Here is a 114173-nt window from a genome sequence, read left to right as displayed (position 1 = left end):
GAGCAGCACCGGGGTGTCTTGGGCGAGGGCACGCGCGATGTGGACAAGCTGACGCTCGCCACCCGAGAGCTCGCTGACCGGCTGCTCTGCCAGATGTGCGGCGCCGACGGCCTCCAGTGCTCCCGCGGTCACCTCCCGGTCATGCTGTGTTTCAAGGGACCAGCGACCGCGGTGCGGGTAGCGGCCCAGCGCCACCACCTCCGCAGCACTAAACCCGATGGTCAGAGCTGTGTCTTGCGGGACGAAGGCGATCTGCTGGGCGCGCCGCCTGGCGCTGAGGCCTTGGATGCTGTGGGCGTCGATAAGCAACTCGCCGGAGCAGGGGAGCACGCCCGCAATCGCCGCGAGCAAGGTGGACTTGCCGGCGCCGTTCGGGCCGACCAGCGCCGTGACCTGGCCCGCCGGCGCCACGAAAGAGACGTCGCGGACCACGGGGGACCCAAAACCTGCGCTGAGGCCGCCGACCGCGAGCCCTTTCATAGTCCCAGCCCCCGCCGCGAGTTACGGGTGCGCAGCAGCAGGTAGAGGAAGATCGGGGAGCCAACGAACGCCACCACAGTACCGGTCTGCAGCACAATCGGCTGGAACAGCAGCCGCGCCACGATGTCCGCGCCAATGACAAAAGTGCCGCCCAGCACGCCCGCGAGCGGCAGCAGCAGGCGGTGATCCGGGCCGAGCACAATGCGAATCAGGTGCGGCACTACCAGGCCGACAAAGGAAATGGTGCCGCTGACCGCCACCGCCGTCGCCGTCATCAGGGCCGCCAGGGCCAGCACCATCACCCGCAGCTCCTTAACCGACAGCCCGCTCGACTGCGCCGTGTCCTCGCCCAGCAGCAGCACGTTCAGGTCCCGAGCCAGCAGCCACGACAGGCCGATCGCCACCAGGATCGGCAGGGTGGCCACCTGCACGTGCCCCCAGGTGCGCGCCACCAAGTCGCCGTTGAGCCAAAACATCACGCTGCGCAGGTCTGAATCATGCGGCGCATTGGCCACCGCAGCCGAGATGATCGCACCCATCAGGGAAGTGACGGCCATGCCGACCAGTACCAGGGTCGCCGGGTCCGCCGCGCGACGCGTGCTGGCGATCAAGTACACCACCGCGACGGTCAGCAGCGCACCGGCAAAAGCGCCTGCCGGGACAGACCAGGCCCCGAGCAGGCTCGCCCCGCTCACTATGGTCAGCACCGCCCCGAGGGAGGCACCGGCGGACACCCCGATGATGCCCGGGTCCGCCAGCGGGTTGTGGAACACGGTCTGCATCAGGGCACCCGCCGTGGCCAGCGCGGCCCCCACCAGCCCGGCCAGGATCACCCGTGGCAGTCGGATCGTACGGACCACCAGGTTCCCGGGCAGCTCGGCCAGCGGGATGTCCACCGGACCCAGCCGCAGCGCAAGCAGCGTGACGACGACCAAAACGAGCACCGCCAGCGGCAACGTGGCAACCCGCACTTTCATTAGCGGTACGCTTTCTTAGCCCTCAACGGGCTATTGCACATGGTTTCCTGTAATTGATAGTCGAATCATAGCGCACGGGGTTTTCAGGTTGGCGCTTGTGCAGGCGCGACGAGCCGGTAGGAATCCTGGACCAGCTCTTTGACCAGAGCATCCGGCACTCCTTCGCCCTCAGTGATCGTGATCCAATGCCGCTTATTCATGTGATATCCAGGCGTAATGCCGGGATACTGCTGCCGCAGCATTTCACCTTCGAAAGGGTCGACCTTCACGTTCAGGATGCGCTTGCCGTTGTAGTAGCCCATAAGCGCGAACCACTTGCCCCGGATCTTGAAGGCCTCCCACGTGCCCGCGAAGGGCATCTCCTGGGTGCTCGCCAGCTGCAGCGCGACGTCGCGGGTGAGGTCGTGGAGGTTCGGCTCTTGATCCATAGGACCCACTCTAGAGGGCAGCGACAGGCAAGAAAAGCACTGTCTCCCCCTTGTATTTATCTGCGCTGACCTGCGTAATGATTGACTAGCGGAGCCGGTACTTGATGGAGCGGTCGCCACCGATCTTGTTCACAACCGCAGCTTTGTTGGCACAATGTCGAGCTATTTCACTCGTCCCCTACCGGAGAATCATTACTAAATTTCGCTTCATCACTACGTACCTTCACTTCTAATTTTGCCCTTTCATTACTAAAATCACTACTCAATTACTGCCATCACTACTAAAATCAGTGCAGGTGAATCACAAATGACACCAGATCATTTCGATGAACTGATCGCCCAACAGATCTCTTAGATGCGCGCAGCCAGGTCTGATAATGCGCGGGTCGAGGCAAAACGTATGCGTGACCATGTCGGCAAAGCACTATGGGAAACGGTTAGCGCTTTTGCCAACACTGATGGTGGTTTGATCATTCTCGGGTTAGACGAGGGTTCAGGATTCTCACCTGATCCGAAATTTCAATCGGCGAAGATCAAAGCTGAATTGATTGATGGTTTCGATACTGCGGCTACTGCTGCTCCGAAAGTGACCCCGGTGCCTCGACACACACTGCACGAAATCCGATTTGAAGACCACGAACTCATCGTCATCGACGTAGAACCAATGCGTGATGATCCGCAGCTTTCCTCACAGATGCCTTGTTACGTCACTAGTAGGAACTTGGCTAAAGGCAGCTACAAGCGGATATTAGATGCCGACAAGCTCATGAACGGCTACGAAATTCATTCCTTACAGACCTGGCTCAGGCAAGACCCTACGGACCGCAGGGTTGTACCCGAAGCGGATTCGAATGACATTGATGAAGTCGCGCTGCAAACGGTGATCACCGCATATCGAGCAGAAGGATCCCGACTTTTTTTCAGTAGCACGCGACCAAGATGAGTTGAAGAGATTTGTGAACGCCTTCGATTACGACGACGTACAAACACTTCATCCGACAGTCGCTGGCTTGCTTGCACTGGGCCGATATCCGCAAAGGTTCTTCCCCCAATTGTTCATCGACGTCACCACCCACCCTTCAACCGTGAAATCTTCTGGGGAGCGCGGACTTCGATTCGTATCAAGAAGACGATGCGACGGTGCAATCCCAGAAGCAATCGAGTCAGCCGCCACCGAAGTCATGGGCAATCTAAAAACCCGTTATCTCGAATCCAACGGAACCATAATTGACCAAAAAGAAATTCCTGAAATGGCTATCCGCGAAGCCATTGCCAACGCAGTGATGCATCGCGACTACGGCCCATTCGCACGTGGAGAGCAGGTCGCAGTCGATATCTACTCCGACCGGGTTGAAATAGTTAATCCAGGTGGATTGTGGGGCGGTCGAACAGAGGAAAATATCACCGATGGACGTTCCGTCACCCGCAATGAGGTCCTCGCCACCATTTTGAGCCACCTGCACAATGGCCGTAGTGAGCGCATCGCTGAAAACCAAGGTAGCGGTATCCCAGCAATGATCCGTTCCATGACCCAGCACGGGTTGGGTGCACCGGTATTCCGTAACGAAATCAGTGACTTCCGGGTCATCCTGCCACGATTCGGTTTGCTCAACGATGAAGCGCAAGCATGGCTCAGTCGCCGCGGGCACACCAGAAACCCACACAGTGACATCGCACTTCTTCTCGCCCGAGAGCACGGTTCAGTATCTACCCTGTCTCTACGCGATCACCTGGGAATCGATAGTGACGAAGCCCGAGAGACCCTCGCCAGCCTGCTTGTCGACGACCAGTTATTCGCCATCGGCCCAGAAGAATTTGCACTCGGATCTGCAAAACCACCTGTTACGCTCAGCAAACCAGCTGCCGAATTGTACGAGTACGTTGACCTGCAAGTCGCCCGAAAAACCTCAGAGCTTGCCGAATTATGGGGCCGCACAGAATCCACGGTGCGAATGCGAATCAAGGAGCTCATCGAAGCAGGACTCGTGGAGGCGACGGCTCCACCAACTAGCAAACTTCGCGCCTACCGGCGAGCAGCGGAATAGGGATCCTTTATCCCACCATCCGGTAACGACTAGAACGACCATTGCCGATAGTCGTCCCCTTCTACCGCCAATATGCTTCCATGCCTTCCCGAAGGGTTCAATTTCACCCTCGAGCCTCCCATTTGTAAAACTCCCACCTTTTTACATTTAAGCCCTCTCTCGCAGACCACTATTTTTTAAAACTACGCTGTTTTCATAAACAAGCTAGGGGGTCAACTGAGGTCGAAAAGCCCCGCTACACTGAAACTCATGACTGATCGCATGAACGTAGAGTCCTTTAACCTTGACCACCGCGCCGTGAAGGCCCCGTATGTGCGGGTGGCGGATCGCAAGGAATTGCCTGGTGGCGACGTCCTGATTAAGTACGATGTTCGCTTCGCGCAGCCCAACCAGCAGCACCTGGACATGCCGGCGATCCACTCCTTGGAGCACCTGAGCGCCGAGCTGATGCGCAACCACACTGACAAGCTGATCGATTTCTCCCCAATGGGCTGCCAGACCGGTTTTTATGCCCTGACCCTCGCGGTGGAGATGGACGATTTCCTGGGGATTCTGGAAAAGACCATGAATGACATCCTCGTAGCAACCGAGGTTCCGGCCGCCAATGAGATCCAGTGCGGCTGGGGCGCGAACCACTCTTTGGAGGGTGCGCAGGAGGAAGCGAAGAAGTTCCTGGCCAAGAAGGCCGAGTGGACCGAGGTCATGGCGTGATCATCATCCAGTGCGCGATGGAGATGGAGGCAGCGCCGTTCCTCGCCGAACTACCGAGCGACCACAAAGTCGAAACCATCGGCAACCAGCAGTTTCACTTTGGCGTCGATAAGCTCGTCGCCATCACCGGTATCGGCTTGGCCAACGCGGCGGCTGGCACGGCCCGCGCACTGATGCTTGCCGACGACCCCGAGCTCGTCATCGCGGCCGGCACCTGCGGCGGGTTGCACGTGGACATTCAGGTCGGCGAGATCGCGGTGGCGACCAACGCGATCTATTCCATGGCTGATGCCACCGCCTTTGGCTACGAGCCGGGTCAGGTACCGGGCATGCCGGTGTCATATAACGCGCTGACCGTCCCAACGCTAGACCGGCCGCATAAGACCGGCCGGATAGTCTCCGCGGATGCGTTTATTACGGCAGCCAACGTGGAGCAGGCGCGCGGACGCTTCCCGGAAGCCATCGCCACGGACATGGAGACGGCCGCTATGGCGCAAACTTGCTACGCCGCGGGAGTGCCATGGGTGTCTCTGCGCGCGGTTTCTGACCTGTGTGGCCCGCAGGCAGGCCAGGATTTCCATATCGATGGCGAGCTCGCCGCCGAACACAGCTTCACAGCGGCGCAAGCATTCCTGCAGGCCAGGGGCTAAAGCCCTGAACTATGCGCGTATCCAGCAGAGAAATAGCTAACAAGTAAACATAAAACTATTCTTCGGTGTCTCTAACGACGCTAGGATTAAGGCAACTGTTCCTCTCACAAAATAAGGAGACGCTGTATGTCTAAGGACTGGATCGCAGACGTCAAGAAGTACGCACCTAAAGCCGACGACGCTGTTCTCGAAAGCATGCTCAAGACCTACCGCCTGACCCTCTCCAACGCTGACGCCGCTTACGTCTCTTTCAGCGACGAAGAGGAACTCAAGACGGTGCGCGAGAACTTCCTGAAGAAGAAGCTGGGCCTCACCGAGTCCGATGAGAAGTTGGACGAGGCCATCAAGGCCGTCGGCGCCAAGATGAAGGACGGCACTAAGAACGGCCGCCTCGCCGTGTACTACCTCCTCGCGGAGAAGTTCGGCAAGCTGGGCATGTTCAAGTAACCAGCTCTAACAAGAAACCCGCTGACCTGTCCAGATGCGGTAGGTCAGCGGGTTTTGTTATGCGTTCACAGCTTCTTTAGTTTTCGCTCGGCGCCGGGAGAGTTGTAGCAGGACGTCGATAAGCACGAATGCGAGCAGCGAGATGCCGAACAGCGGCGCGAACACCGCGTAGATCACCAGCAACACCGCTAGCACTGGCTGGAAACGCACCGGCTTCGGCAGGCCCTTGCGCGCGGAGCGGAACCACGCCACGTAGCCCAGTACCGTAATGACGATGATGCCCGCGGCCAGCAACCCAAGCGCGATCTCCGACCAAATGCCGAACAAAATACCCATGTGCAGTTCGATCAGCCAGTTGGTGAGCTTGGCGGCCAGTGGCCACTGCTCGAAGTCGATGCGGCCCACCAGTTGCCCATCTGGCCCGACGATGACCTGGTCAATCGCGAAGCGGAATGGGCCGCGCGACTCCCTGGCTACGCCCGTCGAGCTCAGCTCCAGCATGCCCGTCAGCCCCTGTTCGCGAGCCACGGCCAGTGTTTGATCAAAGGGCACCATCTCGCTTTGCGACGGCGGTGTCGGCGACATCCAGTTCAGCATCTTGCGCACCTTGCCGATGTTCTCGCCCGCAACGAGCGACCACGTCAACCCAGTGACAGTGAGGAACAGCAGCCCCGGAAACAGCCACGCGCCGAGCTGGCTGTGTCGTCGCACGCTCATTCGCTTCTGCTTCACCCGCTGCGTGAGCATCAGGTACAGGCCGGCGATCGCGAGTGCTCCGAGCCAGGAGGCGGCCAATTCGGAGTAGATCCGTCCTGGTTCGCCTAGCCACAGGTCCTTGTGACCGCGGCTGAGCCAGGTACGCAGTGGGGAAGCATTAGAGCTGCCGTACTGGATGAATTGATCTTTGACCTCCAGGGATACTGGGTCCACGAACACTGCCTGCCGGTAGCTTTTGCTCGGCAGCGACTCGTCCTTGAACAACACCCTGGTGTTGGCACCGTCTTTGACCTGCACAGCGGAGACCTTGAGGTCAGGATGCTCGCGCTGCGCTACCGCAGTCTGTTCACTCAGCGGCCGCGAAGTGCCGGGGGTTTGCGCGACGTAGGCATCGTGGTAGACCACCTGCTCCGCGGTAGGGGCGAAGGCATAGAAGAAGCCGGTGAGCGCGGCTACCAGAATGAACGGGCCGACCAGGAGGCCGGCGATGAGATGAAGTCTGCGCACGCTGGCGCGCAGATATGAGTTGGCTTGTGTAATCACGGGGTAGTAGTCGGGTTCCAACACCGATAGGTTCCCCGATGGACGTTTCGGTTAACCCCAGATTGCCCCGCCCGAAAGTTCCCGGGGAAACAGAATTTCATTGTTGATATAGCCGCCAAATGTCCCGTATCCTCGGTGCCACCGCACTGAAAAAGCACAAATCGAGGAGGCTGAACTATGGCAAACGTACTGATGGTCGTGAGTGCCGCAGATCACTGGACTCTGGCAGACGGCTCGACCTATCCGACCGGATTCTGGGCGGAAGAATTGCTCACTCCCTATGAATGTTTCCAAAACGCGGGAATGGAGATTACCTTTGCCACCCCAGGCGGCAAAACGCCCACGGTAGATGAAACCAGCCTGAGCATCAAGGGTGGTGTGCTGCCGTCGGCGGCTGCCAAGTTCAAGGAAAAGCTCGCCGAGTTGGAGCCGCAGCTGAGTAACCCACGCGACCTCGCAGACATCAACCCAGATGAATTCGACCTGATCTTTTACCCCGGTGGACACGGCCCCATGGAGGACCTCGCTTATGACAAGACTTCCGGAGAGCTCCTCTCCCAGCGACTCGCCTCCGGCCGACCGCTGGCACTGCTGTGTCACGCTCCGGCAGCGCTCCTAGCCACCATCGACGAAGCCACTGGCCAAACGCCCTTCGCCAATAAGAATGTCACGGCCTTTTCCAACGCGGAGGAGATCATCAACCCGGCGGCGAAGAAGGCGAAATGGCTGCTAGAGGACCGACTCAAAGCAGCCGGCATGAACTATCAGAAGGCGTTGCTGCCGATGCGCCCCAAGGTTGTCCAGGATGGCAACCTCTTCACCGGCCAAAATCCGCAGTCCTCTCAGGAGCTCGCCGAGCTGCTGATCGCCGAACTGACTTAACTACTCAGTGCCGCGCAGCGCGTGGGCGGCCTCCGGGATCGACGCCGCCTCGGTCAGCGCGCGTACCACCACCACGCCACGGGCCCCGCTCGCGCGCACCTGTCCAACGGTGTCGGGGGAGATGCCGCCGATGGCGAACCACGGCCTCTCGCCCGCGATCTCCGAGCATTCTGCGACCACGTCGAGTCCCACTGCTGGTCGGCCTGGCTTAGTCGGCGTGGGCCACACCGGCCCGATGACGGCATAGTCCAGGCCAGGATCAGCGTTAGACGCCGCGAACTGTGCCACCGAGTTATTCGAACGCCCGATGAGCACCTCGGACCCAAGCACCCGGCGCGCTTGCTGCGTACTGAGGTCGCCTTGGCCAACGTGAAACACGTCAGCGCCCACCAGCAGCGCCACATCCGCGCGATCATTAACCGCAAACATTCTGCCGTGTTCCTGCGCTACCTCCGCCAGAATTTCCAGCGCCGCGATCTCAGCGCGGGCTTCCAGCTTCTTGTCCCGCAGTTGGATGATATCCACGCCGGATGCGTAACACTCGTGCAAAAATTCACGCAGGTCCCCCCGTTTGGTACGGGCATCGGTGCATAGGTACAGGCGGGCTTCGGAAAGCTGCTTTAGGCGTTCTGGGCGATCCATGAGCTCTATAGTAGGTGTCAGAAAGTCCGTGGGAGCCCCTAGGAGAAATACCCGAGGGGGCTGAGAGGGCGCGCGATACGCGCCGACCACCACACCTGATGCGGGTCATGCCGCCGTAGGAAGGATGAAAACCATGCATGTCGCAATCGTGGGCGCCGGCATCGTCGGCTTATCGACGGCCTGGGAGCTGCAGCAACGCGGCCACACCGTACAAGTTTTTGACCCAGCACCGGTCTCCGAGGCCAGCTTTGCTGCCGCTGGGATGCTCGCCCCCGTTTCTGAGGTCGTGTGGGATCAACCGACGCTGTATCCCCTCATGGCACAGTCGAAGCAGCTTTACCCAGCGCTCGTCGCCTCAGTGACCGAGGCTTCCGGCATGGACGTTGGCTACCTCACCTCCGAAACCCTCGTCTGTGCGGGTGACGCGGCCGATCGTGTCACCCTCTCCGAACTCGTCGAACTGCAATCCGAGATCGGCGCAGTAGAACGCCTCACTGCCACGCAGGCCCGTCGCATGGAACCAGCCCTCGGGCCCGGCGTGTTGGGGGCGGTCCACATCCCGGGAGACCACCAGATTGACCCCCGGAAGTTCTGCGCGGCCTTGCTGCACCTACTCGGGGATCGCGTGGTGCGGGAAGAGGTGGTGCGGGTGGATACGCAGGTACGGACGTCGACAAGCAGTTACGCCGCCGACCACATCGTTGTCGCTGCGGGGCTGCACACCGCCGACATCGCGGGGCTGCCGGCGCTGCCGCTGCGCCCGGTCTACGGCGATGTGCTGCGACTCAACGTACCCGCGCACCTCCAACCGCTGATCAGCCGCACCGTCCGGGCAGTGGTGCGTGGTCGCCCTGTCTATCTTGTCCCGCGCAGCGACGGCACCGTGGTCCTCGGCGCGACCTCCCGCGAGGATGGCCCCGGAGTGTCCGCGGAGGGCGTCCACCAGCTGCTTCGCGACGCCCACCACATCCTTCCCTCCCTGTGGGAATGCACCATTGCCGAGATGACGGCCCGCGCCCGCCCTGGTTCACCCGATGATGTCCCCATGATCGGTCGCATCGCTACGAACACCACCGTCTCTACCGGCTATTTTCGCCACGGCATCCTGCTTGCCGCGATCGGCGCCAAACTCACAGCGGACATCGTCCTCGGTGTGCAGATTCCTGCTGAAACGGCCGCCGCCATCAACCCATTTCGATTCGAGGAGAAGAGATGACAACAGTAAACGGCTCTCCCTACCGACCCACCCCAGGGGAAACAGTGCAGCAGCTCATCCAGGCGCAAATCGGACGCACCGCCGGAATCGCGGTGGCAATCGACGGCGCCGTGGTACCCAAGAGTCGCTGGGAGGACACCCCGGTAGCAGGCGATGTCGAAATCGTCACAGCAGCGCAGGGCGGGTAGCACCATGGAATTTCTGGCACAATCCCGCCTGATCATGGGCACCGGCGGCGCAACCTCCTTGACCACCCTGGAACGGGCACTCATCGAATCGGGCACCGCTTTAACTACCGTGGCGATGCGCCGCTACAACCCCGCAACGGGAGCGAGCATCTTTGAGCTGCTCAAACGCAACCACATCCAGGCGCTGCCCAACACTGCTGGCTGCTTTAGCGCCCGCGATGCCGTCCTCACCGCGGAACTTGCCCGCGAAGCGCTGGAAACGAACCTGATCAAACTCGAAGTCATCGCTGACGAAGACACCCTGCTACCCGACGGCATAGAGCTCCTCGACGCCGCAGATCAGCTGGTCACCAAAGGCTTTCAAGTTTTCGCCTACACCAACGATGACCCGGCGCTAGCCCGCCGACTTGAGGACGTCGGCGTCGCCGCGGTCATGCCTGCTGGCGCCCCGATCGGCACCGGGCTCGGGATCCTTAATCCGCACAACATCGAGCTCATCGTGGAACGGGCCGGGATTCCCGTCATCCTCGACGCAGGCCTCGGCACCGCCTCTGATGCGGCACTGGCCATGGAACTCGGCTGCGACGCAGTACTGCTCGCCACCGCAGTCACCCGCGCTCACAATCCGGTCCAGATGGCCACCGCGATGAAGCACGCCGTGATCGCGGGCCGCCACGCCTACGAGGCCGGACGGATCCCGAAACGCCGCTTAGCCCAGGCCAGCTCTGCTTTTGATGGTCGCATCTCCGGTTCGCAGGAAGCACAATGAGCAACTCCCTGTCCGGAGCCGAACGCAGCCGCTACGCCCGCCACCTCACGCTGCCCGGTGTGGGGGAGGAGGGTCAGCTTAAGCTGAAGCAGGCGCGCGTCCTGGTGATCGGGGCGGGCGGACTCGGTTCACCCATCCTGAACTACCTGGGCGCTGCGGGCGTTGGCCACATCACGGTCATCGACGATGACCTGGTCGAAGAATCGAACCTCCAACGACAGACAATTCACCGCATGGCGGACATAGGGCGCCCAAAGGTGGATTCCGCTCGCGACGCCCTGGCACGACTCAACCCTTTCATCAAGGTCACCCCGCTCCGGGAGCGCCTGACTCCAGACAATGCCTTGGCTCTGTTCCGCGACCACGACTTGGCAATTGATGGCACCGACAATTTTGCTACCCGCTACCTGTCCAATGATGCCGCCGAGATCACCGGGACCCCGCTCGTGTGGGGCACCATCTCCCAGTTCCAGGGCCAACTCTCCATCTTCGACCCAAACGCGGGCCCGATGCTGCGCGATCTCTTCCCAGATATCCCACCGGCCGACGCCATTCCGAGCTGCGCAGTCGGCGGCATATTCGGGGCACTAGCGGGCATGATCGGTGCGATGCTGGCCATCGAGGCGCTCAAGCTGATCACAGGGGTGGGACGACCGGCCGTCGGCAAGCTGCTCCTGGTTGATGCGCTGCAGGCGTCGACACGCGAGCTCAGCTTTGAGCGCGACCCCGCGCGCGTCCCGCCCCGCACGCTTACACACCTGCGCGAGGTCTGCGCCACCGCCACGCCGGCGCCCACAACGCCCGAGCCGCGGGGCACGCTTATCGACGTCCGGACCCCGGAAGAAACCGCGGCCGGCACCATCCCCGGCGCGCTGCTGGTGCCACTTGTGGACATCGAGGAACGCGGTTGGGCGGCACTGAGTGACATCCCGGGGGACACTCTCACGCTGTACTGCCAATCGGGTATCCGCTCGGAGCGTGCCATCAAGCTGGTCGAGCGGGAAACCAAAAAGCATTTGTTGAGCTTGCAAGGTGGTTTTGTGGCTTGGCGAGCGCAACACGGCGCTACATCTTAAGATCTGACCATGCGTACTGTGCGGTGGTTGGTGGCCCTCGGGATGGTGCTTTTCGCCCAGCCTGCCGCCGCTGACCCGCTCATCGAGTCGGCGGAAACCGCCATCGCGGAGCTGAGCTATGCCGGTGCCCGTGCGGGGTTGTCTTCGGAGCTGCGCATCCCAGCAACCGCGGAGGATGCGCTCAACAACGAGGTCTCGGTGATCGTTGGCTCCGACCCGCACATCGGCCCGACGGTGTTCAACCCTGACGGGGAGCCGACAAACCACGTCCTCGAGTTGTACCAGGATGGCACCCTGCGCCTCGTGCCCCGCGACCAAGAGACTACGGCTGTGCGCCTTGCACCGGACTTCACCGCGGACACTGGGCGCCCCTCATCACCTGGGACTGTCCCCATCCCAGACTTCTACGAGTACGATCCTTCCGCCCTGCACCCCGGCCTGCACGACTACTGCACTTCCTCGCCGAACTACTATGTCACCCCGGAACTAAACGCCGACTTCCGTGGCGCCTGCGCCAACCACGACCTATGCATGGAAGAGTCCTTGTTCTACGGCCTGGGCTACGGCTGGTGCAACATCGCACTGCGGAAAGACATGCAAGCGGTGTGCACCTCGGTGTACCAAAACGAGTTGGAATACCACCGGCAAGGCTGCCTGGACACGGCGGACTTGTACTACTCCGCAGTGACACTGCGCCACATCAACCGGCTATAGAATTTTCTTGCCCAGCCGCAGCGCAGTACTCATGACCTGGGCGTAGCGTTGGCGGTCCAGCCACGCCGGTCCGGATAGCGGCACGAGCCGTTGCTCCGCCACCGTACGGCTCTCCGTGAACTTGAGTAGTCCGGCGGCGCCATGGCGACGTCCCAGCCCGGAGGCCTTCCAGCCACCCATCGGGGCATCCACTGAGCCCCATGCTGCCGCGAAGCCCTCGTTGAGGTTCACGGTGCCTGCCTCCAGTTGGGTCGCGATCTCCCGCGCCACGCTTGGCTTTGCGACGACCGAAGCGTTCAATCCATAGTCCGTGTCATTCGCCTTAGCGATCCCCTCCGCCCGAGTGGCAAAGGACTCCAGGTAGACCACTGGTCCGAAGACTTCCTCTCGTTTGAGTCGCGCATCTTCGGGAACATCCACCAGCACGGTCGGGCGGTAGAACTTTCCAACCGGTGCTGAGCCACCCGCGAGAACCCGGGCCCCCTTGTCCACGGCATCGCTGACGAACTCGTGGACTTTGTGTGCATGATCCTCGCTGATCAAGGACCCCATCTCATACTCCCAGCCGCCGTTGCCCACGGTGACCGCGTTCGCGCGCTCCGCGAATGCGGCAGCAAACTCCTCAAAGAGCTCGCTATGGACGTAGATCCGCTCCACCGAGATACATAGTTGCCCCGAATTGGCGAAGCACGCCTGGGCCGCCACCTGCACCGCCTTGGCGATGTCCGCAGTTTCATCCACGATGAGCGGGTTCTTGCCACCCAGCTCCGCCGAGTAACCGATCAAGCGCTCACCGGCGATGGCCCCGAGGATCCGTCCCGTGGCAGTGGAGCCGGTGAACATCAAGTAGTCACACTCATGCGCGATAGCCTGGCCCACCTCGCTACCGCGGCCCGTGACCACCTGCAACAGCTCTCGCGGCAAACCTGCCTCATACAGCAGCTCCGCTGCTTTCAGAGCGGTCAGTGGTGTGTTTACATCGGGCTTGAGCACCACGGCGTTTCCGGCGAGCAACGCCGGAATGGCATCCGAAATCGCCAGCGAAAGGGGATAGTTCCACGGCGCGATAATCCCCACCACGCCCGTAGGACAATGATCCACCGTGGTGCGCGTGAGCACAGGAAGCGCGCCCTTCTTCCGCTCAGTCCTAAGCACCTTGTTCGCGATCTTGGCGAAGTGACGGGAGGTGATCGCCACGTCCATCACCTCATCAAAGGCATGCCCGCGGGCCTTCCCGGTTTCCTGCTGGATGACGTCGAGAAGCTCACCTTGCCGCTCCAGCACGAGGTCATGATAACGCAGGAAAATGCGACTCAATTCGCTCGTGCTCGGACGGCACGCCTGGGCGGCGCGGGCCCTGTCGAAAGCTGCCAAAGTTTCTTCGCGAGTGTGCATCGTGATCATGAACACGAATATAGTCGCTGATATGAAATCAATCTTCATCTCAGGAGCCGCCCAAGGTATTGGCCGCGCCGTTGCCGAAAAATTCCTCGCCGAAGGCTGGACCGTGGGCGCCTACGACATCGCCCCTGTTGAATACCAGCACGAACGGCTAATCTCCGGACACCTCGACGTCACCTCCGCCGCATCGTGGGATGAAGCGCTTGCAGACTTCGCCGGCCAAGTCGGCGGCACCATCGACATCGTGGACAACAACGCTGGCATCATCGCCGCAGGCCTCCTTGCCGACATCAGCCCAGAAGCAGTCAAACGCCAAATCGACATCAACTGCACCGGCGTCACCTACGGTGCCCAAGCAGCAAAACGCTACCTGAAGCGCGGTTCGCAGCTAGTCAACATGTCTTCCGCCGCCGCCACCTATGGCCAGCCGGAAATCTCGGTGTACTCGGCATCAAAGTTCTACGTCGCCGGGTTGACCGAAGCACTGTCCCTGGAGTGGGCCCACGCCGGCATCCGCGTGGTGGCCATCTGGCCACTGTGGGCACGGACCGCCCTTGCAGAGAACTCCGCAACCTCAGTGCGCCGCCTCGGCGTGCGCATCACCCCGGAACAAGTCGCTGACGCAATCTGGGCAGCAACGCACCCGAATCGCTGGACCCGCGGACGCATCCACTGGGGTGTTTCTCCGCAGGACAAGGCCATTTACCTCGCGCGTCAGCTTGCCCCGAACCGCGTCGCCAGGTTGGTGACGCGGGCATTTTCCGGCGCGCCGCGTTAGTGCTTACGCAAGGCCCGGCAAGCCCGGCGCTCCCGGGCGCTCTCCGTCGCTCCCCGGCAAGACCATGATTTCACGATCATGATTACGAGAGTGTCCCGCAAGCAAAGCGCTGGGTAGCAATGCTTCTACTCTGTTAATCATGATCGTGAAATCATGGTGGCGGCCTTGCTGAGGCGTTCACCAAGCTCGTGCGTCGCTGCTATGACTGCTTCATCGCCGATCACAGTGAAATCGAACGGAATCGCACTTAACCAATGGGCAGCCGCGTGTGGATCATCGGCTCCGGTAGCGAACAGGGTAGTAGCAGCATCTAACGGGCGAACATACTGGTTAAGGCGCGGGGCAGCTGCCACGACTTCGTCGCAAGTCGCGTGAATGTGCACGATGACCTGGTGTTCCCAAGCCGTGACCGGCACCGGCTCAGCGAGGCGCTGCAACGCTTCGCTGACATCGGCACGCTCGTGGAAGTGCCACGTCCCGATTTTGGGCGCGGTGATGCGATCCGCTCGGAAGGTACGCCAGTCCTTACGGTGTAGATCGAAGGCGAGCAATAGCCAATTCCGACCCCGCGAGACCAAGCGATGTGGTTCTACTCGGCGCTCGGTGAGCATGCCTTTTCGATCCCGGTAGGAGAACTCCAGGCGCACCTGTCGCCTAATTGCCTCCGCGCATGGCAACAAAACACCGATATCCAGCGCGTCACTGGAGGAGGAAAATGAGGCCGCAGTGTGCACCGCAGTTAGTCGCTGACGCACCGTAGTTGGCAACAATCCGTCGAGAGTGGACAGCGCACTCATTGCTGCCTCGGCTTCTTCACCGTTTCCTGAATTGGCCACCCTCAGTAGCGCCGCGGTGACCACAAATGCCTGTTCGTCGTCGAGTAGCAGCGGCGGCAGCACTTCACCCCGGCCCAAAATGTAGCCGCCACCGGGTCCGGCCTCCGCCTGCACCACGTATCCGAGGTTGCGCAGCTTGTCGACGTCCCGTCGCAAAGTCCGCGGTGTCACTCCGAGTCGCTCAGCCAGTTGCGCTCCGGTGCGGCAGTCACGGCTCTCGAGCAGCCCCAGCAGCGACAGGATTCGAGATGTCGGATCAGTCATATCTCAACTATGCCGGAAATAGCGGACAGGATCTGTCCGCTATGGGTGCGATCCTGAAATCAGTGCTACGAGAGCACATTTTCAAGCCCACAAAGGAGACACCCATGGGATTCCTCACCCCGAATGCGGCAGGCGAAATCGCTGTCCACAAGACCTACATCTTCCAGCAGCTGGCCCAGATTCGCACCACCGTCCACGGCCTGACAGACGAGCAAGCACACAGCACTCCAAGCGCTTCCAGCCTGAACCTGACTGGCCTATTGCTCCACGCAGCTGAAGTTGCGTTGTTCTGGAGCGCATCAGTAATCGCAGCGCCGAATCCCCCGAGCCTGCCGGCAGGTTTCGAGGAAAACCACATGCTGGACCAGCTCATCGCCGATGAGCGTCCGCTAGCACAGGTCCTAGAAACCTTTGACCACTACGTCGAGCTCGCCCGCCACAACCTGGAGCAACTGAGCGATCTTGACACGCTAGTACCCGTACCGGAGTCCTGGTCACCATGGATCCCCGCGGAATTGACCCACTGGGAGACGCGCTGGTGTTTGCACCACATCACTGCCGAGATCGCGCGGCACGCCGGACATGCGGACATCATCCGCGAGAGCATCGACGGCAAGGGGGCTTTCGAGCTCAATGATCTAGCGGGGTGATGACTCTCAACGAGTATGATTTCACGATCATGATTAAGAGAGTGCCCTGCACGCTAAACGCAAGGTAGCAATACCTCTACTCTGTTAATCATGATCGTGAAATCATGATCTTCGAGCCGCTTTACTTCACCACCAAGTTCACCATGCGACCCGGAACCACGATCTGCTTGATTACGGTCTTGCCGTCGACATGCGCTGCCGCAGCATCCAATGCTGCCGCGGTCACGGTTTCCTGGGAAGCATCGGTCGCAACCATGATGCGTGCACGGACCTTCCCGTTGACTTGAACTGGCAGTTCGACTTCGTCGTCTACCAGGTATTTCTCATCAAAGCTCGGGAAGTCGACGTAGGCGACGGTTCCCTCATGTCCGAGTCGGGTCCACAGTTCTTCCGCGAGGTGTGGCGCGATCGGCGCCAGCATGACCACGAGTGGTTCGAAGGCTGCCCGTGGTGCGCCACCGTTGTAGGCCTTGGTCAGGTAGTTGACGTATTCGATGAGCTTGGCCACTACGGTGTTCAGCCGCAGTTCCTGGTAGTCCTCGCTCACACCAGCGATCGTGCGGTTCAAGGCCTTGAGGTCGTCCTTGGTCAGCTCAGCCTCGGTGACCGCCAGCTCGCCCGTCTCCTCAGAAATGGCAAGACGCCAGAGTCTCTGTAGGAAGCGGTGCGCGCCGATAACGTCCTTGGTCGCCCATGGTCGCGAGGTGTCTAGCGGCCCCATGGCCATCTCGTAAACGCGCAGCGTGTCTGCACCGTAGTCATCGCAAATTTCGTCGGGAGCGACAGCATTCTTCAGGGACTTGCCCATCTTGCCGTATTCCTGGGCGACTTCTTCGCCCTGGTAGAAGAACTTACCGTCCTTTTCTTCCACTTCCGCTGCCGGAACATAGACACCACGGGAATCGGTGTAGGCGAAGGCCTGAATGTAGCCCTGGTTGTAGAGCCGGCGGTACGGCTCTACTGATGTGACGTGGCCGAGGTCGAAGAGGACCTTGTGCCAGAAGCGGGAGTACAGCAGGTGCAGCACGGCGTGCTCGACGCCGCCGACGTACAAGTCCACGCCGCCACAATCGCCTTCGAACTGCGGGCCAGTCCAGTAGCGTTCGTTCTCCAGATCGCAGAACTTTTCAGAGTTGTTTGGGTCGATGTAGCGCAGCTGGTACCAAGAAGATCCCGCCCACTGTGGCATGACGTTGGTGTCGCGGGTGTACTTGCGTGGCCCGTCGCCAAGATCAAGTTCCACCTCGACCCATTCGCTCGCCTTGGCAAGCGGTGGCTGCGGGGAGGAGGAAGCATCCTCGGGGTCGAAGGAAACCGGCTTGTAGTCTTCCACCTCCGGCAACTCGATCGGGAGCATGGATTCCGGCAGAGCGTGGGCGATGCCGTCTTCGTCGTAGACCACTGGGAATGGTTCGCCCCAGTAGCGCTGGCGGGCGAACAGCCAGTCCCGCAGTTTGTATTGAATTTTCTCTTCGCCCTTGCCGGTTTCCTTGAGCCAGGCGATGGTTTTCTCAATGGCATCGGCTTTGTTCAAACCGTTGATGTCTAGGGAGTCGTTGGCAGAGTTGATCGCCTCACCGGATTCAGTAAAGGCTTCTACCTCTACGTTTCCACCCTTGACAACCTCAACGATTGGCAATCCAAATGCTTTGGCGAACTCATAATCGCGAGCATCATGGGCTGGAACGGACATGATCGCGCCCGTGCCGTAACCGGTGAGAACGTAGTCCGCGATGAAGATTGGAACCTCTGCACCGGTCACTGGATTCACCGCATAGGTGCCCAGGAACACGCCGGTCTTTTCCTTGTTCTCCTGACGCTCCAAATCAGACTTCGCAGCAATAGCGGCGCGGTAGGCGGCAACAGCCTCGGCAGGGGAGGCAGCGCCAAAGGTCCAGCGGGTGTCAACGTCGGCGGTATAGGAAGCAGCGGTCAGGGCGTCGACAAGCTCATGCTCTGGGGCGAGCACCATGTAGGTGGCGCCGAACAGCGTGTCCGGGCGGGTGGTGAAGACGCGCAGGTCGCCGGCCGGGGAGGAGAAGTCCACCTCAGCGCCACGCGAGCGGCCGATCCAGTTGCGCTGCATGGACTTGACCTTGTCCGGCCAGTCGAGGAGCTCAAGGTCATCGATGAGCCGGTCGGAGTAGGCGGTGATGCGCATCATCCACTGCGAGAGCTGCTTGCGGAAGACGGGGAAGTTGCCGCGCTCGGACTTGCCGTCGGCGGTAACTTCCTCATTGGCCAGCACGGTGCCCAAGCCCGGGCACCAATTCACCATGGAATGCGAGCGGTAGACCAGGCGGAATTCGTCAATGGCTGCTGCCTTCTCCAGCTTAGTGAGCTCGTTGTACTTACGGCCGTCCTTCGTCTCGCGGGTACCGTCCTCAAGCTCAGAAATCAGCTCCGCGATCGGACGCGCCTTCTGCTGCTCCTCATCGAACCAGGAGTTAAAGATCTGCAAGAAGATCCATTGGGTCCACTTGTAGTACTCGGTATCGGTCGTCGCTACGCTGCGTCGCTTATCGTGGCCGAGGCCCAAGCGTCCCAGCTGACGCTCCATATTGTCGATGGACTCCTGGGTCTTAATCCGCGGATGAGTGCCCGTCTGAATCGCATACTGTTCGGCCGGCAGGCCAAAGGCATCATAACCCAGCGTGTGCAGCACGTTCTTACCCTGCAGGCGGTTAAAACGGGCATAAACATCCGTCGCGATATAACCCAGCGGGTGGCCAACGTGCAGGCCAGCGCCGGAAGGGAACGGGAACATGTCCTGAACGAAAAGCTTGTTCTCCGGGAGCGTGCCCTTAGTTGCTAGATCGCCGACCGGGTTAGGCGCATGGAAGGTACCGTTATCCAGCCAGTACTGCTGCCACTTCTTCTCAATATCGGCGGCTAGGGGCGCGCCATAGCGGAAATTCGGAGTGCTTTCGCTCGGGTTTGTCATGCCAAACAGTCTACTGCCTTGGCTTTTCGACGGCGCGTTTGGTCGGGCCGTCCCAGCAGGCGGGATGGTCGCGAGCTTATCGACGGCGGTTCAGTAGCGACCCGACGCTGACACCCCAGCTCAACTCTCGCTAGAAGAACTTCTTTGCCAGCAGAACAATCAGCGTTATGAAACCAACCAACACGCCAAGCAAAGCCAGTAGTATCAGTATCTCTTGGTAACCAGGGTTCATCTTTTTCGCCTCCCGATGCGGATAGACAAGCAGCCATCCTACTGCCATTCATAGGTCACTAATATCTATAGTTGCAAATATTTTTCAACCAGCATGGCAATCTGAACCGTTTTGCAGGGATGCCAAGGCCTACCATGTTCGTTCCACATGCCTAATAGCGCGGCGAGACACCAAGAGCCCGATCCCGATCAGCAGCACACACGTCACGACGGCGATGGGGAACCTAGTTCCAACGACCGCAGTCATTCCCCAGCTAGGCAGCGCCGGGAACCATAACAGGGTGTCTGCGAGGACATCGCCGCCCAGCGTAAGCGAGAAAATAGTCCACACCACAACAGCCCCGAGCGATACAGTGACACCCCAATAAAGCTGGAGCGTTTGCGCGCTGAGCATCATCAGGATGCCAGTTAGGGTCCACAAGATGAATCGCTGCCAGGAATGATCAACCAGACTTGCCGTCACTAAGCTCAGTATCGCCACCACCGCGCTCTGCCATAGCAACACCGCACTTCGGAGTACGGGTGTCTCCACAACCGACAAGCTCCACGTTGGGCGCAGCACCGACCACACCAAGACCGCTAAGACTCCTGCACCTACCGGTAGTAGGCCCAGCGAGTAGAAGGCAACCAGGTAGTTCGGCGGGTAGATCAACGCAATTAGAGCGATCATTCCGAGCGACAACGCGACGCACCATCCGGTCGCAGTGGTGAAAAGCAGTCTTGTGAGGACCCACAGCAGAACCAAGACAGATTGCGGTTGCCGATCGGAGAGCGCACGGGTCAGCTCAGGGCTTTGCAGGTGCTGTTGTTCTACTCGCGGTGCTTTTCGCCGGAGACGAAGTGGGAACTGGATGGCCAGCCACGCCCCGAAAATTCCCAAGACTAGGTTGAGGAGGATCGCCAACCAGGGGGATTCTGTGAGCAGGGGTTCTCCCGCCACCAAAGGAACTGCATTGGAATGGATGCCGATGGTGGGGAGCAGAATCCGCACTTGCCACGCTGGGGGATACAGGAACCAGTTGCTGTTCTCCGCTAAAGTTACGCCGCCTATCTGCCACACAAAACCGAACAGAACCGCGAACACTGTCCCTGTACCGCGTGCGACCCATTGCAGGATCCCCACTAGTCCCGGTGTGGCAATCGCGGCTAAGAGTGCCGCTAATGCCGCATCACTAGCTCCGGTCATGGCATAGGTGATGCCAAAATTGACCAGGATCAGGCACACGACCACCACAGTGCACACGATGAAGCGGCACAGTCGCAGCATCTTCAGGGAGGTACTGCGTGTTTCCATTCCACCCGATCTCGCCTTTATTTCTCTGGTTTCTGCGATTCCCGCAGCTAGGCCGACAATGGGAACCATCATTCCGGTCACGAACAACGCCTGCCAGTACAGCAGGTTTTCGCTGGCAACTGCACTTCCAAAAAGCCCACTGAGCAATGCAATCGGCACAGCAAGCAGGGGATAGTAGGCCAGTGCCGAACCTTTCACGCGGAGCACCTCCGCTCGCAACAGATGCACTACCGCGTCCCTTTCATCGTTGTTTCCAGGAACTTCTGCTCCAATTGCCCGGAAGGCGCGAAATCCGAAAGCGCCCCGGTGTACGCAGTCTTTCCCAAGTGCAGCACCGTGAGATCTTGGGCAAGATGCGTGATTTCACCCAGCTGATGTGAGCTAACGAGGACAGTGCCACCATGTTCTGCCCAGCTCTGCAACATGTGGCGAAGATCCACGATCCCTTGCGGGTCCAGGCCGTTCTGTGGCTCGTCGAGCATCAGAATCTTCGGGTCCCCCAGCAGCGCGATTGCCAAAGCAAGGCGTGCCTTCATACCAGTGGAGAAGTTCTTTGCCTTCTTCTTACCTGCTCCGCTGAGACCCACGGCATCGAGAACACGATCAACCTCTGCCTTCGGCAACCCCAAGGAAAGTGCATGAATACGCACATTGTCAGTGGCGCTGAGGTGACCATACAAGGCAGGCCCGTTAACGGAAGCACCGATGTGACGCAGTGAGTGTCTTTTGAACCTCTCACCCAGAACTCTTACCTCTCCGGCTTGCAGTTCAATCAGTCCCAGTATCGCGCGAAAGGCGGTGGACTTACCCGCACCGTTTCGGCCTAAAAGCGCATGGATGCGTCCCGGCTGCAGGCACATTGAAAAGTCTTCCAAGATGGGTTGACCACCCAGCTTCACGTTGATCCGATCAACTTCTAGTGAATATTCCATGCTGCAAGTCTGACAGGGCACTGCTAACAGAAACATCCAGCTAGAGACCATTTCTTCCGAGCTCAGCCGGCCCACAGTTCAACCCCTTATGGGGTAGCAGAACTTAGTCGACTAGCTTCATTCGAAATGCTGCCACTACAAGTGCCACGCGATCTCGTGCCTGCAATTTGTCCAAGAGACTGGAGACATGGGACTTTGTCGTCGACAAGCTGATGCGCAGTTCTTCGGATATCTCTTGATTGTTCTTGCCTTGCGCAACCAGTTTCAGTACTTCCTTTTCCCGTACCGAGATGGGGAGTTCACTGAAGTCACCTGCCGGAGTGGGGGACTTTCTCAGGGCCGCGAGGACACGGGGCGTTACGCTCGGATCCAAGTACGCTTTCCCGCTACTTACGCAACGGACGGCCTCGAAAAGTACCTCCGGTTCGGAATCCTTCAACAAGAAGCCCTGTACACCACTGTTGATAGCGCTCAGAATGTTGTCTTCTACGTTGAAAGTGGTCAGCATTAACACCTTCGGCGGGTGCGGCATAGCCAAGATTTCTTGCGCTGCGGAGATGCCATCGAGCACTGGCATTGCGACGTCCATAACCACGACGTCGACAACCCTGTGCGCAGCTTGGCGCACGGCATCTGCCCCGTCTTTTGCCTTAGCGACGACCTCAATGTCAGGCTCAGAATTCAAGATTGTGCTCAACGCAGAGAGCAGTAGTGGCTGGTCATCCGCAAGCAGCACTCGGATTGGCCTAGTTGCTAACAAGGGGAATCACCGCCTGGAGCTTAAAGGAATTGCTTCCGCTAGGGGTAGCGCTGAGCTGTCCTCCCAGGGACTTCAGTCTTTCTTGCAGTCCAACCAAACCAGTCCCGCTTCCTTCCTGGGTAGCGGTATACGCACCGGTACTCAGGACGTTCAGGCTGATTGCCGTCCGGTTCCGCAGGATCTTCACCATTACTGTGCTCTCCGAACCCTGATGCCGGAGCACATTAGTCAGTCCTTCCACCAGCACCCGGTGTAGGGCTAAGAGGATCCGTGGAGGCAATCCCTGAACCTCCGGAAGCACATCCTTCGGCGCGAGTACTACGTTGATCCCGGTTGAACGAAAATCTTCGATGACACCCCGGCTTTCGCTGACAAACCCTTCCGGGCTTGCCCAAACCTTATTGCCAATTTCTACGTCGCGTAGCGATCCGATCATGGCTCTGACCTCAGCTAAGGACTCTGCGCTCGTCTCCTTAATCGATGTCAGCGCTGCCAATGCTGCCTGGTTATCCTGCTTTCCCGCGATGAGACCAGCATTGGCCTGCACATTCATGAGGGTCAGACTATGCGCTAGCACATCATGAATCTCACGGGCGATGTCATTGTGCTCCCGTTGCCGTGCAGCGAGCAGGTCTTGCTCTCGTTCTCGCTGTACCCGAATCCCTTGCGCGCGCGCTCGCGCCGCCCACATGTACACCCCAAAGATGGCGAACCAATGAAATGCCAGGCTTTGCAGCAATTCCCACCGATCTGGGTACACCCAATTGCCGTCGACCATCGTGAAGCTAAAGGGCGAGATCAGTGACCCGAGAGCACACCACACGCCAGCGATTCTTCCCCACCGCAAACCGGAATAGCGAGTGATGTTGTAGATGGCCAAGGGCGCGACCGCCAGGTAGGGCGCGTATCCAGAATTTTCTGGCAGTTGCGAGACCCAGTTCAGCTGCCATGCGGTGAGTAAAGCGAGGGAACCAAAGCCAGCCAGGCGTGCATATGCGCGATTGAACAGCAGCGTAATCACAAAGCCGATGCTGAGAGCGAAGTAGCGCCAATCGCTGGGCTCGCCGCTGGACAAGGCACTCAGCAGCATCAGAATGCTGAGCAACACGGCAATGCCTGCCAGGAAGTCGTCACCGATTCGGACATTTCGCAGGACACGCAATGCTTCGGTCACCTCCACGCTTTCATTCTCATGTTGTCCAGAATGTCATACTCGAAAACTTCCTCAGCGCGCCTAGTACTAGAGGACTATTGCCCACGCACCCGAAAAATCTTTGTTCTACAAGTTAAGCCAGCAAAGCGCCATCGCGCAGCAGCGGTGGGACAAAACCGTGGTCGTCGATAAGCACTGCTCGGAAGCAGAAAAGTTAGCAAATCGGCTGGAATGGAACCTCCAAAAATATCCCCAAAATTCTATGGTCTGGGTCACAGTTCTGCGCTACAGTGCAAGCACATTAGTGACCACCGTCACTGTCTTGACCCGAGCTCCACCCATGAGCAACGACACGCAAGGATTGGTGCACCATGACCTCCGTTATTGACCACAGCCGCTCAGCCCGCGGCTTTTCACTGGAAGACCGCTACACCCGCGAAGAGGGAACTGTCTTTCTTTCCGGCATCTCCGCGCTGGCTCGCATGGTCCGCGACCGCGCTGTGCTCGACCGTAGGCTCGGCCTCAAGACCGGATCCTTCATCTCCGGCTACGAAGGCTCACCCCTGGCTGGCTACGACCTCGAACTCGCGGGCAAGGCTCGCCGCTTCTTGGAGCCGTATGACGTGGTCCACCAGCCAGCGCTCAACGAGGAAATCGGTGCCACCTCGGTCATGGGCTCCCAAATCGCGCAGGTGATTAAGCCTCTCGACGGTGTCACCGGCTACTGGTACGGCAAGGCCCCGGGCCTCGACCGCGCCTCCGACGCCCTGCGCCACGCCAACATGATCGGCACCAGCAAAACCGGTGGGGCCGTGGCCATCGTTGGCGACGACCCCGGCGCGAAGTCCTCCACCGTTCCCTGCGCTTCCGAAATGGAACTCGCAGACCTCTACATGCCGATCCTCTACCCGGCGGACTCCCAAGACATCCTTGACCTTGGCGTCCACGCGGCAATCATGTCTCGTACCTCCGGCCTGTGGACCTCTTTGAAGATTTCCGCGCACGTCGCCGATGGTTCCGCCACAGCCGAGGTGTCCCCAGAACGCATCACGCCGGTGTTTGGTGACCTGGGCGAAAGCCCGCACATCCCGAGTGGCCGTCTGCTCGGAAAAAACCTCATGGACCTGGAGAAGAGCCAGCTCAACGTACGTTTGCCGCGCGCCCTCGAGTACGCACGCCTGAACGGCTTGAACAAGATCGAGGTGAGAACCGGAGATGACCGCATCGGCATCATCGCCGCAGGTAAAACCTACAACGACGTTCGCTCCGCGCTCTCGCGCATGGGTATCGATGAAGATGAGCTGAACCGCCGCGGCATCCGCCTGCTCAAGCTCGGCATGGTGTACCCGATGGAGCGCACGGTTCTCTACGAGTTCATTGAGGGTCTGGATGAGGTCATCGTGGTGGAGGAGAAGCGTGACTTCATCGAAACGATGATCCGCGAGATCCTCTACGATCACCCTCACACCCCGGCGATCCGTGGCAAGTCCAACGAGGATGGCTCCACCTTGTTCTCCCGCTTCGGCGAGCTAGATATTGACTCCGTAACCCAGGGGCTCGCGCATCGCCTCGGCAAGGTGCACCGCATCGAAGCGGCCGAGCGCTGGCTGGAATCCCGAGAAACCACGCGCACCCGCATCTCCCTGCCGCTCGCGCAGCGCACCCCGTACTTCTGCTCCGGCTGCCCCCACAACTCCTCCACCAAGGTCGCGGAGAACTCACTGGTGGGTGCCGGAATCGGCTGCCACGCAATGGTGCTGTTGCAGCCAGAAGCGCAGGTTGGCAACGTCATCGGCGTCACCCAGATGGGCGGCGAGGGCACCCAATGGATTGGAATGGCGCCGTTTGTGAAGGAAAAGCACTTTGTGCAGAATTTGGGCGACGGCACCTTCGACCACTCCGGTTCCTTGGCTGTCCGCGCGGCAGTAGCGGCGGGGGTGAACATCACCTACAAGCTGCTCTTCAACGGCACGGTGGCCATGACCGGTGGCCAGGACCCCGTTGGTGGTAAGTCCCTCACCGAGACGCTCACACTGCTGCAGGCGGAGAAGGTGGCCCGCATCGTGGTCACCACCGATGATGTCCGTGGCACAAAGAAGCGCGTTCCAGCCGGCATCCAGGTGCGCTCCCGCGATGAGCTTATCGACGTCCAGCGGGAACTCGCCGCGGTCCCTGGCGTCACGGTGTTGGTGCATGACCAGCATTGCGCCGCAGAGAAGCGCCGCAAGCGTAAGCGCGGCGAGTTCCCTACTCCAAACAAGCGCGTGGTGATCAACGAGCGCATCTGCGAAGGCTGTGGCGACTGTGGCGATAAGTCCAACTGCCTTTCCGTGCACCCGGTGGAGACCGAGTTTGGCCGCAAGACCCGCATCGACCAATCCACCTGTAACCTCGACTTCTCCTGCATCGAGGGCGATTGCCCCTCCTTCATGACTGTGGATATCCCGAACGCGGGGGAGCGCAAGCAGGGCCTCAACACCGTCAAGCGCATCAGCGCCCCTGAAATCTCCAGCTCCGAGCTTCCGGAACCGGAGATGGAAGTGTCCTTGGATCGCATCGACAGCTACGGCCTGCGCATCACCGGCATCGGTGGCACGGGCGTCGTCACGGTGTCTGCCGTGCTGGCCACCGCCGCGGTTATCGACGGCCTCTCTGCCCGCACCGTGGACATGACAGGCCTCGCGCAAAAGGGTGGCGCCGTTGTCTCCGACGTGAAGCTCTCCCAACACCCGACGGCGCAGGCCTCCAAGGTCGGTGCAGGCGAAGCTGACCTCTACCTGTGCGCCGACGGTCTCGTGGGCGCGGACAGCATCAACCTCAAGGTGACCTCCCCGGAGCGCAGTGTGGCCGTGCTCTCCACGGCGAAGGTGCCTACCGGCGAAATGGTCAAGGACACCAAGAAGGCGTACCCACACCTTGATGACATCGCCTCCCGCATCGGAGAAACAACCAAGCGCCTGGTCCAGCTCAACCCGGTCGCCCTCACGGAGGAGCTCTTCGGCGATTCCAACACGGCAAACATGCTGCTCGTAGGCGCGGCCTACCAGACCGGATCGCTGCCCATCTCCGCGGCTGCGATCGAGCAGGCCATCGAGCTCAATGGCGTCGCAGTTGAGCGCAATTTGCAGTCCTTCCGCCGTGGCCGCCAGGCGGTAGCAGATCCTGCGGAGCTCAGCAGCACCCTCGCAGCGATGCGCCCCGAGGAGAAGCCGCAACCGACGCACACCCTCTCCGACATCATGAATCTGCGCACCTTGGAGCTCACGGAGTACCAGGACACCGCCTATGCCCGTCGATACACGACCCGCGTCGAGGCCATGCACCGTGCCGAAGAAGCCACCGGTCTGGGCACCACGATGCTGGCAGAGTCCGTGGCCCGCTACCTGTACAAACTCTTGGCTTACAAGGACGAGTACGAGGTCGCACGCTTGGCCACCGACCCGACGGTCACCAATGACATCGAGGCCGACTTCGGGCCGGAAGCCCGCGTAAACATCAAACTGCATCCGCCGATCTTGCGCGCAATGGGCATGAACAAGAAGATCACCCTTGGCCCGTGGGCACGCCCGGCGTTGAAGGGCCTGGCCCAGGCTAAGCGCCTGCGCGGCACCCCACTCGATATCTTCGGTATGACGGAGGAGCGTCGCATCGAGCGAGAATTGATCACGGACTACGAGGCCTTCGTGGACGAGCTCATCGCCCACATGGAACGAGGCGTGGATCTGGACTGGCTCACCCGCGCCACCGCTGCCGCGTCGCTACCAGATATGGTGCGCGGCTTCGGCGAGATTAAGTTGCGGAACGTTGCGGAGTACCGTACCGCGCTGGAACAGGCTCGGGCGGACTTGTTCGCTTAGGCTTCGCCGCTTATCGACGTCGATAGGCGCCCGCACTGCAAGAACCCTCCGGCCGACCCATAATAAGGCCATGGCCTGCTCACGTCGCTTGTTTCTGCTGGGGACCGCTTCGACCTTCGCCGGGGCGGTGCTCGCGGCCTGCAGTGCGCAAGAGGAACCGCTGCCCGCGAACGCCATCAAGATCAAAGACGTACCGGTGGGAAGCGCGGTTGAGGTGGGTAACTTCATCATCGCGCAGCCGGAGAAGGGCACCTTCATCGCCTATAGCTCGGAGTGCCCGCATCAGGGCGGCACGGTGAACATTTTTGAAAACGGCAAAGCCCGCTGCCCCGAGCACAATTCTCAGTTTGACCTGAGCACGGGGGAGCGGGTGTGGGGTCCGGCGCGCGAAGACCTCACGCAAGCGAAACTCACCCAGAAGGACAAGGCGCTGTTCGCGGAGTAGTGTCTAGTCGTTCCGGCGGCCGCCGTCCGCGAGCACGCGGCTGCGCAGTGGTTCAACGGCAAGCATTGCGAGGAGGGTGAGCGACCATCCGGCGAGCAAGAACACCGAGGCGTTGAGAAGGCGAGCGGGAACGTTCATGTCCCCGGCGGCGCCGAAGAGCGCGACCATAATGGCCGCACCGACCATAAATCCCACCAGACTTACCAGCATGATCGGCGCCATGACCTGGCCCAACGCGATGCGGAAGTGGAATCCCCGGGGTACGCCGAGATCAGCGAGCGCACGGGAAAGGTCGGCACGTTCGAATACTTCCGCGGCTTGACCTAGGACTATGGATACTGAGGCGATAATGAAGCCAATGACCACGGTGATCATCACGCCGGTGTTCAAGTCACCGAAGATCATCCCGACGTCCGCTTCTTCTTTGAAGAGAGTCGATATGTCGTCCTGCCCCTTAGGGGAGAGAATCAGGACGCCCACCAGGACGCCATAGAAGGCGGTGGTTGCGCTGCGTCGCCAAGCGGATCGCGCGTCGGTAGCTACGCGGCGGGTGGCAACAAAGTTGCTGGTGCCGGGAAACAGCCCGAAAACGCGGAATAGCAGTTGGAGGAGGAAGGGCACACCAACGTTCAGCACGCTAACCATGATGAACAGGACGAAGAACAAGGACACCAAGAATTCGGCATCTGTACTGACGTCCTGCACCTTCATCCATGCGATTCCAGCGATCAGCACAACAACGGCAAGGATCAGGCGCCACCAGCGCAAAGCCCGCGGCATATCCCTCCGAGCGACACCGAGTGGGGATACTCGGACCCGCTGCATCCCCACGTAGGAAGAAAGCAAAGCAAGCAGCAATAAGATCACGGCTACCGTAAGGTACCCCCACCACGGCAAGATGAGTTCCGCAGTGCCCACCTGTTTGAGGTGGAAGGTGAAGTTGCTGCCGAGGGGTGCGGTGAGCAGCGCTAACAATCCGCCCAACACAATGCCTACCACTGCCTGCAAACCTGTTTCTGCGGCTGTCATCGCGGTGATCTGGCGGGAAGACATACCGAGCAGCCTGAGGGCAGCCAAGCGTTGTTCACGCCCCGAGGCCCCCATCACTGCGGCCTGGGAGGTGAGCGAGAAGATCGCGGGGAAGAGAAACGCGCAGGCAATGAAAGCCAGCGCCAAATAGAAAAACATCAAGTCCTCGGTGGAGCGGGACTTATGGACTTCTAATGGAAACTCCGGCACGTGCAAGGTGCGCTGGTAGAACATCCAGGTACCACCAGCGACGATGAACGCGATCCAAGAACAGACGGTCAAGGAAAACACGGCCAGGAAGGCTACGAGGCCGGTGCCGGATCGGGCCTGCAGCGATGCCTTTTGCAGCTTCCAGGACAACGCCAGCGGGTTCATCGCGTCAATCCTCCGATCAGGCGGTCGTCGTGGATGATGCCATCGCGGATCTCGATGCGTCGCTCTAGCCAACCAGCGACCTTCACGTCGTGTGTGACCAGGATCAGAGTAGTGCCACGCTGCCGCACCATCGTGGTGAGCAGCTGCATCATCTCGTGCCCGGTGGTCTGATCCAGTGCCCCGGTCGGTTCATCGGCGAAAATCACATCCGGAGCAGTCACCAACGCGCGGGCCACGGCGACGCGCTGCGCCTGGCCACCGGACATTTTTGCTGGGCGTCGATCTGCAAGGACACCCAAACCTAGCTGATCCAGCAGCTCAACCGCCTGCGAGAAGGCTTGACGTCGTGGCGTGCCATTCAATAGGGCTGGCAGCGCAACGTTCTCGGCGGCGGTGAGTTCGGGGAGCAGCTGGCCGTCTTGAAAGACAAAGCCGAACTTCTTCAACCGGAGGGCGGAGCGGTCGGCGTCGCTAAGCTGCGCGATGTTGCGGCCGCCGAATAGCACGGCACCGGTTGACGGGCGCAGCACCCCCGACATGCAGTGCAGCAGGGTGGATTTGCCAGAGCCGGAGGGCCCCATGATGGCAACGGTTTCACCGGCATCAATGCCCAGGTTGATGCCGGTGAGGACATGGGCACCGCCGAAGGTCTTGGTGAGGTCTTGAAGTGCAAGTAAATGTTCCATGTTTCCTATTTCACCGTCGTGCACCGAAGCATAACACCGCCCTTACCCTGCACTTTTTGGTAGTGCCAGCCCTACCCCCCGGGCGGTTGGGTTCGTCTAGAGTGGGCGGCGTGAAGTGGTTTTCTGCATTCCAGCCTACCGAGGAGGTCTCTGCTCGGCGGATTGCTGAACTGACTGCCTCCCGACGCGCGGTGGCAGATGCTTATGAGATTGAAAGACAGCGCATCGAACGAGACTTGCACGATGGCGCACAACAGTTCCTCGTGTCAGCGATGATCAAGCTGGGGGAGGCGCAACTGGATGCTTCCGGCCCGCAGGTTGAGCTCATTGCAGCGGCGAAGGCGGATGTTGCGGAGGGGCTGAGTGCACTGCGCAAAACGGTGCGTGGCATTCAGCCCCAGGTACTCACTGACCGCGGCCTCGTCGCGGCGCTCAGCAATGTCGCGACCAGCTATGGCCCGCACGTAACGGTGTACGCTCCCCATGAGCTGCCGGAGCTGTCAGCAAGCGTGCTGGCCGCAGGCTATTTCTTCACCACCGAGGCCCTCACCAATGCCGCCAAATATGCGTCGAGGGCCCCAGTCAGCGTCCTGATCACCTCAGACGAGTCGCTGCGCATCTCCGTGGTCGACCAGGGCCCCGGCGGTGCCACGCTTATCGACGGCCATGGCCTCGCCGGCATGCGCGAGCGCCTCGCGGCCTTCGATGCGACTCTGACCATCAGCTCACCCGTGGGCGGTCCTACGAAGGTAGCTGCCGCCATCCCCTTGCTCTTGGACCGCGGACAGCCTGGCTATCGATTGGAACACCCATGAAAATTGTTATCGCCGACGATTCGGCGCTCCTACGTGAGGGGCTAGCCGGCCTGCTCTCTCGACGTGAGCACGAGATTGTCGGGAGCGTAGCCACTGCAACCGAACTGAAGGAACTTGTCAGGTCTTCCGCAGAATTGCCCGACATCGTCATCACCGATGTCCGGATGCCACCCACGATGGGCGATGACGGCCTCCGCGCGGCCGTCGAGTTGCGCTCGGAGTTCCCCCACTTGCCCTTCATGGTGCTCTCCCAGTACGTGGCACCGGCTTACGCCGTGGATCTCTTTTCTTTCGGCAGCCAGCCGGTCGGCGGAACGGGCTATCTGCTGAAGGACCGCGTGGCGGATGTCGCCGAGTTCCTCCGCTCGATAGACATCGTCGCCCGTGGCGGCACAGTCATCGACCCTGAAGTGGCCGCAGCGCTCATGACCGCTGGCCGATCCGGGCTGGGGGAGCTCACTCCCCGCGAGAAAGAGGTCCTCGAGCTCATGTCCCAAGGCCTCTCAAATTCCGACATCGCTAGCGCGCTGTTCGTCTCCGGCGCCACGGTAGGCAAACACGTTGCCAATATCTTTCTGAAACTCCGGCTCGATCCGACCGAAGAAAATCGCAGGGTAAAGGCAATTTTGGAGTACCTTGCCGCCGGGCTGCGCTAGCAAATGTTTCACGTGAAACATGCCCCGCCCGATATGATGGATTTATGCAAGACCTACTGAACCTCGCTGATGATTGGTCGCCGCTGTTCAAGGTTCTGGGGGATCCCTCGCGCCTCAAACTGCTGCTCTGGATGCACTACCGGGGTCCCGGCGCGGCCACCGTCTCCGAATTGGCCGAGGCCACCGGTCTGCGCACCGCCACCGCCTCCGCCGCGCTCAAAAACATGGAAGCCGCCGGGATCATCCGTCCGTCCAAGGAGGGTAGGCAAGTGCGCTACCTGCTTATCGACGACCGCGCCCACGAACTCCTGCACCACCTAGGTGGCACGCACGTGCATAGCCACTAGCTACTGCACGCAAAAACCGCCCCAGCACCGTTCGTTCACGGCCAGCTGCAGCGGTTTCTTAGGGGGTCAACGATCATGATTTCAGGATCATGATGTTGCGAGTGGCAAGAGTGCTACCAGGCGGGTAGAAGACCTCCTACTCTCATAATCATGATCGTGAAATCATGCTCGCCGAGAGGCTACTTTCCAAACACCTCGTCGACAAGCTCTTCCTCGCCCTCCAACGCGGTGGCGCGGGACAGCTTGCCGCCGGCGAACTTGTTCACCATCATCGCGATGGCACCGTCGCCGGTGACGTTACATGCAGTACCGAAGGAATCGATGGCGATGTAGGCAGCAATCATGAGCGCCACTTGACTTTCGTCGAAGCCGAGATCGGACTGCAGCAGACCGACGGCCGCCATGATCGCGCCACCCGGAACACCAGGGGCAGCGATCATCATGATGCCCAGCAGGAAGACGAAGCCCAGCATGTGAGCTGGTGGCATGTCCATGCCGTTCATCCACATGATTGAGAAGGCGAAGAGGGCGATCTTCATCATCGAACCAGAAAGGTGAATGGTGGCACACAGTGGAACCACAAAGCCAGCCACTGCCTCGGAGACACCGTTCTTCAAAGCGGAAGCATAGGTGACTGGAATAGTCGCAGCAGAGGAGGAGGTACCCAGCGCGGTGCCATAAGCGGGAAGCATGTTCTTCAGCGAAGTGAAGGGATTGCGACCGGACACGATGCCCGCCACGATGAATTGCAGCACCAGCACAATCCAGGTCATGATGGTGGCCAGGAGGAGGACCTTGCCGAAGGCGGTCAGGGTAAGCATCAAGTTGCCGTTCATTCCCATGGACAGGAACATGCCGAAGATGAACACCGGCAACAGCGGAATCACAAAGCGCGCGATCACCTTCATGATCACTTCCTGCAGCTCATCCGCCGCAGCGAAGAGGGTGTCGGATTTAACCGCCGTCATCCCCAGGCCAACGGTAAAGGCGAGTAGCAGCGCCGCCATGACTTCCATTGGCGCCGGCATTTCGACCTCAAAGTAAGGCGATAGGGCAGTGGCGTCGATGTCCGCAGCCTCCACCATGGACTGCCCTTTAAGCAACCATGGGTAGACGCTGATCGCGACGACATAGGCCAAGGAGCCCGAAAGAATTGTCGAGGCGTACGCAATGCCGGTAGTAATGCCGAGCCACTTGCCGGCCCCCTTACCCAGGCTGGCGATCGCCGGAGTAATCAAAGCGAAGATCAGGACTGGGACAAAGAAGCCCAAGAAATTGCCAAATAGACCGTTAAACGTGACAAAAACGCGCGCGAGCCAATCTGGGAAAATGAAACTGCAAACGACGCCCAAGACGATAGCGATGAGCACCCGAAACAGCAGAGATCCGGTTAGTTTCTGCACGGAGTAACCTTTCTTAGTAAAATGTAACTCTCTTGAATATAGCTGCTGGCAGCCGAGAGTTAGAATGTTTAGCATGACAATTTTCGCGGTATTACTCCTCGTCCTCGCAGCCGTCGCCATCGTGAGTGGCGTACTGGGGTGGATGAAGAAGCTGCCGGGTAACGGCGTCATCGGACTCAAGGTCCCAGAAGTGCGCCAATCCAAGGAAATCTGGGACGCCGCACACCTGACTGCAGGACCAATGTGGTTCCTTGCTGGCGTGTCGCTCTGCTTCGGTGGCCTCGCCGGTCTGCGTGGCACTGGGATCGGCACCCTTATAGTGATGGCCGTGGCTGTTTTCCTGGCTGCCGTGCTCGCAGGAATTGGTGCGAACAACGGCGCGAAGGTGGCGCATCTTCTTGGCGCCGCTAACAAGGAAACCGAGGGCTGCGATGGGGACTGCAACTGTGGTACGGATGCTGCCGTCGAGAAGCCAGCGGTTGATGTGGCAGCACTGCGCAAGGCGATGGAGCAGCAGTGACCCCCGAATTCATCCTCGACCTGCGTGCCAAGGTCGGCCACACCGAACTGTGGCTCCCTGGGGTCACCGCGATCATTTTGCACGAAGGCCACGTGCTCTTGGTGCAGCGCTCAGATAACGGGCAGTGGACTCCAGTCACCGGAATTTGCGATCCGCGCGAGGAACCACACGAGACAGCCCAGCGCGAGGCCGAAGAAGAAACCGGCGTGCACATCCGCGTCGATCGGCTGCTCTGGGTGCAAGCCGTCGGCCCCGTGCATTACCCCAATGGGGATGTCACCTCCTACACCGATATCGCCTTCGTCTGTACACTGCAGCCAGACTCTCCAACTGCGCAGGTCAACGACGACGAATCCATCGCTGTCCGATGGTTCCCCGTAGCAGAATTGCCCGAGATGAAGCCCCGATTCCTCCACCTCATTGAGGCGGCTTTGACAGGAAAAACGGGATTTGGCTCCCAAAACTAATCCCGCTGTGTTACCGTAGCCCCATGACTTTTTCGATTGCACAGTGGTGGTGGCCCTACTAGCGGGCCCCCTTTGTTGTGATCGAAACGGCCCGCACCGCATCAGGTAGCGGGCCACTTTTGTCTCTCTACCTGTGTAAACCCCACCTAGTAGAGAGCGAACAACAATGCGAAACACCCTTCTTCCAGCGTACTTCGGACAGTTCGGCGGCCAGTACGTTCCCGAGAGCCTCCTCCCAGTACTCGATGAGCTGGAACAAGCTTATGTCGATGCCATGGCGGATCCGAGCTTCCATGAAGAACTAGCGGATCTTTATCAGAACTATCTTGGGCGGCCAACCCCGGTGACGCTGTGCCGCAACCTGGGTACTGAGAATGCCAAGATTTATCTCAAGCGGGAAGACTTGGTGCACGGTGGCGCACACAAGGGTAACCAGGTAGTCGCGCAGGCCTTGTTGGCACAGCGCCTAGGCAAAACCCGACTGATTGCGGAAACCGGGGCAGGGCAACACGGCACCGCGACGGCGATGGTGGCGGCCCTGTTTGGAATGGACTGCACCATCTACATGGGCGCCAAAGACATCGCCAGGCAGCAGCCGAACGTGTACCGCATGAAGCTCATGGGCGCGGAAGTAGTTCCCGTGGCCGAAGAGGAGGGCAATGGCCTGGGCAACGCCATTGACGTCGCGTTGCAGGACTGGGTCGATTCCTACGAGACCACGCACTACTTGCTTGGCACCGCCGCCGGCCCACACCCATTCCCAACCATCGTGAAAGAATTCCAGGCTGTCATCTCACGTGAGTCGAAGCCGCAGATGCTGGAACATACCGGAGCTTTGCCAGACGTGGTGGTTGCAGCCGTGGGCGGCGGCTCCAACGCCATCGGCGCTTTTGCCGAGTACCTAGAAGACGCTGATGTACAGCTCGTCGGTGTGGAACCCGCAGGTGAAGGGCTAGACACTCCGCGTCACGGCGCTCCACTGTGCCGCGGCACCATCGGCATCTTGCATGGTTCTCGGTCCTACGCCATGCTCCACGAAGATGGCAGCGTCGGTGTTTCCCACTCGATCTCCGCCGGACTGGACTACCCGGGGGTGGGACCAGAGCATGCCCATCTGCTGGAGACCGGACGCGCACAGTATGTGGGCGTTACCGACACCCAAGCGCTTGAGGCACTGCAACTGCTCGCACGCAAGGAGGGCATCATCCCGGCTCTCGAGTCCTCCCACGCCTTGGCCTACGCCCTGCAACTGGCGGAACAGGCTACCGAACCAGTGAATATTCTGGTGAACCTTTCCGGTCGTGGCGATAAGGATGTGGACTACGTCCGGACGATTCTGGAAGGCAGTGGGGTCGACGAAGCAATTGCGAAGCTCTCATGACTGTGTCAACCATCCCCTACGAGGATGCGGCCGCAATCTACGCGCGCTACCGCGGGCCGCATACCGCGCTCCTCGAATCTGCTGACCTGCACAAGCGCCCGCTCAAGTCGCTTGCGATCCTCCGAGCTAAAGCCAAGTTGACCTGTATCGGGGACACCGTCACCGTGGTGGCGCTCAGCGCAGGCGGAGCGGAAATCCTGCAGCTGTTGGATCAGCAACTGCGTGCCTACGGCCGCGACGGGAAGTACACTTTCCCGCGTTCGACAGCGCTCGATGAGCGTGACCGCCTCCGCGAACCCAGTTCGCTGCTGCCACTGAAGCTCTTAGAGGATAGCGAGCTGCTGATCGGCGGTTTCGCATTCGATTATCTGGAAACCTTCGAGGATCTCCCGCGGGTACAGGAGGGCCACAACACTTTCCCCGACTTCGAGTTCCTGGTGGCGGAGACGTCGCTGCACATTAACCACGCCACGCAGCGAGCAGAGATTCGGGGCCACATCCCGCCGGAAAGCAACCCGGAGAACAATCCGCCGGCCGAAACGGTACCCGACGCGGTGAGCGATGAGCTTTTCGAGGAGTGGACGCGGCAGCTCCAAGAGCATATCCATGCCGGTGACATCTACCAGGCCGTACCCTCCCGCGCTTTCTACCGTCCCTGCGGCGATGCCTTCGCGGCTTATCTCAGGCTCAAGGACTCCAACCCGAGTCCCTATCTGTTCTATCTGGAAGGGGAGGATTACCAGCTTTTCGGCGCCAGTCCGGAGTCTTCACTGAAGTATGATCCGGTGTCCCGTGAGATCGAGCTGTATCCGATCGCTGGTACCCAACCGCGCGCTGATTCGCCGGAAAAAGACACCCGGCTGGAGTTACTCTTGCGCACCGATGCCAAGGAGATCGCGGAGCACACGATGCTTGTGGACCTGGCTCGCAATGATCTCGCCCGTGTCTGCACTAATCGTCAAGTGACGAAACTAATGGACGTAGATAAGTACTCCCGAGTCATGCACTTGGTGTCCCAAGTGACCGGAACTTTGGCTCCAGACTTGGATGCACTCGATGCCTACCGGGCCTGCATGAACATGGGCACTCTGACGGGGGCACCGAAGATTCGTGCCACTGAGCTGATCCGTGGCCTGGAGGGGGAGCGGCGCGGCAGCTACGGCGGCGCGGTCGGTTACCTGCATCGGGGCGCGATGGATACCTGCATCGTCATTCGCTCTGCCTTCGTCCGCGATGGCCTCGCCGTTGTGCAGGCAGGCGCGGGCGTAGTACGTGACAGTGTGCCCGCCAGCGAGGCAGCTGAGACTAGGCACAAGGCGCGCGCAGTAGTGGAGGCGTTGCAGTGATTGTTCTCATCGACAACTTCGATTCCTTCACGTACAACCTTGTCGACGCCATCGGCGATGCCACCGTCGTCCGAAATACTGTCACCCTGGAACAGCTCCGCGCATTGCGGCCCAGCGTCATCGTGCTCTCGCCGGGACCCGGGCGACCCAACATGGAGCCGATCATCCAGGAATTTAAAGGCAAGGTCCCCATCGTGGGTATCTGCCTCGGCTTCCAAGCGATCCTGGAGCATTTCGGCGGCCACGTCCACGAGGTCGGTCCGGTGCACGGCTTCCGGGACACCCTCACCTCAACGCACCCGCTTTTCGACGGCCAATCCGTGGCCCGCTATCACTCGCTGGGTTGCACCACTTTGCCCGCGGGTCTTGAGCTGCTCGCGGAATGTCAGGGCATCGTCATGGCCGCCCGCTCTACTGAACATTCAATGATCGGCCTGCAATTCCACCCCGAATCCATCCTGACGCCCAACGGGCAGCAGCTCCTCGAATTCTGTTTGGAGTGTTTCACGTGAAACTATACGAATTCCTTGACAACCCCCATCCCACCGTCGAAGAGGCACGCGCCGTCTTCGAACCGCTGACCATCGGCGAATACGAGGACGTGCATATCGCCGCCTTGCTTGCCACCATCCGTACCCGCGGCGAGACGCTGGCAGATGTCACCGGTGCAGCCCTCGCATTCCTGCACGCCGGTCGGCCATTCCCGATCACGGGGGAGGGGATCTTGGACACCGCGGGCACCGGCGGAGACGGTGCCAACACCATCAACATCACCACCGGCGCCTCCCTCCTGGCAGCGGCCGGCGGCTGCACGCTGATTAAGCACGGCAACCGTTCCGTCTCCTCGAAGTCTGGGTCCGCGGACGTGTTGGAAGCGCTCAACATTCCGCTCGACCTCGACGTGGAACGCGCAGTCAACCAGTTCCGTCATGCGAATTTCACCTTCCTTTTCGCCCCTGCTTATAACCCGGCTGTCGCACACGTCCAGCATGTCCGACGCGCGCTGAAGGTTTCCACGCTCTTCAACACGATGGGGCCCTTGCTCAGTCCCGCGCGTCCGGAGCTGCAGCTCATGGGTGTCGCCCGGCCAGAGCAGGGTGAACTCATCGTCCAAACGATGCGTGAACTGGGACGTCGTCGCGCGCTGGTCGTGCACGGTGCCGGCACCGACGAGATCGCCGTCCACGGGCCGACCCGCGTGTGGGAGCTAGCCGACGGCGAGATCCGCGACTACACGGTGACGCCGGAAGAGTTGGGCGTCGGCACGCATGCGCTCTCTGATCTGGCCGGCGGCAATGGGAAGGAAAACGCCCGTCACCTGCGCAAGGTCTTTGCCAATGCAGCGCCCCAGGCACACCGGGATGCGATCGCCGCAAATGCCGGCGCCATGTTCTATCTTGCCGGTAAGGCGGACAGCCTGAAAGCAGGCACAGAGCAGGCGCTGGAGCTGCTGCGAGACGGTACGGTTCAGAATTGGCTCGCTCGCCACGAGGAGGCGGATTATGGTTCTCGATGACATCGTTGCCCAGCGGCGGACACATCTGGCTGCAATAGCGCAGCTAGTGGCAGGTAAAGTGCTCACCCCATCCACCCGCTCGCTAGAGGAGGCGCTGGCGCAGCCGGGCCCGCAGTTCATCATGGAGTGCAAGTCCGCATCCCCCTCGCTCGGGCAGATCCGCGGAGACTACCGGCCGCGCGAACTCGCTGAGGTGTACTCGCGCTATGCCGCAGGCATTTCCGTGTTGTGCGAACCGGAGTGGTTTCATGGCGACTACGCCCACTTGGCTGCTGTAGCTGCGTCGACCCACTTACCGGTGCTGTGCAAAGACTTCATCGTCGATGAGGTCCAGATCCGCGCCGCTCGCTACTTCGGCGCGGACGCGGTGCTGCTGATGCTCTCTGTGCTTAACGACGCCGAGTACCGTGCACTCGCAACCGCAGCTGCCGACTTGGGACTCGATGTCCTCACCGAGGTGGTCTCCGAATCAGAAGCGCAGCGCGCTAATGAACTGGGCGCCCGCATCGTGGGGATCAACCACCGCGATCTCTCTGATCTCAGTATTGATCTCGGCCGCTCGGCACGTCTTGCCCCCTTGCTCGATGCCTCCGTAGTGATAGGGGAGTCCGGCATCCGCTCGAACGCGACGATCCGTGCCATGGGTTTCCTGGACGGCTTCTTGGTGGGATCTCATCTCTCCGGTAGCTCTGACGTCGAGGACGCGGTCCGAGCGCTTGTCTATGGCGAGCACAAGGTCTGTGGCCTCACCCGGCCGGAGGACGCTCAGGCGGCCTTCGCTGCAGGCGCCCGCTATGGCGGTGTGATTCAGGTAGCGGATTCCCCGCGCAATGTTTCACGTGAAACAGTGGAGAGCATCATGGCTGCGGAGCCCGGACTGCACTATGTTGCCGTTAGCCGCACGCTCGACTTCGATCCCACCGGATTTAGCGCTGTTCAGCTGCACAGCACCAATGGCACGCTAGCCGAAGAACGAGAGATGATCGCCCAGGCCCGGGCCACCGGACTCCAGGTGTGGCGCGCCATCGATATGACCCAAGAAGCCGGCCCAATGCTTGCGCTGGCCTTGGCTGGGGACGTCGATAAGCTCGTACTCGATACCGGGAGCGGAGGCACGGGGCGGACCTTCGACTGGTCCGCAATCCCGGCAGAGGTCAAGTCCAAGTCTCTCCTCGCCGGCGGATTAACTCCCGGCAACCTCGTCGCAGCGCTGCAGGTCGAAGCAGCGGGCCTCGATCTCAATTCCGGTTTCGAATTCGAACCGGGCCATAAGGACGCGGCAGCCTTAGTCGCGGCCTTCCACACCATCAAGGAGCACCAGTGATTTTGCCAGCATATTTCGGTGAGTTCGGCGGGCAATACGTGCCCGAGGTGCTCATCCCAGCCCTCGACCAACTCGAAGCGGCCTTCGTGACAGCCCAGAGTGACCCTGAATTCCACACGGAGCTCAATGGACTATTGCGGGACTACTTGGGCCGCCCCACCCCGCTCTATGAATGCCGTAACCTCGGCACCGAAAACGCGCGGATCTTCTTGAAACGCGAGGACCTGGTGCATGGCGGCGCCCACAAGACCAACCAGGTGTTGGGGCAAGCGTTGCTTGCCAAGCGCATGGGCAAAACCCGGATCATCGCAGAAACGGGTGCCGGGCAGCACGGCACCGCCACGGCACTGGCCTGTGCGTTGCTGGGACTCGAATGCGATGTCTACATGGGTGCGCACGATGTGGCCCGCCAGCAGCCTAATGTGTACCGCATGGAGCTCATGGGAGCTCGCGTCATCCCGGTAGACACCGGCTCCGGCACTCTCAAGGATGCAGTCAACGAGGCACTGCGAGATTGGACCGCCACCTTCAACGAATCGCACTACCTGCTCGGTACCGCAGCCGGCCCCCACCCGTTCCCCACCATCGTGCGTGAATTCCACCGAGTTATTTCCACCGAGGCGAAAGCGCAACTGCAAGAGAAGATCGGTGGGCTGCCGGATATGGTGGTAGCGGCCGTGGGTGGCGGTTCTAATGCCATCGGCATCTTTGCGGATTTCATCGATTGCCCAGAGGTGGAGCTGATCGGCGTTGAACCGGCAGGCGAAGGCCTGGACTCCGGCAAGCACGGCGCCACGATCAACGCCGGCAACATTGGCATCTTGCATGGCGCTCGCTCCTACCTGATGCGCACCGCTTCGGGCCAAGTGGAGGAGTCCTATTCGATTTCCGCCGGGCTCGACTACCCGGGTGTGGGACCGCAGCATGCCCACCTGCATGCCACCGGGCGGGCCACCTACGTTGGCATCACCGATGCCGAAGCTCTGGCCGCCTTCCAGCTGCTTGCACAGCAGGAGGGCATCATCCCGGCCCTGGAGTCCGCCCACGCCCTCGCGTACGCCCTGAAGCGTGCAGAGAGCGCTACTGAGCCCACCACAATCCTCGTCTCGCTCTCCGGTCGCGGCGACAAGGACATCGATCACGTCAAGCGCACCTTGGAGGCCAACTAATGGACCGCTACGCACAACTCTTCGCCCAGCCCGGCGGCAAGTTTGTTCCCTTTGTCATGCTGGGCGACCCCGGGCCTGCTGAGTGTCTCAAGATCATCGATACCCTCATCGCGGCCGGTGCGGATGCGCTCGAGCTTGGCATCCCGTTTTCGGATCCGGTTGCGGACGGGCCGACCATTCAACGTTCCCACCTGCGTGCCAGCGCAACTGATGTGCACGTGGCGCTTGACCTGATCGCACAGATCCGGGCCAAGTACCCAGCACTGCCGATCGGCCTCTTGGTCTATGGCAACGTGGCCTTTTCCTTGGGATTCGACGAGTTTTACGGCGCGGTAGCAGCAGCCGGCGCGGATTCCGTCCTGATTCCCGACGTACCAATTCGTGAATCACGACTCTTCCGGGAAGCGGCGCGGCGCCACGGCGTGCAGCAAGTATTCATCGCCCCGCCACACTCCAGCCTAGCGACGCTCACAATGGTGGCGGAGCACTCCGAGGGGTACATTTACGCGGTGTCCCGCAACGGGGTGACGGGCACCGAACGCGAAGCTTCCATGGCATCGCTGTCTGATGTGGTGGCCAACGCAACCACACCTGTGCTGCTCGGATTCGGCATCTCCACACCGGAGCACGTGCGCGCTGCGATCGAATCCGGCGCCAACGGGGCTATCGTCGGCTCTGCGTTGGTCAAGCTCATCGAGCACTATGAGGGCGAAGAACTGCTACTTGAGATGGCTGCCTTCGCGCGCGAGCTGAAGGCTGCCACGGAAAGCCGCTAGCGCCTGGGGCGTCGATAAGCGGGCTGCACTTTGCTTGCTTTTCGACGCCCCTTACCGTGGTTTCACGTGAAACCATCCGCATCTAACCCTTGACAGTGACGTAACGTCACAGCATGTAATAGGGGTGTGCGAATCAAAGAATTGGCTACCACCGTTGGCACCACAGTCCGTACTGTTCGGCACTATCACCAGGTCGGACTGCTGCCGATCCCACGCGGCACTCCGCGAGAATACACCTTTGAGCATTTAGTGCGGCTAACGAGGATCCGGCATCTGGTCGATTCCGGCCTCTCCCTGGCACAAGTCCGCAAACTGATCGAACCTACTTCGGTCAACATCCACGAAGAGCTAGCGGCCACTAAGACCGCAATCGACGAGCAAATCGCCGTGCTGCAGCAACAGCGACAACGAATCGACGAACTCCTTGAGCGCTCGAACGCTGTGGCTCCGAGCGCAATCCCACTTCCACAACGGGTAACCAACTTCTACGTGAAATTGCTAGCGCGCGAAGAATCCCCGGAGCTGCGCAAAGTAATCCACCGCGAACAGCGGATGGTGGAAGTGCTCTCACACCTCGGGTTCCTGGACAGCTTGGAATACCTCTGGCTAGAGCAGCCCTCAGACGAGTACATCGAAGTCGCGCTGCGAATGTTCCGCTCCTTTCACTCGATAAGCAGCATGTCCCCGGAGGAAGCAGAGCAGGAGATCGACGCGATGATGGCCGAGCACATCCGTGAGTCCGGATTCAAACCACAGGATATGCCAGAGATCTTCGAGCGTTTCTTCGCCGTACCCGGCGCCTTCCAACTACTCACTTTGGCATACCCGCACCCCAATCAAAAGCTTTACATCAGCAAGTTCATAGACACCTATCTAGGAGGACATAGTGGACACCATTAACATCACAGACCTGACTGTGGAATTCGGAAATTTCCGTGCCTTGGATGGCCTTTCAATGGCCGTCGATAAGGGCAGCATTCACGGCTTCCTCGGACCTAACGGCTCCGGAAAGTCGACCACGATCCGCACCCTCCTCGGCCTGCTCCACCCGAAGTCAGGATCCGTGAGTGTGCTAGGGGAGGACCCGCGCGCTCACCCCGAGGTACTCAAGCGGGTGGGCTATGTGCCCGGCGACGTCACGCTCTGGCCCGGCCTCACCGGTGCCGAGACTTTCCGCGCGCTGGAGAGTCTCCGCGGGATACCGAGCAACCGCAGCAGGGAGGCCGAGCTTATCGACGCCTTCGACCTCGATCCCACCAAGCGAGCCAAGAGCTACTCCACCGGCAACCGGCGCAAGGTCTTGTTGGTGGCGGCGCTCAGTATCGACGCCGAGTTGCTCATTCTCGATGAACCAACCGCTGGCTTGGATCCGCTCATGGAACGGGAATTTCAAAATCAGCTCCGTTTGGAACACGATCGAGGGGCTGCAGTATTGCTATCTAGCCACATTCTCAGTGAGGTGGAAGCCCTCTGCGATTACGTCACTGTGATTAAACAGGGTAGGGCAGTGGAATCCGGCAAAATCGAGACTTTACGCGAACTCGCCGGCCACCGAGTCTCCGCAACAGTCAGCGGCAGGCACATCGTAGAAACCCTCCCCGAGAGCCAAGTCGGTAGCCTCCTCGAGCAGCTGCTGCGCCAGGGGGCGAGCAACATCTCCGTCACCACGGCCAGCTTGGAGGAGACCTTCCTCAAGCACTACGCGGACAATGAGGTAGTGAAGTGAACGCCTTAAAGTATGCCCGAATCCAACTCCGACTCAATCGAACATTCCTACTTGCATGGCTTCTCCCATTATGGTCAATACCTGCAATGTTCCTTCCCGCCTATTACAGCTACTATCCCAGCTTGGAATCTCGAGCTGGACTAATTCAAGGCATGCAACTTAGCCTCGGCATGCGCGCCATGTATGGCAAGCTCTACAGCCCCGGCACGCTCGGACAGCTCATGGCATGGGAAGGCGCCGGTTGGATAGTCATTCTCAGTTGCGTGATGATGGTCCTACTCACTTTCCGCTGTTACCGTCGAGCCGAGGGATCCAGCCTCGGTGAGCTTCCCCGCGCCACCGGCATTCGAAAGCTCGATATCGCAGGGGGCACGCTGCTGCTGCTCGGCGGAGTCGCCTTCACTTTGGGCGCCGGAATCACGGCGGTCTTGCTGGCGTTGGGGTCCTACTATGGAGAAATTTCCACCTCTGGCGCCTTCGCCTACGGTACGGCTGTTGGCCTGGCGGCTCTTGGTACTGGTGTACTCAGCGGCGCCCTCAGCCTGCTATTGGCCTCTGAGCACTCACTGACTCGAGTTGGGATGCTCACAGTCGGGGCGGGCTTCATGTCGCGTGCTTTTGCTGACATCAAAGGCTTGGACTTCTTCAACTGGATCACCCCCTTAGGCTGGTTTGGTCTCGTGCGGCCCTTTACTGAAGACCGCTGGTGGGTGCTCCTCACAGTCGCAATTGTCACTGCCACTATTGCCGTCCTATGGCTCCTGGGGGAGCGGGACCGAGTCTTCGGCATGGGTATTCTCCCGGTGGGAGAAAATCACGCCCCCAAACAACGCCAAATTGAATCCGGCTGGAAACTCAGGCGCATTTTAGATCGAGGCTTCCACTACACCTGGGTTATCACAGGCTTCACCCTAGCCGCCTTTATGACCAGTCTTAGTTCCTCCGCCAATGACATGCTCGGCGAGGACGAAACCACAGGGAAGATCTTCAAAGATATGTTCGGGGACGCTGACCTCGAAGCCGCATTCTTGGTCTACATGGCAGACTTTCTTGGGATCATGTTGGGAGTCGCGGCCGTAGCCAGCGTCCTGAAGATCCGGGCGGAGGAGCGGGATCGCCACGTGGACCTTCTACGCTCCAGAGGCATCAAGCGCGAGCTGCCCATGCAATTGCAGGCGGCCAGCAGTATTGCGTTCATCCTGAAGATCATCCTCGCCACAGTATTCGGTAGCATCCTCGGGGTGCTAGCAGTGTCGAAGCATCCTGAAGAAATGTGGCAGCTTGCAGCGTCTGCCAACGCCTCCCAGGTGGCACCCATGCTGGCGCTAGCAGGTCTCACAGCTCTTTTGATCGGACTGTGGCCACAGCGATCCTGGGTGGCCTGGCTTCCGGTGATGTACTCCGGAACTGTCACTATCATCGCTCCGCTGTTTAAGGCACCACAGTGGCTGCTAGAGAGCTCCGCATTCGGCCACTCCATCCACACCGATGACACCTCGGCCTGGCCTGCCTGGATCGTATTGCTCGTGGTAGGGGCAGTATCCTTCGTTCTAGCGTGGGTCTTTGCCGCTAAGCGCGCCATCACCTAACCCACACTCGCTATTGGCCGCAGAGCCCCGGGAGAGAGCATACTTAGAGGTATGACTGACTCCCAGGGTTCCTTTTCTTGTAATCGTCGGATGTTCCTCGTTGCCACTGCCACGACCTTCGCTGGCGCCGTGCTCGCTGCCTGCGGCCAAGGCAAAGGCAAAGTCGAAGGAATTGCCGCGAGCGATGTCCCGGTCGGAAGTGCGATCGAGATAGACGGTTTCATCATCGCCCAGCCCACCGCAGGTTCTTACCGCGCCTACAGCGCCACATGCCCACACCAGGGCGCCCTGATTGAAAAGTTCCACGAGGGAACTGCCATCTGCACCAAGCACAACTCGGTGTTCAAACTGGAAGATGGCAGCCCGATCTCCGGACCTTCACGGGGTGCCCTCATGCCTGCGAAGCTCTCCGCCGAAGGGACTCAACTCAGCGTCCAGAAGTGATGTTTCACGTGAAACATCACGCGAGGAACTTCGCTTAGCGCCAGGCCCCGCGGGCGTAGCTAGCGGGATATCCAATCTCTTCCGCTGAAGCCCCCAGTTCATGAGCCGCTCGCAGTGGCCAATTCGGGTCTCGCAGTGCGGCGCGCCCAATCAGTACCGCATCCACATCACCGTTCTGCAAGTAGTCCTCAGCCTGCTGCGGCTCAGTAATCAGCCCCGCACCTGCGGTGATGATCCCCGTTGCGGCGCGGATCTTGGCTGCCAACTCCGTCTGATAGCCAGGTGCCACTGGGATCTCCGCTGGCACCAGACCACCACTGCTCACGGAAAGTACATCAACGCCGGCCTGCTGCAAGAGCTTGGTCAGCTCAATCGTTTGGGAGAGGTCCCAAGAGGCCTGGTCAGACATCCAATCCGTAGCAGAGACCCGAACCAAAAGCGGCATGCCTTCTGGGATCGAATCGCGGACGGCAGCGATGACGTCGAGAAGCAAGCGCGTGCGGTTGGCAAAGGTGCCGCCGAAGTCATCGATCCTGGTGTTGGACAGCGGAGAGAGGAACTGATGCAAGAGATAGCCATGGGCGGCATGAATCTCTACGGCATCGAACCCCGCCGCCACTGCATGGCGAGCAGCGGCGGCAAACTGCTGAGGCAGCCCGAGGATCTCCTCATGGGTCATTTCCCGTGGCGTCTCCAGCCCCTCCATTGCAATCGCGCTAGGGGCGAGTGTTTCCCAGCCGCCTTCTGCTGGCGGCATGGTTCCCGCCGGAAATCCAGGAAGAGCAGGGTAAGTGGATGCTTTCCGGCCGGCATGCCCGATCTGGAGCGCCATTTTGCTGCCTTGTTCGTGAGCAAAGGAAACGATCGGGTGCCACTTGAGAATGTGCTCTGGGGACCAGATTCCCGCGTCACGGTTGCTGATCCTGCCTTCCGGCGCGATGGCAGTCGCCTCTGCAATGATGAGGCCGAACCCTCCCGCAGCACGAGCACCATAGTGCATGAGATGCCACAGGTTCGGCGTCCCGTCGAGCGTGTCCACTTGGTATTGGCACATCGGCGCGAGCCAGACGCGATTTTTGATTTCCAAATCGCGAATGGCAATAGGTTCAAGAAGATTCATAAGTCGCTATTTTATGCTGACAAGCCAAGAAAATCTTAATGGTTTCACGTGAAACAACCATGGGTTCTTCCTAGACTGTCGGTATGCCCAAGTTGTGGAGAATCAAAAAGCCCAAGATAGACGTGCTCATCGTGCTGATCATCCTCGCGGTGGTCGTCGCCATCATCGCGCCAGTATCGGGCCGAAATGCCGAGCTGTTTTCCATCGCCACTTCTATCGCGATCGCCCTGCTCTTCTTCCTCTACGGCGCGCGGCTGTCACCCGCCGAGGCATTCGAAGGATTCAAACACTGGAAGTTGCACCTCACTATCCTGGTGTTCACTTTCGTTGTGTACCCGCTCATTGGACTAGCGATGATGCCGCTCCGCGACATCCTGCCCTCCGGCATGTATGACGGCATCTTGTATATGACACTCGTGCCCTCCACCGTCCAATCCTCGGTCGCCTTCACCTCGATCGCCGGCGGAAATGTAGCCGGATCCATAGTCAGCGCTTCGGCTTCGAACCTGATCGGAGTGATCCTAACCCCACTGTTGGTGATGCTGACTATGCAGGCCGGGGGAGGGGTGACGGTAGACAGCGGTGTCTTCATCGACATCGCAGTGCAGCTCCTCCTGCCATTCATACTCGGCCAGCTGGCACGAAAATGGGTGAAGGGGATCGCCGCCCACAAGGCAACTAAGGTGGTCGATCGCGGCTCAATTACGATGGTGGTCTATTCCGCCTTCTCCGCCGGAATGGTTTCGGGCGTATGGCAGTCTGTCACCGCAATGCAGATCATCGGTTTGGCGCTGTTCTCGATTTTCTTGGTGATATCCATGCTGGCCCTCACCCGATGGATCGCCGGCTTCCTCGGCTTCAATCAGGCCGATCGCATTGCAATCGAGTTCTGTGGCTCAAAGAAGTCCCTTGCCACCGGCCTCCCCATGGCTTCAGTGATCTTCGGCACGGGCAGCCTCGGCATGCTGATTCTTCCCCTCATGATCTACCACCAGCTGCAGCTGATGATTTGCTCTGTGCTTGCCTCTCACTACGCACAAAGAAGATTGCTCGACTCCTAACAACTTGCACTCGGCAGCCACTCCGACGCACACTAGGTCACGTGAACATGATCCACGTGAAAACCACATTGCGCGTCCCGGGAGTGGCTGTTGTCATTCATCTCGCGGAGCTGGAGCCTCTCGAGGGCTCGCCACTATGCCGCCCCGTACGTCTGCTGGAGGCTACCGCGGAGGGCAGCATTACGGGCGCTTTTCGACGCGCATCGGCGCAGCACCCCGCAGCCTGCGTCAACATGTCCAGCCCACCCCAGCAGTTGATCCCGCATCCAGACTCCTGGGGTCAACTCGAGGACATCGAAACTGAGATGATTTCGGCCGAAGAATTCGCTGCGCTCTGGCTGGAAGCGGAGGCTAAACTACCCCTACACTAAAGCGTCACGTGACGATACACTTAGAAAGGGCTAGTTATCTTCCAAGTCGCTAGGGAAGGTGGCAAACAGCGGCAGTGGCATCGGCTGCCTCCGCAGAATCTCTGCCCATAGGTCTACCGCGCCCGGAGCGATCACATCGGAGGCCAACGCAGGAGTGGCATACCAGTAGCCCTGGCCGAGCTCTTCCTCCAGCCGATCGCCCTGCCACTCTAGGTAGCCGGCGAACAGCCGCACGGATTCCACATACTGCTGAAGCTGCGCTAGCGGGGCACGCAGATCTACTACCACGATGCGATGCGCGAGATAGCGCAAGAACGGTGCGCTTGCAATGTCCGCAGGGGTGAGACCGGCCTTCAGGACTCCCAGTGCGACCACGGAGTCCAAGTTCTCATCGCCACCCACGTAGAAGGCCTGCGGGGCGGCAACGAGTGGTACTAGCTGCTCCATGACATTTGCCACCGCAACATCACCGCGTTTGTTCAGCGTGATCCCCAGGGTTCGTTCCGGCGTCTGCTCCACGATCAACACTGCGGTACGGGAACGGAAGTCCAGATCGATGCCCGGAGCTGCGAGCAACACGCTACCGGGGGCGATATCCCCAAGCTCGAGAGCTCGAAACAGCCGGTCGGCAAAGAAGTCCTCCATTTATTGTTCCTTCCACCAGGCAAGCAGTTCACGTTCTGCCTCGGCCGGATCAAGCGGGCCGCGTTCTAAGCGGAGCTCCTTGAGGAACGCCCATGCCTTGCCGACCTCGGGACCCGGCTGCAGGCCCAACAGTTCCATGATCGCATTTCCGTCGAGGTCAGGACGGACCTTTGCCAAATCTTCTTTGGCGGACAGCTCGACAATGCGCTCCTCCAAATTGTCGTAGGCGCGACGAAGCCTGGCCGCCTTCTTCTGGTTACGGGTGGTGCAATCGGCGCGCACTAGTTTATGCAGCCGAGGCAGCAACTCACCGGCATCCGTGACATAGCGGCGCACCGCGGAGTCGGTCCAGGCATCCTCGCCATAGCCATAGAAACGCATATGCAGAAATACCAGCTGGGAAACATCGGCCACCATCTGCTTGGAGTACTTCAGCGCGCGCATTCGCTTGCGGACCAGCTTCGCGCCCACGACCTCGTGGTGGTGGAAGGTCACCCGGCCGTCGACAAACGCGCGGGTTGCTGGCTTACCGCAGTCATGCAGCAGCGCTGCCCACCGCAGCACCAGGTCTGGCCCGTCTTCTTCTTGGTCCATGGCCTGACGCAGCACAGTCATCGAGTGCGCATAGACATCCTTGTGTTGCAGGTGCTCGTCGGCTTCCATTTGGATCGCGGTGAGCTCGGGCAGCACATGCGCGGCGATACCGCTGGCAACTAGAAGGTCAAACCCGTCCCACGGGGCAGCACCGGCCATCAGTTTGTCCAGCTCCACCTGAATACGTTCTTTGGTGATTCGGTTGATCTCCGCCGCCATATCGCTCATGGCTTCCTGCACGCGCGGTGCGACCGAGAACCCGAGCTGAGACACAAAGCGCGCGGCACGGAGCATGCGCAGTGGGTCATCGTGGAAGCTTTGCGACGGCAGGGCAGGGGTATCTAGTACGCCCGCTTCCAGCGCCGCCAATCCATTCAGCGGATCATGGAAATTCAGCTCGCCTGCCGGACCAATCTCAACGGCCATGGCGTTAAGGGTGAAGTCTCGGCGAATAAGATCGCCCTCTAAACTATCGCCATATTCCACCACGGGGTTTCGGGAATCTCCGTCGTAGGCGTCAGCACGGAACGTGGTGATCTCAATCTGCTGCCCATGCTTCTCCGCTGACAGCGTGCCAAAATCGATGCCCGTATCCCACACCACATCGGCATATTCGTCCAGAATCGCCCGGGTTTCCTCGGGGAGGGCGGAGGTGGTGAAGTCCAGGTCATGACTCAGTTTTCCCAGCATGGCGTCGCGGACGCTACCACCTACAAGGTAGAGGCGGTGGCCACGGGCGTCGAAAAGCGCAGCCAAGGGTGCCAGCGTGCCCCGGAGCTCCTCAAGTGCGCTGGTAGCGCGCGCGAGCATGCCAAGGCGGGCGGTCGAATCAAGTTCTGCGTTCACCTGGCACATTCTACTTGTGGCCCCGCCGGGAACCAATCCTCGTGTGAGACGCGGTGGCAGGATACGATGTTAAGGATGACTGACCAGCAACGGCCGAGCGCCGAAACCCCGAAGCCTAGGCGACGTGGCCCACAAGGTGCCGCCGCGTCCCGGGGTGGCGAAGCGTCCACCGGCCCGGAAAAGCAGGGTCAGGAAAAGTCAGCAACCGAGGGCTCGAATAAGCGTCGGCGCCGCCGCCGTGGCCGCCGCGGTGGGGCCAATAAACCCGAACAGGCTACGCCACGCACCGAGGACGCACAGGAGGGTGGCCAGCGTCGTCGCGGCCGTCGCGGCCGACGCCCGAACCGGGACCAACGCACGAAACAGCGCACCTCTCAGCGCTACCCCGAGCGCTCCCACATGCAGACCAATGATGAAACCTCAGCGGGTGGCCTGGTGGTCAGTGGTCTCGCTGAGGCTGTTGACGACGCCGGGAACGTTGACCTCGCCAAGATTTATGTCGCCCTCATCGGTCGCCTCGATCGTCGCGGTCGCCTCCTGTGGTCGATGCCAAAGGGTCACGTCGAGCCAGGGGAGAACCGCGCCGCCACGGCAGAACGCGAAGTCTGGGAAGAAACCGGCATCCATGGCAAGGTTTTCGCCGAACTGGGCGTGATCGACTACTGGTTTGTCTCCGAAGGCACCCGCATCCACAAAACAGTGCACCACCACCTGCTTTCCTACGTGGACGGCGACCTCAACGATGAAGACCCCGAGGTAACCGAAGTAGCGTGGGTGCCAGCGAGCGAGCTCATCGAGCGACTTGCTTATGCTGACGAGCGCAAACTCGCGCGCATCGCACACGATCTCATCCCAGATTTCGCCCGAGCAGCGAAAGCCGAGGGAAAGGCAACCCCCCGGTGAGGGCTCCGCACTGGTTGCCCAAGATAGCCGGGATCGCCCTCGCCGGCTCCTTGACCACCCTTCCTATGGCGGGCGCGGTACCGTTTCCGCTCACCCCCGCAAACCCCGAAATCGCATTGCAGTGGGCGAACCCGGAGGTCCGCACCCTAGACACGCAGTCACTAGTGAGCTCGAGTATCGACCATATCGAGGGCAACACCATGACCGTCACACTGGTCAATAAGTCGGGCGTAGCGTTGAGCGATGTCAACGTGCGCACCCAACGCGGCGCGCCTGTCTCCTCAGTCACTGCGGGAAGCTCGGCGCTGGCCGCCGACCAATCCTATTACGGGATTGCGGCGTCCTTCCACAGCCTCAATATTGACCTGGCCCCGGAAGAAAGCTACACCTTCACCACTGAGATCCCGCTCGAAGAACTACAGCTGGAAGAGCCCGGGGTATATCCGCTGCTCATCAACCTCAATGGACAGTTGGGAGCCGGCGGTCAGCAATATCTGACATCACAGCGCACCCTCTTCCAAGTCGGTGACCTGCCCAAAGCGAAGGAACAGTCAACTACTCCGGTGAGTATGCTCATCCCGGTTACCGGACTCACCAACATTCTGCCTGGTGAAACTGGGGAGGCTCCTAATGATCCACCGCTAGTCCTACAAAGCGAACAATTCGCTCAAGACCTCGGCCCCGATGGGCGCCTTACCCAGCTATTGCAGGCCTACGAGACGAACAATTCCAGCAGCTGTCTCGCCGTTGACCCTGAGGTGGCCGCCACCGCCGAGCGCATGTCTCACGGCTACCAAGTTGCGGAGGGGCGCAAGAACCCAGTTGCGCGTAAACCCCGCCTGCGCGACTCCTGGGGTTCTAAAACCGAGGAGGTCCCGGGTGTTCCTGGCACAGGCGCACAAGATGCCGCACTATGGATTGCTCAGCTACGAGGCATTGCCCGCGAAGGTGGCTGTATTGTGCCCTTGCCATGGGCTAACGCTGAGCTTAACGCGGTAGCTAAGACTGGGAACAACACTTTGATGCGCGAAGCGCTCACCCGAGGCGAGAATAAGCTGAATCAAGTGCTGGGCGTGCCGGTCGATTCAACTGTGATCCATCCCGGTTTCGGTTACCTGGAAGACCGCGCCCTGCACAGCATCGACGAAACGCTCACAAAGCCGACGAGTGTGCTTGTCGCGGACAATACGATTTCGGCCCCGGTGACCAAGATGAGCGAGCGGCTCACCGCGGTGGGCTATCACTCCGAGCTTTCGGCGCTGCTGGCAACAATCGGCGATACGCCGGCAACAGCTGGCTATGCCAACCAGTGGGAGCGCTTTGATTATCGACTCGACTCCGCGGTAGCACGTCGAACTAGCGCAGCGGCCGGAGTCTCCTTGGCCGTGGCAGAGAGCGAGCGTCCACTGCTGATCGTGCCACCACCGGATCTGCAGGCCGAAGATCTGCAAGCGCTACAGCAACGTGTCCACCAGCTCTTTGACAGCGGGCGCGCGACAGCAATTTCCCTACCCGAGTACATTGCACAAGCCCCGACGGGCGCCCCGGAGGTCAGTGCTGCCGGCGCGGCCAACAGTGGCTCTCCCTTCGCAGACCCGACGGTAGTCACCGACACCGAGATCTTGCGCGCCGGGCAACAAGCGAAGAACATTGATGATCTGACGAACCTCACCGTTCCGGAACCGACGATCGCGCTTACTCCGACAGGGTTCACCAACCCATTGCGCTATGACATCTTGCGCGCGCTGTCTACCAACGCACGCCGCAGCATCGGTAGCTACGATTCTCGGGCTCAACTCACTGACGAAATCCTCAACCGCAACCGCGACATCCTGCAACAGCTGCGTGCTTCCGTAGTACTGCTGCCTCCAGGCAACGTATACACCCGCACCTCTGAGTCCTCTCCCTTGCTCATCGTGGCCGAGAACGGCTTACCCCTGCCAGTTGATGCTCGCCTAGGCTATTCGGGTCCGGAAGGAGCCTCCATTACGGTCGCGGAATCCCTGAAAATCCCGGCGCGAGGCTCTATCACCACGCAGATGATGGCCGATCTCCCCGAAACGAAGGGCCGCACGGATCTCACCGTCTGGTTGGCCACCCCAGATGACACCCGAATCAGCGTTCCAGTAGAAATCGGCGTGCAGACTCGCTCCGGAGTACTTGGCAAGGGTGGCATCATCACGCTACTTCTCGGTGCGCTCGGTTTTGCGATGTTTCACGTGAAACGACGTAGATCTCGTCGCATTTAGGCTCGTTGTATCGTGGTTTCGCGTTGGAGAAGGGCTAAACTCTTGCTTTTACCCCCGATCCCTCCAAGAATGGGCAGACGTGGACTCTTTGAATTCCCAGACTCAACCGCAGGGCCAACGCTCACGCATCGTCGCTCCGGCTCCACCCGCACCCACCGCGGAGCCGGTACGGAGAAAGGCGCCAGCTTCTGAGCCTGTCGACGACCGCTCCTTGCTGCTCCATGACCCCGCAACATCACCGGCAGTTCCAGTAGCCGACGGGGCGGAACCGTCGGATGCCGACCTTGTCCGATCCACCGGCTCTATGGCCGTCGCCACGCTGATTTCTCGCATCACGGGCTTCCTGCGCAACGCGATGATCGTGTGGACGCTGGGCGAGGCGATCTCCTCTGCATTTAATACAGCCAACACACTCCCAAACCTCATCACGGAGATCGTTCTCGGGGCCGTGCTCACCTCGCTGGTGGTGCCTGTCCTGGTTCGTGCGGAGAAGGAGGATGCCGATAGGGGAGAGGCGTTCATCCGACGGTTGTTTACTCTCGCAGCGGCATTGCTAATCTTTGTCACCGTCACCTCCGTTGCCACGGCGCCGTTACTGACTGCGCTGCAGCTTCGTTCCGATGGTCAAGTGAACCTCAGCCAGGCCACCGCCTTCGCTGTCTTTCTTCTGCCACAAATCTTCTTCTATGGTGTGTTTTCGCTCTTCATGGCGATTTTGAATACCAAGGGAATCTTTAAACCCGGTGCCTGGGCGCCGGTGGTCAACAACCTCATCGCGCTCGCAACCCTGGCTGCCTATTGGCTGCTGCCCGGACACTTGGATCCACAGCAACCGGTAACGCTGTCTGATCCGCATGTCCTGTTGCTCGGACTGGGTACTACTTTCGGCGTGATTGTCCAGGCAATCATTTTGTTGCCGTACCTCCACAAGGCTGGGGTCAATCTGAAGCCGCTGTGGGGCATTGATGATCGCCTCAAGCAATTCGGTGGAATGGCGTTGGCGATCATCGTGTACGTGGCGATCTCCCAGGCTGGTTACATCGTGACCACCCGCATCGCCTCCGGTGCCGATGCTGCGGCCCCAAACATCTACCAGCAGTCCTGGCTGCTGCTCCAGATGCCCTACGGCATCATCGGTGTCACCCTGCTGACCGCTATCATGCCTCGCTTGTCCCGGCGCGCTGCGGAAGGGGACGACGCTGGCGTGGTCGCCGACCTAACCTTGGGCACCAAGCTCACCTTCCTCGCCCTGATCCCGGTGGTGGTGTTCTTCACCGCCTTCGGCACCTACATTTCCATCGGCCTATTCGCCTACCTTGAGTTCTCGCTAGCGGCTGCCACTACGCTCGGCTGGACGCTGTCCTTCTCCGCGTTCACCTTGATCCCGTACGCGCTCGTCTTGCTGCATCTGCGCGTCTTTTACGCCCGCGAGGAAGCCTGGACCCCAACGTTCATCATCGCCGGGATTACGCTCACCAAGATCATCCTGTCCTACCTGGCCCCCGTCATCGCGACCTCCCCGGAGCGCGTTGTGGTGCTGCTCGGCGCAGCCAATGGATTTGGTTTCGTCGCTGGTGCGGTGATCGGTGGCTTCCTGCTACGACGCCACCTCGGCTCGCTCAATGGTCGCGATGTTTTGCGATCAACGCTCTGGGTCACCGGAGCCTCCCTGGTCGGCGCCCTGGCTGCGTGGATCTTGGATCTCGCCCTCAAGACCCTTTTGGCTCAGCTCTGGATCCAGTTCGGCTCCGCTGGATTCCTCGTACGCACCGCCCTCATCGGATGCTTCTTCTTGGCGGTCACCATTGCGATCCTGGCCAAGTCCCCGCTGGAGGAGGTGCAGCGTTTCCGCGATGTAGTTAAGCGCAAGCTCGGCCGGGCGACGCCAAGCCAGGCGGCAGAAGTGTCGCTAGCAGTCGCCGCCACCGAGTCCACCCCGATCCCTGCCCCGATGTCCGCCGGCCTGGTGCAACCGCCACGGCTGCTGCCGGGCGCTCCGGTTCTCGACGGCCGTTTCCGCCTCCTGAAGTCCTTCGGTGTAGCAGGGGATGAAGCTGTAACAGCTAAGTTCTGGCAGGCCAAGGATCTCACCTCCGGCCGCGATGTGGCCTTGACTTTCGTGGATACCGCCGGCGCCTCTGCGGCCGCCTCTGCTGGTGCTGCCGCTGAGGTCACTCGTCGCACCCGTAAGCTTGCCGAGCTCGGCCATCCTGCAATTGCTGATGGCATCCAAGTGGTTGCCTATCGCGCCGGGTGCCTCGTCATCGCAGACTGGGTCCCCGGATCCGCGCTCCGCGCCGTAGCCGAGTTGGGGGAGGCCAACCGAGATGCGGCAGCGCTAGCCCTTGCCCCGCTCGCTGATGCCGCCGCTAGCGCCCATGCGAAAAGCCTGCCATTGGGTATCGACGCCATCGACCGGGTGCGCATCAATTCTGAGGGCAGCGCAGTGCTGGCCTTCCCAGCGGTGCTCGCCTGCAACAGCCCCGAACAGGATCGTAAGCAACTCGTGCTGGCTTTCACCCAGTTGGTGCGCGACGAGAAACTTGAGCCTGCTGAAGCAGCCACGGTGGCGGCGCGGCTGCGGGGCGAGTCAGAAGTCCCGGAGACGGAATTGCTTCCTACGGTCGTCGAGAAGCACCCGGAGCCGGATGCCCTCGCGGGCTTTGGTGCTAAACGTTTCTCCCGCACGATGACGAGCATGCTGATCGGCATTTCCATCACCTTGGTCGCGATCATCGCGGTCCTCACCGCCTACCTGATGGGCGTAGTGGGCGGCTTCCGCAGCGATTCACCTGTGCGGGTGGACTCCGATATTGTGCATACTTCTGTGATACCTACTCCAACCAGCTGATTTAACGCCACAACCGAAGCGCTTGGTCAGAGTTATCCCCAGCCGGGATAGCCCTCGCCAAGCGCTTTCTTGTGGCCCGGGGCACAATAGTGATTGCAAGGGGGAAACTTTAATAACACGGGGGAATAAGCACCATGACTGTGTGCACCGATCAAACATTGGTGTCCAATTACATTGGTGGCGATGAACAGGCCTTTGCCGAAATCGTCCACCGCTATCACCACTCGCTGTGGTGGGCAGCCCGGCGGCAGGTCAACACTGACCACGATGCCCAGGACATCTTGCAAGAGGCGCTGTTTCGCGCCAGCCGGACCATGCACATGTTCCGTGCCGACTGCAGCCTAAAAACCTGGCTCCACCGCCTGGTCAGCAACGCGAGCTATGACTTCCGCAGGTGCCGCTACCGCAGCGCCGAACTGCTGCTTATCGACGACGAAGCTGCCGACATCCCGCAACGGACTTATGACCCATTGAGCGCACTCGACCTCACCTTGACACTGTCCAACGTGTTGCTGCGCCTGAATGAGAATCAGCGCAGGGTATTGCTCATGGTGGACCTGCTCGGCTTCACTGTCCGCCGCGCCGCAACTGACCTCGGAGTTTCTATAGGAACCCTGAAATCTCGCCGCTCCCGCGCGATGCAACACCTGCGGGCACACCAAGCAGAGCTGGTGGGAATGTAAGTCGCAGCACCGATGTTGAATGGGACAATGAGAGCGCTAAGCTGGTTGGCCTAGGCGAATACCCAATTCGAATGAAAGTTGTTGCACCATGAGCGAAACCCCTGTCCACGACGTTGCCATCATCGGTTCCGGTCCTGCGGGATATACCGCAGCGATTTATGCGGCGCGTGCCGAGCTGAAGCCAATCATGTTTGAAGGCATCGAATTCGGCGGTTCCCTGATGACCACCACTGAGGTGGAAAACTTCCCTGGCTTTGCCGAGGGCGTCATGGGCCCAGAACTCATGGAGCAGATGCGCAACCAGGCAGAGCGCTTCGGCACCGAAATGCTCATGGAGATTGTGGACCGTGTCGAGCTGGAGGGTGACGTCAAGAAGATCTGGGTGGGGGATGACCTCTACCAGGCTCGTACCGTGATTCTCGCGATGGGCGCGGCGCCGCGCTACCTTGGTGTTCCTGGTGAGCAGGAGCTGCTCGGCCGGGGCGTTTCCTCCTGCGCCACCTGCGATGGTTTCTTCTTCCGCGACCACGACATCGCCGTCGTCGGTGGTGGCGATTCCGCAATGGAAGAGGCGACCTTCCTGACCAAATTCGCCAAGTCCGTGACCATCGTGCATCGCCGCGAGGATTTCCGTGCTTCCGCGATCATGCTCGAGCGCGCAAAAGCTAACGAAAAGATTAAGTTTGCCACCAACAAGGTGGTGTCCCGGGTACTTGGCGAGTCTTCCGTGGAAAGCTTGGAACTCAAGGACACGGTCACCGGCGAGGTTTCCGTGCTTCCCGTTACCGCGATGTTCGTGGCCATTGGGCACGACCCTCGCTCTGCCCTGGTGCAGCCTGCCGTCAAGACTGACGAGTCCGGCTACATTGTGGTGGAAGAGCCTTCCACGCGTACTAACGTGCCGGGAGTGTTCGCTGCAGGTGACATTGTGGACAGCCACTATCAGCAGGCTATTACCGCTGCTGGCTCCGGTTGCCGCGCTGCGATCGACGCAGAGCATTACCTCGCTTAACGCTTTAGGAGTATCGCATGAGCAACGTCATTAATGTCACTACCGACACTTTCCGGAGTACGGTCATTGACTCTGAGAAACCTGTCCTCGTGGACTTTTGGGCCCAGTGGTGTGGCCCGTGTAAGAAGCTCGGACCAGTGCTGGAAGAAGTAGCCGAGGAGCTCGGTGACGCAGTCACCGTAGCCAAGGTCAATGTGGATGATGAACGCACCCTCGGCGCGCTGTACCAGATCATGTCGATCCCAGCTGTGATGATTTTCAAGGGCGGCAAAAAGGTCGACGAGTTCTTGGGTGTGCGCTCAAAGCAAGAGATAGTCGCCAAGCTGAACGCTCAGCTGTAACTGGTAATCTAAGACACCTAAAGATCTACATTGATAGGAGAGCAGTGACCGAACTGTTGCAGGTTGGCGATAAAAGCCCTCGGGTAGCCGAAGTACGGGCTACCTTGGCGAGGCTGGGGCTGTTGCCACACCACGAAGGTGAACTGCAGCCGGGCGCCTCACGCCAGTTCTCGCAGGAAGACATGTACTTCGACGAGGAACTGGCCTCAGCGCTGCGTGCTTTCCAGCAGAGCCGCGGTATCCGGGCCGACGGTGTCATCTGTGACAAGTTGCTGCGCCTACTACGGGAAGCCTCCTACCGTTTGGGCACCCGCGTGCTGATCTATCAGCCGGGCAACGTCATGATTGGTGATGATGTCGTCGAGCTACAGACGCAGCTACAGGAATTGGGCTTTTACGCGCACCGCATCGACGGCCATTATGGTGAGGCCACCTACAACGCCGTGATGAACTATCAGCTCAACTACGGGCTAAACGAGGATGGCATCACGGGTCCCGACACCATCCGCGCGCTGGGTCTTTTAGGGCGCCGGATCACCGGTGGTTCCCGCCAAGCCATTAGCGAGCGGGAGCGCGTCCGCCAGGCCGGTCCGAAGCTAGCCGGGAAACGCGTGGTTATTGACCCGCACCTCGGCGGCTCCAACAAGGGCCAAGTGGTGGATGGAAAGTTTGGTCGCATCACGGAGGAAGAGATCCTCTGGGATCTAGCTACCCGCGTTGAGGGCCGGATGATCGCGGCAGGGATGGAAGCGATCCTTTCGCGCCCACGCCTGTCCGAACCAGACACGAAGCAGCGCGCCGAGATCGCTAATGCCTTTGGGGCGGATCTGCTAATTAATCTGCAGTGCGATTCCTATCCGAACGAACGTGCCAACGGTGTGTCCACGTTCTACTTCGGTTCGGAGATCGGCGCTACCTCGCTGACCGGCGAAATGCTGTCCGGTTACATCCAACGCGAGGTAGTGGCTCGCACGGGGCTAGGCAATTGCCGCAACCACGCGCGAACCTGGGATCTGCTCCGGATGACCAAAATGCCGACCATCGAGTTGGTGTGTGGCTATCTGACGAATCCGGGAGACGTTGAGATCCTCACCGACCCGAATAACCGTGATGCCATCGCAGAGGCAATCATTGTGGCCGTGAAGCGGCTCTACCTGCTTGACGACGACGATCAGCCTACCGGCACCTACAAGTTCGCGGAGCTGCTAGAAGCAGAGGCGCAATAGCGGGCTCGCTAGTCGAGCCTGGCGTTGTCTAGCAGAGCGCTAGCGAAAGCAATTCTTCCACTTCGGCGGCCGCGAGCAAACCATCGGCGGGTGGGAGTTCCAGACGATAGCGAGGCACTTCCTCGTGCTCTTTGACCACTGCGAATCCGGAAGCAAGCAACAGTTCCTCGGGGATGAGGCCGATTGGGCCATAGGTACCCGAGCGCCAGCCAAAAGCCTCGACCGCGGGTACATCGCGGGATAGGAGATGGGCCAAGGCGGCGTCGATAAGCACGGTCTGCAGGTTGGTGTTGCCGCTGTCCAGGCAGCCACAAAACAGGGAGCTCAGGAGCGTCGCATCGGCGGCGACCGGACCGCTGGGCAGTTCTTGCGCGCCCGGCAGCAGGGTAGGGGAGGCAAAGAGGATGGTTGCGACAGGGGAGTCGGAAATGGCAGAAAATCCGCAGGTCCCGTAAGTCATTAGGGTGCGGCTGAGCCAGAGCTCTTTCGCCATCTCCGCGTCTGCCACCGTGGAGCCAGCCTCCCAAAAGGCAGAGCGACGGCAAGCCGGGTGGACATTTCCCAAACTCACCGGCTCAATGCGCATTAGTCCTCCAGCAGTCCCATGATGCGCTCGAAATCATCACGGTCGCCGAACTCGACCACAATCTTGCCTTTTCGTTTACCCATTTGGACCTGTACTCGGGTGTCAAAGCGATCCCCAAGCCGAGACGCGGCAGCGCTAGCGAATTCGGGCAGCGGGGCCTTCGTGCGGCTCTGGCGTGCTGGCTCTTCGCCACGATTGGCCAGCGTGACGGCCTCCTCGGTTGCCCGGACTGATAGTCCCTCAGCAACGATTCGGCTCGCGAGAGCTTCTTGTGCCGGTGAGCCTGCTTTCAATCCCAGCAAAGCGCGGGCATGCCCCGCGGACAGCACACCGGCGGCGACCTTACGTTGCACGCTGACAGGCAGAGCTAGGAGGCGAATCATGTTCGTGATGAGCGGGCGTGAACGACCGATACGATCAGCGAGCTCCGCTTGAGTGACGCCGAACTCCTCGAGCAGTTGCTGGTAGGCCGCAGCTTCTTCGAGTGGGTTTAACTGGGCGCGGTGAATGTTCTCAAGAAGCGCGTCGCGGAGCAAGTCACCGTCATCGGTCTCACGAACGATGGCGGGGATGGCTTCCAGACCAGCCTTAGCGGCTGCGCGCCAACGGCGCTCGCCCATGATCAGCTCGTAGCCATCCTCGTGTTCGCGGACCACAATCGGCTGCATGAGGCCGAATTCCTTGATGGAGTGGACGAGCTCAGCGAGGGCTTCGGGATCGAAGACCTGACGGGGCTGCTTCGGATTCGGCCGGATCTCGTTGATCGGGATTTCCCGGTAGGTGGCGCCGAACTCGGTTGTCTTAGCTGGCTGTGCTGCCTGCTTTTGCTTAGCTCCGGAGTCTTGTCGCGCAACCTGCTTCGCAGCGTTCTTCTTGGTGGCGGACTTGGACCCAGCTTTCTTAGCCATCGCCGGCAGCGCACCTGCTTCCCGCGCGTCACGAGCAGCCTGGCCGGCGCCCATGCTGCCACCGATGATGATGTCAGCTGCGGAATTTGTCAGCTGCGGCTTTTGCTCCGGTGCACTGGGAATTAGGGCCGCGAGGCCACGGCCGAGACCGCCCTTGCGAGTTTCGTTAGCCACTAATCGTCCTTTCCATTCTGTGGTGCGCAACCGACGGGGCCGGAGTCTTCACTTGGCAAATAGTCGCCGCGACGAGCGATTTCCTTCGCGGCATCCAGGTAGGCGAGCGCACCGCGCGAACCCGGATCGTATTGCAGCACAGTCTGGCCATAGCCCGGTGCCTCGGAGACCTTCACTGAACGCGGAATCATGTTGCGCAACACCACATCGCCGAAGTGTTCGCGGACTTCCTGCGCGACTTGTTCAGCGAGCTTGGTGCGGGCATCGTACATAGTAAGCAGGATCGCGCTGATGTGGAGCTCGGGGTTGAGATGCTGGCGAATCATCGTGATGTTATTCAGCAACTGTCCCACGCCCTCAAGTGCGTAGTATTCTGCTTGGATCGGGATGATGACTTCGTTCACTGCGGTCATCGCGTTGATGGTAAGCAGGCCGAGCGACGGCGGGCAATCAATAATCACATAGTCAAAGCCTTGGCTGCTGAGGAATGTGTCATCAAGCGCGTCACTTAAGCGGTATTCCCGACGCACCATGGACACTAATTCGATCTCAGAGCCAGCCAAGTCAATGGTGGCGGGGATGCAGAATAGATTGTCATTAAAAGTAGACTTCTGCATCGCCTCCTCGGCTGTGCATTCTCCGATGAGCATTTCGTAAGAGGAGAGCACACCGGAGTGATGCTCGGCGCCTAGCGCGGTAGAGGCATTTCCCTGGGGATCCAGGTCCACTACTAGTACTTTCAGCCCGTGAAGGGATAGTCCTGCAGCCAGATTCACGGAGGAAGTGGTCTTACCAACGCCGCCCTTTTGGTTAGCGATAGTAACTTTCCGGGTGGTTTCCGGGCGGGGGAGTGAGAGGGAGTTTGGTGTCATCACCTGCGCCGCGCGTCTAGCTGCGGCTGCAATCGGTGTGTCGTCCCAGAACTGCTCGTCCATTCACATTCCCTTCGAAAAATATGGCTCTCTTATCCTACTTGATCCGCGGGATGATGATGAGCGTCGTTGGATCGGACAGGTGCTCGGTGCCCACGAGACGAATTTCCGCAAGCCCGCCACCGGCCTTCTTGATCTGCTGGGCATCACGCTGCAGCTCCTCCGCTACAGAGCTGCCCTTAAGCGCAATCATCTTGCCGCCCTTCTTTAGCAGTGGCAAGGACCAGCCCGCGAGCCGTCCCAGCGGGGCAACCGCACGCGATGTCACGATATCTACACTGCCGACGTCGGCACGCACAGTCTTTTCCTCGGCGCGGCCACGGATGACTCGAACATTGTCGAGCCCAAGCTTGTCGACGACTTCACCAAGAAACACCGAGCGCTTGAGCAACGGCTCGATGAGCGTGATGCTCAGATCTGGGCGCGCAATTGCCAATGGGATACCCGGCAACCCGGCGCCGGAACCAATGTCCGCCACCCGTTTATCGGCGGCCATCGCTTCCGCGATCACCGCACAGTTGAGGATATGCCGCTCCCAGAGTCGAGGAACCTCGCGGGGCCCGATGAAGCCACGTACAGAGCCATCAGTTGCCAACAGCTCGTGGTACGCCTCCGCGAGGGGGAGACGATCTCCGAAAATGTCTGCAGCGGCGGTCTGTATAGGTTTCACGTGAAACATCGCTCTCAAGTTGGGGGCCGTGTCCGTACACACTTTACGCTGACACGAAAAAAGCCACCCTGGTGGGTGGCTTTCCTTGTGGATAACTAGCTACTTTTTCTTCTTCTTTGGATTATCAGGGCGTTGACCTGGCTTAGGAGCAGTAGCTCGCTTCGCAGCTTTCTTCGCCTCGATCTCAGCTTCTTCTTCTTTATCCATCTTGTCATAAACAAGCTTGGTCTGGAAGAAGGTCCAGATGTTGTTAGCCACCATGTAGAACAGCAGTCCGATGTGCCACAACACGCCGGTGAACAGCAGGGTTGCTGGCATGAACCAGAGCATCATTTTGTTCATCATGGCCATCTGGGAGGCCATCATCTCATTAGAAGGAGCCTGCTGCTTGCCGGAGGCGAGGCGTGCCTTCTGGCGATCCAAGGACAACCGCGCGTTAAAGTGCGTCGCCAGCACGGTGATAAGAATCAGGGGCGCGGCGACTACGGCGATCTTTAGCTTGCTCAGGTCAGCGCCCGGGAAAGCTGCATACTGCTCCGACGGCATCCAAATGTAGGAAGACAGTGGAACACCAAAAAGCTTGGCATCAAGGAAGGACTGCACGTCCTCCGGCTTGAAGTAGTAGTTCGCAGTATTGCGGTTCGCCTCAATGCTCATTCCCAGCTGCCCGGCACCAGTGCCGGTGCGGTTGAAGGAGCGCAGCACGTGGAACAGGCCGATGAACACTGGCATCTGCACAAGGATCGGCAGGCAGCCTGCGATCGGATTGACGCCCATCTCCTTTTGGAGCTTGCGCGTCTCTTCCATCATCTTTTGCTGATCGTTCTTGTACTTCTCGCGAATTTCCTGCATCAATGGCTGGAATTCCTGCATCTTGCGGCCGGAACGCATCTGATTGATCATCGGCTTGAGCAGCAGGATACGAATGGAGAACGTCAAAAAGACAATGGCCAAAATCCAGGAGATTCCGGAGCCCGCACCGAAGGGGATGGAAAAGAGTTTGTGCCAGAACCACAGCACAAAAGAAATCAGCCAATATACAAAGTTGAGCACTGTGAGTCTTAACTCCTTAGGTTTTACGTGGGCGGACGGGATCGAATCCACCCGGATGCCATGGCCCACACTTGGCGAGCCGCACCGCAGTCAACAAGGTCGCCTTCACAGCGCCATGTTCCCGCAACGCATCCAACGCATATGCGCTACATGTTGGCTCGAAACGACAGGTTGACCCCATCTTAAGGGGTGATATGTATTTTTGATACAGCAACACCAGCTGAAATAAGGCTCGGTTTGCTGGGGAACGTCGGCTAGGCTCGGGTGAGTTTGGCGAGTGCGTAGGACACATCATCCATCAGCTCCTTGCTGGTTGCCTGTCCGGCGCGCGGAAGCGCCCTGATGACAACGTCGCACCCCTGTGGAATTGTTCCCACAACCTGCTGACACACATGCCGAAGCCGCCGGTAGGTTCGATGCCTAATGATCGAATTACCGACGGCTTTGGAAACGATGAGACCGAAGTGAGGTCCGCCGAAACGAACAATCTCACTCTGATCCGCGACTGTCAGGTGTACGACCACCGTTTTGGTACCCGTACGTCGGCCTGCTCGAACTACGCGTCGGAACTCCGAGGAGTCCAACTTGAGTTGCTGAGGGAGCATGCCGATTCCTGCGCAGAAACTACGCGGTCAGCTTTGCACGGCCCTTAGAACGACGAGCCGCAACGATTGCGCGCCCGGAACGGGTACGCATACGAGTACGGAAGCCGTGAACACGTGCACGACGACGGTTGTTCGGCTGGAACGTCCGCTTGCCCTTTGCCACGGTTACACTCCTAAAGTTTTAATCGGGCGATCCTTTAGCTGCGAAAATCAAGCACCGCCGGAGATAGCTGATGGCTACTTCTGGTTGGCGCTGGCAAAATCCGCGGCCAAAGTCACCCTTTATGGATGATTGTTAGAACTCGGGTGCCCGAATTGCATAACACGTTAAGCGTTAAGCAGGTCAGCACACTTCCGAGCCGCCTGGCTCACTACCCCGAGGCGAGGAGCGAACCCTGCGTAAAGCACACCAAAATATAGTGATGTGACAGACAGGAGCCAGCCTACGGCATGATCACAGGGCAAAACAAATCGACACGCCGGGGTAGTCACCCTACCCCTTGAATGACATTTTTGTAATTTACTGGCTGGTAGAGCACGTTTTTGCACGGTTATCCACATGCCGCACTACCGGAGGAGGGCTAGCCATTTTCTCCCTGTGGACAGGGGACGGGCTAGCCGAGTAAAGATGGAGATATCCGATTTACACACAGTCTGTGAGTAAACAAAATTGTGTATAACTCTCAACCGAAACTTCAGACTTTCGATATTTTTCGATGTATATGCAGGTCAGAGAGTTGTACACCCCGGTGAAAGTTATCCACAGGAATTGGCGTATCCTGTGAATAACAACGTCGGGAAAAGTTATCCACAGGTGTGGAGAAAACTGTGGAACCACAGGCCAACGCCAATTTCTCGGTGTGGAAATTTCATCCACTTCCATTGCAAGCCTAAATTCGATTGTTCAAACTCAAGGCCACCGCTTGTGGTGGCCTGACGGCCGGCGAGTAGCTACTAGCTGAGCCCGGCCGTTTATTAGAGACCAAAGGAAAATACGTGACTGAGACCCCAGACGACCTGCTCACCACATGGCAGGAAGTAGTGGCGGACCTAGCCCGGTTGGCGGCGGAGCCCAACTCCGGAATCCCTCCATTAACGGCTAAACAACGCGGATTCCTCACTTTGGTCAAGCCGATCACTTTTGTCCCTGGCTATGCCGTGATTTCCACGCCACACAACATGGCACGCGACGTCATCGAAAACGACCTCGGAGACGCAATCCGGCTGGTATTGCAGCGCAGGATGGGTCGCCCATTTTCGCTCGCCGTCTCCGTAGAACCCCAAGAAGCGGTACAAACCGAGCTTCCCGTCACTGCAGCGCACGCACCCCAACCGGTAGTAGCCGCAAGTACCCGAGTTCCTTCCCGTACTGAGCTGGACAAACTCCAGTCGTCGCCACACCAGCGCGAACAGTGGGAAGAAGTGGTGGTGACGGAACCAGAACCGCAACCACAACCGCAGCGTCTACATCGCGAAGTGCCGTCCCTAGACAAACGCGAGATGTCATTAAACCCGAAGTACACCTTCGAGAACTTTGTTATCGGTAGTTCGAATAGATTCCCAGTGGCGGCGGCGCTCGCCGTCTCCGAATCCCTCGCACAGGCATATAACCCACTGTTCATTTGGGGTGGCTCGGGGCTTGGAAAAACCCACCTGCTCCACGCGATAGGCAATTACGCCCGGGTTCTTCAGCCCGGATTGCGCGTGAAGTATGTTTCCTCCGAAGAATTCACCAATGACTACATCAATTCTGTTCGCGATGACCGCCAAGAGAAATTCAAGCGGAACTATCGCAACCTCGATGTGCTCATGGTCGATGACATCCAATTCCTGGAGGGTAAGGAAGGTACGCAGGAGGAGTTCTTCCACACCTTCAATGCGCTCCATCAGGCAGACAAGCAAATTGTGCTCAGCTCTGACCGACCACCAAAAGAGCTAACGACCCTCACTGACCGGCTGCGCACTCGTTTCAAAGCTGGCCTGATTACCGATATTCAGCCCCCTGACCTGGAAACTCGCATGGCGATCCTGTCCAAGAAGGCGCAGTCGGAGGGGACTGTGGTTGACCATGATGTCCTTGAACTCATCGCCTCTCGATTCGAGACGTCGATCCGTGAGCTGGAAGGTGCTCTGATCCGAGTAACCGCCTACTCTTCCCTGATCAAGGAACCCATCGACCTCAAAACTGCTGAGATTGCCCTGCGTGACATCATGCCGGACGCCAACGATGTTGAGATCAGTGCCGACATCATCATCGAGCAGGCTGCGGAGTATTTCTCCATCCCGATTGCCGCTCTGACGGGCATTGGAAAGACCCGTGCGGTGGCGCACGCCCGACAGATTGCCATGTATTTGTGTCGCGAACTCACCGATCTCTCCTTGCCTCGCATCGGAGAGCACTTTGGTGGCAAGGACCACACCACGGTGATGTACGCAGTGCGCAAAATCAACAAGGAAATCACCGAAAAGCGTGATACTTACGATCAGATTCAGGCGCTAACCTCAAATATTAAGAGTCGCAATAGAGCCTGAGCTGCAGGTTTTCCGCGATAGGAATGATGAACACGTAGTTACACAACTAGGGGCCGGTTTCGGCCCCTTTTTTATCCACAGAGTTATTCACAGCTGTGTAATTACACTTTTGTAATTTGGTGAGTCTGAACACACAAGCGGCACCGCAAGCTGTGTGCACAACTAATGGAAATTCTGTGAGACAAAAGTGGACTACATGTGCACAACTTTGAGCAGGCAGAAAGCATCCACACCAGGGCCGAGATATCCACATCCCATCCACCGGATGTCCACACGCTAAGATTGACCCCAGATGCTGTGGAAAGAGCTAGTTATCCACAGTTTGCACAGGACTTACTGTAGTTACCTTCTTTTTACTAGTAATAAATAAAGAAGAAAGAAGGCGTGGGGATAACATGTTTGAGGCTTGTCGTCTTCAGCGCAAGCGAGGAATGACAAAAACCAAACCGAGTTCCTAACTTCCCTTCCGACAGGTACGTTTGTGTGTAATTCCATTAATTGGATCAAGACCTGCAAGGAGTAAAGCGAGCATGGAGATGGCGTCCGTTTCTTTTCGCGTAGCCAAGGATGATTTGGCTAACGCGGTGGCATGGGTGGCGCGTAGTTTGCCATCGAAGCCAACGCAACCGGTGCTCCGTGGCATGTTGATCACCGCCGATGATGAGGGCCTAGAGCTTGCGGGCTTTGACTACGAAGTTTCCACCAAGCAGCGTATTTCTGCCGAAGTATCCCAGCCGGGTCGGATCGCAGTTGCTGGCAAGCTCATCGCAGACATCACCGCCACGCTGCCAAATAAGCCGGTAGATGTCACCGTTGACGGCTCGAAGGTCCTGGTTTCTTGTGGTGCTTCCCGTTTCGAACTACCAAGCATTCCACTCGATGATTATCCGCAACTCCCGGCTTTGCCTGAGGTGACCGGCGCGATCGATCCCAAACTCTTTACTGAAGCAGTAACTCAGGTAGCAACCGCTGCTGGTCGCGACGAAACGCTGCCAATGCTCACCGGTGTGCATCTTGAGATTCACGGCGAGGATGTGCTGCTTGCAGCAACTGACCGTTTCCGTCTTGCTGTTCGCAGCTTCAATTGGATTCCCCGCAATCCGCAGGTGGAAGCCAAACTTCTCATTCCAGCCAAGACGCTCCTGGAAAACGCCCGCAGCCTGGATAACAGTCTCAACGATCCGGTAGAAATCGCTGTTGGTAACGACGAGCAGATCGGTGGAGATGGCCTGTTCGGTGTCCATGCCGATACTCGCCAGACCACTACTCGCATGCTGGATGCGGACTTCCCGAATTTCCGTCCGCTGTTGCCAAAGACCCACACCTCGATCGCTTCGGTAGAGATCAGCCCGCTTCTCGACGCCATCCGCCGCGTCGCCCTCGTGGCCGATCGAAACGCCCAGATCCGGATGAGCTTCTCCGAAGGTCAGGTTGTTCTTGATGCCGGCGGCAATGATTCTGGCCATGCCGAGGAAGTACTTCCTTGTGCTTTCGCAGGCGAGCCACTGCACATTGCTTTCAACCCTGGCTATCTCAAGGACGGGCTGGGAGTAATTCGCACTAACCGTGTAGTTTTCGGCTTCACCCAGCCTTCCCGCCCAGCGATCATGATTCCGGAACCAGCGGAACTGCCCGAGGCAGACGCTAATGGTGAATTCCCAACCCCGGAAACGGATTTCACTTACCTGCTCATGCCGGTTCGCCTGCCAGGTTAAATGTATTTAGCAAAACTGTCGCTGCGTGACTTTCGCTCCTGGCCGACGCTGGAGTTAGAGCTAGAGCCGGGAGTGACTGTTTTTGTGGGTCGAAATGGTCATGGAAAGACCAATATCGTCGAGGCCATCGGCTATGTTGCGCATCTTTCCAGCCATCGTGTCGCTGCCGATTCCCCGTTGGTGCGTTCGGGGGCTGAGAATGCACTGGTTTCTGCAACTGCGATCAATGAAGGACGGGAACTCACCGCGCATCTGCTGATTAATGCGCACCGGGCGAACCAGGCGCAGATCAACCGCACAAAGCTCAAAAGCCCCCGCGAGGTTCTCGGGGTGGTAAAGACGGTGTTGTTTGCTCCGGAAGACTTGGCGTTGGTGAAGGGTGAGCCGGCTGAGCGTCGCAAGTATTTGGACGCAATCATGGCTACGCGCCAGCCGCGCATCGCCGGTATCAAGGCGGATTATGACAGGGTGCTTAAGCAACGTAACGCCCTGCTCAAGACTGCTTCTTCTGCCTTAAGACGGGGTTATGGAGACAACGAGGGTGCTGCGGCGCTGGCAACTCTTGATGTGTGGGATTCTCAGCTGGCACATTTGGGCGCGCAGCTCATTGCGCATCGGTTACGGTTAGTCGAAGAACTGCAGCTGAAGGTGCCCGAAGCTTATGCCACGATTGCTCCGGAATCCAGGCCAGCAAAGTTGACCTACAAGTCCACCGTCCCGACGGAACAACCAGCGGAAGATGTTCTCGAGGCCGCCATGCTGGCGGAACTTGGGACGAAGCGTCAACGTGAAATCGAGCGTGGGATGTCATTGGTTGGTCCGCATCGCGACGACCTGGAACTCATGCTGGGCGAAGAACCAGCCAAGGGCTTTGCCAGCCATGGCGAAACGTGGTCCTATGCGCTTTCCCTGAGAATTGCAGAGTTTTACCTGGTCAAAGGCAGCGGCACTGATCCGATCCTCATCCTTGATGATGTTTTCGCGGAGCTGGATGCCAAACGCCGCACCACCCTAGTGCAGATTGCAGCCGGGGTGGAGCAGGTGTTGATTACTGCGGCTGTCGACGCCGATTTGCCCGAAAACCTAGATCAAGCGACCGTGCATTCCCACACGGTGACTGCTATCGACGACGATGAACTCGGCCGTATTTCAGTAATGGATCTTGCGCAATGACGGAATCCGATGACCTCATCCAGTCCGCGTTTCAGCAAGTGCGGCAACAGGCGAAAAAGACCACCGGCAAGTTGCCGGATTTGAGTAAGCAGGGGCAGGGGCGTCGACAAGCACGCGCGAAAACCCCACGGCAGCCAGGTATTCCTACGGGGCGCGACGGCCGGCGGCTATGGCGTCGCGACAACTTTCAATCCTTTGGACAGATACTCGGCAAGGAAATTCAGGCACGCGGATGGCAGAAAGAAATTGCTGGTGGCTGGGTCAATTCACACTGGGATTTGTTGGTGGGTGAAAAGATTGCTGAGCATACGCGAGTGGAAATGCTAAAGGATAAACAGTTGTTTATTTCCTGTGATTCCACGGCGTGGGCTACTAACCTGCGGATGATGCAACGGCAAATTCTGCAAGAAATTGCCCGACATGTGGGGCCTGATGTGGTGGCCGAGCTGAAGATATTTGGTCCTAAGACTCCGAGCTGGCGGAAAGGGCCGCTGCACGTGAAGGGACGTGGCCCAAGGGATACCTATGGATAATCATGCTACCTAGATAGACTCAAACAACACTGATTCACTTTTTGCTTAGCTTGAAACACGAATCGAAAGAGCAGCACGCAACGGAGTCGTCAAATTGGGTGTGCGGCCACTGCAATCAATAGTGCCAAGTTGTGCATAATTTCGACCCAACTGCGGAGGTAAACAGTGTGAATGGAAATACAAACGTAGGTGATGCAAATGCTTAGTGGCCCATCGCTCCTGGAGTACCAGCCTGTTGACTACTTCTATCTAGCTTTGTCAGTAGCTGCGCTTATTCTCTTGGTTGTGGCGATGGTCCACTACTTTCGTCAGGAACCAAAGAGCTGGTCAGCAGTACTTGTGTTGCTTGTAATTTTCCTTCTTCCGCTAGTGGGACCTATTGCTTACATTTACTCGGTTCGCCGAAGAAGCTAGCTGGGAAATGTCATGAGCAATCGGGGCGAACCGCCTCACCCGATGTTCGTCTGAATCGATCTAACCTGTATTTGATAAGGAGCTTTATCTATGTCAACCCTTTGGCTTGCATGGATTGCAGACGCAGTTCTCATCATTGTTTTGGTAGAAATTGCACGTCGGCAGACTGTCCGTAGACGAGAGTTGGAACAAGAAGTACAAACTCTGAAGAGCGAACTTGTTCAAAAGCGCTGAACTTCACAACTTCTTGTTAAAGAACTCCAGTTGTGTTCCGAGATAGTCGCGGTACCTCGGTGTTGGTGAGGAGACAAAGGGCTCAAATCATCTATGAAATAGGAACTTAACTACGCCGTCGCAAGGATGAGAAGAAGTCCTAGTGAGTTTTCATCACGCCCTGCCATATCCGGCAGGGCGTCTTTTTGGTCTATGCGGTAATCGATTTGTGAGAAACCGCTCTATTTTCCCTTCTCCGAGCTTCCTGCCTAAGTCATGTAGGGGAGCACACAGTGTAAGATAGAGGGGTCTATCAGCAATTAGAGCAAGGAGTGCTAGCTACCCGTGGCTGCGCAACATGAATATGATGCCTCATCGATCACCATCCTTGAGGGTCTCGAAGCTGTCCGTAAGCGTCCTGGCATGTACATCGGTTCTACCGGTGAGCGTGGCCTCCACCACCTGGTCTGGGAAGTCGTGGACAACTCGGTTGATGAGGCGATGGCCGGCTACGCCTCCCGCGTCGACGTCACCTTGCTCGAAGACGGTGGCGTCGAGGTCATCGACGATGGTCGTGGCATCCCCGTAGAAATGCACCCCTCCGGTGCTCCTACCGTGCAGGTCGTTATGACCCAGTTGCACGCCGGCGGCAAGTTCGACTCGGATTCTTATGCCGTCTCCGGTGGTCTCCACGGTGTGGGTATTTCCGTGGTCAACGCGCTATCTACTCGTGTTGAAGCTGATATTAAGCGTGATGGCAAGCACTGGTATCAGCGCTTCAACATGGCCGTGCCGGAAGAACTTGAAGAGGGTGGCAACGCTCGCGGTACCGGCACCGCAATTCGTTTTTGGCCGGACGCTGAGATCTTTGAGACCACCGATTTCAAGTGGGACATCATTGCTAAGCGCCTGCAGGAAATGGCATTCCTGAACAAGGGTTTGACCATTACCCTCACGGACAAGCGCGTCACCGAAGAAGAACTTGAGCTCGAAGCCCTAGCTGAGGAAGGCGAAACCGCCGAGGCTATTTCGCTTGACGACGTCGATAGTAAAGCCGACGAAGCGCCAGCGAAGAAGAGCAAGCCTAAAGAAAAGAAGAAGGTCTTCCACTACCCGGACGGCCTCAAGGATTACGTCAACTCGATCAATAAGACGAAGAACGTAGTCCATCCAACCATCGTCACTTATGAGGCCAAGGGCGAAGGCCACGAGATTGAAGTGGCAATGCAGTGGAACTCGGGATACTCCGAATCAGTCCACACCTTTGCCAACACCATCAACACTCATGAGGGTGGCACGCACGAAGAAGGTTTCCGCGCTGCGCTGACCTCTTTGATGAATAAGTATGCGCGTGAGCACAAGTTGCTCAAGGAAAAGGAGCCGAATCTCACGGGTGAGGATTGTCGTGAAGGTCTTGCCGCCGTCGTTTCCGTGCGTGTTGGTGATCCACAGTTCGAGGGTCAGACAAAAACCAAGCTCGGTAATACGGAGATCCGTTCCTTCGTCCAAAAGGCAACCAACGAGCACCTCGCTGACTGGTTCGATGCGAACCCGGCTGAGGCGAAGATCATCATTTCGAAGGCTGTGTCTTCCTCGCAGGCTCGTCAGGCAGCGCGCAAGGCTCGTGATCTGATTCGTCGCAAGTCCGCTACTGACCTCGGTGGTTTGCCGGGTAAGCTGGCCGATTGCCGCTCCAAGGATCCAATCAAATCCGAGCTTTACATCGTGGAGGGTGACTCCGCAGGTGGCTCCGCTAAGTCCGGCCGCGACTCCATGTACCAGGCGATCCTTCCATTGCGCGGCAAGATCCTGAATGTGGAGAAGGCGCGCTTGGACAAGGTGCTGAAGAACAACGAAGTTCAGGCGATCATCACCGCCTTGGGCACCGGCATCAACGATGAGTTTGACATCAACAAGCTGCGTTACCACAAGATTGTGCTTATGGCCGACGCTGACGTGGACGGCCAGCACATCGCGACGCTGCTGCTCACCCTGCTGTTCCGCTTCATGCCGGAGCTGATCAACCAAGGTCACGTCTACCTGGCACAGCCACCGCTGTACAAGCTGAAGTGGCAAGGCAAGGGCGACCCAGGCTTCGCTTACTCCGATGCGGAGCGCGATGATCAGCTCAAGGAAGGCCTCGCGGCTGGCCGCAAGATCAACACCGATGATGGCATCCAGCGATACAAGGGCCTGGGCGAAATGAACGCCAGCGAGCTGTGGGAAACCACCATGGACCCATCTGTTCGTATCCTGCGTCGCGTGGACTTGGAAGACGCCCAGCGCGCTGACGAGTTGTTCTCCATCCTCATGGGTGACGACGTTGCCGCTCGTCGTTCCTTCATTACTCGAAATGCAAAGGACGTTCGCTTCCTGGACGTTTAACAAAGTCGAGTTACCTTGTCTCACTGCTTAAAGGGATTTTAGGTAGCTTCACTGGAAGTTTTACCCGCCTGCTAGGTCACCGTGCACTAGCAGGCGGGTATTTTTTCGATTAGCTGCAAGGGCGTTGCTCTTTCATGCCACTCCCCGAAAGCAGGGCATCGGAGCTCATCGCCTAGGCTGCGCGCTCGACCTGCACATCCCATGAAGCGTTCAAGCATGTGGATCACCGGAATAGTGTTCTTTGCCATGGCGGCAGTTGCTACCGCTGCTGGCTTCGACTCGGATAGCACTTACTTCGGCGCGGAGTCGTGGCACTACTTGGCGTGGGTGCTTGCCGCACTGTTTCTTGGGAGCGTGGCGTAGCAAAAAGCCTGGTCGACTGTAAATTATTCATCTCAACTTAGTCTCATTCGCAATTTTGCACACTTGTCATTGATTTTGCTTTTTACACTGGAGCAACATGAATACGAAAGCTCCAGAAGTGCTCTCATCCATTGCTGATGCTCTCGGCGGCACCCCACTGGTGTCATTAGCTGGGCTCGAATTGCAACACCTCAGGGCATGGGCGAAGCTCGAGCAGTTCAACCCGGGCGGAAGCGCTAAAGATCGCACCGCCCATGCCATGGTGGCCGCAGCGAATATCGCTCCCGGGACGATGGTCGTGGAATCCAGTTCCGGCAATCTCGGACTCGCGTTGTCTCGAGAGGCTACCTTAGGACGTTGGGACTTCCACTGCGTCGTGGATCCCCGCGCAAACGCTGCGACCATTGCCTATATGAAGGCGATGGGAGCAACTGTGCATGCCCTCACTGAGCCGGACCCGGAGACCGGAGATTGGCTTGTCGCCCGCAGAAAGAAGGTTGCTGAGCTGCTGGCAGACAATCCCGCAGCAATCAACCTGGACCAATACTCCAATCCGGCCGCGTTTCAGGCGCACTGCGATGGCACGATGCAGGAAATTCACCAGCAACTAGGCCAGGCACCGGATTATCTATTGGTGGCAGTCAGTACCACCGGCACTATCGGCGGCTGTCTCCGCTACATTAGGGAAAATCAGCTGCCGACCCAGGTGATTGCAGTGGATGCCGAAGGTTCCGTGCTCTTTGATGGCACGAGAGGTAATCGCCAGCTGCCTGGGTTTGGTGCTGGCGTGGTGCCGGAGTTATCGCGGAGCGTGCGACCGGATAGGGTTATGCGCGTTGCAGATCGGGCGTCGATAAGCGCGGCGCGACGCTTGGCACGCAGCACGGCGATCCTGCCGGGAGCGTCGGGAGGCGCGGTGATCGCTGCCCTGCAGCAACTCGACGGCGAGCTGACGGGAGATGCCACGGCAGCTGTAGTGCTTCACGACGGCGGCAATGCTTATCTACAAACTATTTATGATGATCACTGGGTCCAGGAAACGCTCGGCGTGGTTGCGCTAGCGGAGATCACGACAGCAGCAAAGGGGTAACCAAGGTGCGCATTGCAATCGTCGGCGCTGGCCCACGTGGGCTATGGGCCGTGGAAGAACTGATCAATCTGGCCTGGCAACGCGATCTTGAACTACACATCACGGTGTTCGATGGCGGAGGTGTGAAAGCCTATGACCCTGCGCAGCCCGACTATTGGTTGATGAACGTGTCGGCCGCAGTGGTAGAAACCACCACGCTGGGGAGCTTCAATGCCCATACTGCAAACACACAGACCTATCCGCCCCGCGCCGCCGTCGGGAAGTTCTTGGCCGACTCCTGGGACGCGTTGCCCGTCCCGGAACGCTGCACGTTGACCCATCTCGCGCAGGAAGTAGCGGATCCTGGCGCACTGACCGCAGAATTTGACCAGGTACTAGAGGTCACCGGCCATGCCGGGAGCTGGGCTGACGCACTGACAGGTCCGGATGTGCTGCGCGTTTATCCGCACGGCTCTTTAGATCGAATCCCCGCCGGTAGCACCGTGGCAATCCGCGGCACCTCGTTGACCTTTATCGACGCGGTCCTCGACCTCACTCTTGGCCGTGGGGGCCGATTCACGCCACAGGGATACGAGCCTTCCGGGGAAGAACCCGCAGCAATCTACCCAGTGAATCGTTCCGGGCGATTCATGAACGTAAAACCTGATCACAGCCCCGATATGTCGGCGGTGGTGGATCGCTTGCGCCCCCAGCTACACGCCGCGCAGGATACTGCGGAGATTATGAGCTTGATTCACCAGGCAGCGACGACTCTGTGCGAGGATTCCGAGGGGATTGCTGCAGTGTTGGCCGGTGACTCCTGCGAAGACGGCATCGCTGAGCTGCGGAAATCCTATGCTGTGGCTATTGGAGCGCAGCCCCTGGATGCCCGCGCGGCGGTAGGCATCGCCTTTCGTGCCCTCTACCCAGACCTCGTACAAAGAGTCTCTTTCCGTGAGGAATTGCCAGGATTCCGGGAGTTGGCGCGACGCCTTGAACCCGTCGCCTTCGGCCCACCGTCCCGCAATGCCGCACGCATCCTCGCGCTTATCGACGCCGGGATCATTCAAGCACCCAGCACCGGCGAGTTGCCGGCAGCCGACTTCAGGATCGACGCGGTACTCGCACCACCGCCTCATCCACCGGTACGCACAGATAGCGCGGGCTTTCTGCCAGGATCCTCGTCCCACGCGGTGATCGGACGTGCCACCGAGTTATGGGTGCTGGGCAATGACACCCTCTCCCGCACCCAACATGACGTCATTCCCCGGTGGGCCCGCCGAGTAGTGTCTAGCATTTCTCCAGCTCACGTGCATGGTGTGCCCCCGATGCGCGCCCGCCTCGAACCCTGGGCCGCCCAACTGGTGGCAGAGCCTCAACAATGCCAACAACTCCTCGCGGAGTTCGGCAGCCCAGTCAATGTGTTGGATGCGCGCCCGATGCTGGCCAACGTGGACGAGCTGGTTGAGGCAGGCAGTGACAGCGGGGTGCAGGTGCGCATCTTCTTTGCCCGCAAAGCCAACAAGGGGCTGACCTTTGTGGATACCGTTCATCGCGCCGGGCACGGGGTTGATGTGGCCAGTTTCCGGGAGCTATCCCAGGTATTGGAGGCAGGAGTCCCTGGGGCGGACATCATTCTTAGCGCGGCGATTAAGTCCGATGAACTGCTGCGCTTGGCGATCCAGGCCGGGGTTAGCATTTCCGTGGATAATGCGGCGGAGCTCGCTCGGATCCAGCAGCTGGCGGACCGCCCGGTGAACGTCGTGCCACGGCTCGCCCCTGATCCCCGGAGGCTGCCTCCGACTCGATTCGGGGAGCGTAGCGCTGTCTGGGAGGAGATTCTTCGCAGCGCTGATCTCGGGTTTGTACAGGTAACCGGGATCCATGTGCATTTGCATGGCTACAGCGCGCACGATCGAGCTACTGCGCTCCGCGAGGTTTTCGGGCTTGCGGATTCTCTCACTGCGGCTGGGCATCGTCTCAGCTTTGTGGATCTTGGCGGCGGAGTCCCGATGAGCTACCTGGCAGAGGAACGCCAGTGGCGACACTTCTTGGCGTTTCGCGGCAGCCAAGGGTGCGCACCTTTCACTTGGAAATCGGATCCGCTGCGAAACATTTATCCGTACTGGCAAACCCCAACTCGTGGCGCGTGGTTGCAGGAGATTCTGCAGGATACTCAAGACGGAGAAAGCATCGCGGACGGCCTGCGAGGACGCGGGCTACGCCTCCATTTGGAGCCGGGGCGCTCGCTACTCGACGGCTGTGGCCTGATTCTGGCCCGCGTCGAGTTTGTGAAAAAGCGCAGCGATGGGGTGCCGTTGGTGGGGTTGGCGATGAACCGCACCCAGTGCCGCACTACCTCCGATGACTTCACCGTGGATCCCATTGTGATCCGGGGCGCCGGCAACTCGGATGCTGCAGAGCTGGAGGGATATCTGGTGGGAGCGTATTGCATCGAGGATGAGATCATCCTGCGTCGACGGATCCGCTTTCCGAAGGGCGTCCAGCCCGGGGACATAATTGGCATTCCGAATACCGCGGGCTATTTCATGCACATTCTGGAAAGCGCTTCTCACCAGATTCCGCTGGCTAAGAATGTGGTGTGGCCGGAAAGGGTAGTGGACCGCATCGATCTGCGTGGCGAGGTCAACTTAGACGGACATAGAATCTAAGACATGACCACATTGGTGCGGGCGCGCGGGCTCAACATCACGCGTCGCAAAACGCACATCCTGCATGATCTCAATTTCGAGCTTGCCGAAGGCCATATCGTTGGTGTGATTGGTCCGAGTGGTTCAGGTAAAACGACGCTGCTTCGGGCGATCGTCGGAGTGCAGCGATTCAGTGGGGAGCTGGAAGTACTCGGTCACCGCGCCGGGGATGTGGCTAACCGCGGTCGGATTGGCTACATGACGCAGAGCGCCAGCGTCTATGAAGGGCTGACGGTTCGCGATAATCTAAGGTACTTTTCCCAGCTCACCGGCAGTGTTGCGGATACTGATGAGACGATCGAGTTCCTTGGGTTATCTCAGCAGCGTGATCAGAAAGTGAGCACGCTGTCTGGCGGGCAGCGCAATCGGGTAAGTCTCGGGGCTGCGCTCGTCGCTAAGCCAGCATTGTTGGTCCTTGATGAACCCACTGTCGGCCTGGACCCATTGACGCGGGAAACCATTTGGGAACACTTGCGTTCGCTGGGGACGTCGATTCTGATCTCCAGCCACGTGATGGATGAGGCCGCGCGCTGCGATGACATCCTGCTGCTTCGCGACGGCCGCGTCCTCGCCCACGCCACGCCTGCGGACCTGCTTGCGACGGCCGATGCCAGCAACCTGGATGATGCCTTCCTCACTCTGATTAAGCGAGCCCAGCAATGAACTTGACCCTAGCTAGTGCGCGCCGGATCCTGCGGGAGATTTCCGGGGATAAGCGAACCGTTGCCTTGATCGTGGCCGTGCCGTCTCTGCTGCTCACACTGCTGTTCTTTGTCTATGGCGATAACTCTCGCTTGTTCAACTCAGTGGCCGTGATGATGCTGGGTGTATTCCCTATGTTGCTGATGTTCATTGTCGCCTCGGTGACCATGCAGCGAGAGCGCAAGTCCGGAACGTTGGAACGCCTCATGACCACGCGGCTCACTACCGTGCAGTTGCTTTTGGCTTACGGTATTGCGTTTAGCCTATTTGCGCTGCTCCAGTCCGCGGTGTTGGTGAGTATCGCGCACTTCTTGCTGGATGTGGAGACCGCGTCCCCAATTGGCTGGATTTTTGTTATCTCCCCATTAGCAGGCATCGCTGGCGGTGCTTTCGGACTGCTGGCCAGCGCTTTTGCGGAGAATGAGTTCCAGGCGGTGCAGTTCATGCCGGTATTCTTCGGCCCACAGTTCTTCTTAGGTGGCGTTTTGGTGCCGCGTGAGGACATGAACTCTGTCCTGCACGGGATCTCGAACTTCTTGCCGCTGTCCTATGTCATTGATGCGCTGCGTAACCTGCAGCTGCAGCCGGAACTGTATGGAAACTTTTGGCGTGACATGCTCTTTGTACTTGGATTTGCGGTGGGTGCATTGTTCCTAGCGGCGGTGTCGATGCCGCGGGCGACAAAGTAACTAGGCCGGTTGATAGCCTGCGCACACTGAGCAGTGTGGCGGGCCGTTGCCAAGCTTAAGCTGCGTGCTTTTCGACGATATCGCCGAGGCCCACTAGGTTCTGCGCAATGACCTTGGTTGCCTTGCCGCGCACGGAACCATACACCTTGAGTAGGGTTGGATTGCTTACGGACTTGGAGAGCCGGTCTGCGGCCGTCATGAGTTCATCGGCAACCTGTTCCTTGTTGGCGTCGAGGTGCGCACCGAAGGAGCTGTCTGCTGGCTTGTTGTCCCAGTATGGGCTGAGGATTTCGATGACGTCCGGAAGCACTTTGCTCATGCCCTGTTCCACGATGTTGGGGCGAGCTTTGGTCGCTGCGGCGAGGCCTCCCTTGAGTGCCATGCCGGTGATTCCTGACTGGTTGTTGACTGTGGTGCTGGCGAATTCAGCCAGGTCAATGGCTAGGGCGTCGAATGTGGGGCCGGTGAGTTGCTCAGACAAGGAAGACATGAGGCTCATTGTATGGCCTAAAAGGAAAACGGACCCGGCAATGGCCGAATCCGTTTGTGAAGGAATGCGCAACTAGTTGAAGAACTCGCGTTGAATTGCTCGGAGCTTGTCGGCCGAATTCTTGAACTGCTTTGCTTCATGCTCAGAGATTTCCAGTTCCACCACGCGGCGAATGCCCTTGCGGTTCACGATGGCGGGAGTGCCGATGTAGATGTCTTCCTCACCGTATTCGCCTTGGAGCAGGGCGGATACCGGTAGTGCAACGTCTTGGTTCTGCAGGATCGCGCGGGTAATACGAGCCAGTCCCATGCCGATGCCGTAGGAGGTGGAGCCTTTGGCGTCGATAATGGCGTAGGCGGCGTCGCGGGTGTCCTGGAAAACCTGCTCCAGCTTCTCTTGCAGCGTCGGGTCCTTCTCGAGCTGCTTGCGCATGGAAACGCCGGCGACGGTGGCGGAGGAGAGCACAGGCAGTTCGGTGTCGCCGTGCTCGCCGATGATGTAGGCGTGTACCGAGGTGGGGGATACTTGGTACAGTTCGCCCAGCATGTAGCGGAATCGAGCAGAATCCAGGATGGTGCCGGAGCCGATGACTCGGCTGTGGGGCAGGCCTGAGTACTTCCAGGCAGCGTAGCTCAGGATATCTACTGGGTTGGAGGCGACCACAATGATGCCGTCGAAGCCGCTGGCCATGATGTCGCCGACGATCGACTCCATGATCTTCATGTTCTTATCCACCAGCTGCAAGCGAGTTTCTCCCGGCTTCTGGGCCGCGCCGGCGCAGATCACCACGATTGCCGCATCAGCGCAGTCCTCATAGGAGCCCTTGGTCACCTTTGTCCGAGAACCAGCCCACACCACGCCGTGATTGAGATCCATCACGTTGCCTTCGAGCTTCTTCTCATCGATGTCGATGATGGCCAAGTGGTCACAGGTCCCCTGGTTGACTAGGGAGTACGCGTATGCGACTCCGACGTCACCTGCTCCAATGAGTACTACCTTGTTGCCGACAGTTTGCTTCATAGCATGCGCCTTCCGCTCGTGGCTGGTTTCCTTCATGGCCCATTATGCCCCCTTTATGCCCGTTCTGCTGGGCAGAAGCTGTCTATCCGGTCACAAGTAAAACCAAACAAAAATAAACGGTCATGTTATGCACGGAGATTGCAACCACAAGGGTGCTGCGGGCTCCAACGATGCCCGCAACCTAGTTAACTTGCCGAGGGATAGGACTGATACAGTTCCAAATCCACCGGAATCGTCCGAGTAGCCTTTTTCGACGCGGCGGCTACTGACTAATGCAGGAGTCAGTGAGCTTTCCATCTGGGCTTATGATGATTCCCCTGGTCCTACTAGGGAAACGTGCTGGAAAGTCCTCTTCAAAATCTATTTCTAAACGAAGGGAAACTTTTCTGACCTCGTCATCGTCTTTCTCTAACACGTTAACGATAGCCACGAAACAAAAGAGGGAGTACTCGTCCTTCTCCGCTTCAGAAAGGTTGGTTTCTGATCCCACGATTTCAGAAAGAAGCAGCGAAAACAGTGGCTCACTTTTGCCAAGATCATGTGCTTGCTCGGATTGAAAGAGAACGTCGTGGTCTTCATTCAAAACCTCTGCGCACCGACGATGCCGCTTCTTAGCGTCGACCAACTGATCGCGTTTGCAGACGAATTTAGTAAAGAAGCACCACGTGTAGGAATCCATTTTTAAGAAAACCTGCTTTCTGCTCAGTCGGCACTAATGCTCAGATTATTCGTTCGACGGTAGGTTGCCATTTCTGGGTTTTGGAGCTCAGTGTTTCGGCAGCGCCGTTCGTTGGAAGCGAGGTCCAATCTTGATCACATTTCTTGCAATCAACATCACATAGTGGGAAACCCCACAACGGCGCCATGGTCTTGTTCAACAAGCACTATGCCAAAAGAACGGAATTCACTGAAGTCTCTACGGTAAATAGGTATTCATTTTCATTCTGTGCATTGTTAGTATGACCTCATGAGTGATGATATAACCACAGGCACATTGCGGGTGCTGGCGATCACAGCCTGCCCCACGGGAATTGCCCACACGTACATGGCTGCAGAAAACCTAGAGGCTGCAGCCCGAGAAAAAGGCATTGATCTTAAGGTTGAAACCCACGGCTCCATCGGGGTCGAGGGCACGTTCTCCGCGGAGGACATCAAAAACGCCGATGCAGTGGTGATCGCCGCTGACACGGCCATCGAGAAGGATCGCTTCGCCGGTAAGCGACTGCTGGAAGTTTCCGTGGATGAGGCAATCAAGCATCCTGGTGAGCTGCTAGAGCGCGCCCAAAGCGCCAGCCACTGGCACGCAGGCAAGCAAGCCGCTGGTGACGCACACGCTGCGCCTACGCAGGCAGGCACCCCGCTGGGTCGTCAGCTGTACCAGGCACTGATGAATGGCGTCTCCCATATGGTGCCGTTCGTGGTCACCGGCGGTTTGCTGATTGCCATTGCACTGTCGATTGGTGGCACACCGACTGCAGAGGGCTACCAAATTCCAGAGGATTCCTTCTGGTTCACCATCAGCTCCATCGGCGCATTGGCCTTCAGCTTGATGGTGCCGGTGCTCTCGGCCTTCATCGCATCGGGTATCGCTGGCCGCCCTGGGCTGGCACCAGGCTTTGTCACTGGTCTCATTGCGACGACGGGTGCGCTGTACAACTCGGAAGCCGGCGCTGGCTTCATCGGCGGTATCATTACCGGCTTCCTTTCTGGCTACATTGCCCTGGCTATCAAGAAGATTCCGGTGGGCAAGTACATTGCTCCGATCATGCCGGTGATCATCATCCCGATCTTCACAACGTTGATTGTGGGCCTGCTCTTTGTTTACCTGCTGGGTAACCCAATTGCCTCCCTGTTCGAGGCACTCTCTACCTGGCTGAACTCCTTGGAGGGAAGCTCCGTCATTGTGTTGGGTGCCATCATCGGTGCCATGATTGCCTTCGATATGGGCGGCCCATTCAACAAGACTGCCTTCTTGTTCGGTGGCGGCATGATCGCTGCCGGCAATGCGGCTCCAATGGGTATGGCTGCCGCTGCAATTGCGGTGCCACCGCTGGCCGTCGGTATCGCTACGCTGATTCGTCGTACCTGGTTCACGCAGCCAGAACGCGAGTCGGGCATCGCGGCGCTGTTCATGGGCTTCTTCGGCATCACCGAAGGTGCAATTCCGATCGCTGCAGCGCGTCCGCTGCAGGTGATTCCGGCCAACGTTATTGGCGGCGCAGTTGCCGGTGCATTGGCAGGCCTGTGGGGAGTTAAGGACAACGTCATGCACGGTGGCCCGATCGTCGCTGTGCTTGGTGCCGTCGATGGTACCGGGTTGTTCTTCCTCGCCTTGGGTGCAGGTATCGCCGCAACTGCGACGATCATGTTGCTGCTCATGAGACTGACCCGCGGTAAGACTGAGACCGAGGAACAACCGGCTCCGGCACACCAGGCACGCCCGCTTATCGACGCCGATGTCGTCTTCCTCGATGCAGACGCCCCAGCAGGTAGCCGCGATGAGGTCATCCGTGGCCTGCTCAACTCTGCTGCTGCTCAGGGCCGTATCTCCGATGTAGCCCAGGTCGCCCAGGCGGCACTGAAGCGTGAGGCACAGACCTCTACGGCCGTCGGTAATGCGGTAGCTATTCCGCATGCACGCTCCGCTGGTGTGTCGGTGCCTACCTTGGCGTTTGCTCGCCTGCCTGAACCGGGAATCGAGTGGTCAGCTCCTGACAAGAACCCAGTGCGCCTGGTATTCCTCATTGCCGTGCCTGAGGATGCCGGAAAGCAGCACTTGCAGCTGCTGTCCAAGCTGGCTCGTGCTCTCATGCGTGAGGAGTTCCGCGCAGAGCTGCTGGCCGCAACCTCCCGCGAGCGGGTGCTTGACCGGATTCGTGAGGTTACGGAAACGCCTGCTAAACAGACTGTTTAAGCAACTGGCTTAAGGTGCCACTGACGGAGTCGATGACTTCATCAGTGGCATTTTTCACTGCTGCGGGTGACCAAGGCAGGCTGAAGCTGCGGTCAGCTACGGCGTGCATAGTCAGGTCGTTCCAGGAATCACCAAAGGTATACAGTGGCCCCATGCCCAGTTCGAGATGGCTCAGTAGCCACTGCACTCCTGCGCCTTTGTTAATTCCTTCCGGGACCACGTCAATGAAGTCTTGATTTCGTACCGGCGTGACTCCCGGGATGCTTGCGATGCGCTGCATCAGTCCAAGCAGCTTTTCTTCATCTCCGGGGACCCAGAAGGGGACTTGGGTGACGGTGTGCTCTGACAAAGTGGCGGGGTCGAAGTCTTCGGAGCGATCCAGCACGGAACTCTCGGTATTACCAGTGGTGTCGTAGAGTCGGCCGTCGCGGGTGTCCAAAGTTGAGGCGTAGACGGCCACATTGTTCAACCCTTCGGCCAGGTGACGGAGTTGGTGGACCGTCTCGGTGGGGATGCTGCGCTGGAGGAGACAGTTGCCATGGGCGTCGAGAATCGCGGCCCCGGTGGAGGCGAGGAAATAGTCGCAGTGGAAGGCTGTCCCGCCTAGGGCGTCGCGGATGCCAGCGGGGGACTTGCCGGTAGCTACCACGGCGACATGGCCACGCGCGCGCCAGCTAGCTACGGCCTCGCATATGCCGTCGGCCAGGCGACGTTCGAAGTAGATTGTGCCATCTAGATCAAAGACTGCTACTGCCATGGGCCCGACTCTAGGCCAGTGAGGGAGGAAAATCCCCTTGGGACACCGCTCCTTGCTTTGGCAAAAAGCCGTCTCCTAAGGGGACTGCACAACATGTTGCAATTCTTCCGCCACAGTAGATAACTGTAATCACAACGTTCACAAATGTAACAAAAATGTCGAGATTGCGATAATCATAAATCATAAAGTTTCCATAACGACGCCCCGTAACACGTGGGCGAGCACGTCATTATGTGAGTTCAGCGGCCGTAACTTATTGCAGACCGTTGTCAGATAGTTGCATTGAGCCTCGGCGGAACTAAACACTGCAATTCCGGCGATATGGGGCCGCATCAGCGCAGCTAAGCAGATCAGTGCTGGTAGGGAAGCGACAGTGGTTCCAGTGATTGCGCACACTTCGTCGGCAAGCACCAGCATCTCCTCAGCGTCCACGGCGGACCCGCCCTTCTAACGCTGCGTAGCTGGAGACCTCGCGCCGGGCCAATTCACGCAGCTCAACGGAGCGAACCGTGCGAGCAGCCTTCTCAACGATCGCGCGGGTCGCGGCTTCCTGTTTGGAGATATTGAGAGTTCTGGCGAGGAGGGTAAGCGCTGCATCTTGTTCCGCGGTGAGTCTCAAAGTCATGGCCATGGTATCAAAACGATACCAGCACGGGACTGAAAAGCGCCTACAACGTACACTGGACGTGTTATTCCTGACTAGAAAAGGTGAAAAGTGAGCGACGAGAATCTCTTTGATCGCGTGAACCCGATCGACATTAATGAGGAGATGCAGTCGAGCTATATCGACTACGCCATGTCCGTCATTGTTGGTCGCGCGTTGCCCGAGGTCCGCGACGGCCTGAAGCCCGTCCACCGCCGAATCCTCTACGCAATGTACGACAATGGTTTCCGCCACGACCGTTCCTATGTGAAGTCCGCGAAGCCAGTCGCCGAGACGATGGGTAACTACCACCCACACGGCGACGTCGCGATTTATGACACCCTGGTTCGCCTAGCTCAGCCCTGGAATATGCGCTACCCGCTTGTCGACGGCCAGGGTAACTTCGGCTCCCGCGGCAACGACGGCCCCGCCGCAATGCGTTATACGGAATCTCGCCTGACGCCACTGGCGCAAGAGATGGTCCGCGATATCCGCCGCAACGTGGTGGACTTCATCCCTAACTATGACGGCAAGACCACCGAGCCAACCATCCTGCCCTCGCGTGTGCCAAACCTGCTGATGAACGGCTCCGGCGGTATCGCCGTCGGTATGGCCACCAACATCCCGCCACACAATCTAAATGAGATTGCCGAGGCGATCTATTGGATGCTGGACAACCATGAGGCCACCGAAGCGCAGCAACTCGAAGCCTGCATGGAGTACATCAAGGGCCCAGACTTCCCAACCTCGGGCCTCATCGTGGGTACTGACGGCATCAAGGACGCCTACACCACCGGCCGCGGTTCGATCCGCATGCGTGGCGTTACGTCCATTGAGGAAGAGGGCTCCCGCCAGACCATCGTCATCACCGAGCTGCCGTACCAGGTCAACCCGGATAACCTCATCTCGAACATCGCGGAGCAGGTCACCAGTGGCAAGCTCGCTGGCATCTCCCGCATTGAGGATGAATCTTCTGACCGCGTCGGCATGCGCATCGTCGTCACCCTCAAGCGCGATGCTGTGCCACGTGTGGTGCTGAACAACCTGTACAAGCACTCCCAACTGCAGACCAACTTTGGCTGCAACATGCTCTCCATCGTGGACGGCGTGCCACGCACCCTCCGTATTGACCAGATGGTGCGCCTGTACACCGATCACCAGATCGAAGTCATCATTCGCCGCACCCAGTTCCTCCTCGATGAAGCCGAAGAACGCGCCCACATCCTGCGCGGCTTGGTCAAGGCGCTGGACATGCTGGACGAGGTCATTGCCCTCATCCGTCGCAGCCCAACCGTGGACGAAGCCCGCACTGGACTCATGGGCCTGCTGGATGTCGACGAAATCCAGGCAGACGCCATCCTGGCTATGCAGCTGCGTCGCCTAGCAGCCCTGGAGCGCCAGAAGATCGTGGATGAGTTGGCACAGATCGAGCTCGAGATCGCCGACCTGAAGGACATCCTGGCTTCCCCTGAGCGCCAGCGCTCCATTGTTAAGGAAGAGCTGGAAGAGATCGTGTCCAAGTACGGCGATGAGCGTCGTACCCAGATCGTCGCCGCCACTGGCGACGTCACCGAAGAAGATCTCATTGCCCGGGAAAACGTCGTGGTCACCATTACATCCACCGGTTACGCCAAGCGCACCAAGGTGGATGCGTACAAGTCCCAGCGTCGTGGCGGCAAGGGTGTCCGCGGAGCCGAGCTGAAACAGGACGATGTGGTGCGCCACTTCTTCGTCTGTTCCACGCACGACTGGATCCTCTTCTTCACCAACTACGGTCGCGTCTACCGCCTGAAGGCATACGAATTGCCAGAGGCATCCCGTACCGCTCGTGGCCAGCACGTGGCAAACCTCATGGAATTCCAGTCCGGTGAGAAGATTGCCCAGGTTATCCAGCTGCAGACCTACGAGGACGCTCCATACCTGGTGCTCGCAACCCAGCTGGGGCGCGTGAAGAAGTCTCGTCTGCTCGATTATGAGACTGCCCGTTCCGGTGGCCTCATTGCCATCAACCTCAATGAGGGCGACAAGCTGATCGGCGCTGCGCTGTGCTCCGACGAAGATGAGCTGCTCTTGGTATCCGAGGAAGGCCAGTCCATCCGCTTCAAAGCCGACGATGAAACGCTGCGCCCAATGGGCCGTGCCACCGCCGGTGTGAAGGGCATGCGCTTCCGCGACGATGACCAGCTGCTATCCATGTGCGTGGTCCGTGACGGCGAATTCCTTCTGGTCGCCACCTCGGGTGGTTATGGCAAGCGCACTGCCATGGAGGAATACTCCGTGCAAGGACGCGGTGGCGTTGGCGTGGTCACCTTCAAGTACAACGCGAAGCGGGGCAAACTGATCGGCGCCCTCGCTGTGGACGAAGACGACGAGATCTTCGCCATCACCTCCGCCGGTGGCGTCATTCGCACCGTGGTGAACCAGATCCGGCCGTCGTCACGCGCCACGATGGGCGTGCGCCTGGTGGACCTGCCTGCCGGGACGGAACTGCTGGCCATTGATAAGAATGTGGAAGCTGAAGGCGAAGAAGAAGCTGAGGCAGTAGCAACCGGAAAGGCGCCAGCGCCAACCGAGACCGCTGCAGCTAAGACTGAAATGTTGGAGACCGTTGTCGATGCGGCTGACCAGCCGCTCGACGCCTCCGGTGTCCCACAAGAAGAGGACTAATTCATGGCTGAACGTAAAGTGACCGTCCGAAGCATTTCACCCTTCACGGCATTTCGCACTGCGCTAGTCCTGTCTCTTGCGGGGCTAGTGGCGTGGATGATCTGCGTGCTGTTGCTCTACGTCGGCATGGGCGCCGCTGGGGTGTGGGATAGCCTCAACTCCGTCATCGGCGGCGCTGGTGGTGAAGGTACCGTGTCGCTCAAGCTGGTGCTGTCATTAGCAGGCCTGTTGGGCGCCATCGCGGCGATCCTTGTCTCTGTCCTGTCACCGCTGGTTGCGCTGGTCTACAACGCCACCGTTGACCTGTTTGGCGGGCTTGAGATCACGCTTAACGACGCCTAAACTTTCCACTCGAAAATAGGGTTTTACCTGGCGATTTGGTTTATAGTTAATCGGTGGGTAAAGTTCTATTTCGTTCCCAGGGCCTATAGCTCAGTCGGTTAGAGCGCATCGCTGATAACGATGAGGTCGCAAGTTCGATTCTTGCTAGGCCCACAGGAACGAAAATGGGGCATTAGCTCAATTGGTAGAGCACCTGCTTTGCAAGCAGGAGGTCAGGAGTTCGATTCTCCTATGCTCCACAGCCCAAAAGATCCCTCCAGTGTTTCGCTGGAGGGATCTTTTTTCTCTTGGGGGAGCTTCTTCAGAGCATATTCCTGGGTGATCCTGTGGCCCGCCCCGAAACCCGACTTTCATGTTCCGACTTTTCACTCCGATGAGGAAAATCCACCTGGGCTTTTCCTAAAGCACTGCACTAGAAGTCGGAACATGAAAGTCGGATCTCGGCGAAGCACCTGATCGCGCCTCAGCCGCGAAGTGCTGTCTGCGTGCGTAGCCGGCGGTAAAACTCCGAACCCCGTCACCCCAGGGGCCCGCGGTGCCCCCTAGCAAAACCAAAATGGCGGGGTGGCGGAATGCGAAGCTGTGGCCACCATATTCGGGCATCCCTGTGCTCAGCATCTCTAGGCTCGTGTACCGCCTCATCCACGGGACACCCACCTTCTTAAGATCTTCTTGGTTGCGTTGCAACAGTGTTAGATCTGAGCCCGGAACGCCACACGGAATGAACTTGAGGTTGTTGCAACGGGTGCTGAGGGGGACTTGACTGCGCGGTGGCGCACGCCAAAGTTGCTAAGCACTTGGTGCTCAAAAGGACAATTTTTGGACTGCGCACTATGAGGAGTACCGTTGCTATTAGACACGGGGCATTAGCTCAGTTGGTAGAGTGTTGCGTTCGCAATGCAAAGGTCAGGGGTTCGATTCCCCTATGCTCCACCAGTGTGAAGTCTCGAGACATCGTTCCTATTCGATGCCTCGGGACTTCTTTTGTTTTCGAGGGTTCGTCCTTCTAATTGTCTCCTGCCTGGTGGCCGCACAATCTCAAACGCGGTTACCACACTAGTGGTGTTGTCCAATTGATGGCGCACCCCCAAAGGTTTGTCTAAGGTGGCCTTTATGGTGGCCGGGATCTCCGAGCTGCAATGCGTGGGCGAAGCGCCCTGTTTCCCTTTAACCTTTGCGGAGGAACCGATGAGCAGTACTACAGAACACTGGAATGGAATGGGTGCGATCGTCGGTGACGGTGGCGTCGCGTTTCGAGTGTGGGCCCCGCATGCTGAGACCGTGACCGTGACGGGTGACTTTAACAAGTGGAGTGATACTGCGACCCCGCTTGAGGCAGAGGGCAACGGCTATTGGTACACCCTCGTCCCAGATGCGAAGGCAGGCGAGGAGTACAAGTACGTCATCACTAACGGCACGCAGGTGCTCTACAAGCGCGATCCGTACAGCTACCTGGTCACCAACTCGGTTGGCAACTCGGTGATCTACGACCACAGCTCGTTCGACTGGGAGGACGTGCAGGCCAAGTGCCCGCCTTTCAATGAGATGGTCATCTACGAAATGCACGTGGGCACATTTAACTCTGTCGACGGCGGGGTGGGCGACCTGGAAGGGGCGATGGATCGTCTCGGTCACGTGCTCGAACTTGGGGCGAATACCGTTCAGCTGATGCCGGTGGCCGAGTTCGCTGGCGACCAGAGCTGGGGATACAACCCAGCCGATCCTTTCGCCGTAGAGTCTGCCTATGGTGGCCCGGACGCTCTGAAGCAGTTTGTGAAGAAAGCCCACGAGATGGGTCTCGCGGTCATCCAAGACGTCGTGTACAACCACTTCGGCCCCTCTGACCTCGACCTTTGGCAATTCGACGGGTGGAGCGAGAACGGTAAGGGTGGCATCTACTTCTACCAGGACTGGAAGTCGGAGACTCCGTGGGGCGATACTCGCCCTGATTATGGCCGAGAAGAGGTGCGCCGATTCATTCGTGATAACGCCCTGATGTGGCTGAAGGACTATCGCATGGACGGCCTGCGCTTGGACATGACGCCATACATGCGGTCCAAGGACGGATCCGCAATGGACATCCCAGAGGGCTGGTCGATGATGCGTTGGATCGCCGACACCGTTCGTGCGGAGTTCCCGGGCCGGATCCTGATCGCCGAAGACCTGCACGGCGACCCGATGGTGACCTCCACTGCTCCTGAAGGGGCTGGCTTTCACTCACAGTGGGACAGCCACTTCGTTCACCCAGTCCGTGAGGTGATCACCGAAATCGATGACGAGTGGCGATCGATCCCTGCCATTGTCGAGGCCGTTACCACCGACTACGGCGATGCTTTTGCGCGCGTCATCTACACCGAGAGTCACGACGAGGTGGCCAACGGCAAGGCACGCGTCCCGCAAGAGGTCAACCCCAACGATCCATCCGGTTGGGTTGCTCAGAAGATGTCGACCCTGGGTGCCGCACTCGCCCTAACCTCCCCGGGCATCCCGATGCTGTTCCAAGGCCAGGAGTTCCTCGAAGGTGCCTGGTTCCGTGACAGCGTGCCGCTCGATTGGTCACGGGACGAGAACTACGCGGGCATCGCCAACCTCTACCGCGACCTGATCAACCTGCGTCTCAATCGCAGCCAGACGGCCCGCGGTTTGACGGGGCAAAACACCGCCATCCTCAAGGCCGACGACGAAGCCAACTTCCTGGTCTTCCACCGCTGGGCAGACGGCGGTGCGGGCGATGACGTCATCGTCGTGGTCAACTTGGACAGCGAGGTGCGCGAAAAGGTCGATATCGGTCTGCCATCGGGCCCAGAGAAGTGGACGTTGCGCTTCAATAGCGATTCCAAGAGCTACAGCTCGCTGTTTGGTGGTTTCGCGTCCTACGACATGGAGTCCTACGAGGGCGGTGTCGACGGTCAGCCTCGCCACGGCAACTTGTCGATTGCGCCCTATACGGTCTTGATTTACACGCGAGGCTAAGGACGCGTCGTTAAGCACCCGTGGCCGTCACATTCAGGCATGCTGATGCGCAGTTCGCTGGGAGGAGTATCGCGAGTAGTGCCTTAGTGGATGTCGCAGCGGGTGCGTTCGTGCTCTGCGTGCCGTGCGGGTTCGAACTGGAAGGTGGAGTGTTCGATGGCGACGTCGAAATGCGTTGCCACGCATTCTTGGAGCTTGTCCAGGATATCCGGGATGTGGCCGTCGTTAAAGCAGCTGTCTTCGAGGGTGATGTGTGCGGTGAGCACGGGCAGCCCAGAGGAGATGCGTGAAGCGTGGAGGTCGTGGACGTCGAGGACATGCTCGGTCTCCAGGATGTGAGTGCGCACGGCCTCGAGGTCGAGCCCGGGAGGGGTGGATTCGAGGAGGATTTGCCCGGACTCGCGCAGAATGTGGAAGGCGCGGGGGAGGATGAGCAGGGCGATGAGTAGGGAAGCGATGGCGTCGGCACGCGCGAAACCGGTGGTGGCTACCACGATGGCGCTGATGATGACGGCGACGGAACCAAGGGCGTCGTTGAGTACTTCCAGCGTTGCGGCCTTCATATTGAGGTTGTGCTCCCCGCCGCTGAGGACGATGAACGAGGCGATATTGCCAAGGAGGCCGATGATTCCGATGAGCAACAGGCCGTGGGAGTTGACGTCGACAGGTGTGATCAGGCGCCGGACGGCCTCGATGATCGTATACAGCCCGACGCTGCCGAGCAGTAGCGCTTGCAGCGCGGAGGAAATGACCTCGGCGCGGCGCAGCCCCCAGGTGTGTTTACTGCTGGCGGGCCGGAGGATCAGGGATGCTGCGGTGAAGGCGATGGCTAGGCCTGCCGTATCGACGGCCATGTGCCCGGCGTCGGCGAACAGTGCGAGGCTGCTGGTCCACCAGGCGCCGAAGATCTCGGCGAGCAGAATGATGCCAGTGATGGCCAGTGCAATTCCGAGTCGGGTGCGGTTCGAGGACTCGTGGTGGTGTGAGTGGTCATGATTGTGGGGCATCGCGGGTCCTTAGATCTTCGGTATTTTCAATAAACCCTATCCTATTGAAAATTCGCAGGCAAGAGCGGTATTTTTTCGCGCTGGTTAGGGATAGGTGAAAAGACCTTAAGAAATTCAAAAACAAGCTCCTGCCTGTAGGTTTCCTCCCGATCGCCTGCCCCTTCCTCGACTTTTGCCTGTCAGAATCTAAGTTTTCAGGATGTTCTTGAGCGGGAATGAGGTTTCCACATACTTACGCTGCCGTCAGCTTCTCAGTTTAGTGTGACCCCAGGCACACTGAATTGTCTTCAAACTCCCAGTACAAGGCGCTAGTTATCAATTCGAGACAATTTAACGCTTAAGGATAGGCGGAGAAACCTTGCAGAAACCTTATTGGAAGCCCCCGCGATACACATAAATATGTCATTGCAGATTTGGGTTTAGGGGTTGAATCCCCAGCAAACTGGGGGCGAACAATTCACCTTCTCCTTGCACATCTCTGGTTAGAATCTTTGCTACCTGGGGTTTTATTGGTGTTGTCCCTAAAAACGTAAGTTACGTAACTGAAAGGCATCACCCATGAAGAAGATTCTGACTACCGCAACCGCCGCCCTGGCCATCTCTTTCGGGCTTAGCACGGTGACCGCTCCTGTAGCCGGAGCCTTCCCTCTCCCAGGCATCATGCAGGAGAACCTCGGTGCCGCTGAAGCTGATATTTTCAACCAAGTAAACGGTGTCCGTGCTGAACACGGCCTCGCACCATTTGGCTGGAACCAGAACCTTGCTGATTCCTCCCGCTCGTGGGCGGAGACCAGCGCTAGCCGTGACCAGCTCGCCCATGATCCAATGGCGCTGCAAGTTTCCGATATGGAAAACGTTGCGGTTATGTATAACAACCCTCGCGATGCAGTGAACGCTTGGATGAACTCCCCAGCTCACCGCGACAACATTCTGAGCCCTAACGCGGTTACCGCGGGTGTTGGTGTAGCTAAGAACCCAGCAACCGGTGGCTACTTCATCACCCTGCGTGGCGCTTACTAACCACATGTGACGACGGGCAGTGCGCAGCCGCACCCAGGACTTTAAGTTCTTGGGTGCGGCTGTTTTTTTCATGCCCGCGCAACAGAAAACCGCCCCGTTCCAGTACATAACCTGGGACGGGGCGGCAAAGGAGCGAGAAGGATTACTGCTTCTCGTCGAATTCCTTCTCAGCTTCCTCAGCCTGATCCTCGAGAGAATCCAGCTCAGCAACGTTGGCTTTATCCAGCGCCTCATCGATGGCGTCGTCAGCGAACTCGCCATCATTGATCGCCTGAGTCTGCTCGGCTACATCAGCATCCTGAGCCTGGTGCTCAGCAAGCTGCTTATCAAGGTCTTCCAGGAAGTCCGCATCAACCTCAGTGTCGGTCGGGGTGACCGAGGAGTAAACAAGGCGAGAGCCCTCAGCCGTGTGTTCCTCCACCCGAGGTGGAACAGTGTTCGCCTTCTCTGGGCGGAACATGAACCAGTACACAGCGGCACCGATGGCACCGAGTACGGCTACGAGCAGCGCAGTGGCGCTCAGCTTGCCACACTTCTTCTTAGGAGCCTTCTTCAGGCCAGCCTTCACTGCGCGCTTGTTAGCCTTCTTGGCTAGCTGCTTAGACTTCTTCTCGGATTCCTTCCGGAAATCAGCGAACTTAGCCGTGCCTGCCGTGGTGGCAGTAGCGCCGGCGGAGGCTGCTTCTTCGCGTGCCTTCTCCAGGCGGACGCGGGCATTCTCGGCTACCTTAGCGGCGGAGTCGCGACGGTCGTCAATAATCGCACGACCCTTTTCCTGGCCCATTTCCGCGAGCTCGGCGAGGGTGTAGTTCTCTGCGACGTCGGAAAGCGCTTCATAGGCTTCCGCAGTCTTGCGCTCCCGGTAATCGTTGAGCGCGCCGATGGCAGCACGGGTGGTGTTGATAGCGAGACGGACATTGTTCATATTTCTTCAATCCTCTTTCCTTTTAGTCGAGGGGTTCGTGCTTTCAAGCGTAGCCACATTGCGGGAAACGTGACAGGGAATGACGTAACATTGTGCTCATGACTCAAAAGACCGCAACTGCGACCTTGCATACGAACCGTGGCGACATCGTCATTGACCTCTATGGCAACCATGCACCAGAGACCGTTGCCAACTTTGTTGGCCTGGCTGATGGCTCCAAGGAGTACAAGTCCAACAACGCTTCTGGCACCACTGAGGGCCCGTTCTACGACGGCGCTATCTTCCACCGCGTCATCGACGGCTTCATGATCCAGGGCGGCGACCCAACCGGCACCGGCCGTGGCGGCCCAGGCTACATGTTCGGTGATGAAATCCACCCTGAGCTGCGCTTTGACCGTTCCTACCTGCTGGCAATGGCGAATGCTGGCCCCGGCACCAACGGCTCCCAGTTCTTCATCTCCGTGGCTGCTGCACCATGGCTCAACGGCAAGCACACCATCTTCGGTGAGGTCACCGACGCGGCTTCCCAGAAGGTAGTCGACGAGATCGCCACCACCGCTACCGGCGCAATGGATCGTCCGACCGAGGACGTAGTTATCAACTCGATCACCATCGCGTAACTGTTTCGCACCCTTTTCCGCCTGCTTGTCGACGTCCGTCGGCGGCAGGCGTTTTTCATTGGAGCACCCATGAACCTCATCCAACGGTGGTGGCAGCAAGCCCCAGCCACCGTGGCCTTCTGCGCAGCGATGATCCTCGCGTACGTGGCGACGGCCATCCAATCCCTCTCCCTCGTGGATAACCTCTCCCGCAGCGGGATCGCTGATGCCAGCATCCTGTACTTACCGGACATGTATGACGCGTGGGGGCCGATGCGGGCGCTCACTTCCGCCTTCATGCACATCGGCCCCGGCCATCTTGCGCTGAACCTAGTGTTGCTCTTTCTGCTCGGTAGGGAGATTGAACAGTACGCGGGCCGGGGCTTGTACATATTGGTGTGGTTGACCGCCGCCATTGGTGCGAGCACCCTCACGGTATGGCTGGACCCCATCAACGCTACTGCTGGCGCTTCAGGCGTGGGCTATGCGCTGATGGCCCTGTTGGTGGGTGTTGTGATGCAGCGCGGTGGCGATCTCCGCGCCCCTATAGTGCTGATCATTGTGAATATTGCCTTCACGGTAATCACCCCCGGCATCTCACTGTGGGGCCACCTGGGAGGCCTATTAGCTGGGTTTTTATTGTCGGTTGCACTGTTGCCGCGTTCGCGGGGGTGGCGTGCCTGTTGTATATCCATGGTGCTCATCGGCTACCTGGTGGCTTTGTTTTGGAGGCTGGCCACATTCACCACCAGCGGGTTGTGGAGTCTGTAGCTGTTTTACACAAGTTATCCCCATCTTTGTGATGGGGATTTTTTCTGCCAAGTTATACACAGGAGTTGTCCACAGTGTGGATAACTACATTCTTGTAATTTACGCCTGCAGTTTCGAATGGGTGAGAATTAGCAGTGAATTTGCGCCTAGATTAGAACACAAGACCGATGCCGACAAAGTTGTGCACAGGTTTATCCACCGCCTGTGGAATTGTGAAAGGTTGGCAGTTGTTTAACTATGCACAAACTTATCCCCAGCCTGTGGATAACTTGATCGGCAGGGGTGTGTACACATCGCTGGGGTGGAATTACAACAATGGCATTTACATACAGTTCAAAAGAAGCCGGACCTTGGATCTGGTTGGGACGAATCAACAGTGAGACGTCCCAACCGAACCCAAGGTCCGGCAGGGGGAATAGCGGTGGGGGCTAACGCCAGCCCATCGTCATCAAAAGCCCCAGGATGAAGAATCCGAAGCCGATGCCGTAGTTCCACGGTCCTAGCTCGCGCATAAAGGCGATATCCATGCCTGCTAGATAATTAACTACCAGCCACAGCAGTCCGATGATCATCAAGCCAAACATGATGATCTTGTACCAGAGTGGCGTACCCGAGGAGCTGATTTTCACCGGGGTGCGGTTAGTAGCGGTAGAGCTCACCGGGGCGGTGGACTTGGAGACTTTTGCTTTAGGCATCGTTCACACTTTCATTCAAGTTCTGTTGCGGTCTCATTGTGCCAGTTGGGGCATAGTCCGGCAATAAGGTCGCGCCATTATCGCCCCTAAGGGAGCAATTGGAATTCATAGACGTCCACATAAACAAGGGAATCCTTGCTCAGCTTCTTGCCCGCGGCTGGATCCTGCTTCGCGATTTTGCCTTGATCCACCAGCGCGGTGGTGGCAACGCGTCGCTGTTGTAGTGAAGTCTCCGGAGCCGTCCAACCCGCTGCACGTAGCGCACGCAGTGCCTGTGGCACCGTCATCCCGGTCAGCGAAGGCGCGCTGACCGCAGCCCCATTGGACACTGTCACCGTCACCTGCGAGCCCTTGGGCAGCGTTTGCCCTGACTCGGCGAGCGAGATCACCGTGCCGGCCGGCTCGTTGGAATCCACAACCTTTACTTGTGGGACAAAACCGAGGGAGGTCAGGTTGGACTCTGCGGAATCCCACTTCATGCCCTCAATGTTCGGAACCCGGACTTCCTCAACGCCCTTGGAGATCTTGATGGACACCTTAGAGCCCTTGGACACCTGGGAGCCTGCCCCTGGCGATTGCTCCATGACCTGCCCCTTAGGCACCGTGTCCGAGTCTTCTTCTTTCACGGCGTTGTCCAGCTGCAACCCGGCGTCGGAAAGCGCGGTGGCCGCGGCAGCCGTGGTCAGGCCTTCGAGGTCAGGAACCTCAATGATCTCCTTGCCGGAGGAAACGATGAGCGTAACTGTCGCCCCGGCCCGGACTTGGGAGCCTGATGCTGGGTTGGTGGCAATGACGGACCCCTTTGGAACCGTCGGGCTGGATTCTTCCTTGTGTTCCACTTGGAGGCCCAACTTCTCCAGCTGGGCGACCGCGCTGGCCTCTGGCTGATTAGCCACATTCGGAATGGCTACGTTCTGAAAGGTTCGTTGGGAAGTGCCAGCACCATCACTGAACTGGGTGTAGGCGAAGTAACCGCCACCGCCGAGCAACGCGAGGACAGCGAGGGTTCCCAGCACCGCACCCCACGGGCTCTTGCGTTCCTGCTCCTTGTAATGCTGAGCCGCGGAAATTGGTGGTGCCGGCGTGAGCGGGGAAACCGCCCCACGCGACGGCTCTTGACGGGTCGCCACGGTGACCGGCTCGGAAAAGACTTGGGTTGGTGGGTCAGCAGGGACCGGGGTGGGGATCGGGTCGATGCTCAGATGGTTGCGGGCTGCCAATGCCACGGCGCCTCGCTGGATACGACGCAAATCCTCCGCGAACTCCGCAGCGGTCTGATACCGGTCATCCGGGTGCTTAGCCATGGCGGTCAAGCACACCGCATCGATGTTCACGGCGGCAGTCGGGGACAGGTTCGAAATGAGTTCAGAAGGCGGGGTCGGATCTTCCTGGACATGCTGATACGCGATTGCCAGGGGGCTGTCGCCGGAAAATGGCGGGCGCCCGGTGAGCAATTCATAGAGCACGCAGCCAGTGGCGTAGATATCCGAGCGCACATCCGCGCTCTTACCGCGAGCCTGCTCTGGGGAGAGGTATTGCGCGGTACCGATGACGGCAGCGGTAGCGGTCATCGCGGAGGTGGCGTCGCCTAGCGCGCGGGCAATGCCGAAGTCCATCACCTTGATGTCGCCGACGGGCGTGATCATGATGTTCGCAGGCTTGATATCGCGGTGGATGATGCCGGCATCGTGGCTCACCTGCAGGGCTTCGCACACTGGTGCCAGCATTTTTGCGGCGTCGGCGGGCAGGATAGGCGAATCGTCGCGGATGATGGCGCGCAGCGTTTTGCCCGTCACCAACTCCATCACAATGTAGGGGACAGTGGTGCCGTGGATTTCGGTATCACCGGTGTCATAGACGGCAACGATGGCCGGATGGTTCAGGCTGCCGCCATTTTGAGCTTCGCGGCGGAAGCGCTCCCGGAAGCCTTCGTCGCGGGCGAGGTCGGCACGCATAATCTTCACGGCGACATCGCGCCCCAGCAGCGTGTCCTTGGCGCGATAGACATCCGACATACCGCCGGTGCCGATCATTTCCCCGAGCTCGTAACGTGAGCCGAGCGCGTGTGCAGTCATGTGCCGATCCTCCTCCCTAGTCTATTAGTTGTTCTGTACATTATTAGGCATCGTGCCTAAATTGGGAATCCCAAGGTCCACGGTCTGGGAAGGCAGTGGTGCCTCCGAGATGGAAACCTGTGGCTCCGTAGTCTTTGGTTTCGATTCCTTGGTCTTAGTTTCCTTCGTCTTCGTCGCCTTTGATTGGCTGCTCGGAGCCTCCGAGGACGGCTCCGTGGTTTCATAGATCGTCGTCGCCTGCGGTACGGACTGCGTGACCGTTTCCTGTGGCGAGGTCGACTTAGAGGTCTTCGGTGCAAGGCTCGTTGTCGGCGCAGTGGTCGCCGGTGCAACCGAGGAGGTAGCCGGTGCCGGCGAAGGTTGCGGATCGTTGCTCATGGTGCGCAGCGCCCACGCGCCACCGCCACCTATGAGCATCGCTAACAGCAGGCCAGCTGCGATCCAACCACCCTTGCCACCTTGCTGGGTTTTCGCAGCGCCAGCCGCTCCCGCAGTACCGACGGCGCCCGGGAGGTGGCTGCTAGGAACCCCAGTCGGGGCGGCCTGCTGCAGTACTTCCGCAGGCGTACCCACCGGCATGACAGTGGTCTGTGCATTTGTTGGAGCATAGGGGGTGGTCTCCGCGACCGGCTGTGGGCTCGGATCACGCGGCGGCTGCCCCAGGCGTACCTGCGAAATTGCGGCGGCGAAGGCGGATCCCTCCGGGAAGCGACGCGTCGCATCCTTGCGCAACGCGACGGCGATGAGCTCGCGCGCCGGGGCGGACACTGTCGTATCCAGCGGCGGGGCCGCATCCTTGATGTGTGAGATGGCCACCGAAACGGAGGAGTCGCCACTGAAAGGGCGAGCGCCGGAAAGCAGCTCGTATCCCACTACGCCAAGGGAATAAATATCGGAGGCGGCGGTGACATTGTGGCCCTGCGCCTGCTCCGGGGAAACATACTGGGCGGTGCCAACCACCATGCCGGTGCGCGTGAGTGGCACTGCGGCCGCGGCCTTTGCGATGCCGAAGTCGGTGATCTTCACGCGGTCTTCCGGTGTGATCATGATATTGCCCGGCTTGATGTCGCGGTGCACCAGGTGCATAGCGTGGATCGTGCCGAGGCCGTGCGCGGCCTGCTCCAGCAGATTCAGGGCGCGCTCTTCGGGGAGCTTGCCTTCCCGGGCAATCAGATCTGCGAGGGATTCGCCGCGGACGAATTCCATGACGATGAAGCAGAAGTTGCGGCCACGGTCGTCGACAAGCTCGCGGTAGTCGTAGGTCGCCACCACATTGGGGTGCTGGATGCTCTCGGCGGTGGTGGCTTCGTTGCGGAAGCGGCTGAGGAATTCCTGGTTGTCCGAGAACTCGGGACGCAGGACCTTGATGGCCACCTCACGGGCATTGCGGACGTCGTCGGCAAGCCACACTGTGGACATGCCACCGTGCCCAATGATCCACTGCAGCCGGTAGTCCGGGCCAATCAGTTCCTGGAGGGCTTCGATGCCGTCGGTGTTGTACGAGGAGGTCATGGAAGAGTCCTTTCTGCGCTAGCGCGCATTCCGTAGCGCAGCATCGATGACTTCGCGGCCGATGGGAGCGGCAACGGAACCACCGGTTGCGGCCTGGCCGCGGTTGCCGCCGTTCTTCACCACGACGGCTACTGCAACATCCGCATCCTGGGATGGTCCAAAGGCTATATACCAAGCGTGCGGGTTAGAGTTACGGGAATCTTCGCCATGCTCGGCGGTACCGGTCTTGGAAGCGATGTCCGCGCCGGTATAACCCGAGGTCATTTTCTCTGAACCGCGCATCAGCTCGGTCAGCGTCTTAGCGATTTCCGGGGAAACAGCCTCATTCAGCTCCTTCGCTTTGGTCTTCTTCAGCGACTTCAAATCGCTGCCGAGAATCTCGGAAACAAGGTGTGGCTCCATCCGCTTGCCACCATTGGCCACGGTGGCTGCGACCACGGCGTTTTGCAGCACGGATAGGGAGACGTCGCGCTGGCCTATCGACGACTGTCCCCGCGCAGCCGCATCCGACAGGTCGCCGATGGTGCCTTGGGTCATTGGGACCCCGAGGTCATAGTTGTCATCCACGCCGAAGTTCTCGGCGGCCTTACTCAGCGCCTGATCGCCCACGTTGATGCCCATTTCTACAAAGGCCGTGTTGCAGGATTTGGCGAAGGCCTGGCGCAGGGTGGTGCTGCTACCACCGCAGGACTGGCCACCATAGTTTTCCAAGGTGGTGTTGGTGTTCGGCAGCGTGATTTGGCGGGCGCCGGTGACGGAGGAATCGGCAGTGTATCCGCTCTCCAGGCCGGCGGCGGTTGTGATCACCTTGAAGGTGGAGCCTGGGGGCAGTGTCTCCTGGGAGGCGTGGTTGAGCATCGGTGCCCCCTCCTGGTTTTGCAGTGCGGCCCAGGTGTCCTCTGCCGTGTTCGGATCTGCGATCAGTGCAGGATCATAGGACGGGGTAGAGGCCATGGCGAGGATCTCGCCGGTCTTCGGCCGGATAGCCACCACGGAACCCTGGTAGCCGCGGCTCGTCAGACCCTCGTAGGCGGCTTGTTGCACGGCAGGTTCCAGGGTGAGCTTTACGGAGGCGCCCGACTTCTCCTTGCCGCTGAGGGTGTCCCACCAGCGGGCGGCGAACAGTGAAGGGTCGGTGCCGCTCAGCACACCGTTATAGGAGGACTCGATCCCCGAGGCGCCGTACACGTCAGAGAGATACCCGAGGGTCGCGCCATAAGGTTGTACGTCATTCGGGTATTGCCGCACGTAGAAATCATCTGCGCCCTTGACCGACTGCGCCAACACCTGGCCGCCGGCCGAGATTTGGCCACGCGGCACAGATTTCATTTCATAGAGGCCGCGGCGGTTGAGGTCGTTCTTGGCGTAGTCCTTGTCTTTGAACACCTGCACTACCGAGAGGTTGACCAGGAGGACAAGGGACATCAGGAGCGCGAAGATCGCGGTATTTCGGATAGCTCGGTTCATTTATCGCACCGCCTGGTGGAAAGAAGTATCGGTGCCAAGTGGGGCAGGCGCATTATCGACGTCCGCTCCATTGCCCACCGGCAGACCTCCGGCAACTGGGACCTGTGCTGGGCGGCTGGCCGAATCAGAGATTCGCAGGATCAGGCCCAGCAGGATGTAGTTAGCCATGAGCGAGGAACCGCCGGCGGACATGAAAGGGGTGGTCAGGCCGGTCATCGGCATGAGAGCGGAGATACCGCCGGTGACCACGAAGATCTGGATGGCCAGGGTGAGGGACAAACCAGCGGCAACCAACTTGCCGTAGGAGTCCTTCACCAGCAGCGCAGTGCGCATGCCACGGGACACAAAGATGGTGAACAGGACCAGGACGGCTGCCAGGCCGATCAGGCCCAGTTCCTCACCAATGGTGGAGAGGATGAAATCAGACCAAGCGACCGGCACGATGTGTGGGTAGCCCTGTCCGAGCCCGGAACCCATGATGCCGCCCCAGGACATTCCAAAGAGGGCTTGGGCCAGCTGACTGCTGGTATCCCAGTTGCCCACTGGGTCCAGGAATAGGCTGAAGCGGTTCTGGATTTTGTCGGAGATTTGGTACACGCCAAATCCGCCGATGGCCACCAGCACCACGCCAATGAGCAGCCATGAAGCCCGGCTGGTTGCCAGGTAGAGCATGCCGAGCACGGTAGCAAAGAGCAACAGGGCAGGGCCGAAGTCATTCTCGCCGGCCATGATGAGCAGGGCGATGGCCCACACCAGCAAGATCGGCGCGAGGTCACGCAGTCGCGGAAACTCCATGCCGAATATCCGGTAACCCGCCACCGTGAACAGGGCGCGCTTATTCACCAGGAGCTGGGCGAAGAACAGCAACAGCAGGATCTTGGAGAACTCGCCGGGCTGAATGGAAAATGGGCCGAGCGTGATCCAGATCTTGGCATCCGCGGCGGTCTCGGGCTGGATGGGCCACGCCATCGGCAAGGCGAGAAGCACTAGGCCAATGGCGCCGAGGAGATAGGAAAAGCGCGAGAGGATTTTGTGGTCACGGATGAACGCAAGCACCACCACCATCAGCACTACGCCGACCAGCGTCCACATCACTTGGCGCGTGGCCATGGAGTTCCCCAGGGCGGAGTCCAGGCGATAGATCATTATCAGCCCTAACCCGTTGAGCAGGGCGGCTACGGGCAGCATAATTTGGTCGGCATAGGGCGCGAGAAAACACAGCGCCAGGTGCGCAATGGTGAATACGCCGACGTATCCGAACACGATGTACAGCACTTCCCGGGTCAACTCGTTGCCGAGGGAGACCTCAAGATTCACCATTGCCACCGCGATGAGGATTGCGGCGAGAATGAGCAGTCCAAACTCGGTGCGTCGCATTGTGAGGCGGGAGAAAATACTCACTTGGCCACCTCCCGGCAGTTCACGCCCGGGGTGTTGAGGTCGCCGGCCAGGGACTCATCAGGGTTGGCGTTATCGCGTTTGATGCACTCTGGCAGGAGCTCGCCGGACAGCCGGGTGACTTGCTGCATGACCTCGTCATAGTTCCCACTAGGCATTGAGCTGAGGGAGGAGCGAGCATCTGGCTTCAGGTCATTGACCACGAACGGCGTGCAATCGGCCGCGCCCTGGTTCACCACCTTCAGCTTGGCGTCCTTGTCCAGGCAGGCCTGCTGGTAGACCGAGTGGAGGTCCTTGCCAAACAGGGAGGTATTGAAGCCTTGTTCGATCACGATTTGTTCGTGTTCGTCGGTGTTTACATAAAAGTTCTCTTTGCCCTTTTCTAACGCGAACCAGCCTGCCGCCGCCAACAGTGCGAGCACGATGATGGCGATCAGCAGGCCGAGCCAGGGCTTGCGCCGCTTCTGCCGGGCGGCCTCTGGGATCTCGGTGAGCTGGTTGGTGACCTCCCCAGAGGGGCTGATGGTCTGCGGTTGGCGTTCCTGCTTGGCGCGCTCGACCATGGTGGCGGCCCGGCCCGCGGCGGTATTAGGGCGGGGATCCTCGGGATCGCCCGCATTGAGCGCGCCTGCGGTCATCGGGGTGATGGGCAGTGCTGGGCCATCGTAGGCCTCGGAATCGATGACATCCGCGATGACCACAGTGACGTTGTCTGGCCCGCCGGAGCGCAGCGCCAGTTCGATGAGTCGAACAGCGGCTTCCCGGGGGGTGCCTTCTGCGAGGGCGGTTTCAATCGTGGAATGGGTGACAGGGTCTGAAAGACCATCAGAGCACAGCAGGATGCGGTCGCCCACCTTGGCGTCAAGCATCCCGAGGGTTGGCTCCACCGGGTGGCCGGTGTAGGCCTTGAGGATCAGGGAACGCTGTGGGTGCGTGGAGATATCCTCGGCATCCAGGGAACCTTCATCTACGAGGGATTGGACGTAGGTGTCATCCCGCGTGATGCGTTCCAGCTTGCCGTCCCGCAGCCGGTAGCCACGGGAATCGCCGACATGCAGCATCCCGAATTGAGTGCCGTCGAACATCAACGTGGTGCAGGTAGTGCCCATTCCTGCGGTTTCGGGATTGGATTTGATGCGTTCCGCGATCGACATGTTGGCATCGTCTGCGACGGAGCCCAACAGGGCGAGCATGTCATTGTCTGCGGGGTCAGCATCCAAGGCACGCAGGTGGTCAATCATGAGCTGGGAGGCTACCTCGCCAGCGGCGTGCCCGCCCATGCCGTCGGCAAGCGCGAGCAGGTAGGGGCCGGCGTAGGCGGAGTCCTCATTATTGCCTCGCACGAGGCCACGGTCTGAAGCGACGGTGTAGTTAAGCTTTAGCATTTATGGCTCCAACCTGACGGTGGTACGTCCAATTTTGATGTCGGTGCCAGGGCGAACACGTTCCGGCTGCTCGATGCGCATGCCAGCCACATAGGTGCCGTTGCGGGAATCCAGATCCTCCACGAACCAATCGTTGCCCCGCTTGAACAGGCGCGCGTGGCGGCCGGAGGCATAATCATCCCCGACAACAAAGTCCGCGTCTTGACTGCGGCCAAGGGTGAGATCTTGCAGGGTGCTGATGTCCATGTGAGAACCCATCAGTGGGCCCTCAATGACCTTCAGCAGGTGCGGGGCGCCCTTATTACCCAGCTTGGGCAGTGGCAGTGCGCTATTGCTCACCGCCGGGCCAGCTGCAACGTTGGCATCGGTGCGGAGCGCGCGCATGACACCCAAGATGAACAGCCACAGCAGCACGAGCAGGCCGATGCGGAAAATGAGCAGAATACCGACATCCATGAGCTGCTATCCCTTCGTGATTCGGACTTCGATGCGCGAATGCCCCAGCGTAATCACGTCGCCATCGGCAAGCATCCAATTATCCACCTGCATGTCATTAACAGTGGTGCCGTTCGTGGATTGCAGGTCAGTCAGGACGGCGTCCGCGCCATCCCAGGAGATCTCCGCATGCTCGCGGCTCACCCCAGTGTCAGGCAGCCGCAGGTCCGCCTCCGACCCGCGCCCAATGATGTTGGAGCCTTCCTTCACCGCATAGGTGCGGCTGGATCCGTCCTGCAGCAACAGATTAAGGTGCTGGGTCTGCTGCGGTGCTTGCTTCTCGACGTCCATAGCTTCCTCCACACGTGGCTGCTTCATAGGGGTTGGTGCTGCTTTAACGGGAGGCGGCGCCGGCAATTCAACATCACCGTCGGACTCCGATTCCACCTTCAGTTGACCCGTCTTCAGTGACTCATCAGCCGCAATAGTGACCACCACCGGGCCGAGAGCCGTCCAACCCTGATTACGGATATGGCGGGCCATCTGATCAGAAAAATCTGCCGCCAGTGAGGGGTGATGCTCGTTTAAGTTCTCTCGATCCTGCTCGGATACCAGCACCCTAAACACATTCGGCGCCTCCACATAACCCTCATACGTATGTACGCGGTTATCCTCCGCCTCCTGTTTCAGCGCTTCCTCAATCTCCGGCGGCACAACGCGACCACCAAAAACCCTGGCCAGGCCGTTATCCAGCCCACGCTGCATCGCAGAATCCAAACGAGCGAATCGATCCATCAAACCCACGAGCACACCTCCCTTCTCTAGCTACAACGTGTCCAGTATAGGGGTTTGTTCCCCATGTCCTAACTTTCTCTTGGGGTTTTGTCATGCTGAACAGGCGATTTGTTGATTCTCTAAGGCAACATGCTAAATTAGGTGAGTCGCAAATGCTTAGGTTTTTGAGTCACTCGGGCGAGTGGCGGAATGGCAGACGCGCTGGCTTCAGGTGCCAGTGTCCGTAAGGACGTGGGGGTTCAAGTCCCCCTTCGCCCACAGTGAGCGGTTCACGAACCGCAAGGACCGGAGATCACAAACTCGAAAGAGGGAGTGACCTCCGGTTTCTTTTGTTTTCGTGTTCGCTAGTGTATCGGACTGGGGAGTGGGGACTTGCGGATGCAAGTCCCACAATGAGTGGAAAAGTGCTGCCTTCTACTCGGATTTGAATGGAAGATAGTACCTACTCGATATCATGAGGTGTGTGGATTATGTCACTGGTGAACCGGCTGTCGTGATAGCTAGCCGAATTTTTCTTCCCGCATCTTCTGCCGTGTTTCCTCGAGAATAGGCAGGGCATACTCGTCGCTGAGAATGTAGCCTTTCTCAGTTTTAGTGAGCACACCTTCTCGCTCGTGGAACATAAACCACGCTTCACATGTTCCAAGGTTGGTATTGAAGTTTGCTATTCCACCGGGGGCGACGAACGAGCCTCGGGACATTGAACTAAGATTTGGAGTAGGCATCTCGTTGCCTTCCGAATCAGGCCATCCAAAAAAGCTTGCCCCACTGTGGTGTGGCTGTACGTGTTGGACGGCCCAGTACAGTACGTCCAAGAAGCGTTTTCCTTTCGGATCATGCTCGATTCGGCCTGCAAGTGCCTTTGCCATCGGCAAACCTAAGTACCGGAGGATGTCTTCGAGATCATCGACCCCCGTGGCATCGATGACTGCTCGTAGTTCTTCATTGATCGGCCCATGCAAGACGCCTTCAATAGCAAGCCCTTTATAGTCGGGTGCTTCTTTGGACAGGTCTGGGTGCGGTGCCAGCATGCTAAGGAAATCCTCGAAGGAGTCAGCGATCTGGAGGATCTCCCCATCCGGGTCGGTGTCGATGTAGAGCACACCCAGCGGTGCAAACTCCGCTAATTCGTAGTTGATGGCGAAGCATTGGTGCATGCCGTCTTCAGAAATGGCGCACAAAAGCACGCCGTTGGGGAGGTCCCATTCGTCCATGAGGAATGGTGCGTACTCGGCAAGATCGAGGTTGGTGCCGCTGTCGGTGTGGCCGTTGCCGAGGATGCAGTCGATCATGATTCCTTCGGGGTCGACGTTATCTGAGTCGATGCCGGTGATCATGCAGTATTTTTCGGCCAATTGTCCGCCACCGGTTTGCTTGATCACATCACGGTATGCGGCAGGTAGTTCACGCCCGAGTGCCGCTTCGATGTCTTTGATACGTTTCGCGTTCGCCGGGGTGCCGAGGGAGTCGAAGTACTTCTTGTAGCGTTTAAACATTGGGTTCTCTTAGTGTGTGCGTTGGTCGTGGAACTTGGTGATGTAATCCTTGAAGAATCCTAGTCTCTGGCGTGCGAGTGCTTCGCGGAGCTCATCAATTAGCTGAGCGCGGTAACCCGGTTCTAGAACGTATCCCTGGTCGGTTGGGATGATTTTGCCCTCTTTGAGCCGGAAGTCCCACCACCTTGTGAACACGATGTCCATAGAGCCAGGGCCCGCGATTGTTTTCCCGGGAAGAGTGAATCCGAAAAGAGCTGTGGCTATTTGCGGGAAGTCATCAATGCGGCGACTGGAAAATTCACCGTGTCTTCGGAGAATATCCAGCTCGCTAACCTGCCGAGAGGAAGTCACAAGGATGAGGGCTACCTCCAGCACGCTGGTATCACTTTGTCTTACACGTACGGGCTTTTCCCAAGTTGGGAGATGAAGCTCTCGAAATCATCCGCAAGGCACACGATGTCCTCGATTTCTGCATCGACGAAGAGGACTGAATTGGGTGGGAATTCTTTGCGGTCACGGTTGAGTGCAACGAAACTGGAGGCAGAGCCGTCTACGAGGGAGATGGGCAGAACACCCTCGGGCAGCTCCCATGCCAGTGCCATGTAGGGGCCTTCTTCATCGAGGTTGTTCTTTGTGCCAGTGTAGGATCCGTTTCCGAAGAAACCCCACAGTGCGAAACCATCAGGGAATCCAAAGGCATCTAGCTGGGCCGGGAAGAAGCGCTTTTCGTAGGCGAGTTGCCCCGCCTGTTGTGTGGATTATGTGGCGATAGTCCTCGGGCAGGGTCATGCCGATGTTTGATTCGATGTCCTGCAGCCGCTGTTGCGAACATGGTTCAGCACATGTGCTGAAGAGTTTTGTAAAGTCGACCATTTAAATTTTCTTGTCACGTGGGAAATGGAGTAGCCGCCTGTATCTGGAACCAATGCTATTCGGTTCTGGATACAGGCGGCACCTAGGAATCAGTGAGAGGTAGAGGCTTGGCAGGGCATGGTCAGGGTTGCTCAGCGATTGTTTCGTTGCGGAAGCCCTCGAAGCCCCAGTATGTCCGATCCCACCAGGTGATCGTTTCGTTGAGGACAATGGTGATCAGGTGATCGGGCAGGATGATTTCCCCGAATTGAACTATCGCGTTGATCCCTTGGCTCTTAAGGCCAGCGGCGAACTCTTCATCGGTTGTTTTTCGGGGATCAAGGCACAGGCCGAGGAAGGTGTCGCGGTAGATGTCGGTGAGGGCAACAGTGACGCAGGTGTTGTCTTCGATTCGGCTGACTACCAACGAATATTCTTCGTCGTTGTCTCTGTCGGGGATGTCAATCCAGGCTTCGAGTTCGTCGTCTGCTGGTTGTTGACTGTCCAGGCAGGCTTTGATGGCGTCATCGAGTGTGCCGCCGAGGGGAAACGGCAGCGTGTAGTCGGTGGTGAAGTTCATGGGGTTCCTTGTGTGGTGGGAAAGGCTGTCCAGACGATGGAGGAGAGTTTTCCTTTTTCGTAGTAGATCTCGATGGGGGCGTTATCCAGGCTAATCTTCTCTTCGTCGATATGCGCTGGTATCCCTTGTGCGTGCAGGGCCTTATGAAACGGGATAGCCCTGAGCTTGAGGGGAATTCCGAGCAAGGTGTCATTGGGTTCGAATTCAGAGAGCTCAAGGTCGAATACTCTTCGGTTCTTTATCGAGCCTTGAAGGAGTCGTTGCTTGCCTTCGATTTCTGTATATCCTCTGATAACAGCCCCGAGTTTCGGGTGTATCCATGTTCGATCCTCAATGTCGATTTTGGCTAGGCATGATGCGTAGCTTTCTGGTGATTCTCCTGGGCTGAGTGCTTCGAAGAAGCTGAGTTCAAAATCCATTGTGAAGTCTCCTAAACTTCTGTAGTTCTAAAGTCCTTTTTCATGAAACCCTTTTCCAAAGCGTAGTCCAGCATCTCATTTAGAGCATCTGTGTACTTGCCAGGGAACTTTTCTTCGATATCGCGGTATTCAATCTCAAAAATTTCATCGGTACGACCACTTTGGATTAGTTCTTCCTGGTAAGCCCTGTATTCTTTGGAGCCTGTACCATTCTTAAATGAAAGAGTTTGAGCGTGGTCTTCAGGGAGCATCTGAATGGCGGGGCCTTTATACTCGCTCAGATCACCGGGAAGATCGGAGCGCACATTCCGCATAACCGATTGGGCGACAATATGATGCCGTTCGAATGAGACGTATTCCACACCAGGTGCTTTACGAACATTGGATGTTGAAAGATTTGTGTAGTGGCCCCCGCGGAATCCCTTGCCACCAGGTGGAAAAATGGAGCATTTGAGCGCAACGAATGCAAAGCTTGGTGTGCCTCGGTCTGTCGATGTTTTATGGGAATTACCGAAGTTAAAGGACCACGCTGGTCGATCCAGGCGAACAGCAGACGTCAAAGGACATGAAGGGATGCTTCGTGCTGCTTCGAGCTTGTTTGCAGTCCATACCTTCCTTGCTTCAAGCGCCTTCCTGATTTCCGGCACTTGGCCCAGCAGCTTCCTTACCGCTGAAACTGCTTTGCCAGCCTTGAGGAGCTTTCCAACGGGTAAGAAGTTCACTGCTGTCCACAAACATCCGGCAATGTCTCCTTTGAAACAGTTGATTGCGTCAGTGACACCAATCAAATCAAGAATCAGGTCGAGTGCTTCCTTACCTATCTGCTCTTTAAGGATTTCAAGAACCCCAGGGGGGGCCTCAATACCTTCCCCTGCGTCTGCGCTTAGGTCTTGGGCTGCTTGGATCTCTACCTGCTCGGCATGCCATTTGTCCATCGCAATCCGATAAGCCTCGTCTGCGGCTTGTGCCGCCAGGTCAGCATCCTTGCCGGCGGCGACTGCGGAGGCGCGCGCATCAGCTGCTGATGAGGCGGCTTCGTTGGCGGATTGGTGTGCGGCTGCGGCGTAGCTTGCTGCTTGGTCGGCGTTGGCTGTGAAGCCTCGAGACACCGAATAGGAACTATGTCATGGAACTAGACACCCCTTCGCCCACAGTGAGCGGTTCACGAACTGCAAGGACCGGAGATCACAAACTTGAAAGAGGGAGTGACCTCCGGTTTCTTTTGTTTTCGTGTTTTCAACTGCAGTTATGACATGTATGGCAGTGACCCTAGCTTCCGTGGTCAGGTCAACATACCCGGGGTAAGGTTCAGGCCCATGGGCATTGAATTTCCGAAGGTTGTCGACAAGGCGGCGTTGGCCCTGATTACATATCAGGATTATTGGTCACGTGAAGTGGCGTTTCGCCCCGAAGAGACTTTCGCGCGTCTCGAGTCGGGTAGGCCTCTTGAAGACTCTTTTCGAGCTCTGCTTGGGCGGGACAAGACATGGCTTTTCCTGCTGTCGTCTCCGACGGTTGCCGAGGAAACCGCAAGACAGCTGATCGCTGCGCTGAGGTGGACAATCGACTCCGGCTTTCACGAGCTCTATGCGCGGCAACTTTGCGCAGGGCTTCCCGTAGAGTCTGGTCCGAGAACCGAGCTGGTTACGTCATTTGCTTTAGACAGGGAGGAGTCGCCAGTTTACAAGGAGAACTTGCTTGCCGACGAGCTCTTCGCCCGAGAATTGGACACCCTGTTGGCCTGGAAAAAGCAACAGAACTACCAAGCAATGGAATTCCCCGGTGGCTTAGACTTAAATGCGGTATCGAACTATGTGGGGGAGCGAACTTCGTTACCGGAGCCATCTGCACGCTTGTTATTTTCGGCGGTGGCCAATGGTGGCCTGCGAACAGAATCTAAGTATGAAAAGGCTGACTTAAAGAAAACTGGGTTGACTCCAAGCCAAGCAGCGACTGCTCAATGGTTCTATGAGCCAGACGGGCTGGAACCTCCTCGCTCCCTACTGCTTGGCCTGACTTGGCATCCCGGGTATTTCCGGAGTGGCCCAAACCTTGATGCCTTTGTGGAGTGGTGGTGCCACCGCTATGGCCCCAAGTGGATCAACCTGACAAATGAGCAGTTCTGGGATTATCTCACTACCGCAGAGTCTGCCTATGGCACATATGGAGAAATCGCAGTTGTCCGTTCCCTCCTGCGGTCGTCTGGTTATCAAGTGGATGGCTCAATTCGGAAATTGACATCACTTTTGAATATTGCGATGTATGTAGCTCCGCAATCCAAGGAAGCGCTTGAAATCGCAGATGCTTTAGCTCGTGAGTCAATTCCTTCACCTGACCCTTTTCCAGACTCACCGGGTTCACTGATGAAGAAAGAAATGCTAGAAAATCCCTTGAGGAAGGATCCAGAGGCGACGATTGTGGAGGTGCTTGAACACACCGCAGATTTTCAGGATCCGAAACTGAGTGGCACAACAAAGTATTTGGGGACCTGGGGAGTGCAAACTGGAAAAATCGATGAGTGGTTTGAGTGGCTTCGAAATGGTACCGACCCCCAATTAACTTCCCGTGATCCCCGCTTGTCTGCTCCTGAAGCGTTAGCGAAGATTCAGCAGAGGTTCAATCTCAGCGAAGATGCCGCCTGCTACTACCTGCAAATTGCAGTGCTCACAGTTCCCAAGGATATTTGGATCCGCCGATGGAACGATTGGTCTGCGGCTCGACTTAAAGAGGCATCTACCGAGCTTATCGACGCCAACTTAGTCATCCACGAAAAGCGGACGAATGCCGGACGGACAGTGTTCCTCCCAGGCCGGTGGCATAACCGCAGCGACACTGGTCCTGCTATGGAGGCCCCAAAACTCGAGCTCTATTTGGCGTGGAAATCGGTGGCGTCTCGACCACTTATTGAGGGTGCTCCTCCGTGGAAGCCACTCGGATTGATGTTTGACGAAGTCGCTGGGTATCTCGTCGGCGCAGAGTAATTGCAGTCCGTCAGCCGACTTGTTCTTGCCAAGTGGATAATCTGGCGGTTAGTATGCGGATAATCTGGCGGTTAGCATGAAGATATTCTGGCGGTTAGTGTGCTACGGTGCTGGTTATGGCACTGAAGGACCCTGGAGAAAGCAGATACCTGAGTCGGTACATTGATATTGAGCTCGACGAGTTGACTGGCGCGCCGGCGATTGCTGTTGATGGTGCGAAGGGTGTGGGAAAGTCGGAAACCACGAAGCGCCGTGCCACGAAGGTCTATCAGCTTGATCGAGTGAACGAACGGGAGCTGTTGCAGGCCCGTTTAGACGACTTACTATCGGTTGCGGAAGTGCTTTGTCTCGATGAATGGCAGCATCTTCCGGAAGTGTGGGATGTGGTTCGTCGTAAGGTGGACGATCGAACGGTGACTAAGTTCCTGCTTACCGGAAGTGCAACACCTCGAAGTGATGCGGACACGCACTCCGGAGCTGGGCGGATTTTGAGCCTGCGCATGCGTCCTTTGACTGTTTCGGAGCGGGACGAAACCGAACCATCGGTGCTGATCAGCGAGATGTTCGAAGGTCGAATGAACGTATCCGGCACCACGAGCTGGGGGTTGGTTGACTATGCCGAGGCTATTTGTTCCACTGGGTTGCCTGGAATCTATAAGTTGAGTGGCCGTGGGCGTCGACAAGCAATTGCGTCATACATTCAACGCGTCATCGATAGAGACATCCCAGACCAGGGCTTGATGGTGCGTAAGCCGGAATCCATGCGGGCGTGGTGGGCAGCCTATGCAGCAGCTTCCTCAACGACGACCGCATACAACAAGATTCTCGACGCAGCCACGCCCGCTGATACTGGAAAGATTTCTAAGGATGCAGCGCTGGGGTATCGAGACGCGCTGACATCGTTGTGGTTACTTGACCCCGTCCCGGCTTGGTTTCCAAATCGGTCTCCATTCAAGAAACTGACTACCGGTCCGAAGCACCAAATTTTCGATCCCGGTGTCGCGGCAGCACTGCTTGGAGTCACTCCGCAGATGCTGGTGTCGCAGGATCCCGGAACATGGGAGTTGTTTGGTCAGCTGTTTGAATCGCTGGTGACTCTGACCGTTCGAGCAGCCGGGCAAGCAGCGGAGGCCCATACTGCCCATCTCAGAACCCAAGGTGGCACCCATGAAGTCGACTTGATCCTCGAGCGCTACGACGGCAAGGTCATTGCGTTCGAAGTCAAGCTGAAGCCGACCCCGACTGATAGCGATGTTCGCCATTTGCATTGGCTCGGCGAGCAGTTGGGGGATCGGTTGGTGGAAAAAGTTGTGGTCACCACAGGCACCGATGCTTATCGACGAACGGATGGTGTCACTGTGGTGCCTCTAGCGTTGCTGGGGTAGGTGGCACTATCGGCATTCTTGCTTTTGGGCAATTAATGACCTCGTCACTTTTGTGCTTCTTAGTGAGTGCGGCTTTGTGCCGATTTTGATGCTGCGGGCAACCCCATGGTGGCCACGGCATCGGCCAAGACAAGGGTGCGGTGTTGGATGTTCTCCCACTCCCCTGGGCTAACCCCGTAGGCGACAACACGGTCAACGCTAATTGTCGTGACTTGTCGCAGGGCACCTTCGAAGTAATGGGCGTCGAAACCTGGATCATAGTCCTTAGCCAAGTGCATTAACTTAGGTAGGCAGTAATCGCCAGTGTTCATGATTGCTTCGAGATCAAGGAAGTCGCGGGCTTCAGTTCGACCAAAGACAGCCAGAACTTTGTTAGTTACCGCGTCGTCTTTGTGTAGAACGGGGCCGACTGAAGTGCCCCGGGTTTTGTTCCTAGGCATGTGCCTTGATTTCCAATATCTCATGGCTCGGGTTGCCGGTCCACAACTCTCCCTCGACCTCAGCCGGCGTACGGTAGTTCAGATTTTGTTGAAGCCGTGGCTGGGGCGGCAAGTGGAGTCCTGGATGTTGCGATGAACACCGCCGGCATCAACTACCAGCAGCGATGTGGCGTGCAGATACTCTCCAGGCTGCATGGCGGTTACAGCCTCGGGGTGCTGGCGGGTGCTGGAAGCGCAGTCATCGCCACTAGCGCAAAGGCAAGTGTTGTCGAGCATTTCTGCGTTATGGCGGCGGCGCTCGCAATGTTGGTGGCGATTGCCGCCCCTGCGTTGTGGCAGTAGCCAGCTAACGACGCGGTGGAGATGACGGCGCAGCGCGTTCAGCCAGCTTTGCTGCCGACGTCGATAGGCGTGCTCGCGGTGTGTGGGCTGCTAATCGAAGGGCTCATTACGGACTGGTCGGCGCTGCTCATCACGCGCGATTTTGGCGGGCCTGAGTCTTGGGGCGCGGTGGGATTGACGATATTCAGCGTCGCCATGTTCATTTCACGCTCGAGCGGGGACGTTGCTATTGCCCGCCTCGGGGAGTGGCGGCTGCTCGTGCTGAGTGCTGCGTCGATAGTGACCGCGATCTTGTTGAGCATTGGTACGGGCGACCCGCTGGTCATGGTGCTGGGCATCGGCATTATTGGCCTCGTCCTCGGGCCGCTGTTCCCACTAGCGATCGCCCGAGCCAGTCGCGTTGCCCCCGGTCAGGAAGCTACGATGACGGCTCGAGTTAGTGCCGTCGGCTACCTCGCGTATCTATTGGGGCCGCCCATGATTGGCGCTATTGCCGACGCCCTTGGCCTGCCAACCACGCTGGGCCTGATTGTCTGTCTTGCATGTGCGGGGATTGTGGCGGCGCGCGCCTCCACTTCTACTTGGTGAAAGCCAGTGCAACCTTTTTCGGCATTGGGCACGGGGGCTTGGAATGGGAAGCGAATCGGGGTTTGGGTGCTTTCGAATCCGTCACTACTACTTCAAGAACTCGAAAAGCCCAGGAGGGCGATGTAGGCCTGATTCGAGCTTGCTTGGCGGTGTCAAGCTGTGAATGCACCATTGAGTGTTTTCATCAGTATCTCACGAGGAGTGCACCCACCCAGCACGATTCGCGGAGTGTCATTGAGCTCATCTTGCACAAACTGGACATGCTCGGCAGT

114 protein-coding genes, 4 tRNA genes, 1 pseudogene and 1 riboswitch (1 of these 120 running past the window's edge) are annotated in these 114173 nt (G+C 58.7%); of the genes and pseudogenes, 67 read left to right on the top strand and 52 right to left on the bottom strand.

All coding sequences use genetic code 11. From position 1 onward, the window contains the following. From WG915_RS07940 to WG915_RS07930, 3 genes are all read right to left on the bottom strand, one after another. Positions 1–480, bottom strand: the 5' portion of a protein-coding gene (locus tag WG915_RS07940) for an ABC transporter ATP-binding protein (protein WP_339564845.1). 294 nt of this gene lie to the left of the window's left edge; 480 of the gene's 774 nt are visible here — the first part of the coding sequence; it begins with the start codon at positions 478–480; its stop codon lies beyond the left edge, outside the window. Beyond that, positions 477–1457 (bottom strand): FecCD family ABC transporter permease, encoded by a 981-nt coding sequence (locus tag WG915_RS07935; protein WP_339564844.1) that lies wholly within the window; start codon positions 1455–1457, stop codon positions 477–479. Before WG915_RS07935 ends, WG915_RS07940 begins: the two co-directional genes overlap by 4 nt. An 83-nt stretch (positions 1458–1540) precedes the next feature. Next, on the bottom strand, positions 1541–1885 hold the full coding sequence (locus WG915_RS07930; protein WP_339564843.1) for an MmcQ/YjbR family DNA-binding protein: 345 nt from the start codon (positions 1883–1885) through the stop codon (positions 1541–1543). A gap of 355 nt (positions 1886–2240) precedes the next feature. Here WG915_RS07930 and WG915_RS07925 point away from each other — a divergent pair, with 355 nt between their 5' ends. The 5 genes from WG915_RS07925 to WG915_RS07905 all read left to right on the top strand — a co-directional run bounded on the left by WG915_RS07925 (position 2241) and on the right by WG915_RS07905 (position 5738). Continuing rightward, positions 2241–2828 carry an AlbA family DNA-binding domain-containing protein gene (locus WG915_RS07925; protein ID WP_339564842.1) on the top strand — a complete coding sequence of 196 codons (588 nt, stop codon included), beginning with the start codon at positions 2241–2243 and terminating at the stop codon, positions 2826–2828. A gap of 13 nt (positions 2829–2841) precedes the next feature. Further along, the gene (locus tag WG915_RS07920; protein WP_339564841.1) at positions 2842–3930 is read left to right on the top strand and encodes an ATP-binding protein; all 1089 of its coding nucleotides are present in this window, start codon (positions 2842–2844) and stop codon (positions 3928–3930) included. A gap of 249 nt (positions 3931–4179) precedes the next feature. Beyond that, a complete protein-coding gene (locus tag WG915_RS07915) occupies positions 4180–4641 on the top strand; it encodes an S-ribosylhomocysteine lyase (protein ID WP_339564840.1) in 462 nt (153 codons plus the stop codon). After that, positions 4638–5291 carry a 5'-methylthioadenosine/S-adenosylhomocysteine nucleosidase gene (gene mtnN, locus WG915_RS07910; protein ID WP_339564839.1) on the top strand — a complete coding sequence of 218 codons (654 nt, stop codon included), beginning with the start codon at positions 4638–4640 and terminating at the stop codon, positions 5289–5291. Before WG915_RS07915 ends, mtnN begins: the two co-directional genes overlap by 4 nt. Positions 5292–5417: 126 nt before the next feature. After that, complete coding sequence (locus WG915_RS07905) at positions 5418–5738, top strand: DUF2853 family protein (protein WP_339564838.1); 321 nt, start codon at positions 5418–5420, stop codon at positions 5736–5738. Between the two features lie 57 nt (positions 5739–5795). On the opposite strand, the gene WG915_RS07900 is transcribed toward WG915_RS07905, so the two are convergent. Then, positions 5796–7022 carry a PepSY-associated TM helix domain-containing protein gene (locus WG915_RS07900; protein ID WP_339564837.1) on the bottom strand — a complete coding sequence of 409 codons (1227 nt, stop codon included), beginning with the start codon at positions 7020–7022 and terminating at the stop codon, positions 5796–5798. Positions 7023–7175: 153 nt separating this feature from the next. On the opposite strand from WG915_RS07900, the gene WG915_RS07895 reads away from it, so the two are divergent. Next, positions 7176–7880: a type 1 glutamine amidotransferase domain-containing protein gene (locus WG915_RS07895; protein ID WP_339564836.1), complete on the top strand. Its 705-nt coding sequence runs from the start codon at positions 7176–7178 to the stop codon at positions 7878–7880. On the opposite strand, the gene thiE is transcribed toward WG915_RS07895, so the two are convergent. Next, a complete protein-coding gene (thiE, locus tag WG915_RS07890) occupies positions 7881–8522 on the bottom strand; it encodes a thiamine phosphate synthase (protein WP_339564835.1) in 642 nt (213 codons plus the stop codon). 18 nt (positions 8523–8540) lie between these two features. Further along, a riboswitch (TPP riboswitch) is annotated at positions 8541–8661 on the top strand. On the opposite strand from thiE, the gene thiO reads away from it, so the two are divergent. The 5 genes from thiO (at position 8656) to WG915_RS07865 (ending at position 12485) form a co-directional block, all read left to right on the top strand. After that, positions 8656–9738 carry a glycine oxidase ThiO gene (gene thiO / locus WG915_RS07885; protein WP_339564834.1) on the top strand — a complete coding sequence of 361 codons (1083 nt, stop codon included), beginning with the start codon at positions 8656–8658 and terminating at the stop codon, positions 9736–9738. (Overlaps the previous riboswitch by 6 nt.) Then, entirely contained in the window at positions 9735–9926 is a 192-nt protein-coding gene (gene thiS / locus WG915_RS07880) for a sulfur carrier protein ThiS (protein WP_339564833.1), read from the top strand. The genes thiO and thiS overlap by 4 nt, the downstream gene beginning before the upstream one ends. Before the next feature lie 4 nt (positions 9927–9930). Beyond that, positions 9931–10695: a thiazole synthase gene (locus WG915_RS07875; protein WP_339564832.1), complete on the top strand. Its 765-nt coding sequence runs from the start codon at positions 9931–9933 to the stop codon at positions 10693–10695. Continuing rightward, the gene (gene moeB / locus WG915_RS07870; protein WP_339564831.1) at positions 10692–11771 is read left to right on the top strand and encodes a molybdopterin-synthase adenylyltransferase MoeB; all 1080 of its coding nucleotides are present in this window, start codon (positions 10692–10694) and stop codon (positions 11769–11771) included. Before WG915_RS07875 ends, moeB begins: the two co-directional genes overlap by 4 nt. A 9-nt stretch (positions 11772–11780) precedes the next feature. Beyond that, positions 11781–12485 carry a hypothetical protein gene (locus tag WG915_RS07865; protein WP_339564830.1) on the top strand — a complete coding sequence of 235 codons (705 nt, stop codon included), beginning with the start codon at positions 11781–11783 and terminating at the stop codon, positions 12483–12485. Here the strand turns inward: WG915_RS07865 and WG915_RS07860 are convergent. After that, positions 12480–13928, bottom strand: coding sequence for a succinic semialdehyde dehydrogenase (locus WG915_RS07860; RefSeq protein WP_445227804.1), 1449 nt, complete (start codon positions 13926–13928; stop codon positions 12480–12482). The genes WG915_RS07865 and WG915_RS07860 overlap by 6 nt on opposite strands. Here WG915_RS07860 and WG915_RS07855 point away from each other — a divergent pair. Then, positions 13912–14664: an SDR family oxidoreductase gene (locus WG915_RS07855; RefSeq protein ID WP_339564828.1), complete on the top strand. Its 753-nt coding sequence runs from the start codon at positions 13912–13914 to the stop codon at positions 14662–14664. The two genes, WG915_RS07860 and WG915_RS07855, sit on opposite strands and share 17 nt — an antisense overlap. A gap of 3 nt (positions 14665–14667) precedes the next feature. Here the strand turns inward: WG915_RS07855 and WG915_RS07850 are convergent, their stop codons facing one another. Next, positions 14668–14805 (bottom strand): hypothetical protein, encoded by a 138-nt coding sequence (locus tag WG915_RS07850; RefSeq protein ID WP_339564827.1) that lies wholly within the window; start codon positions 14803–14805, stop codon positions 14668–14670. After that, positions 14802–15764: a helix-turn-helix transcriptional regulator gene (locus WG915_RS07845; RefSeq protein ID WP_339564826.1), complete on the bottom strand. Its 963-nt coding sequence runs from the start codon at positions 15762–15764 to the stop codon at positions 14802–14804. Before WG915_RS07845 ends, WG915_RS07850 begins: the two co-directional genes overlap by 4 nt. 104 nt (positions 15765–15868) lie before the next feature. On the opposite strand from WG915_RS07845, the gene WG915_RS07840 reads away from it, so the two are divergent. Beyond that, on the top strand, positions 15869–16414 hold the full coding sequence (locus tag WG915_RS07840) for a mycothiol transferase (protein ID WP_339564825.1): 546 nt from the start codon (positions 15869–15871) through the stop codon (positions 16412–16414). A 121-nt stretch (positions 16415–16535) separates the two neighbouring features. Here WG915_RS07840 and leuS read toward each other — a convergent pair whose 3' ends face one another. The 6 genes from leuS to WG915_RS07810 form a co-directional block, all read right to left on the bottom strand. Continuing rightward, positions 16536–19358 carry a leucine--tRNA ligase gene (gene leuS, locus WG915_RS07835; RefSeq protein WP_339564824.1) on the bottom strand — a complete coding sequence of 941 codons (2823 nt, stop codon included), beginning with the start codon at positions 19356–19358 and terminating at the stop codon, positions 16536–16538. A 130-nt stretch (positions 19359–19488) separates the two neighbouring features. Continuing rightward, positions 19489–19638 (bottom strand): hypothetical protein, encoded by a 150-nt coding sequence (locus tag WG915_RS07830; protein ID WP_339564823.1) that lies wholly within the window; start codon positions 19636–19638, stop codon positions 19489–19491. A gap of 81 nt (positions 19639–19719) precedes the next feature. Next, entirely contained in the window at positions 19720–21081 is a 1362-nt protein-coding gene (locus WG915_RS07825) for a hypothetical protein (protein WP_339564822.1), read from the bottom strand. A 29-nt stretch (positions 21082–21110) separates the two neighbouring features. Next, positions 21111–21815 (bottom strand): ATP-binding cassette domain-containing protein, encoded by a 705-nt coding sequence (locus WG915_RS07820; RefSeq protein ID WP_339564821.1) that lies wholly within the window; start codon positions 21813–21815, stop codon positions 21111–21113. A 103-nt stretch (positions 21816–21918) separates the two neighbouring features. Then, on the bottom strand, positions 21919–22575 hold the full coding sequence (locus WG915_RS07815; protein ID WP_339564820.1) for a response regulator transcription factor: 657 nt from the start codon (positions 22573–22575) through the stop codon (positions 21919–21921). Next, the gene (locus WG915_RS07810) at positions 22562–23749 is read right to left on the bottom strand and encodes a sensor histidine kinase (protein WP_339564819.1); all 1188 of its coding nucleotides are present in this window, start codon (positions 23747–23749) and stop codon (positions 22562–22564) included. The genes WG915_RS07815 and WG915_RS07810 overlap by 14 nt, the downstream gene beginning before the upstream one ends. A gap of 350 nt (positions 23750–24099) precedes the next feature. Between WG915_RS07810 and WG915_RS07805 the strand changes: the two genes are divergently transcribed. Beyond that, entirely contained in the window at positions 24100–27585 is a 3486-nt protein-coding gene (locus tag WG915_RS07805) for an indolepyruvate ferredoxin oxidoreductase family protein (RefSeq protein ID WP_339564818.1), read from the top strand. Positions 27586–27655: 70 nt separating this feature from the next. Then, positions 27656–28030, top strand: coding sequence for a Rieske (2Fe-2S) protein (locus WG915_RS07800; RefSeq protein ID WP_339564817.1), 375 nt, complete (start codon positions 27656–27658; stop codon positions 28028–28030). 3 nt (positions 28031–28033) lie between these two features. Here WG915_RS07800 and WG915_RS07795 read toward each other — a convergent pair whose 3' ends face one another. Beyond that, the gene (locus WG915_RS07795) at positions 28034–29434 is read right to left on the bottom strand and encodes an FtsX-like permease family protein (protein WP_339564816.1); all 1401 of its coding nucleotides are present in this window, start codon (positions 29432–29434) and stop codon (positions 28034–28036) included. Then, entirely contained in the window at positions 29431–30120 is a 690-nt protein-coding gene (locus WG915_RS07790) for an ABC transporter ATP-binding protein (RefSeq protein ID WP_339564815.1), read from the bottom strand. Before WG915_RS07790 ends, WG915_RS07795 begins: the two co-directional genes overlap by 4 nt. 110 nt (positions 30121–30230) lie before the next feature. Here WG915_RS07790 and WG915_RS07785 point away from each other — a divergent pair, with 110 nt between their 5' ends. Genes WG915_RS07785 through WG915_RS07775 form a run of 3 tightly spaced genes read left to right on the top strand, consistent with a single transcriptional unit; the run spans position 30231 to position 31938 of the window. Continuing rightward, positions 30231–30935 carry a sensor histidine kinase gene (locus WG915_RS07785; RefSeq protein ID WP_339564814.1) on the top strand — a complete coding sequence of 235 codons (705 nt, stop codon included), beginning with the start codon at positions 30231–30233 and terminating at the stop codon, positions 30933–30935. Beyond that, positions 30932–31591, top strand: coding sequence for a response regulator transcription factor (locus WG915_RS07780; protein WP_339564813.1), 660 nt, complete (start codon positions 30932–30934; stop codon positions 31589–31591). Before WG915_RS07785 ends, WG915_RS07780 begins: the two co-directional genes overlap by 4 nt. Before the next feature lie 44 nt (positions 31592–31635). Further along, entirely contained in the window at positions 31636–31938 is a 303-nt protein-coding gene (locus WG915_RS07775) for an ArsR/SmtB family transcription factor (protein WP_339564812.1), read from the top strand. Between the two features lie 179 nt (positions 31939–32117). On the opposite strand, the gene WG915_RS07770 is transcribed toward WG915_RS07775, so the two are convergent. Next, positions 32118–33341, bottom strand: coding sequence for a dicarboxylate/amino acid:cation symporter (locus WG915_RS07770; RefSeq protein WP_339564811.1), 1224 nt, complete (start codon positions 33339–33341; stop codon positions 32118–32120). Between the two features lie 73 nt (positions 33342–33414). Between WG915_RS07770 and WG915_RS07765 the strand changes: the two genes are divergently transcribed. The 13 genes from WG915_RS07765 (at position 33415) to WG915_RS07705 (ending at position 45599) form a co-directional block, all read left to right on the top strand. Then, positions 33415–33861 (top strand): SdpI family protein, encoded by a 447-nt coding sequence (locus WG915_RS07765; protein ID WP_339564810.1) that lies wholly within the window; start codon positions 33415–33417, stop codon positions 33859–33861. Beyond that, complete coding sequence (locus WG915_RS07760) at positions 33858–34328, top strand: NUDIX hydrolase (protein ID WP_339564809.1); 471 nt, start codon at positions 33858–33860, stop codon at positions 34326–34328. Before WG915_RS07765 ends, WG915_RS07760 begins: the two co-directional genes overlap by 4 nt. Positions 34329–34494: 166 nt before the next feature. After that, positions 34495–35709: a tryptophan synthase subunit beta gene (gene trpB, locus WG915_RS07755; RefSeq protein ID WP_339564808.1), complete on the top strand. Its 1215-nt coding sequence runs from the start codon at positions 34495–34497 to the stop codon at positions 35707–35709. Beyond that, positions 35706–37055: a chorismate-binding protein gene (locus WG915_RS07750; RefSeq protein ID WP_339564807.1), complete on the top strand. Its 1350-nt coding sequence runs from the start codon at positions 35706–35708 to the stop codon at positions 37053–37055. Before trpB (WG915_RS07755) ends, WG915_RS07750 begins: the two co-directional genes overlap by 4 nt. Then, positions 37052–37567, top strand: a complete 516-nt coding sequence (locus tag WG915_RS07745; RefSeq protein ID WP_339564806.1) for an anthranilate synthase component II — start codon at positions 37052–37054, stop codon at positions 37565–37567. The genes WG915_RS07750 and WG915_RS07745 overlap by 4 nt, the downstream gene beginning before the upstream one ends. Then, complete coding sequence (gene trpD, locus WG915_RS07740; RefSeq protein ID WP_339564805.1) at positions 37564–38571, top strand: anthranilate phosphoribosyltransferase; 1008 nt, start codon at positions 37564–37566, stop codon at positions 38569–38571. Before WG915_RS07745 ends, trpD begins: the two co-directional genes overlap by 4 nt. Further along, positions 38558–39895, top strand: coding sequence for a bifunctional indole-3-glycerol-phosphate synthase TrpC/phosphoribosylanthranilate isomerase TrpF (gene trpCF / locus WG915_RS07735; protein WP_339564804.1), 1338 nt, complete (start codon positions 38558–38560; stop codon positions 39893–39895). Before trpD ends, trpCF begins: the two co-directional genes overlap by 14 nt. Next, positions 39892–41064, top strand: coding sequence for a tryptophan synthase subunit beta (gene trpB / locus WG915_RS07730; RefSeq protein WP_339564803.1), 1173 nt, complete (start codon positions 39892–39894; stop codon positions 41062–41064). The genes trpCF and trpB (WG915_RS07730) overlap by 4 nt, the downstream gene beginning before the upstream one ends. Beyond that, positions 41064–41840 (top strand): tryptophan synthase subunit alpha, encoded by a 777-nt coding sequence (gene trpA, locus WG915_RS07725; protein ID WP_339564802.1) that lies wholly within the window; start codon positions 41064–41066, stop codon positions 41838–41840. Before trpB (WG915_RS07730) ends, trpA begins: the two co-directional genes overlap by 1 nt. A gap of 126 nt (positions 41841–41966) precedes the next feature. Then, on the top strand, positions 41967–42740 hold the full coding sequence (locus WG915_RS07720; RefSeq protein WP_339564801.1) for a MerR family transcriptional regulator: 774 nt from the start codon (positions 41967–41969) through the stop codon (positions 42738–42740). Further along, positions 42724–43566, top strand: coding sequence for an ABC transporter ATP-binding protein (locus tag WG915_RS07715; protein WP_445227810.1), 843 nt, complete (start codon positions 42724–42726; stop codon positions 43564–43566). The genes WG915_RS07720 and WG915_RS07715 overlap by 17 nt, the downstream gene beginning before the upstream one ends. Positions 43567–43688: 122 nt before the next feature. Beyond that, positions 43689–45155 carry a hypothetical protein gene (locus tag WG915_RS07710; protein WP_339564799.1) on the top strand — a complete coding sequence of 489 codons (1467 nt, stop codon included), beginning with the start codon at positions 43689–43691 and terminating at the stop codon, positions 45153–45155. A 90-nt stretch (positions 45156–45245) separates the two neighbouring features. Then, positions 45246–45599, top strand: coding sequence for a Rieske (2Fe-2S) protein (locus WG915_RS07705; RefSeq protein ID WP_339564887.1), 354 nt, complete (start codon positions 45246–45248; stop codon positions 45597–45599). A 34-nt stretch (positions 45600–45633) separates the two neighbouring features. On the opposite strand, the gene WG915_RS07700 is transcribed toward WG915_RS07705, so the two are convergent. Beyond that, entirely contained in the window at positions 45634–46719 is a 1086-nt protein-coding gene (locus WG915_RS07700; protein WP_339564798.1) for an NADH:flavin oxidoreductase/NADH oxidase, read from the bottom strand. 83 nt (positions 46720–46802) lie between these two features. Here WG915_RS07700 and WG915_RS07695 point away from each other — a divergent pair, with 83 nt between their 5' ends. Both WG915_RS07695 and WG915_RS07690 read left to right on the top strand, forming a co-directional pair. Further along, positions 46803–47780, top strand: coding sequence for a bile acid:sodium symporter family protein (locus WG915_RS07695; RefSeq protein WP_339564797.1), 978 nt, complete (start codon positions 46803–46805; stop codon positions 47778–47780). 47 nt (positions 47781–47827) lie between these two features. Further along, a complete protein-coding gene (locus tag WG915_RS07690) occupies positions 47828–48151 on the top strand; it encodes a hypothetical protein (protein WP_339564796.1) in 324 nt (107 codons plus the stop codon). A 30-nt stretch (positions 48152–48181) separates the two neighbouring features. Here the strand turns inward: WG915_RS07690 and WG915_RS07685 are convergent, their stop codons facing one another. Together WG915_RS07685 and WG915_RS07680 are read right to left on the bottom strand one after the other, a co-directional pair. Then, positions 48182–48796: a YqgE/AlgH family protein gene (locus WG915_RS07685; protein WP_339564795.1), complete on the bottom strand. Its 615-nt coding sequence runs from the start codon at positions 48794–48796 to the stop codon at positions 48182–48184. After that, positions 48797–50245, bottom strand: a complete 1449-nt coding sequence (locus WG915_RS07680) for a CCA tRNA nucleotidyltransferase (RefSeq protein ID WP_445227803.1) — start codon at positions 50243–50245, stop codon at positions 48797–48799. A 57-nt stretch (positions 50246–50302) separates the two neighbouring features. Between WG915_RS07680 and WG915_RS07675 the strand changes: the two genes are divergently transcribed. The 7 genes from WG915_RS07675 (at position 50303) to WG915_RS07645 (ending at position 59501) form a co-directional block, all read left to right on the top strand. Next, entirely contained in the window at positions 50303–51139 is an 837-nt protein-coding gene (locus WG915_RS07675) for an NUDIX hydrolase (RefSeq protein ID WP_445227802.1), read from the top strand. Continuing rightward, positions 51136–53388, top strand: coding sequence for a hypothetical protein (locus tag WG915_RS07670; RefSeq protein ID WP_339564793.1), 2253 nt, complete (start codon positions 51136–51138; stop codon positions 53386–53388). Before WG915_RS07675 ends, WG915_RS07670 begins: the two co-directional genes overlap by 4 nt. Positions 53389–53467: 79 nt before the next feature. After that, positions 53468–56239: a murein biosynthesis integral membrane protein MurJ gene (locus WG915_RS07665; protein ID WP_339564792.1), complete on the top strand. Its 2772-nt coding sequence runs from the start codon at positions 53468–53470 to the stop codon at positions 56237–56239. Between the two features lie 134 nt (positions 56240–56373). Next, a complete protein-coding gene (locus WG915_RS07660; RefSeq protein ID WP_339564791.1) occupies positions 56374–56922 on the top strand; it encodes a sigma-70 family RNA polymerase sigma factor in 549 nt (182 codons plus the stop codon). An 88-nt stretch (positions 56923–57010) separates the two neighbouring features. Continuing rightward, on the top strand, positions 57011–57934 hold the full coding sequence (gene trxB, locus WG915_RS07655) for a thioredoxin-disulfide reductase (protein WP_339564790.1): 924 nt from the start codon (positions 57011–57013) through the stop codon (positions 57932–57934). Between the two features lie 17 nt (positions 57935–57951). After that, a complete protein-coding gene (trxA, locus tag WG915_RS07650) occupies positions 57952–58275 on the top strand; it encodes a thioredoxin (protein WP_339564789.1) in 324 nt (107 codons plus the stop codon). Positions 58276–58319: 44 nt separating this feature from the next. Then, a complete protein-coding gene (locus WG915_RS07645) occupies positions 58320–59501 on the top strand; it encodes an N-acetylmuramoyl-L-alanine amidase (RefSeq protein WP_339564788.1) in 1182 nt (393 codons plus the stop codon). A gap of 28 nt (positions 59502–59529) precedes the next feature. Here WG915_RS07645 and WG915_RS07640 read toward each other — a convergent pair whose 3' ends face one another. The 8 genes from WG915_RS07640 to rpmH all read right to left on the bottom strand — a co-directional run bounded on the left by WG915_RS07640 (position 59530) and on the right by rpmH (position 64592). Further along, positions 59530–60087 (bottom strand): hypothetical protein, encoded by a 558-nt coding sequence (locus WG915_RS07640; protein WP_339564787.1) that lies wholly within the window; start codon positions 60085–60087, stop codon positions 59530–59532. After that, a complete protein-coding gene (locus WG915_RS07635) occupies positions 60087–61169 on the bottom strand; it encodes a ParB/RepB/Spo0J family partition protein (protein WP_339564786.1) in 1083 nt (360 codons plus the stop codon). Before WG915_RS07635 ends, WG915_RS07640 begins: the two co-directional genes overlap by 1 nt. Next, on the bottom strand, positions 61169–62104 hold the full coding sequence (locus WG915_RS07630) for a ParA family protein (RefSeq protein WP_339564785.1): 936 nt from the start codon (positions 62102–62104) through the stop codon (positions 61169–61171). Before WG915_RS07630 ends, WG915_RS07635 begins: the two co-directional genes overlap by 1 nt. A gap of 34 nt (positions 62105–62138) precedes the next feature. After that, positions 62139–62780, bottom strand: a complete 642-nt coding sequence (gene rsmG / locus WG915_RS07625) for a 16S rRNA (guanine(527)-N(7))-methyltransferase RsmG (protein WP_339564784.1) — start codon at positions 62778–62780, stop codon at positions 62139–62141. Positions 62781–62870: 90 nt separating this feature from the next. Beyond that, positions 62871–63824, bottom strand: a complete 954-nt coding sequence (gene yidC, locus WG915_RS07620; RefSeq protein ID WP_339564783.1) for a membrane protein insertase YidC — start codon at positions 63822–63824, stop codon at positions 62871–62873. Between the two features lie 16 nt (positions 63825–63840). Then, positions 63841–64116: a membrane protein insertion efficiency factor YidD gene (yidD, locus tag WG915_RS07615; RefSeq protein WP_339564885.1), complete on the bottom strand. Its 276-nt coding sequence runs from the start codon at positions 64114–64116 to the stop codon at positions 63841–63843. Continuing rightward, entirely contained in the window at positions 64079–64429 is a 351-nt protein-coding gene (gene rnpA, locus WG915_RS07610; RefSeq protein WP_339564782.1) for a ribonuclease P protein component, read from the bottom strand. The genes yidD and rnpA overlap by 38 nt, the downstream gene beginning before the upstream one ends. A 19-nt stretch (positions 64430–64448) precedes the next feature. Beyond that, the gene (gene rpmH / locus WG915_RS07605) at positions 64449–64592 is read right to left on the bottom strand and encodes a 50S ribosomal protein L34 (protein ID WP_182385093.1); all 144 of its coding nucleotides are present in this window, start codon (positions 64590–64592) and stop codon (positions 64449–64451) included. A gap of 1016 nt (positions 64593–65608) precedes the next feature. Between rpmH and dnaA the strand changes: the two genes are divergently transcribed. The 12 genes from dnaA to WG915_RS07550 all read left to right on the top strand — a co-directional run bounded on the left by dnaA (position 65609) and on the right by WG915_RS07550 (position 78928). Beyond that, on the top strand, positions 65609–66961 hold the full coding sequence (gene dnaA, locus WG915_RS07600; protein ID WP_445227809.1) for a chromosomal replication initiator protein DnaA: 1353 nt from the start codon (positions 65609–65611) through the stop codon (positions 66959–66961). Between the two features lie 530 nt (positions 66962–67491). Next, entirely contained in the window at positions 67492–68676 is a 1185-nt protein-coding gene (dnaN, locus tag WG915_RS07595; protein WP_339564780.1) for a DNA polymerase III subunit beta, read from the top strand. Then, positions 68677–69849: a DNA replication/repair protein RecF gene (gene recF, locus WG915_RS07590; protein WP_339564779.1), complete on the top strand. Its 1173-nt coding sequence runs from the start codon at positions 68677–68679 to the stop codon at positions 69847–69849. It abuts the gene before it with no gap. Then, on the top strand, positions 69846–70382 hold the full coding sequence (locus WG915_RS07585) for a DciA family protein (protein WP_339564778.1): 537 nt from the start codon (positions 69846–69848) through the stop codon (positions 70380–70382). Before recF ends, WG915_RS07585 begins: the two co-directional genes overlap by 4 nt. A 192-nt stretch (positions 70383–70574) precedes the next feature. Beyond that, positions 70575–70796: a PLDc N-terminal domain-containing protein gene (locus tag WG915_RS11610; RefSeq protein ID WP_445227801.1), complete on the top strand. Its 222-nt coding sequence runs from the start codon at positions 70575–70577 to the stop codon at positions 70794–70796. A gap of 90 nt (positions 70797–70886) precedes the next feature. After that, positions 70887–71030: a hypothetical protein gene (locus WG915_RS07580; protein WP_339564777.1), complete on the top strand. Its 144-nt coding sequence runs from the start codon at positions 70887–70889 to the stop codon at positions 71028–71030. Between the two features lie 324 nt (positions 71031–71354). Then, complete coding sequence (gyrB, locus tag WG915_RS07575) at positions 71355–73394, top strand: DNA topoisomerase (ATP-hydrolyzing) subunit B (RefSeq protein ID WP_339564776.1); 2040 nt, start codon at positions 71355–71357, stop codon at positions 73392–73394. A 216-nt stretch (positions 73395–73610) separates the two neighbouring features. After that, positions 73611–73757, top strand: coding sequence for a hypothetical protein (locus WG915_RS07570; RefSeq protein WP_339564775.1), 147 nt, complete (start codon positions 73611–73613; stop codon positions 73755–73757). 97 nt (positions 73758–73854) lie between these two features. After that, positions 73855–74847 (top strand): pyridoxal-phosphate dependent enzyme, encoded by a 993-nt coding sequence (locus tag WG915_RS07565; RefSeq protein WP_339564774.1) that lies wholly within the window; start codon positions 73855–73857, stop codon positions 74845–74847. A gap of 5 nt (positions 74848–74852) precedes the next feature. Next, positions 74853–77498 carry an FAD/NAD(P)-binding protein gene (locus WG915_RS07560; RefSeq protein WP_339564773.1) on the top strand — a complete coding sequence of 882 codons (2646 nt, stop codon included), beginning with the start codon at positions 74853–74855 and terminating at the stop codon, positions 77496–77498. A 3-nt stretch (positions 77499–77501) separates the two neighbouring features. Then, positions 77502–78200: an ABC transporter ATP-binding protein gene (locus tag WG915_RS07555; protein WP_339564772.1), complete on the top strand. Its 699-nt coding sequence runs from the start codon at positions 77502–77504 to the stop codon at positions 78198–78200. Beyond that, positions 78197–78928, top strand: a complete 732-nt coding sequence (locus WG915_RS07550) for an ABC transporter permease (RefSeq protein ID WP_339564771.1) — start codon at positions 78197–78199, stop codon at positions 78926–78928. The genes WG915_RS07555 and WG915_RS07550 overlap by 4 nt, the downstream gene beginning before the upstream one ends. 55 nt (positions 78929–78983) lie before the next feature. On the opposite strand, the gene WG915_RS07545 is transcribed toward WG915_RS07550, so the two are convergent. The 3 genes from WG915_RS07545 to WG915_RS07535 all read right to left on the bottom strand — a co-directional run bounded on the left by WG915_RS07545 (position 78984) and on the right by WG915_RS07535 (position 81117). After that, positions 78984–79418: a DUF6918 family protein gene (locus WG915_RS07545; protein ID WP_339564770.1), complete on the bottom strand. Its 435-nt coding sequence runs from the start codon at positions 79416–79418 to the stop codon at positions 78984–78986. 72 nt (positions 79419–79490) lie between these two features. Continuing rightward, positions 79491–80438 carry an L-lactate dehydrogenase gene (locus tag WG915_RS07540; protein ID WP_339564769.1) on the bottom strand — a complete coding sequence of 316 codons (948 nt, stop codon included), beginning with the start codon at positions 80436–80438 and terminating at the stop codon, positions 79491–79493. A 262-nt stretch (positions 80439–80700) separates the two neighbouring features. Continuing rightward, positions 80701–81117 (bottom strand): hypothetical protein, encoded by a 417-nt coding sequence (locus WG915_RS07535; RefSeq protein ID WP_339564768.1) that lies wholly within the window; start codon positions 81115–81117, stop codon positions 80701–80703. A 288-nt stretch (positions 81118–81405) separates the two neighbouring features. Here WG915_RS07535 and WG915_RS07530 point away from each other — a divergent pair, with 288 nt between their 5' ends. Next, entirely contained in the window at positions 81406–83352 is a 1947-nt protein-coding gene (locus WG915_RS07530) for a fructose-specific PTS transporter subunit EIIC (protein ID WP_339564767.1), read from the top strand. Here WG915_RS07530 and WG915_RS07525 read toward each other — a convergent pair. Continuing rightward, positions 83336–84109: an HAD-IIB family hydrolase gene (locus tag WG915_RS07525; RefSeq protein WP_339564766.1), complete on the bottom strand. Its 774-nt coding sequence runs from the start codon at positions 84107–84109 to the stop codon at positions 83336–83338. The two genes, WG915_RS07530 and WG915_RS07525, sit on opposite strands and share 17 nt — an antisense overlap. Positions 84110–84530: 421 nt before the next feature. Further along, the gene (locus WG915_RS07520) at positions 84531–84740 is read right to left on the bottom strand and encodes a CopG family transcriptional regulator (protein ID WP_339564765.1); all 210 of its coding nucleotides are present in this window, start codon (positions 84738–84740) and stop codon (positions 84531–84533) included. 138 nt (positions 84741–84878) lie between these two features. Between WG915_RS07520 and gyrA the strand changes: the two genes are divergently transcribed. The 6 genes from gyrA (at position 84879) to WG915_RS07490 (ending at position 90734) form a co-directional block, all read left to right on the top strand. Then, entirely contained in the window at positions 84879–87419 is a 2541-nt protein-coding gene (gene gyrA, locus WG915_RS07515; protein ID WP_445227808.1) for a DNA gyrase subunit A, read from the top strand. Between the two features lie 3 nt (positions 87420–87422). After that, positions 87423–87761, top strand: coding sequence for a DUF3566 domain-containing protein (locus WG915_RS07510; protein ID WP_339564763.1), 339 nt, complete (start codon positions 87423–87425; stop codon positions 87759–87761). Between the two features lie 79 nt (positions 87762–87840). Next, a tRNA-Ile gene (locus WG915_RS07505) sits at positions 87841–87914 on the top strand. 13 nt (positions 87915–87927) lie between these two features. Then, positions 87928–88000 (top strand) — tRNA-Ala (locus WG915_RS07500). 621 nt (positions 88001–88621) lie between these two features. Next, positions 88622–88697 (top strand) — tRNA-Ala (locus WG915_RS07495). A 252-nt stretch (positions 88698–88949) separates the two neighbouring features. After that, a complete protein-coding gene (locus WG915_RS07490; protein WP_339564762.1) occupies positions 88950–90734 on the top strand; it encodes an alpha-amylase family glycosyl hydrolase in 1785 nt (594 codons plus the stop codon). 83 nt (positions 90735–90817) lie between these two features. On the opposite strand, the gene WG915_RS07485 is transcribed toward WG915_RS07490, so the two are convergent. Further along, positions 90818–91741, bottom strand: coding sequence for a cation diffusion facilitator family transporter (locus WG915_RS07485; RefSeq protein ID WP_339564761.1), 924 nt, complete (start codon positions 91739–91741; stop codon positions 90818–90820). A 558-nt stretch (positions 91742–92299) separates the two neighbouring features. Here WG915_RS07485 and WG915_RS07480 point away from each other — a divergent pair. Next, a complete protein-coding gene (locus WG915_RS07480; RefSeq protein WP_339564760.1) occupies positions 92300–92761 on the top strand; it encodes a CAP domain-containing protein in 462 nt (153 codons plus the stop codon). A 142-nt stretch (positions 92762–92903) separates the two neighbouring features. Here the strand turns inward: WG915_RS07480 and WG915_RS07475 are convergent, their stop codons facing one another. Further along, on the bottom strand, positions 92904–93686 hold the full coding sequence (locus tag WG915_RS07475) for a hypothetical protein (RefSeq protein WP_339564759.1): 783 nt from the start codon (positions 93684–93686) through the stop codon (positions 92904–92906). A 98-nt stretch (positions 93687–93784) separates the two neighbouring features. Here WG915_RS07475 and WG915_RS07470 point away from each other — a divergent pair, with 98 nt between their 5' ends. Together WG915_RS07470 and WG915_RS07465 are read left to right on the top strand one after the other, a co-directional pair. Further along, positions 93785–94306, top strand: a complete 522-nt coding sequence (locus WG915_RS07470) for a peptidylprolyl isomerase (RefSeq protein WP_339564758.1) — start codon at positions 93785–93787, stop codon at positions 94304–94306. A gap of 69 nt (positions 94307–94375) precedes the next feature. Further along, positions 94376–95056 (top strand): rhomboid family intramembrane serine protease, encoded by a 681-nt coding sequence (locus tag WG915_RS07465; protein ID WP_339564757.1) that lies wholly within the window; start codon positions 94376–94378, stop codon positions 95054–95056. Between the two features lie 428 nt (positions 95057–95484). On the opposite strand, the gene crgA is transcribed toward WG915_RS07465, so the two are convergent. The 8 genes from crgA to WG915_RS07425 all read right to left on the bottom strand — a co-directional run bounded on the left by crgA (position 95485) and on the right by WG915_RS07425 (position 104818). Further along, complete coding sequence (gene crgA / locus WG915_RS07460) at positions 95485–95751, bottom strand: cell division protein CrgA (protein WP_339564756.1); 267 nt, start codon at positions 95749–95751, stop codon at positions 95485–95487. Between the two features lie 86 nt (positions 95752–95837). Further along, complete coding sequence (gene pknB / locus WG915_RS07455) at positions 95838–97826, bottom strand: Stk1 family PASTA domain-containing Ser/Thr kinase (RefSeq protein WP_339564755.1); 1989 nt, start codon at positions 97824–97826, stop codon at positions 95838–95840. Between the two features lie 24 nt (positions 97827–97850). After that, on the bottom strand, positions 97851–99338 hold the full coding sequence (locus WG915_RS07450; protein ID WP_339564754.1) for a serine/threonine-protein kinase: 1488 nt from the start codon (positions 99336–99338) through the stop codon (positions 97851–97853). An 18-nt stretch (positions 99339–99356) separates the two neighbouring features. Continuing rightward, positions 99357–100805 (bottom strand): penicillin-binding transpeptidase domain-containing protein, encoded by a 1449-nt coding sequence (locus WG915_RS07445; protein ID WP_339564753.1) that lies wholly within the window; start codon positions 100803–100805, stop codon positions 99357–99359. Next, positions 100806–102206: an FtsW/RodA/SpoVE family cell cycle protein gene (locus WG915_RS07440; RefSeq protein ID WP_339564752.1), complete on the bottom strand. Its 1401-nt coding sequence runs from the start codon at positions 102204–102206 to the stop codon at positions 100806–100808. Further along, on the bottom strand, positions 102203–103588 hold the full coding sequence (locus WG915_RS07435; protein WP_339564751.1) for a PP2C family protein-serine/threonine phosphatase: 1386 nt from the start codon (positions 103586–103588) through the stop codon (positions 102203–102205). Before WG915_RS07435 ends, WG915_RS07440 begins: the two co-directional genes overlap by 4 nt. Then, positions 103589–104044, bottom strand: a complete 456-nt coding sequence (locus WG915_RS07430) for an FHA domain-containing protein FhaB/FipA (RefSeq protein ID WP_339564750.1) — start codon at positions 104042–104044, stop codon at positions 103589–103591. 6 nt (positions 104045–104050) lie between these two features. After that, positions 104051–104818, bottom strand: a complete 768-nt coding sequence (locus tag WG915_RS07425) for a DUF3662 and FHA domain-containing protein (protein ID WP_445227800.1) — start codon at positions 104816–104818, stop codon at positions 104051–104053. Positions 104819–104993: 175 nt separating this feature from the next. On the opposite strand from WG915_RS07425, the gene WG915_RS07420 reads away from it, so the two are divergent. Continuing rightward, positions 104994–105076, top strand: a tRNA-Leu gene (locus WG915_RS07420). Positions 105077–105318: 242 nt separating this feature from the next. On the opposite strand, the gene WG915_RS07415 is transcribed toward WG915_RS07420, so the two are convergent. From WG915_RS07415 to WG915_RS07390, 7 genes are all read right to left on the bottom strand, one after another. Next, positions 105319–106314 carry an SMI1/KNR4 family protein gene (locus WG915_RS07415; RefSeq protein ID WP_339564748.1) on the bottom strand — a complete coding sequence of 332 codons (996 nt, stop codon included), beginning with the start codon at positions 106312–106314 and terminating at the stop codon, positions 105319–105321. A 9-nt stretch (positions 106315–106323) separates the two neighbouring features. Continuing rightward, on the bottom strand, positions 106324–106689 hold the full coding sequence (locus tag WG915_RS07410) for a hypothetical protein (RefSeq protein ID WP_339564747.1): 366 nt from the start codon (positions 106687–106689) through the stop codon (positions 106324–106326). A gap of 17 nt (positions 106690–106706) precedes the next feature. Next, positions 106707–106916: a hypothetical protein gene (locus WG915_RS07405; protein WP_339564746.1), complete on the bottom strand. Its 210-nt coding sequence runs from the start codon at positions 106914–106916 to the stop codon at positions 106707–106709. Between the two features lie 79 nt (positions 106917–106995). After that, positions 106996–107187, bottom strand: a complete 192-nt coding sequence (locus WG915_RS11605; RefSeq protein WP_445227799.1) for an SMI1/KNR4 family protein — start codon at positions 107185–107187, stop codon at positions 106996–106998. A 121-nt stretch (positions 107188–107308) separates the two neighbouring features. Continuing rightward, on the bottom strand, positions 107309–107746 hold the full coding sequence (locus WG915_RS07400; RefSeq protein ID WP_339564745.1) for a hypothetical protein: 438 nt from the start codon (positions 107744–107746) through the stop codon (positions 107309–107311). Continuing rightward, on the bottom strand, positions 107743–108165 hold the full coding sequence (locus WG915_RS07395; protein WP_339564744.1) for a hypothetical protein: 423 nt from the start codon (positions 108163–108165) through the stop codon (positions 107743–107745). Before WG915_RS07395 ends, WG915_RS07400 begins: the two co-directional genes overlap by 4 nt. A gap of 11 nt (positions 108166–108176) precedes the next feature. Beyond that, positions 108177–109274: a hypothetical protein gene (locus WG915_RS07390; protein ID WP_339564743.1), complete on the bottom strand. Its 1098-nt coding sequence runs from the start codon at positions 109272–109274 to the stop codon at positions 108177–108179. A 96-nt stretch (positions 109275–109370) separates the two neighbouring features. On the opposite strand from WG915_RS07390, the gene WG915_RS07385 reads away from it, so the two are divergent. Both WG915_RS07385 and WG915_RS07380 read left to right on the top strand, forming a co-directional pair. Continuing rightward, a complete protein-coding gene (locus WG915_RS07385; RefSeq protein WP_339564742.1) occupies positions 109371–111146 on the top strand; it encodes a hypothetical protein in 1776 nt (591 codons plus the stop codon). A 116-nt stretch (positions 111147–111262) separates the two neighbouring features. Further along, positions 111263–112531, top strand: a complete 1269-nt coding sequence (locus WG915_RS07380; RefSeq protein ID WP_339564741.1) for an ATP-binding protein — start codon at positions 111263–111265, stop codon at positions 112529–112531. Between the two features lie 59 nt (positions 112532–112590). Here WG915_RS07380 and WG915_RS07375 read toward each other — a convergent pair whose 3' ends face one another. Next, complete coding sequence (locus WG915_RS07375; protein ID WP_339564740.1) at positions 112591–112971, bottom strand: hypothetical protein; 381 nt, start codon at positions 112969–112971, stop codon at positions 112591–112593. A gap of 96 nt (positions 112972–113067) precedes the next feature. On the opposite strand from WG915_RS07375, the gene WG915_RS07370 reads away from it, so the two are divergent. Next, a complete protein-coding gene (locus WG915_RS07370; protein WP_339564739.1) occupies positions 113068–113313 on the top strand; it encodes a hypothetical protein in 246 nt (81 codons plus the stop codon). Positions 113314–113334: 21 nt separating this feature from the next. Beyond that, a complete protein-coding gene (locus WG915_RS07365; RefSeq protein WP_339564738.1) occupies positions 113335–113901 on the top strand; it encodes a hypothetical protein in 567 nt (188 codons plus the stop codon). Positions 113902–114053: 152 nt separating this feature from the next. Here the strand turns inward: WG915_RS07365 and WG915_RS07360 are convergent. Continuing rightward, a pseudogene (locus WG915_RS07360) lies at positions 114054–114173 on the bottom strand (IS30 family transposase); the annotation flags it as partial.

It is taken from the genome of Corynebacterium sp. H128 (assembly GCF_037482625.1).
Taxonomy (GTDB): domain Bacteria; phylum Actinomycetota; class Actinomycetes; order Mycobacteriales; family Mycobacteriaceae; genus Corynebacterium.
Note: the sequence above shows the minus strand (reverse complement) of the source record. Positions and strands in the feature narration are given on the sequence as shown.

Coding starts and splice junctions, on each gene's coding strand:
- WG915_RS07680 (WP_445227803.1), bottom strand. CDS start 50,245: ATGTGCCAGGTGAACGCAGAACTTGATTCGACCGCCCGCCTTGGCATG.
- recF (WP_339564779.1), top strand. CDS start 68,677: ATGTATTTAGCAAAACTGTCGCTGCGTGACTTTCGCTCCTGGCCGACG.
- WG915_RS07780 (WP_339564813.1), top strand. CDS start 30,932: ATGAAAATTGTTATCGCCGACGATTCGGCGCTCCTACGTGAGGGGCTA.
- WG915_RS07540 (WP_339564769.1), bottom strand. CDS start 80,438: ATGAAGCAAACTGTCGGCAACAAGGTAGTACTCATTGGAGCAGGTGAC.
- WG915_RS07450 (WP_339564754.1), bottom strand. CDS start 99,338: ATGACCTCCTCGTACAACACCGACGGCATCGAAGCCCTCCAGGAACTG.
- dnaN (WP_339564780.1), top strand. CDS start 67,492: ATGGAGATGGCGTCCGTTTCTTTTCGCGTAGCCAAGGATGATTTGGCT.
- WG915_RS07565 (WP_339564774.1), top strand. CDS start 73,855: ATGAATACGAAAGCTCCAGAAGTGCTCTCATCCATTGCTGATGCTCTC.
- WG915_RS07695 (WP_339564797.1), top strand. CDS start 46,803: ATGCCCAAGTTGTGGAGAATCAAAAAGCCCAAGATAGACGTGCTCATC.
- WG915_RS07905 (WP_339564838.1), top strand. CDS start 5,418: ATGTCTAAGGACTGGATCGCAGACGTCAAGAAGTACGCACCTAAAGCC.
- WG915_RS07925 (WP_339564842.1), top strand. CDS start 2,241: ATGCGCGCAGCCAGGTCTGATAATGCGCGGGTCGAGGCAAAACGTATG.
- rsmG (WP_339564784.1), bottom strand. CDS start 62,780: ATGTTTCACGTGAAACCTATACAGACCGCCGCTGCAGACATTTTCGGA.
- WG915_RS07555 (WP_339564772.1), top strand. CDS start 77,502: ATGACCACATTGGTGCGGGCGCGCGGGCTCAACATCACGCGTCGCAAA.
- WG915_RS11610 (WP_445227801.1), top strand. CDS start 70,575: ATGCAAATGCTTAGTGGCCCATCGCTCCTGGAGTACCAGCCTGTTGAC.
- WG915_RS07830 (WP_339564823.1), bottom strand. CDS start 19,638: ATGGCAGTAGGATGGCTGCTTGTCTATCCGCATCGGGAGGCGAAAAAG.
- WG915_RS07435 (WP_339564751.1), bottom strand. CDS start 103,588: ATGCTAAAGCTTAACTACACCGTCGCTTCAGACCGTGGCCTCGTGCGA.
- WG915_RS07820 (WP_339564821.1), bottom strand. CDS start 21,815: ATGGAATATTCACTAGAAGTTGATCGGATCAACGTGAAGCTGGGTGGT.
- WG915_RS07395 (WP_339564744.1), bottom strand. CDS start 108,165: ATGGATTTTGAACTCAGCTTCTTCGAAGCACTCAGCCCAGGAGAATCA.
- WG915_RS07475 (WP_339564759.1), bottom strand. CDS start 93,686: ATGAACAATGTCCGTCTCGCTATCAACACCACCCGTGCTGCCATCGGC.
- WG915_RS07875 (WP_339564832.1), top strand. CDS start 9,931: ATGGAATTTCTGGCACAATCCCGCCTGATCATGGGCACCGGCGGCGCA.
- WG915_RS07375 (WP_339564740.1), bottom strand. CDS start 112,971: ATGCCTAGGAACAAAACCCGGGGCACTTCAGTCGGCCCCGTTCTACAC.
- rnpA (WP_339564782.1), bottom strand. CDS start 64,429: ATGCTCCCTCAGCAACTCAAGTTGGACTCCTCGGAGTTCCGACGCGTA.
- thiE (WP_339564835.1), bottom strand. CDS start 8,522: ATGGATCGCCCAGAACGCCTAAAGCAGCTTTCCGAAGCCCGCCTGTAC.
- WG915_RS07465 (WP_339564757.1), top strand. CDS start 94,376: ATGAACCTCATCCAACGGTGGTGGCAGCAAGCCCCAGCCACCGTGGCC.
- WG915_RS07850 (WP_339564827.1), bottom strand. CDS start 14,805: ATGATTAACAGAGTAGAAGCATTGCTACCCAGCGCTTTGCTTGCGGGA.
- thiS (WP_339564833.1), top strand. CDS start 9,735: ATGACAACAGTAAACGGCTCTCCCTACCGACCCACCCCAGGGGAAACA.
- WG915_RS07545 (WP_339564770.1), bottom strand. CDS start 79,418: ATGTCTTCCTTGTCTGAGCAACTCACCGGCCCCACATTCGACGCCCTA.
- WG915_RS07510 (WP_339564763.1), top strand. CDS start 87,423: ATGGCTGAACGTAAAGTGACCGTCCGAAGCATTTCACCCTTCACGGCA.
- WG915_RS07860 (WP_445227804.1), bottom strand. CDS start 13,928: ATGAAGATTGATTTCATATCAGCGACTATATTCGTGTTCATGATCACG.
- WG915_RS07365 (WP_339564738.1), top strand. CDS start 113,335: ATGACGGCGCAGCGCGTTCAGCCAGCTTTGCTGCCGACGTCGATAGGC.
- WG915_RS11605 (WP_445227799.1), bottom strand. CDS start 107,187: ATGGTCGACTTTACAAAACTCTTCAGCACATGTGCTGAACCATGTTCG.
- gyrA (WP_445227808.1), top strand. CDS start 84,879: ATGCAGTCGAGCTATATCGACTACGCCATGTCCGTCATTGTTGGTCGC.
- WG915_RS07415 (WP_339564748.1), bottom strand. CDS start 106,314: ATGTTTAAACGCTACAAGAAGTACTTCGACTCCCTCGGCACCCCGGCG.
- thiO (WP_339564834.1), top strand. CDS start 8,656: ATGCATGTCGCAATCGTGGGCGCCGGCATCGTCGGCTTATCGACGGCC.
- WG915_RS07430 (WP_339564750.1), bottom strand. CDS start 104,044: ATGGATGTCGGTATTCTGCTCATTTTCCGCATCGGCCTGCTCGTGCTG.
- WG915_RS07855 (WP_339564828.1), top strand. CDS start 13,912: ATGAAATCAATCTTCATCTCAGGAGCCGCCCAAGGTATTGGCCGCGCC.
- WG915_RS07685 (WP_339564795.1), bottom strand. CDS start 48,796: ATGGAGGACTTCTTTGCCGACCGGCTGTTTCGAGCTCTCGAGCTTGGG.
- yidD (WP_339564885.1), bottom strand. CDS start 64,116: ATGTGTCCTACGCACTCGCCAAACTCACCCGAGCCTAGCCGACGTTCC.
- dnaA (WP_445227809.1), top strand. CDS start 65,609: ATGGCACGCGACGTCATCGAAAACGACCTCGGAGACGCAATCCGGCTG.
- WG915_RS07660 (WP_339564791.1), top strand. CDS start 56,374: ATGACTGTGTGCACCGATCAAACATTGGTGTCCAATTACATTGGTGGC.
- moeB (WP_339564831.1), top strand. CDS start 10,692: ATGAGCAACTCCCTGTCCGGAGCCGAACGCAGCCGCTACGCCCGCCAC.
- WG915_RS07425 (WP_445227800.1), bottom strand. CDS start 104,818: ATGGATCGATTCGCTCGTTTGGATTCTGCGATGCAGCGTGGGCTGGAT.
- leuS (WP_339564824.1), bottom strand. CDS start 19,358: ATGACAAACCCGAGCGAAAGCACTCCGAATTTCCGCTATGGCGCGCCC.
- WG915_RS07585 (WP_339564778.1), top strand. CDS start 69,846: ATGACGGAATCCGATGACCTCATCCAGTCCGCGTTTCAGCAAGTGCGG.
- WG915_RS07790 (WP_339564815.1), bottom strand. CDS start 30,120: ATGGAACATTTACTTGCACTTCAAGACCTCACCAAGACCTTCGGCGGT.
- WG915_RS07795 (WP_339564816.1), bottom strand. CDS start 29,434: ATGAACCCGCTGGCGTTGTCCTGGAAGCTGCAAAAGGCATCGCTGCAG.
- WG915_RS07690 (WP_339564796.1), top strand. CDS start 47,828: ATGATCCACGTGAAAACCACATTGCGCGTCCCGGGAGTGGCTGTTGTC.
- WG915_RS07400 (WP_339564745.1), bottom strand. CDS start 107,746: ATGAACTTCACCACCGACTACACGCTGCCGTTTCCCCTCGGCGGCACA.
- WG915_RS07705 (WP_339564887.1), top strand. CDS start 45,246: ATGTTCCTCGTTGCCACTGCCACGACCTTCGCTGGCGCCGTGCTCGCT.
- WG915_RS07805 (WP_339564818.1), top strand. CDS start 24,100: ATGACCTCCGTTATTGACCACAGCCGCTCAGCCCGCGGCTTTTCACTG.
- WG915_RS07840 (WP_339564825.1), top strand. CDS start 15,869: ATGGGATTCCTCACCCCGAATGCGGCAGGCGAAATCGCTGTCCACAAG.
- WG915_RS07490 (WP_339564762.1), top strand. CDS start 88,950: ATGAGCAGTACTACAGAACACTGGAATGGAATGGGTGCGATCGTCGGT.
- trxA (WP_339564789.1), top strand. CDS start 57,952: ATGAGCAACGTCATTAATGTCACTACCGACACTTTCCGGAGTACGGTC.
- WG915_RS07380 (WP_339564741.1), top strand. CDS start 111,263: ATGGCACTGAAGGACCCTGGAGAAAGCAGATACCTGAGTCGGTACATT.
- trxB (WP_339564790.1), top strand. CDS start 57,011: ATGAGCGAAACCCCTGTCCACGACGTTGCCATCATCGGTTCCGGTCCT.
- WG915_RS07765 (WP_339564810.1), top strand. CDS start 33,415: ATGACAATTTTCGCGGTATTACTCCTCGTCCTCGCAGCCGTCGCCATC.
- WG915_RS07915 (WP_339564840.1), top strand. CDS start 4,180: ATGACTGATCGCATGAACGTAGAGTCCTTTAACCTTGACCACCGCGCC.
- WG915_RS07580 (WP_339564777.1), top strand. CDS start 70,887: ATGTCAACCCTTTGGCTTGCATGGATTGCAGACGCAGTTCTCATCATT.
- WG915_RS07700 (WP_339564798.1), bottom strand. CDS start 46,719: ATGAATCTTCTTGAACCTATTGCCATTCGCGATTTGGAAATCAAAAAT.
- WG915_RS07935 (WP_339564844.1), bottom strand. CDS start 1,457: ATGAAAGTGCGGGTTGCCACGTTGCCGCTGGCGGTGCTCGTTTTGGTC.
- trpB (WP_339564808.1), top strand. CDS start 34,495: ATGCGAAACACCCTTCTTCCAGCGTACTTCGGACAGTTCGGCGGCCAG.
- WG915_RS07775 (WP_339564812.1), top strand. CDS start 31,636: ATGCAAGACCTACTGAACCTCGCTGATGATTGGTCGCCGCTGTTCAAG.
- WG915_RS07480 (WP_339564760.1), top strand. CDS start 92,300: ATGAAGAAGATTCTGACTACCGCAACCGCCGCCCTGGCCATCTCTTTC.
- WG915_RS07750 (WP_339564807.1), top strand. CDS start 35,706: ATGACTGTGTCAACCATCCCCTACGAGGATGCGGCCGCAATCTACGCG.
- WG915_RS07535 (WP_339564768.1), bottom strand. CDS start 81,117: ATGGATTCCTACACGTGGTGCTTCTTTACTAAATTCGTCTGCAAACGC.
- WG915_RS07550 (WP_339564771.1), top strand. CDS start 78,197: ATGAACTTGACCCTAGCTAGTGCGCGCCGGATCCTGCGGGAGATTTCC.
- WG915_RS07895 (WP_339564836.1), top strand. CDS start 7,176: ATGGCAAACGTACTGATGGTCGTGAGTGCCGCAGATCACTGGACTCTG.
- trpCF (WP_339564804.1), top strand. CDS start 38,558: ATGGTTCTCGATGACATCGTTGCCCAGCGGCGGACACATCTGGCTGCA.
- WG915_RS07865 (WP_339564830.1), top strand. CDS start 11,781: ATGCGTACTGTGCGGTGGTTGGTGGCCCTCGGGATGGTGCTTTTCGCC.
- WG915_RS07675 (WP_445227802.1), top strand. CDS start 50,303: ATGTTAAGGATGACTGACCAGCAACGGCCGAGCGCCGAAACCCCGAAG.
- pknB (WP_339564755.1), bottom strand. CDS start 97,826: ATGACTGCACACGCGCTCGGCTCACGTTACGAGCTCGGGGAAATGATC.
- WG915_RS07530 (WP_339564767.1), top strand. CDS start 81,406: ATGAGTGATGATATAACCACAGGCACATTGCGGGTGCTGGCGATCACA.
- WG915_RS07470 (WP_339564758.1), top strand. CDS start 93,785: ATGACTCAAAAGACCGCAACTGCGACCTTGCATACGAACCGTGGCGAC.
- WG915_RS07405 (WP_339564746.1), bottom strand. CDS start 106,916: ATGGCACTGGCATGGGAGCTGCCCGAGGGTGTTCTGCCCATCTCCCTC.
- WG915_RS07800 (WP_339564817.1), top strand. CDS start 27,656: ATGGCCTGCTCACGTCGCTTGTTTCTGCTGGGGACCGCTTCGACCTTC.
- WG915_RS07525 (WP_339564766.1), bottom strand. CDS start 84,109: ATGGCAGTAGCAGTCTTTGATCTAGATGGCACAATCTACTTCGAACGT.
- WG915_RS07630 (WP_339564785.1), bottom strand. CDS start 62,104: ATGGACGAGCAGTTCTGGGACGACACACCGATTGCAGCCGCAGCTAGA.
- WG915_RS07930 (WP_339564843.1), bottom strand. CDS start 1,885: ATGGATCAAGAGCCGAACCTCCACGACCTCACCCGCGACGTCGCGCTG.
- crgA (WP_339564756.1), bottom strand. CDS start 95,751: ATGCCTAAAGCAAAAGTCTCCAAGTCCACCGCCCCGGTGAGCTCTACC.
- WG915_RS07445 (WP_339564753.1), bottom strand. CDS start 100,805: ATGAACCGAGCTATCCGAAATACCGCGATCTTCGCGCTCCTGATGTCC.
- WG915_RS07520 (WP_339564765.1), bottom strand. CDS start 84,740: ATGGCCATGACTTTGAGACTCACCGCGGAACAAGATGCAGCGCTTACC.
- WG915_RS07640 (WP_339564787.1), bottom strand. CDS start 60,087: ATGCGCATTGAGCCGGTGAGTTTGGGAAATGTCCACCCGGCTTGCCGT.
- WG915_RS07485 (WP_339564761.1), bottom strand. CDS start 91,741: ATGCCCCACAATCATGACCACTCACACCACCACGAGTCCTCGAACCGC.
- WG915_RS07845 (WP_339564826.1), bottom strand. CDS start 15,764: ATGACTGATCCGACATCTCGAATCCTGTCGCTGCTGGGGCTGCTCGAG.
- WG915_RS07570 (WP_339564775.1), top strand. CDS start 73,611: ATGTGGATCACCGGAATAGTGTTCTTTGCCATGGCGGCAGTTGCTACC.
- trpA (WP_339564802.1), top strand. CDS start 41,064: ATGGACCGCTACGCACAACTCTTCGCCCAGCCCGGCGGCAAGTTTGTT.